Origin of the sequence: Pseudomonas sp. GL93, assembly GCF_003408955.1 — a bacterium.
GTDB lineage: Bacteria > Pseudomonadota > Gammaproteobacteria > Pseudomonadales > Pseudomonadaceae > Aquipseudomonas > Aquipseudomonas paracarnis.
Map to the genome: position 1 here is coordinate 1 of NZ_NKRF01000053.1, position 92,943 is coordinate 92,943.

General features: G+C 58.6%; 79 protein-coding genes, 1 tRNA gene and 1 pseudogene. 45 read left to right on the forward strand and 36 right to left on the reverse strand.

What is annotated here, in order from left to right; translation table 11 throughout:
* A partial coding sequence (locus tag CER19_RS08395) for an SDR family oxidoreductase (RefSeq protein WP_116666072.1) occupies positions 1-594 on the reverse strand: 594 nt, incomplete at its 3' end.
* 101 nt (positions 595-695) lie between these two features.
* On the opposite strand from CER19_RS08395, the gene CER19_RS08400 reads away from it, so the two are divergent.
* From CER19_RS08400 to rarD, 3 genes are all read left to right on the forward strand, one after another.
* A complete protein-coding gene (locus tag CER19_RS08400; RefSeq protein ID WP_116666073.1) occupies positions 696-1,598 on the forward strand; it encodes a LysR family transcriptional regulator in 903 nt (300 codons plus the stop codon).
* A gap of 80 nt (positions 1,599-1,678) precedes the next feature.
* On the forward strand, positions 1,679-2,689 hold the full coding sequence (locus tag CER19_RS08405; RefSeq protein WP_116666074.1) for an aldo/keto reductase: 1,011 nt from the start codon (positions 1,679-1,681) through the stop codon (positions 2,687-2,689).
* Positions 2,690-2,725: 36 nt separating this feature from the next.
* A complete protein-coding gene (gene rarD / locus CER19_RS08410; protein WP_116666075.1) occupies positions 2,726-3,607 on the forward strand; it encodes an EamA family transporter RarD in 882 nt (293 codons plus the stop codon).
* A gap of 58 nt (positions 3,608-3,665) precedes the next feature.
* On the opposite strand, the gene CER19_RS08415 is transcribed toward rarD, so the two are convergent.
* From CER19_RS08415 to CER19_RS08425, 3 genes are all read right to left on the reverse strand, one after another.
* Positions 3,666-4,895: a dermonecrotic toxin domain-containing protein gene (locus CER19_RS08415; protein ID WP_371921539.1), complete on the reverse strand. Its 1,230-nt coding sequence runs from the start codon at positions 4,893-4,895 to the stop codon at positions 3,666-3,668.
* Positions 4,896-5,062: 167 nt separating this feature from the next.
* Positions 5,063-6,139, reverse strand: a complete 1,077-nt coding sequence (hppD, locus tag CER19_RS08420) for a 4-hydroxyphenylpyruvate dioxygenase (protein ID WP_014718504.1) — start codon at positions 6,137-6,139, stop codon at positions 5,063-5,065.
* Between the two features lie 246 nt (positions 6,140-6,385).
* Positions 6,386-7,309: a DMT family transporter gene (locus tag CER19_RS08425; RefSeq protein ID WP_116666076.1), complete on the reverse strand. Its 924-nt coding sequence runs from the start codon at positions 7,307-7,309 to the stop codon at positions 6,386-6,388.
* A 77-nt stretch (positions 7,310-7,386) separates the two neighbouring features.
* On the opposite strand from CER19_RS08425, the gene CER19_RS08430 reads away from it, so the two are divergent.
* The 3 genes from CER19_RS08430 (at position 7,387) to CER19_RS08440 (ending at position 10,573) form a co-directional block, all read left to right on the forward strand.
* Complete coding sequence (locus CER19_RS08430; RefSeq protein ID WP_116666077.1) at positions 7,387-8,265, forward strand: LysR family transcriptional regulator; 879 nt, start codon at positions 7,387-7,389, stop codon at positions 8,263-8,265.
* Between the two features lie 203 nt (positions 8,266-8,468).
* Positions 8,469-10,013 carry an EAL domain-containing protein gene (locus CER19_RS08435; RefSeq protein ID WP_116666078.1) on the forward strand — a complete coding sequence of 515 codons (1,545 nt, stop codon included), beginning with the start codon at positions 8,469-8,471 and terminating at the stop codon, positions 10,011-10,013.
* Between the two features lie 194 nt (positions 10,014-10,207).
* A complete protein-coding gene (locus CER19_RS08440) occupies positions 10,208-10,573 on the forward strand; it encodes a histone-like nucleoid-structuring protein, MvaT/MvaU family (protein ID WP_003191298.1) in 366 nt (121 codons plus the stop codon).
* 111 nt (positions 10,574-10,684) lie between these two features.
* Here CER19_RS08440 and CER19_RS08445 read toward each other — a convergent pair whose 3' ends face one another.
* Positions 10,685-11,221, reverse strand: a complete 537-nt coding sequence (locus tag CER19_RS08445; RefSeq protein ID WP_116666130.1) for a DUF4946 domain-containing protein — start codon at positions 11,219-11,221, stop codon at positions 10,685-10,687.
* A gap of 179 nt (positions 11,222-11,400) precedes the next feature.
* Here CER19_RS08445 and gloA point away from each other — a divergent pair, with 179 nt between their 5' ends.
* Entirely contained in the window at positions 11,401-11,922 is a 522-nt protein-coding gene (gene gloA / locus CER19_RS08450) for a lactoylglutathione lyase (protein ID WP_003191301.1), read from the forward strand.
* 107 nt (positions 11,923-12,029) lie between these two features.
* Here gloA and ahpF read toward each other — a convergent pair whose 3' ends face one another.
* The 3 genes from ahpF to CER19_RS08465 all read right to left on the reverse strand — a co-directional run bounded on the left by ahpF (position 12,030) and on the right by CER19_RS08465 (position 15,355).
* Positions 12,030-13,595: an alkyl hydroperoxide reductase subunit F gene (gene ahpF, locus CER19_RS08455; protein WP_116666079.1), complete on the reverse strand. Its 1,566-nt coding sequence runs from the start codon at positions 13,593-13,595 to the stop codon at positions 12,030-12,032.
* Between the two features lie 130 nt (positions 13,596-13,725).
* Entirely contained in the window at positions 13,726-14,289 is a 564-nt protein-coding gene (gene ahpC / locus CER19_RS08460) for an alkyl hydroperoxide reductase subunit C (RefSeq protein ID WP_034119642.1), read from the reverse strand.
* Positions 14,290-14,422: 133 nt separating this feature from the next.
* A complete protein-coding gene (locus CER19_RS08465) occupies positions 14,423-15,355 on the reverse strand; it encodes a site-specific integrase (RefSeq protein WP_116666080.1) in 933 nt (310 codons plus the stop codon).
* A 169-nt stretch (positions 15,356-15,524) separates the two neighbouring features.
* Between CER19_RS08465 and CER19_RS08470 the strand changes: the two genes are divergently transcribed.
* Positions 15,525-16,532: a DNA-binding protein gene (locus tag CER19_RS08470; protein WP_116666081.1), complete on the forward strand. Its 1,008-nt coding sequence runs from the start codon at positions 15,525-15,527 to the stop codon at positions 16,530-16,532.
* Here CER19_RS08470 and gorA read toward each other — a convergent pair whose 3' ends face one another.
* Positions 16,533-17,891: a glutathione-disulfide reductase gene (gorA, locus tag CER19_RS08475; protein WP_116666082.1), complete on the reverse strand. Its 1,359-nt coding sequence runs from the start codon at positions 17,889-17,891 to the stop codon at positions 16,533-16,535. It abuts the gene before it with no gap.
* 105 nt (positions 17,892-17,996) lie between these two features.
* On the reverse strand, positions 17,997-18,836 hold the full coding sequence (gene galU, locus CER19_RS08480; protein ID WP_003173830.1) for a UTP--glucose-1-phosphate uridylyltransferase GalU: 840 nt from the start codon (positions 18,834-18,836) through the stop codon (positions 17,997-17,999).
* A gap of 310 nt (positions 18,837-19,146) precedes the next feature.
* Here galU and CER19_RS08485 point away from each other — a divergent pair, with 310 nt between their 5' ends.
* The 11 genes from CER19_RS08485 (at position 19,147) to CER19_RS08535 (ending at position 28,005) form a co-directional block, all read left to right on the forward strand.
* The gene (locus CER19_RS08485; RefSeq protein WP_003191311.1) at positions 19,147-19,332 is read left to right on the forward strand and encodes a hypothetical protein; all 186 of its coding nucleotides are present in this window, start codon (positions 19,147-19,149) and stop codon (positions 19,330-19,332) included.
* Between the two features lie 503 nt (positions 19,333-19,835).
* On the forward strand, positions 19,836-20,357 hold the full coding sequence (locus tag CER19_RS08490; protein WP_116666083.1) for a fimbrial protein: 522 nt from the start codon (positions 19,836-19,838) through the stop codon (positions 20,355-20,357).
* A 51-nt stretch (positions 20,358-20,408) separates the two neighbouring features.
* Entirely contained in the window at positions 20,409-20,969 is a 561-nt protein-coding gene (locus CER19_RS08495) for a fimbrial protein (RefSeq protein WP_116666084.1), read from the forward strand.
* 19 nt (positions 20,970-20,988) lie between these two features.
* A complete protein-coding gene (locus tag CER19_RS08500) occupies positions 20,989-23,601 on the forward strand; it encodes an outer membrane usher protein (RefSeq protein ID WP_165861615.1) in 2,613 nt (870 codons plus the stop codon).
* Complete coding sequence (locus CER19_RS08505) at positions 23,598-24,359, forward strand: fimbria/pilus periplasmic chaperone (RefSeq protein WP_116666085.1); 762 nt, start codon at positions 23,598-23,600, stop codon at positions 24,357-24,359. Before CER19_RS08500 ends, CER19_RS08505 begins: the two co-directional genes overlap by 4 nt.
* A gap of 20 nt (positions 24,360-24,379) precedes the next feature.
* A complete protein-coding gene (locus tag CER19_RS08510) occupies positions 24,380-24,952 on the forward strand; it encodes a fimbrial protein (RefSeq protein ID WP_116666086.1) in 573 nt (190 codons plus the stop codon).
* 10 nt (positions 24,953-24,962) lie between these two features.
* Positions 24,963-25,457 carry a fimbrial protein gene (locus CER19_RS08515; RefSeq protein WP_116666132.1) on the forward strand — a complete coding sequence of 165 codons (495 nt, stop codon included), beginning with the start codon at positions 24,963-24,965 and terminating at the stop codon, positions 25,455-25,457.
* 13 nt (positions 25,458-25,470) lie between these two features.
* Positions 25,471-25,950: a fimbrial protein gene (locus tag CER19_RS08520; RefSeq protein ID WP_116666087.1), complete on the forward strand. Its 480-nt coding sequence runs from the start codon at positions 25,471-25,473 to the stop codon at positions 25,948-25,950.
* 11 nt (positions 25,951-25,961) lie between these two features.
* Positions 25,962-26,501 (forward strand): fimbrial protein, encoded by a 540-nt coding sequence (locus tag CER19_RS08525; RefSeq protein WP_116666088.1) that lies wholly within the window; start codon positions 25,962-25,964, stop codon positions 26,499-26,501.
* Positions 26,502-26,599: 98 nt separating this feature from the next.
* Positions 26,600-27,568, forward strand: coding sequence for a fimbrial protein (locus CER19_RS08530; protein ID WP_116666089.1), 969 nt, complete (start codon positions 26,600-26,602; stop codon positions 27,566-27,568).
* A 155-nt stretch (positions 27,569-27,723) separates the two neighbouring features.
* On the forward strand, positions 27,724-28,005 hold the full coding sequence (locus CER19_RS08535; RefSeq protein WP_032897198.1) for a hypothetical protein: 282 nt from the start codon (positions 27,724-27,726) through the stop codon (positions 28,003-28,005).
* A 5-nt stretch (positions 28,006-28,010) separates the two neighbouring features.
* On the opposite strand, the gene CER19_RS08540 is transcribed toward CER19_RS08535, so the two are convergent.
* Entirely contained in the window at positions 28,011-28,241 is a 231-nt protein-coding gene (locus CER19_RS08540) for a hypothetical protein (protein WP_116666090.1), read from the reverse strand.
* A gap of 145 nt (positions 28,242-28,386) precedes the next feature.
* Entirely contained in the window at positions 28,387-28,737 is a 351-nt protein-coding gene (locus CER19_RS08545; RefSeq protein ID WP_003191317.1) for a hypothetical protein, read from the reverse strand.
* Between the two features lie 213 nt (positions 28,738-28,950).
* Between CER19_RS08545 and CER19_RS08550 the strand changes: the two genes are divergently transcribed.
* From CER19_RS08550 to CER19_RS08595, 11 genes are all read left to right on the forward strand, one after another.
* On the forward strand, positions 28,951-29,253 hold the full coding sequence (locus tag CER19_RS08550) for a DUF1883 domain-containing protein (protein WP_003191319.1): 303 nt from the start codon (positions 28,951-28,953) through the stop codon (positions 29,251-29,253).
* Positions 29,254-29,279: 26 nt separating this feature from the next.
* On the forward strand, positions 29,280-29,447 hold the full coding sequence (locus tag CER19_RS28755) for a hypothetical protein (protein WP_165861616.1): 168 nt from the start codon (positions 29,280-29,282) through the stop codon (positions 29,445-29,447).
* 3 nt (positions 29,448-29,450) lie between these two features.
* Complete coding sequence (gene alkB, locus CER19_RS08555; protein WP_116666091.1) at positions 29,451-30,116, forward strand: DNA oxidative demethylase AlkB; 666 nt, start codon at positions 29,451-29,453, stop codon at positions 30,114-30,116.
* Positions 30,117-30,191: 75 nt separating this feature from the next.
* On the forward strand, positions 30,192-31,265 hold the full coding sequence (gene ada, locus CER19_RS08560; RefSeq protein WP_116666092.1) for a bifunctional DNA-binding transcriptional regulator/O6-methylguanine-DNA methyltransferase Ada: 1,074 nt from the start codon (positions 30,192-30,194) through the stop codon (positions 31,263-31,265).
* A 71-nt stretch (positions 31,266-31,336) separates the two neighbouring features.
* Positions 31,337-32,401 carry a nitronate monooxygenase family protein gene (locus tag CER19_RS08565; RefSeq protein WP_116666093.1) on the forward strand — a complete coding sequence of 355 codons (1,065 nt, stop codon included), beginning with the start codon at positions 31,337-31,339 and terminating at the stop codon, positions 32,399-32,401.
* Between the two features lie 112 nt (positions 32,402-32,513).
* Positions 32,514-33,266: a molybdate ABC transporter substrate-binding protein gene (gene modA / locus CER19_RS08570; protein ID WP_116666094.1), complete on the forward strand. Its 753-nt coding sequence runs from the start codon at positions 32,514-32,516 to the stop codon at positions 33,264-33,266.
* Positions 33,267-33,947: a molybdate ABC transporter permease subunit gene (gene modB / locus CER19_RS08575; RefSeq protein ID WP_116666095.1), complete on the forward strand. Its 681-nt coding sequence runs from the start codon at positions 33,267-33,269 to the stop codon at positions 33,945-33,947.
* A 5-nt stretch (positions 33,948-33,952) separates the two neighbouring features.
* Positions 33,953-35,032 (forward strand): molybdenum ABC transporter ATP-binding protein, encoded by a 1,080-nt coding sequence (gene modC / locus CER19_RS08580; protein WP_116666096.1) that lies wholly within the window; start codon positions 33,953-33,955, stop codon positions 35,030-35,032.
* Positions 35,033-35,106: 74 nt separating this feature from the next.
* Positions 35,107-36,156 carry a DNA topoisomerase IB gene (locus CER19_RS08585; protein WP_116666097.1) on the forward strand — a complete coding sequence of 350 codons (1,050 nt, stop codon included), beginning with the start codon at positions 35,107-35,109 and terminating at the stop codon, positions 36,154-36,156.
* 124 nt (positions 36,157-36,280) lie between these two features.
* Positions 36,281-37,915 (forward strand): ABC-F family ATP-binding cassette domain-containing protein, encoded by a 1,635-nt coding sequence (locus CER19_RS08590; protein WP_116666133.1) that lies wholly within the window; start codon positions 36,281-36,283, stop codon positions 37,913-37,915.
* A gap of 69 nt (positions 37,916-37,984) precedes the next feature.
* A complete protein-coding gene (locus CER19_RS08595) occupies positions 37,985-38,689 on the forward strand; it encodes a YoaK family protein (RefSeq protein ID WP_116666098.1) in 705 nt (234 codons plus the stop codon).
* A 148-nt stretch (positions 38,690-38,837) separates the two neighbouring features.
* Here the strand turns inward: CER19_RS08595 and CER19_RS08600 are convergent, their stop codons facing one another.
* From CER19_RS08600 to CER19_RS08615, 4 genes are all read right to left on the reverse strand, one after another.
* A complete protein-coding gene (locus tag CER19_RS08600) occupies positions 38,838-39,191 on the reverse strand; it encodes a hypothetical protein (RefSeq protein WP_003191336.1) in 354 nt (117 codons plus the stop codon).
* Between the two features lie 172 nt (positions 39,192-39,363).
* A complete protein-coding gene (locus CER19_RS08605; RefSeq protein ID WP_116666099.1) occupies positions 39,364-39,675 on the reverse strand; it encodes an AzlD domain-containing protein in 312 nt (103 codons plus the stop codon).
* Complete coding sequence (locus tag CER19_RS08610; RefSeq protein WP_116666100.1) at positions 39,672-40,367, reverse strand: AzlC family ABC transporter permease; 696 nt, start codon at positions 40,365-40,367, stop codon at positions 39,672-39,674. The genes CER19_RS08605 and CER19_RS08610 overlap by 4 nt, the downstream gene beginning before the upstream one ends.
* Before the next feature lie 71 nt (positions 40,368-40,438).
* The gene (locus CER19_RS08615) at positions 40,439-40,654 is read right to left on the reverse strand and encodes a hypothetical protein (protein WP_003191339.1); all 216 of its coding nucleotides are present in this window, start codon (positions 40,652-40,654) and stop codon (positions 40,439-40,441) included.
* Positions 40,655-40,829: 175 nt separating this feature from the next.
* Here CER19_RS08615 and CER19_RS08620 point away from each other — a divergent pair, with 175 nt between their 5' ends.
* From CER19_RS08620 to CER19_RS08655, 8 genes are all read left to right on the forward strand, one after another.
* Positions 40,830-41,186, forward strand: a complete 357-nt coding sequence (locus CER19_RS08620) for a metalloregulator ArsR/SmtB family transcription factor (RefSeq protein WP_014718529.1) — start codon at positions 40,830-40,832, stop codon at positions 41,184-41,186.
* A gap of 19 nt (positions 41,187-41,205) precedes the next feature.
* The gene (locus CER19_RS08625) at positions 41,206-42,489 is read left to right on the forward strand and encodes an arsenic transporter (protein ID WP_116666101.1); all 1,284 of its coding nucleotides are present in this window, start codon (positions 41,206-41,208) and stop codon (positions 42,487-42,489) included.
* A gap of 11 nt (positions 42,490-42,500) precedes the next feature.
* On the forward strand, positions 42,501-42,983 hold the full coding sequence (locus CER19_RS08630) for an arsenate reductase ArsC (protein WP_116666102.1): 483 nt from the start codon (positions 42,501-42,503) through the stop codon (positions 42,981-42,983).
* Between the two features lie 159 nt (positions 42,984-43,142).
* The gene (locus CER19_RS08635; protein ID WP_116666103.1) at positions 43,143-43,754 is read left to right on the forward strand and encodes a LysE family transporter; all 612 of its coding nucleotides are present in this window, start codon (positions 43,143-43,145) and stop codon (positions 43,752-43,754) included.
* A 318-nt stretch (positions 43,755-44,072) separates the two neighbouring features.
* Entirely contained in the window at positions 44,073-44,366 is a 294-nt protein-coding gene (locus tag CER19_RS08640; RefSeq protein WP_116666104.1) for a hypothetical protein, read from the forward strand.
* A 236-nt stretch (positions 44,367-44,602) separates the two neighbouring features.
* Positions 44,603-47,317, forward strand: a complete 2,715-nt coding sequence (gene mgtA / locus CER19_RS08645; protein WP_116666105.1) for a magnesium-translocating P-type ATPase — start codon at positions 44,603-44,605, stop codon at positions 47,315-47,317.
* A 64-nt stretch (positions 47,318-47,381) separates the two neighbouring features.
* On the forward strand, positions 47,382-47,729 hold the full coding sequence (locus CER19_RS08650; RefSeq protein WP_116666106.1) for a DUF2493 domain-containing protein: 348 nt from the start codon (positions 47,382-47,384) through the stop codon (positions 47,727-47,729).
* Between the two features lie 18 nt (positions 47,730-47,747).
* On the forward strand, positions 47,748-48,569 hold the full coding sequence (locus CER19_RS08655) for a hypothetical protein (protein WP_116666107.1): 822 nt from the start codon (positions 47,748-47,750) through the stop codon (positions 48,567-48,569).
* Here CER19_RS08655 and CER19_RS08660 read toward each other — a convergent pair.
* Entirely contained in the window at positions 48,566-49,264 is a 699-nt protein-coding gene (locus CER19_RS08660; RefSeq protein ID WP_116666108.1) for a tellurite resistance TerB family protein, read from the reverse strand. The genes CER19_RS08655 and CER19_RS08660 overlap by 4 nt on opposite strands.
* 125 nt (positions 49,265-49,389) lie before the next feature.
* On the opposite strand from CER19_RS08660, the gene CER19_RS08665 reads away from it, so the two are divergent.
* Positions 49,390-49,917, forward strand: coding sequence for a DinB family protein (locus CER19_RS08665; RefSeq protein WP_116666109.1), 528 nt, complete (start codon positions 49,390-49,392; stop codon positions 49,915-49,917).
* Between the two features lie 136 nt (positions 49,918-50,053).
* On the opposite strand, the gene CER19_RS08670 is transcribed toward CER19_RS08665, so the two are convergent.
* Positions 50,054-50,530, reverse strand: coding sequence for a hypothetical protein (locus CER19_RS08670; RefSeq protein ID WP_116666110.1), 477 nt, complete (start codon positions 50,528-50,530; stop codon positions 50,054-50,056).
* A gap of 223 nt (positions 50,531-50,753) precedes the next feature.
* Here CER19_RS08670 and CER19_RS08675 point away from each other — a divergent pair.
* Positions 50,754-50,840: transfer RNA gene (locus CER19_RS08675), tRNA-Leu, on the forward strand.
* 123 nt (positions 50,841-50,963) lie between these two features.
* Here CER19_RS08675 and CER19_RS08680 read toward each other — a convergent pair.
* From CER19_RS08680 to CER19_RS08715, 8 genes are all read right to left on the reverse strand, one after another.
* A complete protein-coding gene (locus CER19_RS08680) occupies positions 50,964-53,210 on the reverse strand; it encodes a TonB-dependent siderophore receptor (RefSeq protein WP_116666111.1) in 2,247 nt (748 codons plus the stop codon).
* Between the two features lie 157 nt (positions 53,211-53,367).
* Positions 53,368-54,351 carry a siderophore ABC transporter substrate-binding protein gene (locus tag CER19_RS08685; protein WP_116666112.1) on the reverse strand — a complete coding sequence of 328 codons (984 nt, stop codon included), beginning with the start codon at positions 54,349-54,351 and terminating at the stop codon, positions 53,368-53,370.
* Positions 54,348-55,130: an ABC transporter ATP-binding protein gene (locus CER19_RS08690; RefSeq protein ID WP_116666113.1), complete on the reverse strand. Its 783-nt coding sequence runs from the start codon at positions 55,128-55,130 to the stop codon at positions 54,348-54,350. The genes CER19_RS08685 and CER19_RS08690 overlap by 4 nt, the downstream gene beginning before the upstream one ends.
* Positions 55,127-56,077, reverse strand: a complete 951-nt coding sequence (locus CER19_RS08695) for an iron chelate uptake ABC transporter family permease subunit (RefSeq protein WP_116666114.1) — start codon at positions 56,075-56,077, stop codon at positions 55,127-55,129. The genes CER19_RS08690 and CER19_RS08695 overlap by 4 nt, the downstream gene beginning before the upstream one ends.
* A complete protein-coding gene (locus CER19_RS08700; protein ID WP_116666115.1) occupies positions 56,074-57,018 on the reverse strand; it encodes an ABC transporter permease in 945 nt (314 codons plus the stop codon). Before CER19_RS08700 ends, CER19_RS08695 begins: the two co-directional genes overlap by 4 nt.
* Positions 57,015-58,784: an ABC transporter ATP-binding protein gene (locus CER19_RS08705; RefSeq protein ID WP_116666116.1), complete on the reverse strand. Its 1,770-nt coding sequence runs from the start codon at positions 58,782-58,784 to the stop codon at positions 57,015-57,017. Before CER19_RS08705 ends, CER19_RS08700 begins: the two co-directional genes overlap by 4 nt.
* Entirely contained in the window at positions 58,778-60,571 is a 1,794-nt protein-coding gene (locus tag CER19_RS08710) for an ABC transporter ATP-binding protein (protein WP_116666117.1), read from the reverse strand. Before CER19_RS08710 ends, CER19_RS08705 begins: the two co-directional genes overlap by 7 nt.
* A gap of 108 nt (positions 60,572-60,679) precedes the next feature.
* A complete protein-coding gene (locus CER19_RS08715) occupies positions 60,680-61,231 on the reverse strand; it encodes a sigma-70 family RNA polymerase sigma factor (RefSeq protein WP_116666118.1) in 552 nt (183 codons plus the stop codon).
* Between the two features lie 230 nt (positions 61,232-61,461).
* Here CER19_RS08715 and CER19_RS08720 point away from each other — a divergent pair, with 230 nt between their 5' ends.
* Positions 61,462-63,627: a condensation domain-containing protein gene (locus tag CER19_RS08720; protein ID WP_116666119.1), complete on the forward strand. Its 2,166-nt coding sequence runs from the start codon at positions 61,462-61,464 to the stop codon at positions 63,625-63,627.
* A 49-nt stretch (positions 63,628-63,676) separates the two neighbouring features.
* Here CER19_RS08720 and basC read toward each other — a convergent pair whose 3' ends face one another.
* Both basC and CER19_RS08730 read right to left on the reverse strand, forming a co-directional pair.
* A complete protein-coding gene (gene basC / locus CER19_RS08725) occupies positions 63,677-65,005 on the reverse strand; it encodes a putative histamine N-monooxygenase (protein WP_305955558.1) in 1,329 nt (442 codons plus the stop codon).
* Positions 65,006-65,088: 83 nt separating this feature from the next.
* Entirely contained in the window at positions 65,089-69,450 is a 4,362-nt protein-coding gene (locus CER19_RS08730) for an amino acid adenylation domain-containing protein (RefSeq protein WP_116666121.1), read from the reverse strand.
* A gap of 141 nt (positions 69,451-69,591) precedes the next feature.
* Here CER19_RS08730 and CER19_RS08735 point away from each other — a divergent pair, with 141 nt between their 5' ends.
* Genes CER19_RS08735 through CER19_RS08750 form a run of 4 tightly spaced genes read left to right on the forward strand, consistent with a single transcriptional unit; the run spans position 69,592 to position 74,173 of the window.
* The gene (locus CER19_RS08735) at positions 69,592-70,737 is read left to right on the forward strand and encodes an isochorismate synthase MenF (RefSeq protein ID WP_116666122.1); all 1,146 of its coding nucleotides are present in this window, start codon (positions 69,592-69,594) and stop codon (positions 70,735-70,737) included.
* Between the two features lie 26 nt (positions 70,738-70,763).
* Positions 70,764-72,599: a (2,3-dihydroxybenzoyl)adenylate synthase gene (locus CER19_RS08740; RefSeq protein WP_116666123.1), complete on the forward strand. Its 1,836-nt coding sequence runs from the start codon at positions 70,764-70,766 to the stop codon at positions 72,597-72,599.
* A 39-nt stretch (positions 72,600-72,638) separates the two neighbouring features.
* Positions 72,639-73,853, forward strand: coding sequence for a histidine decarboxylase (locus CER19_RS08745; RefSeq protein ID WP_116666124.1), 1,215 nt, complete (start codon positions 72,639-72,641; stop codon positions 73,851-73,853).
* 14 nt (positions 73,854-73,867) lie between these two features.
* The gene (locus CER19_RS08750) at positions 73,868-74,173 is read left to right on the forward strand and encodes an isochorismate lyase (RefSeq protein ID WP_116666125.1); all 306 of its coding nucleotides are present in this window, start codon (positions 73,868-73,870) and stop codon (positions 74,171-74,173) included.
* Between the two features lie 341 nt (positions 74,174-74,514).
* On the opposite strand, the gene CER19_RS08755 is transcribed toward CER19_RS08750, so the two are convergent.
* From CER19_RS08755 to CER19_RS08785, 8 genes and pseudogenes are all read right to left on the reverse strand, one after another.
* Positions 74,515-74,712: a hypothetical protein gene (locus CER19_RS08755; RefSeq protein ID WP_032872340.1), complete on the reverse strand. Its 198-nt coding sequence runs from the start codon at positions 74,710-74,712 to the stop codon at positions 74,515-74,517.
* Between the two features lies 1 nt (position 74,713).
* On the reverse strand, positions 74,714-74,875 hold the full coding sequence (locus CER19_RS08760; RefSeq protein WP_305955559.1) for a toxin C-terminal domain-containing protein: 162 nt from the start codon (positions 74,873-74,875) through the stop codon (positions 74,714-74,716).
* 34 nt (positions 74,876-74,909) lie between these two features.
* Positions 74,910-75,104, reverse strand: a pseudogene (locus CER19_RS08765) (hemagglutinin repeat-containing protein); the annotation flags it as partial.
* Between the two features lie 78 nt (positions 75,105-75,182).
* Complete coding sequence (locus CER19_RS08770) at positions 75,183-75,530, reverse strand: immunity 8 family protein (RefSeq protein WP_116666127.1); 348 nt, start codon at positions 75,528-75,530, stop codon at positions 75,183-75,185.
* Between the two features lie 8 nt (positions 75,531-75,538).
* Positions 75,539-76,249, reverse strand: a complete 711-nt coding sequence (locus CER19_RS28930; protein ID WP_218568477.1) for a hypothetical protein — start codon at positions 76,247-76,249, stop codon at positions 75,539-75,541.
* A gap of 160 nt (positions 76,250-76,409) precedes the next feature.
* Entirely contained in the window at positions 76,410-76,559 is a 150-nt protein-coding gene (locus tag CER19_RS28760; RefSeq protein WP_165861618.1) for a hypothetical protein, read from the reverse strand.
* 132 nt (positions 76,560-76,691) lie between these two features.
* Positions 76,692-77,207, reverse strand: coding sequence for a DUF2247 family protein (locus CER19_RS08780; protein ID WP_116666128.1), 516 nt, complete (start codon positions 77,205-77,207; stop codon positions 76,692-76,694).
* A 1-nt stretch (position 77,208) separates the two neighbouring features.
* On the reverse strand, positions 77,209-92,943 hold a 15,735-nt coding region (locus CER19_RS08785), incomplete at its 5' end, for a hemagglutinin repeat-containing protein (RefSeq protein WP_256660404.1).

Below are 92,943 nucleotides of genomic sequence, written 5' to 3' on the forward strand. Positions count from 1 at the left end.
CGGCAAGCCCCCTCCCGCCTTGGCAAGCATCGCCAAGCGTTGCTCTTCTCCAAGCCCTGCATAAGCCGGTGTATCAATTACCCCTGGGCTGATCACATTGACCCGACGCGGCGCCAGTTCCTTGGCCAATTGTTTGCCCAATGCCTCGGTCGCAGCGTTAATGCCGGTCTTGATGAACTGCCCAGCCGCCAGTTTACGCCCCAGTTGGCCGGAGGTCAGACTGATGCTGCCCTGTTCATGCAGAAAGGGCAGCGCGTGTTGAATGGCGCGTAGCGCGCCCCAGAGCTTCACATCGAAGTTGTCCTGGGCTTCATCCAGATCTGTTTCACTCAACGGCTTGGCCCGCACCGAAGGCCCCGAGGTGTAGACCAGATGGTCAAAGCGCCCTACGGTTTCGAACAGCCGCTGCAACGAGGCGCTGTCGGTGACGTCCACCGGTTCGTTGCGCAGCCCATTGTCGAAACTTGAGGCCAAGCGGCGCCCGGCCACGATCACGTGCGCGCCTCGCGCCAAGGCTGCCTGGGCCACTGCCGCACCGATACCGCTGCTGCCGCCAATAACGATGACGGTTTTGCCGGTCAGAGAAGAGGTCATGAGAAAGCTACCTGAGTAAGAAAGTGAGCGTTCATCTTCCCAGTTTGGTAATCGATGAAAAATCCGGGTAAAACGACAAGATCTTTAAAGGATTTTTATCAATGAGTTCAATTCTCGACCTTGAAGTCTTCGTGCGCAGCGCCGACACCGGTAGCCTGACGGCCGCCGCCCGTGGCCTGGGCATTACCCCAGCAGCGGCCAGTATTGCCCTCAAGCGCCTTGAAACCCGGCTCGGCATCCGCCTGCTTGCCCGCTCCACCCGCAGTATGCGTCTGACCGAAGAAGGCCGGCGTTATCTGGACAGCGTGCGGGTAGCGCTGGAAGCCCTGTCCGAAGGCGAACACGCCATCAAGCAACAAGGCCAAAGCCTCAGTGGTTTGTTGCAATTGTCCGCGCCCTCGGACTTTGGCCGCAATGTGCTGCTGGGCTGGTTGGATGAGTTCAAGCTGGAACACCCCACTATCCGCCTGCAACTGTTGCTCAACGACAGCAATGCCGATTTGTTTCGCGACACCGTCGACATCGCCTTGCGCTTTGGCGTGCCCAGGGATTCAAGCCTGGTGGCCCTGCCGGTGGTGCCAGGCCACCAACGCATTGCCTGCGCCAGCCCCGATTACCTGGCGCGTCATGGCACCCCGCGTATGCCCCAAGACTTGGCGCACCACAGTACGCTGCGGTATATGCGCCGGGGCCAGGCCAATAGCACCTGGTATTTCCGCCAGGCGGCCTTGCTCCAGGAGGTTGAAGTGAGCGGTGACTATCTCAGCGACGATGGCGAGATTGTCCGCCGCTGGGCGTTGGCGGGGCATGGCATTGCCTATAAAGCTAACCTGGACGTGGCCCGCGATATCCAGGCCGGGCGGCTGGTGCCCCTGCTGCCCGACTGGCAAGGCGAACCCACGCCGTTCAACCTGATGTGCCCCCACCGCCTGCAAGTGTCAGAACGCGTGAAAGTGCTGCATCGTTTTTTACAGGCCCGCTGCGAGACTTTGCTACGCGCATGAAGAAATGCGCTCAGGGCTTGTTCCAGAGCGCTCGGGTCTGGTATTGCATGACTCACGTTTACCTGCCATGGGAGCTTTGCATGATTTATCGCACATTGGGCCAGTCCGGGTTAAAGGTCAGCGCTCTGACCCTCGGCACCATGATGTTTGGCGAACAGACCAGCACCGAAGATTCGCTGCGCATCATCGACAAGGCCTGGGACCAGGGCGTCAACTTCATCGATACAGCTGACGTGTATACCGGCGGGCGCTCCGAGGAGATCGTCGGCGAGGCGATTGCACGCAACCGCCAGGATTGGGTGGTGGCCTCCAAGGTCGGCTTCGGTCCTGCCGATGGCGTGCCCAACCGCAGCGGTTTGAGCCGCAAGCGTATGTTCAACGCGCTGGACGCCAGCCTGGCACGCCTGGACACGGACTACCTGGACATCTACTACCTGCACCGCGAAGACCACGACACGCCGTTGGAGGTGACCGTTTCCGCCATCGGTGACCTGATCCGCCAGGGCAAGATCCGTTATTGGGGCCTGTCCAATTACCGGGGGTGGCGTATCGCTGAAGTGATCCGCTTGGCTGAGCGCCTGGGCGTGGATAAACCCATCATCAGCCAGCCGCTGTACAACATCGTCAACCGTCAGGCCGAGGTCGAGCAGATCACCGCTGCAGCGGCCTACGGCCTGGGTGTGGTGCCTTACAGTCCGCTGGCCCGAGGGGTCCTCAGCGGCAAGTACGCACCGGACGTCACGCCCGAGCCCGGCAGCCGTGCCGCGCGCCAGGACAAGCGCATCCTGGAAACCGAGTGGCGGGTTGAATCACTGCGCATTGCCCAGCAGATCCAGCAATACACTCAAGGGCGTGGCGTGGGGATCGTCGAGTTCGCAATCGCCTGGGTGCTGAACAATGCGGCGGTGAGCTCGGCGATTGTCGGCCCGCGAACCGAGGCGCAGTGGGACGCCTACACCGGAGCGCTGGCGGTGAAGATCAGCGCTGAGGACGAGGCGTTCATTGATTCGTTGGTTACGCCAGGGCATTCGTCCTCGCCGGGGTTCAACGATGTCGGGCATTTTGTATCCGGTCGATTGGCACGCCTGTAGACTACCCGCGCAATAATTGGCTTTCGCGAGGACAGCGTGTCTAAAGGTGTTGTGTTATCGGTCTTGGCCTCGGTGCTGTTTGCCGTGATGTATTACTTCACATCACTGCTTACACCCCTGAGTGGCCTGGAGATTTTCGGCTGGCGCATGTTGCTCACCGTGCCCTGCATGACGATGTTCATGCTCGTCAGCGGCGAGTGGCGCAGGGTCTGGGAACTGCTGCGCATGCTGGCGGCCAAGCCACGGCTGGTCGGCGGTGTACTGGTGTCGTCGGCCTTGCTCGGCGTGCAGCTGTGGTTGTTCATGTGGGCGCCGCTCAATGGGCGCAGCCTGGACGTGTCCGTGGGGTATTTCCTGCTGCCGTTGACCATGGTGCTCACCGGGCGCCTGGTCTACGGCGAGCGCCTGTCACGGCTGCAACAGATTGCCGTGGTGTTCGCCGCGCTGGGCGTGTTGAACGAGCTGTATCAGGCCGGTGGTTTTTCCTGGGCAACACTGGTGGTGATCATCGGCTACCCGGTGTACTTCGTGGTGCGTAAATACCTGACCACTGATCATCTGGGAGGGCTGTGGCTGGATATGGCGTTGATGCTGCCGGTGGCTTGGTGGTTTGTACAAAGCGGCGAACAAGGCTTTGCCGTACTGGATGGGCAACCAAAGCTCTATGCATTGATTCCTATGCTGGGCCTTATCAGTGCCTCGGCGCTGGTGAGTTACATCATTGCCAGTCGCTTGTTGGCGTTCAGCCTGTTCGGGCTGCTGAGCTATGTGGAGCCGGTATTGCTGCTGGGAGTGGCGCTGCTGTTGGGCGAAGGGATCGAGGGCGGACAGTGGCTGACCTATATTCCGATCTGGCTGGCGGTGATGGTGCTGGTGTATGAGGGGTTCAAGCATTTGGTGCGTCAGCGCCGGGCTTGATGGGAGGCTGAGCGTGGATGTCGGTAGTGGGGGCGTCCGTACCCCTCTGTCGATTGAGTCAGGTCCTGACTTCGGTTGTCGGCACTTCAGGTGTGCCGGCAACTTGTTCAATGACGTTGGCGGTATTTTCCAACCTCTCTCGCCACTTACCGTAATAGGGGATGTTGTTTTGAGCTTGGTTGCCTGCGCTTTCCAGCTTGGCATCCATCTCTTGCTGATCGACACCAAACAGCTTGCCGATACGATTGTCGCGGTTCAATTCAAGCAACGTTCCTTTGACGGGGTCTTTCACGATGGTTTCGATGGAGTGGGCTATGTCTTCAGGAACACCCAGCGCTTTCAACGCGGTGGCGAGGCCATGCCCAGGACTTCTGAGTTGCTTCAGGAATTCGTCGTAAAGACCGTTTAGATTATTGGCACCCACATTGTCCAAGGAAACACTGGCTATTTTTTTGCGGAACTCATTGAACGTCATGGGTTCAAGCGGTTTGTTTTCATTCAACCCATTTTGAACGAAATAAAATCTGCGCTCCTTGGCGTCCTTTTTTTGGCCGCCGCCGTGCAAGTTTCCATAAGCGTCGTAGCTATAGACGATGGCTTCTCCATCTGGCCGATATCCGACATAAAACGCCTTGCCATCGGGTTCCAGTTTATAAAGCTGCGTTCGCACCAGCCCGTCGACCGGAGCGGGTGGGATCGAAGCGTCCTTGTTTAAACGCTCGAAGATATCCCCCTTCTCATAACCAAAACTCCCCACCACTGCATTGATATCGCCATCAGCGAACATGCCAAATTTCTGGTTGACCCGCGCCTCCTGCTTGGGCGCTTGATCATTGGCAAAATGCTTCGTAAATCGCTTGCGCTCAGTCGGGTCATTGGCCACTTCTTTGAGCCAGGCCGTCATCTGCTCTGCATTCTGGAACTCGTGAAACGAGGTCACGTCGTCTTCCGGCATATACAGGACTAAGTTGGGCCCATCCTCTGTAGGCGGCACCCGCTTGATCACCATCATGTCGTTGGACTGAACGCCATCAACGGCAAATGTCGAGACCTGCACCCCGGGCGCTCCCGGTTTATTGGGTGACACCACTGCTTTCGTCAGCTGATATCCCTCGGCGCTGAGTGTGTTGCCCAAATACTCGGTTTCACCGTCATCGAGAAACTTTTTACGCGCCTGATCGACTGGGTCTGCATTAGCGGCTGAACGAACATTGCGCACAGGCCCTGCCTGCTCCGTTGATATAGCCGGGCTGATCGGGCGTTGAAGGGTAGGAGAATTCACATTCATAAAAGGGCCTCTTGATAGTGGACACGCAGGAATTGTCTGCGCCCTACCCTCTGAGTGATATCTCAAGAAACATCTGTTCCCAATAAACCGCAGGTCATTTGCAATACGATGCATCAGGCACAAAAAAGCCCGGTAAAAAACCGGGCTTTTTTGCTTTAGCCTGTCGATCAATCTGCGGTCAGTACACCACGACGCACCTGGTCGCGCTCGATCGACTCGAACAGCGCCTTGAAGTTGCCCTCGCCAAACCCATCGTCGCCTTTACGCTGGATGAATTCGAAGAACACCGGGCCCATCAGGGTTTCCGAGAAAATCTGCAGCAGCAGGCGCTTGTCACCGGCAACCGACGAGCCGTCCAACAGGATGCCGCGCGATTGCAACTGGTCCACTGGCTCGCCGTGGTTCGGCAGGCGGCCTTCGAGCATTTCGTAGTAAGTGTCTGGCGGCGCGGTCATGAAGCGCATGCCGATCTTCTTCAGTGCGTCCCAGGTCTTGATCAGGTCGTCGGTGAGGAACGCTACGTGCTGGATCCCCTCGCCGTTGAACTGCATCAGGAACTCTTCGATCTGCCCGGCGCCCTTGGACGACTCTTCGTTCAACGGGATCCGGATCTGGCCGTCCGGCGCGCTCATGGCCTTGGAGGTCAGGCCGGTGTACTCGCCCTTGATATCGAAGTAACGCGCTTCACGGAAGTTGAACAGCTTCTCGTAGAAGTTGGCCCAATAGATCATGCGCCCGCGATAGACGTTGTGGGTCAGGTGGTCGATGACCTTCAGGCCAGCGCCTACCGGATGGCGGTCAACGCCTTCAAGGTAGACGAAGTCGATGTCGTAGATCGAGTTGCCTTCGCCGAAACGGTCGATCAGGTACAACGGCGAACCGCCAATGCCTTTGATCGCCGGCAGGTTCAATTCCATCGGGCCGGTGTCGATATGGATCGGCTGGGCGCCCAGTTCCAGGGCGCGTTTATAAGCCTGCTGCGAGTCCTTGACGCGAAACGCCATGCCGCACACCGATGGGCCGTGCTCGGCCGCGAAATACGAGGCCAGGCTATCGGGTTCGTTGTTGAGGATCAGGTTGATCTCGCCCTGGCGATACAGGTGCACGTTCTTGGAACGGTGGGTGGCCACTTTGGTGAAGCCCATGATCTCGAAGATCGGCTCCAGGGTGCCCGGGGTCGGCGAGGCGAATTCGATGAATTCAAAGCCCATCAGGCCCATTGGGTTTGCATGTTGGTCGGTCATGTTCGGTGCCTCATCATTCTTGTAGGTAGCAATGGTTTAGTTGCGAGCAAGGATGAGGCTGGAGGGTGGCGCACAAGAAAGGCCTCGCACGCTGCGGGCGAGGAAGTCACCAAAGATGAGGGGGGAGCCAAGTAGCTTCATGGTGTCATCAGTCTCTGACGGCCGAGGCTTGCGTGAGCGCAAGTCCATATTCTTGTATGCGTAAACTGATTCTACACAGCGTAACCGGGTTTGTCCGTAGTCTTATCAAATCCCCATTACCCTGCCCTGCGCAAGGGGTTTGTTACACAGGTAGATGCCCAGCAGGATGACCGCGCCCCCCACCCACATCGCCATCGTCAGCGGTTCGTCCAGCAGCACCGCGCCGCAAATAACCGCCGTCAATGGGTTGAGCGCGATGAATACCCCGGAGCGTGTGGCGCCTATGCGACGAATGCCATCGTAATAGCCGATATACGCCAGCGCCGAACCCATCACGCCCAGGTACATCAGGCTGAGCAGTTGCGGCAGATCAATAGCGTGCAGCCCTGCCATGGTGACTCTGGGTGAAACCAGCGCCGTAACGCTTAGCATCAGCGTGCCCAGCAGCACCGACCAGGTCACGGTCTGCAACGGACCCAGGCTCTGATTGAGCCCACGGGAGAACAGCGTGTATACGCCCCACCCGGCTACGCAGCCGAGGATCAGCAGGTCACCGGCCCAGGACATGGTCGCGCCCTGCAATGCCTGGGGGTTGCGACTGATGATGACGGTCGCCGCGCCTGCCAGGCACAACGCGATACCGATACATTTGATGCGGCCCAGGCGCTCCTTGAACAACCACCAGGACGCCAGGCCGATCACCGCCGGGTTCAACGCGACAATCAACGAGGCGCGTGACGCATTGGTGTACTGCAGCCCATAAAAGAAGCACAGGTTGTAAAAGAAAATCCCGAAGAACCCCAACACCGCCAATTGGCCCCATTGGCGCGTGCTGGGGCGTACCAGGGCCGTGCGCGAAACGGCCATGAACAGCAGCAATGCAGCGCTGGCCAACATGAAACGCAGAGTGGCGGCCAGCAGCGGGTGGACCTGATCGGCCAGGTAGCGCCCTGCGACAAAGGTGCCGCCCCAGATCATGGTGACAGCGGCAAGCTTCAGATAAGTGCGGCCATCGGCGAATTGACGCATAAGGCGGTGCTCAGGTGGGGAAGGAATGGGCGTATTCTTTGGCTAATTATTCCTCATCGTAAAATGAGCCTTTACTCATGACCCTGACCCAGCTGGAAATCTTTTCTCTGGTGGCCGAACTGCAAGGTTTTACCAGTGCGGCGCATCGCCTGGGTATCAGCCAGTCGGCGGTGTCCCACGCGATCAAGGCCTTGGAGCAGGAACTGGGGGTGGAGTTGTTTCGGCGCCATCAGACGGCGGTGGAACTGAGCGAGATCGGCGCACAATTGCTGGGACGCGCCCGGGCCATGCTGGGGCTGGCCAACACCTTGCAGCAGGAAGCGGCGGATGCACGCGGCATGAAGCGTGGCACGCTGCGTATCGGCTCGTTCGGGCCGACGGCGTCGGTTCGGTTGTTACCGCCTATCCTCAGCCGCTTTCGCCAGGTTTATCCGGGTATTGAAGTGCATGTGGATGAAGGGCCTGATCGCCAGGTCATTCAGTGGCTGGATGAACGCCGGGTGGATATCGGTTTTGTGGTGCTGGAACAGGAACGCTTCGATACGGTCGCGTTGCTGGAAGATCAACTGGTGGCGCTGCTACCGGTCGGGCACCGGTTGGCCGCCAGTGAGGCCGTGACCCTGCAAGCCCTCTGCGATGAACCCTTTATCCTGACTGAAGCCGGTTCGTCGGAGCTGGTGATGCGCTTGTTCAGTCAAGCCCGATTGCAGCCCAAAGTACGGTACCGCTGTGCGCAGTTGCTCAGTACGCTGGAGGCGGTCAGTCGGGGCGATGGTTTGAGCGTGGTTGCGCAGGCTTCCTTGCCGGAACATAGCGACTGGCGCTATGTGGCGTTGCCATTGGCGCCGCGGGTCCCGCGCCGGATCGGACTGGCGGTGCTGGATCGACGACAGTCTTCCCCGGCTACCCTGGCATTCATCGAGCTGGCGCAAGGGCTGTACCCCTCGCCCACTTAGTTACCTGCCTATGCGCAGCGTTGGCGACACCCTCCACAATCTGTACTTCAACGAACTTTGCGGGTTCGGGCGGGGGCGGTGCCGGACCCCCGCCAAAACTGACCGAACGGCTAGGTCAACCCGCTTGAAACAAGTGAGCAGGCCTGCGTAATGCCATCTATCATCGGCTTATCTCACTCTTTTTCTCGCGACTGACTGCCCCTATGCCCCTGACTGTCAAAGGCCCACGAAGCCGAGCCGCACGCTATTTCATCAGTGCAACCAGCGGCGTGTTGCCCATCTTGTTGGGGGTTGTGATTCTGTACTGGCAAGCCGAGCGCACCCTTGAGCAAAGCACGGCGCAAACCGCTCAAGAAGCGGTGCGCCAGTTCGACCTGATGCTCGACAATACCGCCATCGCTGCCCAGGCTTTGCTGCCGCTGGCGGGTAAACCTTGTGACAGCAGCGCCAAGTTGGCGCTACGTGAACAAGTCACGCGCCGGCCGTTTGTGCGGGCCACGACGCTGTCCTGGCAGAAAAACATCTATTGCAGCTCGTTGTTTGGCGGTCGCTACCAATCGCCCGTCAACCCGGACGACTATGTGGATGGGCGCCTGTGGTTGATGAAAGGCAACCCCGTTACACCCGATACCGCCCTGCTGGTGTACCGCCTGGTGGAAGGCGATCAAGGCGCGTTTGCTTCGGTTGACGGTTACCACCTCACCAACGCCCTGCGCTTGATCAGCCGTTACGCGTACTTGGTATTGCAAGTCGGCCCGAACTGGCTGGGTGCCGACGGCAAGGTGCATCAAGGCGCGTTGCCGGTATTTGCCGTGGCACCACAACGCCTGGCTTCCGAGCGCTATCGGTACAGTGTCGAGGCCGGGATGCCTGAGGGTGAAGTCTGGCGCTACATGCAGGCGCGGTATCCGGCGCTGTTCAGCCTGGTGGTGTTTTTTGGGATATTGGCGGGGCTGCTCGCTCACTGGCTGCAAAAACGCTCGTCCGCGCCGACCCACGAGTTACAACGCGCCTTGGGAGCCAACGAGTTCATCCCGTATTTCCAACCGGTGGTACGGGGTGACACACGCCAATGGGCCGGCTGTGAGGTCCTGATGCGCTGGAGGCATCCCAAAGAAGGCCTGGTGCGACCGGACCTGTTTATTCCCCTGGCCGAAGACTCTGGCCTGATCGTGCCGATGACCCGGGCCCTGCTGCGCCAGACCGCCGCGCAACTGGCGCCCCATGCGGCACGCTTCAGCCCCGGCTTTCATATCGGCGTGAACATCACTGCATGCCATTGCCAGGACATGGCGCTGGTGCAGGACTGCCAGGAATTCCTGGCCGCCTTCCCACCCGGCCAGGTCACCCTGGTGCTGGAGCTGACCGAGCGGGAGTTGATCGAACCCACCGAGACCACCCGCCGCCTGTTCGAGGCCCTGCATCAACTGGGCGTCATGATCGCCATCGATGACTTCGGCACCGGCCACTCCAGCTTGGGCTATTTGCGCAATTTCAATGTCGACTACTTGAAGATCGATCAAAGCTTTGTCGCCATGATCGGTGCGGATGCGCTGTCGCGGCATATTCTCGACAGCATCATAGAGTTGTCGGTCAAGCTGGATCTAGGCATTGTTGCCGAAGGCGTAGAAACAGCCCAACAGTGTGAATACCTCGTTGCTCAAGGCGTGGAGTTCCTACAGGGTTACCTGTTTGGCCGACCATTGCCCTGCGATGAATTCATTAAATCGTTGGGGATCGTTGAATAGCCTTGCGCGACCTACGATGAAAGATTGGTCTTTCTTTAGAAGACATGATTTACTCGGGATGAATTAACTACTACAATTTTTTCTGCCTGTGCAGAACTCGCAGAAGGGTCTTTTTCGTTGACGTGGTTTAACGTTCTTGGCTTATAGCTTTGTCTGCAGTTGATATCAGCAACTACATTATTGGAGTACAGATTTTGTCCAGACTCGCCGAATTTCGCGCAGCAGAAAAAGCCCTTCAAGAACAGCTTGCACAGCTGGAATCCTTGAAGAATGACGCTGGCTTGAAGAAAGAAATCGAATTCGAAGAAAAGCTCAAGACGCTGATGGGCAAATACGACAAAAGCCTGCGCGACGTGATCGCTATCCTCGACCCAGCGCCACGTAAAGGCGGCGCACCGGCCGCCGCCGCCCCAAAACAGCGCCGCGCACGGGTGGTCAAGGTTTACCACAACCCGCACACCGGCGAGCTGATCGAGACCAAAGGTGGCAACCACCGCGGCCTTAAAGCCTGGAAAGAAGAGTACGGCGCTGCCACTGTAGACTCCTGGCTTCGCGGCTGAAACATGTACTAAAAAATAGCCCCGCATACGCGGGGCTTTTTTTGCTCTAACGGTTCGGAATCGAACTTAACTCAGCGTTCATGTTGTTCAAATTCGCTCAGCTTGTGCGGGTCAAAGTTTCAGACTGTTACGCACCAAACTGACTTCCTCCTTGCTCGCCTCGTACGCTTGCGCCTGGCCGGCGTATGAAAAAACATAGGCTTTGTCGACATCCAGCGCACCGACTAATGTTTGCGACAATACGTGTCGACCGTTTTCGGTAATCACGCAGGTAGTTTCCAACGCGTCAAGCCGACTCAATGTCGTGGGGTGCATTTTGCTACACACGCTTTGATAACCGCCACGGGCAAAGTCTTTCTGGATCGACTTGCGCATCTCCAGCAACACCCCGGGAAGATTAACTTTATGGCCGGTTTCAATCGGCGTCCCGGTCAACTCCATGACCATCAACGTGGCGCCATTTTCATCATTCTTGATCGCTCGTTGCCGGGACACTGCTTGGGGTTTGGCAGGTGGCTCGCCGTCAGGCACGACTTCTTCGACCTGCCAACCGCTGGGCCAATGGACCTCCGGCTCGGCGGCCAGCACAAACGGGCTGCCCAACAACACGCACACAGCACTCAACAGCGGCCTACGAAACTCGATCATTGCAAAAAACACCCAAGGTTCCAGCCGCAAAGTGTGCGGCCCTGCACGCGCTGACCGCAAGGGTTGGGCGCGCTTTTTCTTTTGGCGCAGCCGGTGCGCCTTGCGTATCATGGCCCGCCTGCATGGAGGCAGGCCGCAAGCCAATGGACCGCTCATCTCACATTTTTTCTGGAGGGCCCATGAGCCTGCACGAATTGAACACCTTCCCGGGCGTCACTGCCCAACCCGACAACGCTACGGCGAACTTCGTGTTCAACCACACCATGTTGCGGGTCAAGGACATCACCAAGTCGCTGGACTTCTATACGCGCATCCTGGGTTTTTCCCTGGTCGAGAAACGTGACTTCCCGGAAGCCGAATTCAGCCTGTACTTCCTGGCCCTGGTGGACAAGGCCCAGATCCCGGCCGACGCCGCCGAGCGTACCCAATGGATGAAATCGATTCCTGGCATCCTCGAACTGACCCACAACCACGGCACCGAAAACGATGCCGACTTTGCCTACCACAACGGTAACACTGACCCGCGCGGCTTTGGCCATATCTGCATCTCGGTGCCGGACATTGTGGCGGCGTGCGAACGTTTCGAAGCCCTGGGTTGCGACTTCCAGAAGCGCCTGACGGATGGCCGCATGAAGAGCCTCGCGTTCATCAAGGACCCGGATGCTTATTGGGTTGAGATCATCCAGCCGGCGCCGATGTAATAAGCACTGCGTGACGCGCAGCGTCACCGGATGCATTCCCACGCGGAGCGTGGGAACGAGAAAAACCCCATGATCGCTCATGGGGTTTTTCATTTGCAGCCCAGGATTTACGCCGGAGCGGAGGTGCGGATCAGGTGATCGAACGCGCTCAACGAAGCCTTGGCGCCCTCGCCTACTGCAATCACGATCTGCTTGTACGGCACGGTGGTTACGTCACCGGCGGCGAACACGCCAGGCAGTGAAGTCTCGCCACGGGCATCAACAATGATCTCGCCCCGCGGCGACAGCTCTACGGTGCCTTTGAGCCAGTCGGTGTTGGGCAGCAAGCCAATCTGCACAAAAATGCCTTCCAGGTCGATGATCTTGAACTCACCACTGTCGCGGTCCTTATAGGCAAGGCCGGTGACTTTCTGGCCATCGCCTTTGACTTCACTGGTCAATGCACTGGTAATCACATCCACGTTCGGCAGGCTGTAGAGCTTGCGTTGCAACACGGCGTCGGCGCGCAGCTTGCTGTCGAACTCAAGCAAGGTGACATGGCTGACGATGCCGGCCAGGTCAATGGCCGCTTCCACGCCGGAGTTTCCGCCGCCGATCACCGCCACACGCTTGCCCTTGAACAACGGGCCATCGCAATGCGGGCAGAAGCATACGCCGCGGGCTTTGTATTCCTGCTCACCAGGCACACCCATCTCTCTCCAGCGGGCGCCTGTGGCCAGGATCACCGTCTTGGACTTGAGGGTCGCACCGCTTTCAAAGCGAATTTCGTGCAGCTCACCGGCATTTTTCGCCGGTACCAGGCGGCTGGCGCGTTGCAGGTTCATGATGTCCACATCGTACTGACGCACATGGGCTTCCAGTGCGCTGGCCAGTTTCGGTCCTTCGGTTTCTTGTACCGAGATAAAATTCTCGATGGACATGGTGTCCAGCACCTGGCCACCAAAGCGTTCAGCCGCCACACCGGTACGAATACCTTTACGTGCCGCGTAGATGGCGGCCGAGGACCCGGCCGGGCCACCGCCAACCACCAGGACGTCGAAGGCCTCTTTGGCGCTGATTTTCTCCGCGGCTTTCTCGATACCGCTGGTGTCGAGCTTGGCGAGGATCTCTTCGAGGCCCATGCGGCCCTGGCCAAAGTTGACCCCGTTCAAGTACACGCTCGGGACCGCCATGATCTGGCGCTCATCGACTTCGGCCTGGAACAGCGCGCCATCAATCGCAACGTGGCGAATGTTGGGGTTCAGTACAGCCATCAGGTTCAGCGCCTGGACCACATCCGGGCAGTTCTGGCACGACAGCGAGAAGTAAGTCTCGAAGCTGAACTCGCCTTTGAGGGCCCGGATTTGTTCAATTACCTCGACACTGGCTTTCGACGGGTGGCCACCGACTTGCAGCAGGGCCAGCACCAGCGAAGTGAATTCATGGCCCATAGGGATGCCGGCGAAACGTAGGTTGATCTCGGCACCCGGGCGGTTGATGGAGAACGATGGCTTGCGCGCATCATTGCCATCAGTGTTCAGGGTAATCAGCGCTGAGAGGCTGGTTACGTCCTGCAAGAGAGCGAGCATTTCCTGGGATTTCGCACCGTCGTCGAGGGAAGCGACGATCTCGATCGGCTGGGTGACCCGTTCCAGGTATGACTTCAACTGAGCTTTAAGATTGGCATCCAACATACGGGCGATTTCCTGTTCATTCGGTTTATTGCAGACAAAAAAACGCCCGAGCGAATCTCGCCCGGGCGTTTTGAGGGCGGATGCAGCTTACTTAAGTGCGGATACCCGCCCTTGATACGCGTTCACAGACTTAGATCTTGCCTACCAGGTCCAGAGACGGCGCCAGAGTGGCCTCGCCTTCTTTCCACTTGGCTGGGCAGACTTCACCTGGGTGGGCAGCGACATACTGTGCGGCCTTGATCTTGCGCAGCAGCTCCGAAGCGTCACGGCCTACACCACCGTCGTTCAGTTCAACGATCTTGATCTGACCTTCTGGGTTGATCACGAAGGTGCCGCGGTCTGCCAAGCCAGCTTCTTCGATCAGTACGTCGAAGTTGCGGGAGATGGTCAGGGTTGGGTCGCCGATCATGGTGTATTGGATTTTGCCGATGGCTGGCGAAGTGTTGTGCCAGGCAGCGTGGGCAAAGTGGGTGTCGGTGGAAACACTGTAGATTTCAACGCCCAGTTTCTGGAATTCGGCGTAGTTGTCAGCCAGGTCTTCCAGTTCGGTTGGGCAAACGAAGGTGAAGTCGGCTGGGTAGAAGAATACAACCGACCACTTGCCTTTCAGGTCAGCGTCGGACACATCGACGAAGCTGCCGTTTTTGAAAGCGGTGGCTTTAAACGGTTTTACTTGGCTGTTGATGATAGGCATCGTTGACTCTCCGTCAGGGGTTAAGAAGTTGATGAGATGAATCCTACCGGCTCTTTCGGTCGATGGCTCATTGGCAAACCTGATGCTGACGATTGGCTTTCTCTATCAGGTGACGCTATTAATAGAAGAAATCTCAAATCAGCGGTTGGGTCGCCAGGGTCATGCCCAAAAACGGTGTCGCTTCAACATAGCGCATTGCGGATTTCATGTCGTTCCAGCCGACGTAACTCATCAGCGACTTCAAGTCCCAGCCGCTGCGGTGCGCCCAAGTGGCAAAGCCCCGACGCAGGGAGTGGCTGGTGTATTGATCGGCGGGGATGCCTGCGCGCTCAAGGGCCTGGCGCAATAACGGGATCACACTGTTGGGATGCAAGCCCTCCTCACCCAGGTTGCCCCAGCGGTCAATGCCGCGAAACACCGGGCCGCGCACCAAAGCCGAGGCGCTGATCCACTCGCTATAAGCCTGCACCGGGCACAGCCGCAGCAGCGCCGGGGTCTGGTAGGTCTTGCCGAGGTTGTCTCGATCACTTTTGCTGCGCGGCAAGTACAGGCTGATGCCTGCGCCGGGCACGGCTTGCACATGCTCGATGCTTAATCGGCACAGCTCATCACTGCGAAAGCCTCGCCAGAAGCCCAACAGAATCAACGCAGCGTCGCGCTTGGCCCGCAGCAAGCGCGGCTGGTCGTAGTGCTCGCTGGCCTGTTTGGCTTCAATGTCCAAGGCTGCGATCACCTGTTCCAACTGCGTGAGCTGCAAAGGCTCGGCCTGGCGTTCCCGCACCGGGTGCACCGCGCGGATGCCCTTGAGCACCTTGCGTACCACCGGCGCTTTCGTCGGGTCGGCAAACCCTTGGCTGGTATGCCATTGCGCCAAGGCCGAGAGCCGCAGTTTTAAGGTGTTGACTGCCAACACCCCGGCATGCGCCACCAGGTAGCGCGCCACGCTGTCACTGGTGGCCGGCAGGAACCCTCCCCAACTGACTTCGAAATGCTCGATGGCCGCGCGGTAGCTGCGGCGCGTGTTGTCGCGGGTGGCGGCGTTGAGATATCGGTCCAGGTCGCTCATAGGCGTCTTTTCGTACTACTGACGGGTGGATGGCTGATGAAAATGCTAATAACACGGGATAATACGCCAATATCCCATCCGTTAAATCATGAATTTCAACGAGTTTTTAATCATGTTATAGTATGTATATACATACCATGTACCACAGTACTAAATCGACGGAGACCCCATGGCTCGCGGCGGCATAAACAAAGCAGTAGTGCAAACGGCACGCCTGGCGATCCTCGCCCGTGGCGAAAACCCCAGCATTGATGCGGTGCGTATCGAAATGGGTAATACCGGCTCGAAAACCACCATTCATCGCTATTTGAAAGAACTGGACGAAAGCGAGACGCGCCAGACCATCACCCAAGCGCCGATTGACGATGAGCTTGGTGAGCTGGTCGCACGCCTGTCCCAACGCCTGAAAGAGAAGGCCCAAGAGCCGATCGACTTGGCCCTGGCGCAATTCGAGCAACACAAAGCCGCCCTGCTCGCCCAGGTAGAAACCCTGGAAAAGGCGCACACCCAGCTCAAACAGCAATTTGATATCCAGGCCGCGGCCCTGGCCGAAGAAAGCGCGGCACTGCAAACCGCCAGCACCAGCCTGCAGACCGAGCAAACCCGTAACGCCGGGCTGAGCCAGGCGTGCAGCGACTACGAGCTGAGGCTCAATGACAAGGACGACCAGATTCGCTCACTGGAAGAAAAACACCTGCACGCCCGCGATGCGCTTGAGCATTACCGCACTGCCATCAAGGAGCAGCGTGAGCAGGAACAGCGTCGCCATGAGGGCCAGTTGCAACAGGTACAGGCTGAATTGCGTCAGGCACAGCAAAGCGCACTGGTGCGCCAGGACGAAATCACCCAACTTCATCGCGATAACGAGCGCCTGCTGAGTGAGCAGCGAGTGACCGCCAAGGAATTGAATGCGCTGCAGGAGCAAGCACGCCAGGACCAGGCGCTACAGCTGAAACTTACGGAGCAGCTCAGCCAGATCGACAGCGAACGCACCCTGCTCCAGGAACGCCTACGTGTTGCCGTGCTGGACAGCCAATCGCGCCAAGCGGCCCTGCTTGAACACCAGCAGCACAACAAGGCGCTTGAGCTGGACCTGATCAAGGCCCAGGCAAGCATCGAAGCCCTGCGCCTGGCGACCGTCGTTGCAACGGCGCCAGAGGCAGCAGAACCAACCTGATCAGTCCGCCACAGGCGTGCGCATGGTGACGAATTCTTCCGCCGCCGTAGGATGCACGCCGATGGTTTCATCGAAATGCTGCTTGGTCGCGCCCGCCTTGAGCGCGATCGCCAGCCCTTGCACGATTTCACCCGCATCCGGGCCGACCATGTGGCAACCCAGCACTTTGTCGGTGTCGGCGTCGACCACCAGCTTCATCAAGGTCTTTTCCTGGCACTCGGTCAGCGTCAGCTTCATCGGCCGGAACCGGCTTTCAAAGATCTGCACGTTGTGGCCTTTTTTGCGTGCATCCTCTTCTGTCAGGCCGACTGTGCCGATATTCGGCAGGCTGAACACGGCCGTCGCGATGTTGGCGTAATCCACCGCGCGGTACTGCTCGGGCTTGAACAACCGCCGCGCCACGGCCATGCCTTCAGCCAGGGCCACCGGCGTCAGCTGCACACGACCAATCACATCGCCAATCGCCAGGATCGACGGCTCGGCGGTCTGATAGAGATCATCCACCGCGACGAAACCGCGCTCGTCCAGTTTGACCCCAGTATTTTCCAGGCCCAAGTTATCCAGCATTGGACGGCGGCCAGTGGCGTAGAACACGCAATCGGCTTCCAGCACGCGGCCATCCTTCAAAGTCGCCTTGAGGCTGCCGTCGGCCTGCTTGTCGATGCGCTCGATGTCGGCATTGAACTGCAAGTCCAGGCCGCGCTTGGTCAGCTCTTCTTGCAGGTGTTTGCGCACCGAACCGTCAAAGCCGCGCAAGAACAGGTCGCCGCGATACAGCAATGAAGTGTGTGCGCCCAAGCCGTGGAAAATGCCGGCAAACTCAACGGCGATATAACCACCACCCACCACCAGTACGCGCTTGGGCAGCTCTTTAAGGAAGAACGCCTCATTGGAGCCAATGGCGTGCTCGCGCCCTGGAATCTCAGGGATCTGCGGCCAGCCGCCGGTGGCGATCAGGATGTGCTTGGCCGTGAAGCGCTCACCGTTGATCTCCACCTGATGGGCATCGACCAGGCGTGCATGCCCTTCATGCAGGGTCACGCCGCTGTTGACCAACAGGTTGCGATAGATACCGTTGAGGCGGTTGATCTCGCGGTCCTTGTTGGCGATCAGGGTCGCCCAATCAAAGTTCGCCTCGCCCAGCGACCAGCCAAAGCCGCTGGCCTGCTCAAAATCTTCGGCAAAATGCGCGCCGTACACCAATAGCTTCTTTGGCACGCAGCCGACGTTCACACAGGTGCCACCCAGGTAGCGGCTCTCCGCCACGGCCACTTTGGCGCCAAAGCCAGCGGCAAAACGCGCCGCGCGAACACCGCCGGAACCGGCGCCAATTACATACAGGTCAAAATCGTAGGCCATTTCACTCTCCTCGGCAGGACACCAGCATACCGACTTACATGGGGCTGAAAAACGAAAAAGCCACCCGAAGGTGGCTTTCGCTTAAAACTTACCGGCAAGCGTGAATCAGTAAGCCTTGCCCGTCTTGTAGAAATGCTCGTAGCAGAAGTTGGTCGCTTCGATGTAGCCCTCGGCGCCGCCGCAGTCGAAACGCTGGCCCTTGAACTTGTAGGCAATCACGCAACCGTCTTTAGCTTGCTTGAGCAGAGCGTCGGTGATCTGGATCTCGCCGCCCTTGCCTGGCTCGGTTTCTTCGATCAGCTTGAAGATGTCCGGCGTGAGGATGTAACGACCGATGATCGCCAGGTTCGATGGCGCGTCTTCCGGTGCTGGTTTCTCGACCATGTCGCGTACGCGGATCAGGCCATCGCCAATATCGTCGCCGGCGATAACACCGTACTTATTGGTTTCGGTTGGGTTGACTTCCATCACCGCAACGATGGTGCAACGGTATTTCTGGTAGAGCTTGACCATCTGGGTCAGCACACCGTCGCCTTCCAGGTTGACGCACAAGTCATCCGCCAGGACCACGGCGAAGGGTTCGTCACCGATCAGCGGGCGGCCGGTAAGGATGGCGTGGCCGAGGCCTTTCATCTGAGTCTGACGGGTATAGGAGAACGAGCACTCGTCGAGCAACTTACGGATACCGACCAGGTATTTTTCCTTGTCGGTGCCCTTGATTTGGTTTTCCAGCTCATAGCTGATGTCGAAGTGGTCTTCCAGCGCGCGCTTACCACGACCCGTGACGATGGAGATCTCGTTCAAACCGGCATCCAGTGCCTCTTCCACACCGTACTGAATCAGTGGCTTGTTCACCACTGGCAGCATTTCTTTGGGCATGGCTTTGGTCGCTGGCAAGAAGCGAGTGCCGTAACCGGCTGCTGGGAACAAGCATTTCTTGATCATATGAGTCCTTACAAAGGGCTGTACGTACGGAATTCGGCGCAGTCTAATCAGGCCGCAGTCACCTTACAATGGGTCCTGCTGGCGTTGCGATGTCATCATAGAGAAAAAATGTCGGCGTAAGTTCCGCTGATCCTGCAAAGGGTGTCACCAACGGTCAGTCAGAACCCGCGTCGACCCCTTGTTTGAAAGGGCTGCATTGGTTTTAGCACGCTTTTGCGCCCCTGGCACTGACCCGCAACAACTTGCGCCCTGCCCCGGCATTTGGCGCTATCATGGGCGCCTTGAACCAAGACCACGAGATTGCCAACAGATGTCAGAACCAAAAGGTGTAAACGGCTACCTGATCACGAAGCGAGCAGACGGCTGGCACTTGATCAATTTTCACGGTGACAGCGTTGCCGGCGTATTCGAGACCGAAAGCATGGCGATCGCCGTAGCCGAAGTGTTTGTGGATGAGGCAGGCCATGCATCGAGCAAGCGGCCGAAAACCAAGTAAGCCTCGTTGCATTGCTTTGAAAGCCCCGTTAAGCGGGGCTTTTTTGTGGCTGCTGCCCAGGCATCTTCATCGCCACTGCCACCGAAGCCCGGTTAGTTGTTTCGCGCTATTAATGTCTATTGATTTTCACTGTATGTCATCCCATTCTTACAGTCATCACCCTAACTGAATTATTCGCATTTAGTCGCATGTAGTTCAATTCTTACAGCCTAAACCAAAGTTTTGGCAAAATGCCATATTCTTCCTATTAGTCGCGATACTGCCTGCCCACATTAATAGGCGAATGTGACGACTTACTTTTTCAAGCCGCCACTACACAATCGCCTCCGCTTCAAGCGTGTCTCCAAATAGCAATACAACTAGTTGGAAAGTTTGACCTTCCGACTGGCACTTGGCTGACGATCAACCGAGTTTGCTGCCGACCACGTTTGAGGTGAAACGTCAGTCCCACACCACCAGGTGGCGGGGCTTTTCCATGACATTTTTTATGTGGGCATCTGCAAATGAAAACTACGTTCAAAACTGCACTGTTAACCATCGGCCTGTTCGCGGGCTCCATGTCCGGCGCTCAGGCGGCAGATGGAACAGTTACCTTTCTGGGATCGGTCCACTCGGGTGCCTGCTCCATTAAGCCTGAATCGGTAGACCAGACCATCCACCTGGGCGCCATCGCCAAGCATCAATTGCAGGCAGGCGGTAAGTCCGAAGCTCGCCGTGTGCTGATTGAGCTGGAAGGTTGCGACCTGACGGACCTGACCGATAAAACCGTGACCACGACCTTCACCGCAGCCCCCTCGACCGATGTGCCTGGCGCGATCGGCACCGTCGGCACCGCAGGCCGCGTCGGCATCATGATGACCCATGGCGGCAGCCCTATCAAACTGGGTGTGGCAACCACTCCCCAGGCCATTTCCACCGGTGACAACACGCTGGAATTCGGCGCCTTTGTTCAAGGCGCGGCGACCGGCGACATCGTGCCGGGTGACTTCAGCGCGGTCACCAATTTCACCTTGGCTTATCAGTAAGTAGCCCCCCCGCCACTACAAGGTGGCGGGGGGAACGGGTGGGAGATAACGGTGAAAAAACTCATAAGTCTGGCAATGAGCTCGTCATTGGCGGTGGTCATCAGCCCTTGGGGGTTCGGGCAGGAGCCTGCGCAAGGTGAAGGGGTCATCACGCTTGGTGGCAGGGTCGTCGACTCCGCGTGCGGGTTGGAATTGACCAGTGCCGATCAAACCATCGAGATGCCCGCCGAGCCCATTGGCCGGCTGTTGCGAAATGCGCTGGGCGAACCACACCCCTTTGATTTGCGCCTGGTCAACTGCTCATTGACGCGCCCGGACCCCTCACGCCCGGGTGCAACGCTACCCGACTGGGAGCATTTGCGGGTGACGTTCGACGGCCCGCGCGACCGGGACGGTCGCTCCTTTGCTGCCTTCGGCGATTCACAGGGTGTTGCCTTTCACATCTGGGATTCGGCCGGCCAGGAGAGCGTGCCGGGCGAGCCGATGGCGCCGCATCCCTTGGCGGAAGGCGACATGACACTTCACTACACGCTGCGGCTGGTGGGTAACGGGCTGCCTTTGGCGCCGGGCGTTCACCGTGTCGCCGTGCGGTTCAAGTTGGAATACTTTTGAACATTGATGGGTTGCTTTCATGCTGAATGCGTCGAAGATCAAACATACGCTGCGCCCCACGCTGTTTGGCGGGCTGATGTCACTGGCAGGCACAGCCTTGGGTGCCGGGGATATCGAATTCAATACCGACGTTCTTGACCTGAATGATCGCACCAATATTGATTTGTCGCGGTTTTCGCGTAGCGGTTTCATTCTGCCGGGCACCTACACAATGCTTGTGCAGATCAACGGCCAGGCGCTTTCCGAGCAGTCGGTGGCGTTTTATCCTCCCGATGATGACCCGAAGGATAGCCAGGCATGCTTGTCCGCGGAGCTTGTGGCACAACTGGGCCTGAAGGCGTCCGAAGCAGCCAAGCTCACGGGGTGGAAAGGCGACGAGTGCCTGGATATCCAAGGCTTGCCAGGTGCCGAGGTGAGTGCAGATCTGGCCACCTCCACATTGAGCATCAACCTGCCCCACGCCTACCTTGAGTACAGCGCTCTTAATTGGGATCCGCCTGCACGCTGGGATGAAGGCGTGCCAGGGCTGCTGATTGACTACAACCTGACGGCGCAGTCCAACGCCCAAAAAAACGAGCGGACCCGCAACCACCTCAGTGGTAACGGCACCCTGGGGGCCAATGCCGGAGCCTGGCGCCTGCGGGCCGACTGGCAGGGGCGGGTCGACAGCGCAAGAGACCGTTCTGCGGGGGAACAGAAGCTGGAGTGGAGCCGCTATTACGCTTACCGCGCCATCCCTTCATTGAAAGCGCGCCTGGTGGTTGGGGAAAACTACCTGTATTCGGACCTGTTCGACAGCTTCCGCTTTACCGGCGCCGCGCTGAACTCGGACGAAAGCCAGCTGCCACCCAACCTGCGCGGTTATGCGCCTGAGGTGGTTGGGTTGGCCAAGACCAACGCCAGGGTGGTCGTCAGCCAACAAGGGCGTGTGTTGTATGAAACCCTGGTGGCGGCCGGCCCCTTTCGCATCCAGGACCTCAACGATGCGGTCACCGGCACGCTGGATGTGCGGGTGGAAGAGCAGGACGGTTCAGTGCAGACCTTCAAGCTCAACACCGCTGGCGTGCCTTACCTGACGCGCCCTGGGCAAGTTCGATACAAGCTGGCGACCGGGCGGCCATCGGACCTTCAATATGGCGCTGACGGCAACTTTTTCGGCACCGGCGAATTCTCCTGGGGCGTGAGCAACGGCTGGTCGTTGTTTGGCGGCGCCATAACCGATAACAACTACCGGGCGGCCACTGTTGGTGCAGGCCGCGACCTGTTGGCGTTGGGCGCTTTATCGCTGGATGTCACCCAATCCCACGCTAACGTGTGGAATCAAACGCTCTCAGGCAAATCCTACCGCCTGCAATATTCGAAGAACTTTGAACAGTACGACAGCCAAGTCACCTTCGCCGGTTATCGGTTCTCCGATAAGAACTTCCTGAGCATGAGTGAATACCTCGATGCTCGTCATTACGGCAGGAACGGCGAACTTGCCGGGCGCGGACAACATGACGAATTCGGCCAATATGCCGCCGAGTTCAAACCCATCGGCGGTAGCAAGGCGCTTTATACGGCGACCGTTAACAAGCAGTTCCGTGACTTGGGTGCCACGGTGTACGCCAGTTATAACAAACAGACTTACTGGTCGCGCCCAGCCAGCCAGCGCTGGAACTTGTCGGCGTCTCGCTACTTCAATGTTGGCACCGTCAAAAACATGAGTTTATCACTCAACGTCTATCGCACGCTGGATTACAACTATAAGGATAACGGCATGGCGCTGACGGTCAGCCTGCCGTTAGGACGCAGCGGCACGCTGTCGCTGGACGCCAGCCGGGCGGCAGGCAAGAACGGCTTTTCAACCCGCTACAGCGATCGCCTCGATGAGCGCAACAGTTACCAACTGACGGCAAGCGATAATTCAGCCAGTGGTTATCTCAGCCACATGGGTGATCAAGCGGACCTGACACTGGCCGCCAGCCGGCAACAAGGCAGTCGCACCAGCCTCAGCCTGTCGGCCCGCGGCGGCGGCACGCTTACGCCACACGGCGCGGCGCTGCATCGTACCAACAGCATGGGCGGCACCCGTTTGATGGTGGATACCGGCGGCGTGCCTGACGTGCCGGTGCGCGGTTACGGCTCGCCGGCCCGCAGCAACGCCTTCGGTAAAGCGGTGATCGCCGACCTGAGCAGCTACCAGCGTACGGCGGCCAGCGTCGATCTGGAGAGTTTGCCCAGCAATGTCGAAGCCACCCAATCCGTCACCCAACTGACCCTCACCGAAGGCGCCATTGGTTATCGCGCCCTGGACGTGATTGCCGGTGAGAAGGCCATGGCAGTGCTACGCCTGCCCGATGGCAGCTCGCCACCCTTTGGTGCGACGGTCCAGAACGCCAAGCAGCAGGACACCGGCATCGTGAATGACGGCGGCAATGTCTACCTCAGCGGCATTCAAGCCGGTGAACAGATGGTCGTCAGCTGGGGCGGTAACGAGCGCTGCACCCTCACCCTCCCCGACGTCTTGCCCGCTGACGGCTTGAGTAACGCCCTGCAACTGGACTGCCGAATCGCAGCCACCGATCAACCCTTGTCCGCGCCGGCAGAGCTGACCGGCAAGCCCCCCGCTATGGAGACCACATCCTCATGACCCTGTACAAACGCGTCACCCTCTCGACCCTAACCCTGCTGACGCTCGCCTTGAGCCACAGTGCCAACGCCGCGATCGGCCTGGACCGTACCCGCGTGATTTTCGACGGCGGCAAGGACGCCACCAGCGTGAACATCACCAATAACAACACCCAATTGCCTTACCTGGCCCAGGGCTGGATCGAGAATGAAGAGGGCCAGAAACTCACCACGCCCTTGATCGTGCTGCCCCCGGTGCAGCGCCTGGAACCGGGCAAACAGAGCCAGGTAAAAGTCCAGGCGCTGCCGGCGGCCAAGTCATTGCCCCAGGATCGAGAGACGGTCTACTACTTCAACCTGCGGGAAATTCCGCCGCGCACCGATAAGGCCAACACCCTGCAAATCGCGCTGCAAACCCGGATCAAATTGTTCTACCGACCTCAAGCCATTACGCCCAGCCAGCAGGACCTGTCCAACCCCTGGCAGGAAAAACTGACCCTGACCCGGCAAGGCGAGCATTACCGGGTGAATAACCCGACGCCCTACTACGTGACCCTGGTGGATGCGCGCAGTACCAAGGAGGGCAAGACCGTGGCCGGTTTCGAGCCAGTGATGGTACCGCCCAAAGGCACGCTGATCCTGGGCCCGACTGCCAAAGCCCTGGGCCCTACCCCGCACTTGGCCTACGTCAATGATTACGGCGGTCGTCCGCTGCTGGCCTTCATCTGCCGCGGCGAGACTTGCAAGGTCAACCTGCAAGCAGCTCCGCCCAAACAGTAAGCCTGTCGCTGGAGTCAGCCATGAAGTCTCATTACATAAAGGCATTGGGCGGCCTGCTCCTGGTTTTGGGGGGGAGCGCGAAGGCCGAGGATATCGAGGGCATGAATGGCGTGCTGAATATTTCCGGGTCCATGCACGAAACCCCGTGCAGCCTGGAAATGACCTCGCTGCATCAGACCATTGAACTGGGCGACGTCTCCACCAGCCAATTACGCCGCCCCGGCGACCAGGCCAACCAAGTGGCGTTCCAGTTGCGCTTTACCGAGTGCACCCGCACCGCCGGCAGTATCCGCAGTGAACGCACCGGCAACCTGACCTGGAGCGCCTTTCAACCGGTGCTGGCGGGGGCCTTCCTCGCGCCTGCCGATGACGACGATTCGCGCCTGGTCAAAGTACAAGGCATCACCGGCCTGGGGCTGCAGCTGACCGACGCCTTGGGCCGGGACGTACAACTGGGCCAACGCGGCGAACCGCTGTTCTTGCCCCTGGGCGGTAACACCAAGACCTGGAACGTGCGGCCCACGCGCACCGCTGCGCCATTGACCAGCGGGGCGTTCCGGGCCGTGGTGGATTTCAGGCTCAATTATGAGTAAGGGCAAAACCATGGCTAAGTCATACGGCCCCTGGGCCGTGTTTATGGGCAGCGGCCTGCTCTGGGCACTTAGCCTGGGTGCGCAGGCCGAGACCAACCTGACCATCCGCGCGGTGATCGTTGCGCCGCCGCCGTGTGTCATCAACAGCGGAAGTACGCTCGACGTGCCTTTTGGCAACGACCTGCTGACCTCGCGAGTCGACGGGGTCAACTACCGTCGTGGCGTGCCGTACACCGTCACCTGCAGCTCCCCTTTCAGCAACGCGTTGACCCTGGAACTCAGGGGCACGGGCGCCGCATTCGACAGCCGCGTACTGGTCACCCGCAAGCCGGACCTGGGGGTGAAGCTGTTCATCAATGGCGCCGATTGGCCGTTGAACACGGCGGTGAACTTCACCTACCCCAACGTGCCGGTGGTGCAGGCAGTGCCGGTCAAACGCCCGGGCAGCACGCTGACCGGAGGCGCATTCGATGCCGCCGCCACCCTCGTGGTCGATTATCAATGAAGAGGAATGACCAATGATCTGTTGGCCGCAGCGAGCGTTGCTCGCCTTGTGCTCCCTGGGCCTGTGCAGTGCTGCATCGGCCAATCTGACGTTCAGCGGCACACTCAACGAACCTCCCCCGTGCACGATCGATGCGGGCAACACCATCGAGGTAGATTTTGGCGATGTCGGGATCAAGCGCGTCGACGGTGTGCAATACCGCAAAGGCGTGGGCTACACCATCAACTGCGGCACCGACACGCTGCCATGGGCGCTGAAGTTGAGTGTCAATGGCACGGCAACCACGTTTGACGGTTCTGCAGTACAGACGAGTGTACCGGCGCTGGGTATCCGGGTTTTCCAGAACAACCTGCCATTTTCACTCAATACGCCACTGGATATCAGCCTGTCATCACCGCCCGTACTGGAAGTGGTGCCGGTCAAACAGCCCGGCGCAACTCTGGCGCCCGCAAGGTTTACCGCGGTGGCCACGCTGTTGGCCGAATACCAGTAGGAGCCGAATCAATGGGACATACACACCACAAGGGTTGGCAATGTGCAGCGCTGGTACTGGCCTTGAGCCTGACCGCTGACGCCAAAGCAGCGGACAACCTGAGTTTCAAGGGCAACCTGGTCCAGGAGGCCTGCACCCTGCGACCGGGCGACGAGGCCGTCACCCTGGAACTCTGGGACGTTACCAGCAAGCACCTCTATCTCAACACCCGTTCACAGGGCAAGGACTTCAGGCTGCACCTGGAGAACTGCGATACCACCATTGGCGCTACGGTCAGCATCACCTTTGGCGGCAGGGAAAACACCGCGTTGCCCGGCATGCTCGCGCTGGACGGTGGCAGTGGCGCCTCAGGCATCGGGGTGGGCATAGAGACGCCGAGCAACAAGCCACTGCCGTTGAATTCGCCCAGCGATGCGCAGGTATTGATAGATGGCAGCAATGTGATCGCGCTGAAAGCCTTTGTGCAGGGCGAGCCGCAGGCCATCAGCGACCAGACCATCGGCCGAGGGGCGTACAGGGTGACCTCTACTTTTACGTTGGACTATCCATAAACAGCCTTGGGCAAACCTTAAATATCTTCCGGACGGCTTCAGCAAGGGCTTGGATACCTGCAAGCAACGTCCGGACAGAGGAGCAATGAGAGATCACAATGAAACGACTCTATGGAGCTATAGCGCTTCTCGTCTTGCTGAGTATTACCACGACCGTGCGAGCAGCGGATTGCCGCGTCAACGGCGGAGCATGGCAATATGTTGGCGATGGCGGGATCCTCAACCTGCACGTCCCCGTCACTGTCAGTGTGGGCTCGGACAGTACACGCCTGATTCTTGAAGGTGCACGGTTGGAGTGCCGATTTACTCGCTATCCGGCTTTCCCTTCACGCATAGACTTTTGGGGAACTTCTGCGTTCGCCGGCGCCCCTTGGGTGCCGGGACCAAAATTCTCCGCTCAAGGTACCGGATTGCGCATAAATGGCACGTTTTATAACACGCCTGTGCCGTTTAACATCCGGATCGCGACCATGCCCAATAACGGTGTCGGGTATCCCATCAATGTAACCCCCTATATCTTGCTGCGAAACGATCCCAGCAACCCTATCAACGTGGTAAGAGGTGACACTCTAGGCGCACTGAATCTCCACCAAACCAATAACTACAGTTCTGGAAGCACGCGACTCGTACTGACGTACACCGCCGCGAACAACTTCGGCATCTCCCCGTCAACCTGCACAATCAATAACAACAACCCTATCGAGATCAACTTCGGCGACGTACAACAGCGGGCGATCGGCACCGACCCCCTGACCACCACCGTGCGCACCAACCGCAGGCTGACCTATTCATGCCCAAATAGCGGCATTACCACCCCCATCACCATCACCTATAAAGGCGTCCCGTCAGCGTTCGACAACAGGCTGCTGGTAATGAGTAATCCGAGCGTGGGCACTGCCCTCGTGCGCGCGGGCTCTGCGGTGCAGGTCAACGGCTCATTCCTGACCCGCATCACCAACAGCGTGGGCGGCGATGATGTGACCTTTTCGCTGGTACGGCGATCGGGCCCGTTCCCAGCCGCAGGAGCGATAAGCGGGAGCGGCGTGCTGGTAATGGGCGTGCCCTGACACTAGCCGAAGGCTGGCTCACGCTCGACCGGGAGGGGTGTGCATGCGCAGTGATTGTCACTGCGACTGCACACTGGGTGGCAGTTCGCTATAATCCGCGCCAACGCCCCACGACAGTGTCAGCGCCCTCTATTCCCTCTCGACGAAGATCCCTTATGAACAAAATCCTGGCACTGACCGCAGTACTGGCACTCGCCGGCTGCACCACCGCTTCCGATACCTTGCTGAAAAATGGCGAACAAGGCTTGACCATCGACTGCTCGGGCGAGGCCAACTCATGGGCCAGTTGCTACGAGAAAGCTGACGCCTCCTGTGCCGGCACCGGTTACCGCATTGTCGGCACCAATGGCACGCCAGCCCTCAAGGAAAGCGACAAGACCCTGGGCCAGGACGTGGGCAACTTCAAAGGCCGCAGCGTGGTGGTGGTCTGCAAGTAACGCTGCTACAGGTGCACTTCAGCGAACTTGATCCCCAGGCCACGCAGGGTTTCGATCAGGTCATCCAGGCGAGCAAATGACTCGACCTCATCCTGCTCGTCCACCAGGAAGTAGCTGCGCCCGCCGCTCTTCTTGAAAAACACGATCCACTCGCCCAAATCGGCGGGGTTCTGGATGACATGGGTGGCCGAAATCTGCCCTTCGGCATGGTGGGCTTTGACGTGGTCTCGTTTCATAACGGGCTTTCCAGAAAAAACAAATGCCGCTCAAACCCCGGGTTTGAGCGGCATCTTTGTAGTGAATGCCCGACAGTTTAACGGATACATGCCGTCCCTGCAGGGTGAGGGCTTTTTTTATCGGTTTGAGGGATGAGCCTGTGGCTCAACCGGAAATGCACTCTTCCCCCGCCTTCTTCACGTCGCCCGGGCGGATGGGCACATTGGACATGCTTTCATAAAGCTTGATGCTGCTACCGCTGGAGCGGTCTTCGATTTCAAAGATTGCCGAAGGGTCTGCCGAGAACTTCTGCGGCACGATCACCTGAATGCCATCTTTATGGGGCTCGATCTGCGGCGGCCGACGGGTCGCCTCCAATTTGCGCACCACACACGCCGCATATTCCTGCGGCTTCTTCCCTGAGATGACCACCAATGTTGGCGGGGTCTGCTTGATATCTGCAACCGAAGCACACCCACCTATTGCCAAGGCCAGCACCAACACACTCCACTTCATACAAAAACCTCCGATAAAGACCCTACGACAGCGGGGATGGTAATTTTCTCCCATCAACGTAGGATTTATCTGTGATAACTCGGTAAATAACTGTTTTAAATTGTCGAAGTCGTCGACGACGGCCCGATAATAAACGCGCTGGGGCTGATAAACTCCATCTTAACCTACGTATCGTTCTGATTTTTCAGAAAAAGCCCTTCTGGAGACACCCCCATGAAATTCATCCACCAGCGTGAGCACCTCAACGAGGGAGACATTGTCGTCATCGAATGCTCGCAGACCTGCAATATTCGCCTGATGAGCGATGCGAACTTTCGCAGCTTCAAAAATGGTGGCCGCCATACCTACCACGGCGGCGCATTTGATAAATTCCCGGCCAAGATCACCGCGCCCAGCACCGGGTTCTGGAACATCACCCTGGATGTGGTGACCCGTCGCGCCATCAGCGTGACCCGCAAGCCTGCGTTGTCCCACAAGATCCGTATCGTTCGTCGTACCAGCAGCAAGCTGAGCTGACCCGAACACCTGACAGGAAAAAAGCTGTGAACACCACAACCAAATACGTCATCAAGTACAAGCTCAACGGCGAACGCCGCTTTGAATTTGCCCAGTTGCAAAACAACAGCGTCGAAGAAGCCAAGCAGGCGCTGGCAAAAATTCATGATGCCAGCGACGAAATCACCGACATCAATGTGAGCAAGGCGCTGTAAGCCATGCCAGGCCCTACCGTCGATTTGTTTGCCGATGAGTCCCTGCAACAGCCTGCCGGGCGCGAGCAAATTGGCGAAGAATCCTACGTACTGAGGGGCTACGCCCTGCCCTGGATCGAGCGTTTATTGCCTGAACTGCGGCGTGTCCTGGCTCAATCACCGTTTCGGCAGATGGTCACCCCCGGCGGCTTTACCATGTCGGCGGCGCTGAGCAGTTGCGGCGAGCTGGGCTGGACCACCGACGCTCGTGGCTATCGCTACAGCCCACTCGACCCGCGCAGCCAGCAACCCTGGCCCGTCATGCCCGACACATTGCGCCAACTGGCGGTGGCAGCGGCTACCGACGCCGGCTTCAGAGGTTTTCTACCGGATGCCTGCCTGATCAACCGTTACGTACCGGGGGCGAAAATGTCCCTGCACCAAGACAAGAACGAGCGCAGCTACGGCGCGCCCGTGGTCTCGGTCTCCCTGGGGCTGCCCGCGATTTTCCTGTTCGGTGGGCATGAGCGCAACGATAAACCCCAAAAGGTCTCTTTGTTCCATGGTGATGTGGTGGTGTGGGGCGGCGTCGATCGCCTGCGCTTTCATGGTGTGATGCCGATCAAGGACGGCGTGCATCCGATCATGGGCCCGCAGCGCATCAACCTGACCTTTCGCACCGCTGGTTAATTTGACCGCAAGCTTCGGAGTGTCGAGCGCGAGCGGCAGGCTTAATCTGCCCCTGAACCGTCAAGAGTGCAGGCCATGAACAACGAACACGATCCGCGCTGGGCTGCCATTATTGCCCGTGATGCCAAAGCCGACGCCTTGTTTGTTTACGGCGTAAAAACCACCGGCGTGTATTGCCGCCCCAGCAGCGCTTCGCGTGTGCCGCGCCCGGAGAATGTCGAGTTTTTCGACACGGCGGCGCAGGCCGAGGCCGCCGGTTATCGTCCCAGCAAACGCGCTGCCGGCGACCAGACCCAGTTGGCCGCTCACCATGGGCAATTGGTGGCCGAGGCCTGTCGGCAAATCGAACAAGCCGAAACTCCGCCTAGCCTGGACGCGCTCGCCCGATGCGCGGGGCTGAGTCCGTTTCACTTCCACCGTGTATTCAAAGCCAACACCGGGCTGACCCCCAAGGGTTACGCCAGCGCCCTGCGTTCGCGCAGAGTGCGCGACGGCCTCAAGGGCCAGCATTCTGTGACAGACACCCTGTACGACGCAGGCTTTAATTCCAATAGCCGCTTTTATGAGGCCGCCGACCAAGTGCTCGGCATGAAACCCCGAGACTACAAAGGCGGCGGCGCCAATAACACCATCCGCTTTGCCGTTGGCCAGTGCTCGCTGGGGGCGATTCTGGTGGCGCAAAGCCAACGTGGCGTGTGTGCGATTTTATTGGGTGATGATCCGGACAAACTGGTGCGCGACCTGCAAGACCAGTTTCCCAAGGCTGAGTTGATCGGCGCGGATCAGGGTTTCGAACAACTGGTTGCCCACGTCGTTGGCTTTGTCGAGGCCCCTGCCGTGGGCCTGGATTTGCCCTTGGACCTGCGCGGCACGGCCTTTCAGGAACGGGTGTGGCAGGCGTTGCGCGAAATACCTGTGGGCAGCACCGCCAGCTATGCGCAGATAGCCGAGCGTATCGGCGCGCCCACCTCCTTTCGTGCCGTGGCCCAGGCATGTGGAGCCAACCACTTGGCGGTGGCGATTCCCTGTCATCGCGTGGTGCGCAGTAATGGCGAGCTGTCGGGCTACCGTTGGGGCGTGGAGCGCAAGCGCCAGTTACTTGAGCGCGAAACCCAGCCCCACAAAACGCCGCTTCCGTCCAGTGAATAAAACAGACTGGCCGGGGGCCGATTGCCCTGCTAAAACAGCGAAAAGCCCTACTGACGCTGGAGACGCACCCCATGAGCACCTGGCCAGACACCCGCATTCTTGACCTGTTGGGCATTGAGGTGCCGATCATCCAGGCGCCGATGGCTGGCGCGACGACCACCGCCATGGTCATCGCCGCCCAGCAAGCCGGTGCCCTGGGCTCCATGCCCGCCGCAGCATTGAGCCTGGAGCAACTGCGCGACGCCTTGGCTCTCATTCGCCAGGCCAGTCATGCGCCGCTGAACGTCAACTTCTTCTGCCATCAACCGCCCGCTGCCGACGAAGCGCGGGACAGGGCTTGGAAGGCCTTGCTGCAACCTTACTACCATGAACTGGTCGCCGACTTCGATGCGCCAACGCCGGTATCCAACCGCGCGCCGTTCAATGACGCAGCCTGCCAGGTGGTGGAAGAATTTCGGCCGCAAGTGGTGAGTTTTCACTTTGGCTTGCCAGAGAAATCCTTACTGGACCGGGTAAAAGCCACCGGTGCCAAGGTGCTGTCATCGGCCACTACCGTCGAGGAAGCCGTGTGGCTGGAACAGCACGGCTGCGACGCGATTATTGCCATGGGTATTGAAGCTGGAGGGCATCGTGGCCTGTTCCTCAGCGATGACCTCAACAGCCAGATCGGCTTGATGGCGCTGCTGCCACAGATTGTCGACGCGGTCAGCGTGCCGGTGATTGCTGCGGGCGGAATCGCCGATGCGCGCGGCATTGTTGCAGCCTTTGCCCTCGGTGCTTCGGCAGTGCAGATCGGCACGGCGTACCTGTTCACTCCCGAAGCCACTGTAAGCGCCTCCCATCACCACGCGCTGCGCCATGCCCAGGCCAGCGAAACCGCGCTGACCAACCTGTTTACCGGCCGCCCGGCGCGGGGCATCGTCAACCGGGTGATGCGTGAACTCGGCGCAATCAACCCCGCTGCGCCGGCGTTCCCCAAAGCCGGAGGCGCATTGATGCCGCTCAAGGCCAAGGATGAAGCCGGTTTCAGCAACCTGTGGGCGGGCCAGGCCCTGGGGCTGGGCAAAGACCTGTCCACCTATGACCTGACCCGCGAATTGGCCGAGCACGCGATAGCCAGATTCACCCGCGACTGACCTCAGCAGCCACTTGGTGCTGTACCGGCAATAGCTTACCGCTATATATTCTCATACATAGCGGTAAGCCTTTTTACCTACAACCTGCCGTACACCTTCAAGGAGTTGCTTCATGATGACCCGCGTTTCGCGCCTGGCCCCCCTGCTTGCCGCCTTTGCCTTGGGTACGGCCCATGCCGATGAAGTGCAGGTGGCCGTGGCCGCCAACTTCACCGCCCCGATCCAGGCGATTGCCGCCGACTTCGAGAAAGACACCGGCCATAAACTGGTCGCGGCTTACGGTGCCACCGGGCAGTTCTACACCCAGATCAAGAACGGCGCACCGTTTGAAGTATTCCTCAGCGCCGATGACACCACCCCGCAAAAACTCGAAAGCGAAGGCGCTACCGTCAAGGGCTCACGCTTTACCTACGCGGTCGGCACCCTGGCGCTGTGGTCGGCCAAAGAAGGCTATGTGGATGCCATGGGCGAGGTGCTGAAGAAAAACCAATTCAAGCACTTGTCCATCGCCAATCCAAAAGCTGCACCCTACGGCCTGGCCGCCACCCAAGTACTGGCCAGAGAAGGCTTGACCGACAAGGTCAAGGACAAGCTCGTCGAAGGCCAGAACATTACTCAGGCCTACCAGTTTGTCTCCACCGGCAACGCCGAGTTGGGTTTTGTCGCCTTGTCGCAGATCTACAAAGACGGCAAAGTCACCGGCGGTTCGGCGTGGATTGTTCCGGCCTCCCTGCATGACCCGATCAAACAGGACGCCGTGATCCTCAACAAGGGCAAGGACAGCGCCGCTGCCAAGGCCCTGGTGGACTACCTCAAAGGCCCGAAAGCGGCTGCCGTGATCAAATCCTACGGTTACGAGCTGTAAATGCCCCTGTCGAGTGCTGATTTTTCTGCGATCTGGTTGACCCTCAAACTGGCCTCGCTGACCACGCTGATCCTGTTGATCATCGGCACACCGATCGCCCTGTGGATGTCGCGCACCCGTTCCAAGTGGCGCGGCCCCATCGGCGCAGTGGTCGCACTGCCGTTGGTGTTGCCGCCAACGGTCATCGGCTTCTACTTGCTGTTGGCCATGGGGCCCAACGGTTACGTCGGCCAGTTCACCCAGTGGCTGGGCCTGGGCACCCTTACCTTCAGCTTCGCCGGGCTGGTGATTGGCTCGGTGATCTACTCCATGCCCTTCGTGGTGCAGCCGTTGCAGAACGCGTTTTCTGCCATCGGTACGCGCCCGCTGGAAGTGGCTGCGACCTTGCGCGCCAACCCGTGGGACACGTTTATCACGGTGATCCTGCCGCTGGCACGCCCTGGGTTTATCACGGCCTCGATCCTGGGCTTTGCCCATACCGTTGGTGAGTTCGGCGTGGTGCTGATGATCGGCGGCAATATCCCGGACAAGACCCGTGTCGTCTCGGTGCAGATCTACGACCACGTCGAAGCCATGGAATATGCCCAGGCCCATTGGCTGGCAGGCGCCATGGTGGTGTTCGCTTTCCTCGTGTTGCTGGCGCTCTATTCCAGCCGTAAAACCAAGATGGGCTGGAGCTGACCGCGATGATGAATATACGCCTGCACCTGAAATACTCCGCCTTTACCCTGGATGTGGACCTGCAATTGCCCGGTCGTGGCGTGAGCGCGCTGTACGGGCATTCTGGCTCCGGCAAGACCACTTGCCTGCGCTGCATCGCCGGATTGGAACGCGCCGAACACGGCTTTGTACAAATCAACGACGAGGTCTGGCAAGACAGCTGCACAGGCCTGTTTATACCGCCGCATAAACGTGCCCTGGGCTATGTGTTCCAGGAGGCTAGCCTGTTTCCTCACCTGTCGGTGCTCGCCAATCTGGAGTTCGGCCTCAAACGTATCCCACGCCCGCAACGCCGCGTGGACATGGCCCAGGCCACCGAACTGTTGGGCATCGGGCACCTCCTTGAGCGTCACCCGCAACACTTGTCCGGCGGCGAGCGCCAGCGCATCGGCATCGCCCGCGCCTTGCTCACCAGCCCCAAGTTGTTGTTGATGGATGAACCGCTGGCGGCCCTGGACAGCCAGCGCAAAAGCGAGATATTGCCTTACCTGGAACGCCTGCACGACGAGCTGGATATCCCGGTGCTCTACGTCAGCCATGCCCAGGATGAAGTGGCGCGACTGGCCGACCATATCGTCTTGCTCAGCGACGGCAAGGCCCTGGCCAGCGGCCCTATCGGCGAGACCCTGGCGCGCCTCGACCTGCCCCTGGCGCTGGGCGACGATGCCGGCGTGGTGATCGCCGGCAGCGTCGTTGCCTACGACGCGCACTATCAGTTGCTCACTCTGCAGTTGCCCGATTGCCCGTTGCAGATGCGCGTGGCCCATGTCCCGCTGGCGGTGGGCAACCCGCTGCGGGTCAAGGTCCAGGCGCGGGATGTAAGCCTGAGCCTGCAGGCCCAAGAACACAGCAGCATCCTCAACCGCTTGCCGGTGACCGTCACCCAGACTGTCGGCGCGGACAACAGCGCCCATGTGCTGGTGCGCCTCGACGCCGGCGGCACGCCCTTGCTGGCACGCATCACGCGCTTCTCCCACGACCAGTTGCAACTGCATCCGGGCCAGACACTGTGGGCGCAAATCAAGGCGGTGGCAGTGCTGGCTTAACCATTTGGCACGACCGCAGGGCGCTGCGGTCAATCAGACATACCGGCCTGATTTGTTGCCAAGGAACCCGCCCCATGCCTGACTCTTCGTTACCCGCCGACCTGCCCCGCGACCTGCATTATGTGGATGACACCCAGCCCGGCATCCGCCGAAAAAAAGTGCGGGGCACGTTCCAGTATCTGAACGCCAAGGGCGAGCGCATTACCGACGCGGACGAAATCAAACGCCTGAACGCCTTGGCGGTGCCGCCCGCCTACACCGATGTGTGGATCTGCGCCGACCCTCGCGGCCACTTGCAAGCCACCGGCCGCGACGCCCGTGGCCGCAAGCAATACCGTTACCACCCACGCTGGCGCGAGGTGCGCGACAGCGACAAGTACTCGCGCTTGCAGGCTTTTGGCGCCGCTTTGCCCAAATTGCGCAAACAACTCGAAGCACAAATAGCCGAGCCGGGGTTTACCCGCGAAAAGGTGTTGGCCACGGTGGTGATGTTGCTGGACGCCACGCTGATCCGCGTCGGCAATACCCAATATGCCCGCGAAAACAAATCCTACGGCCTGACCACCTTGCGTAACCGCCATGTGGACATCAAGGGCAGCGAGATCCAGTTCCAGTTTCGTGGCAAGAGTGGCGTGGAGCATCAAGTCAGCGTCAAGGATCGGCGCCTGGCCCGGGTGGTCAAGCGCTGCATGGAGTTGCCGGGGCAAAACCTGTTCCAGTACTTGGATGAAGACGGGGAGCGGCATACCGTCAGCTCCCAGGACGTCAACGACTACCTGCACCGCCTGACCGGCGAAGATTTTACCGCCAAGGACTACCGCACCTGGGCCGGCACAGCGATGGCGCTGGCGGTGTTGCGCGAATTGGCGTGGCAGCCCGAATCCGACGCCAAGCGGCATGTGGTGGCGATGGTCAAGGATGTCGCCCGGCAGTTGGGCAACACGCCAGCGGTGTGCCGCAAGTGCTACATCCACCCGGCGGTGCTTGAGCATTTCAGCCTCGGTGAATTGTCTAAGCTGCCCAAGCCGCGAGTGCGCAAAGGCCTGAAAGCTGAAGAAGTCGCGCTGGCGATGTTTCTGGAGAAACTGGCCGAAGACTTGCCGCACAAAGTTAAGGTGGGTTAGGCTCTGCCCCCCTTCTGACTCACGGGATGACCGCCGACGTGAACATCTAAGCCTTCCAAAATGTATCTGCAACGAGCCGCCTGGCGTGCTTGTTGGCCTGTTCGACATTTTTTTGGAGGTGCTGATGACTGACGTCAAACGGCTGCCCGCGCTTGTTTCCCTGCAACACCTGTCTTTCCAGTTCGCTAATGGCGAAACCTTGCTGGCCGACGTGAGCCTGTCCATTGATCAAACGCCTACCGGTATCGTCGGGCGCAATGGACGGGGTAAAAGTATCCTGGCGAAGTTGATGGCCGGCGTGCTGCTGCCCTCCTCCGGCACGTTGAAAAAAACGGCTCATGCTGCCTATGTGCCCCAGGCCATCGCGGTTCAAGCTGGACAAACCATCGCTGATATCACCGCAACTGCCGCTGCCTTGGCAGCCCTTGCACGTATGGCCCAGGGCGATGCACGCCTCGGTGATCTGGAGCTGATCGACGATCGCTGGGACCTCGCCGAACGCCTGCGCCAGGCGCTGGATGCAGCGGGTTTGCCGACCCTCAGCGCCAGTACCCCGGCCGATCAACTCAGCGGCGGCCAACTCGCCAGGGTCGCGCTGATCGGGGCGTTGTTAGCTGCGCCGCAGTTACTGATTCTGGATGAACCCAGCAACCACCTCGACGCTGCCGGGCGCGATTGGCTGTTGCGCGTACTGGGCGCTTGGCGCGGCGGGCTGGTGGTGGTTAGCCATGATCGGCAATTGCTCAACACCATGGGCCGCATCATCGAGCTGTCGCCCCTGGGCATTCAGGTGTATGGCGGCAACTACGATGCCTATCGCCAGCAACGCGACACCCACCAGCAGGCCGCGATTGCTGCGTGGGAACAGGCGCGTCTGGCCCGCAGCCGCGAGCGTCGGCGCCTGCAGAAAGATCACGACGACCTGCAGCGCCACGCCGCACGCGCACGTAAACAGGCCGAGACCGCCAACGTCGACCGTTTTACCAAGGCGCGCTGGAAAAGCGCAGCAAAGGAGGTCGTCAGCAGCGTGCGCAGCGTCCATGATGCGTGCAAAAACCAGCTGGACGCCCAGGTACGCCAGGCTTACCAGCGCGTGGTGGATGAGACGCCCACACTGCTCGCATTACCAGGCTCGACCGTCCCCAATGGCCGCCAGGTACTGGTGCTGGAGCAGGCGCAATTGCCCTGGCTTGATCCCCTGGCACCCGCCAGCTACCTGACGGTCAACCTGACAGGCCCGGCTCGCGTTGCCGTACGTGGGCCGAACGGTTGCGGCAAATCGACCTTGCTCAAACTGCTAGCCGGCCACTGGCAGGCGGTCAGTGGCGAGTGCAGCGTAGCGGTGCCCAGTGCGTACATCGATCAGCACCTGGCGCTGCTGGACGACCGGCGCAGCCTTGTCGAACAACTCAATCTGCTCGAGACGCCCCTGGCCGAAGCCGAACTGCGCACACGTCTGGCGTTGTTGCAGTTGGACGCGTTGCGGGTTACGCAGCCGGCAGGGCAACTCAGCGGCGGCGAGCGCTTGAAAGCTGCGATGGCCGTAGCCTTGTGGCGTGAAACACCGGCGCAATTGCTGCTGTTGGATGAACCCACCAACCACCTGGACCTGGAGTCAGTGCAAGCGTTTGAGCAGGCATTGAAGGGGTTTACCGGCGCGCTGCTGGCCGTATCACACGACGAGGCATTCTTGCAGGCGATCGAGCCGACTCACCATCTGACGTGGCACGCCACCGGCTGGCAACTGGAGCGTGTCTGAGGTCATTGCGCGGACAGGCAAAGCGTCCTACGGTAGTGGCCGGATAATCTCACCGAGGAAAACGGCCCCATGCTGCCTTCGTCCCGCAAGCCTTACACCAATGTCACGCTCGCCCTTCGACAGCGCTGGCGCGGGCGGGTGGGCTTGATGCTGGTGGCCTGTCTGTCGGTGCTGGCGGGCATGACCGATGCCATCGGCTTTATGGCCAGCGGCGATTTCGTCTCCTTCATGAGTGGTAACACCACGCGCCTGGCGGTGGCCATCAGTGCGGGCGACCTGGGGCTCACCGGGCGGCTGGTGTTGCTGGTCGCCACCTTCGTGGTCGGTAATGCCTTTGGCGTGCTGGTCAGCCGTTTCAGCAAGCGCCATGCGTTGCCCTTATTGCTGTGCATCGGCGCCTTGCTCTGCGCTGCGGCGTTGTGGCCATCGACCGACACCTTGCCCGCGTTGCTCGCAGCGATCATTGCCATGGGCATGCTCAACGCGGCCGTCGAGGAGGTGAACGGGTTACCGGTGGGGCTGACCTACGTCACCGGGGCGCTGTCACGCTTTGGTCGCGGGCTGGGCCGTTGGTTATTGGGCGAGCGCCGCAATGGATGGCGCGTGCAATTGATTCCGTGGGGTGGGATGTTCATTGGCGCTGTGATCGGTGCGCTGCTGGAACAGCAGATGGGCCTGCGCGCATTGTGGGTCAGTGGTGCGTTGGCTGGGGCCTTGGGGGTGGCGACACTGTTGATTCCGCGACGCTGGCACTTGGGTTTCATGCCCCGTTGAGATTGGGATGGAGGAGCTCGTTCGACGTTTAAGCCTCGACATCCGTGTACCGGTAAAGAGCCATCACGTCGAACGAGCGAGTGAATCATAAGCCAATGCCCGGCGGCTGTCCCGCCAGGCGTTTCGGAATATGACTAAGGCAACCGACTTACAGACAAGTGGCCAGTGCTGCCAGGCGACGTTTGGCCGGCATATTGTCCTGAGCAGCATAATAGTTGACCGTAGAACCCGCGCCGGTGCTGAGTACATCGACAAAGTAATCGCCACCGGTGGTGTACACCGTAAAACCACCCGCCTCGGTCGCTTCCTTGAAGCCGCCGGCATCGACGCCGAACACGCTTTCATCCTGCCAGCCGAACTGGATGCACTGGGCAACGACCAGAGTGGCCTTGTCTGACGCCAGGGTTTTGTAGGGGCTGCCTGCGCGCGCCTCCTTCATCTTCGAACCGGCGCAACCGGTCAGTACCGCCAGTATCAATGCGCCCATTACCACTTTGTGCATGCCATTGCTTCCTTGGAAAAACCATGACTCTACCACTGTGCCGGGGCCAACTGACGCGCCCATGAACTTTGTTTCACTGTGAAGGGCAAACACGCCGCCTATAGTGGTCAGGCTCATTTTTTAGAAGTCTCCCTTCTGCCCGCCACCCCGCGGGCTTTTTTTTGCCTGGGTATCAAAACCACCAACGGAACAGATAGAACAGCGCCATGCTCAATAGCACGGTGGTCAACACGCTGCGCGTCCAGTACATCAACGCCACGGCGCAGATGCCGGCCAGCAGGTAAGGGTTGGTCGGGCTCAGGTTAAGCCGATGCTCAGCCAGGAAAATAATCGGCCCGCAGATCGCCGTGAGCATGCCCGGCACGGCGAAGCCCAAGAATTCACGCGCGCCGCGATTGAGCCGTACCGGCAAGCGTGGCTCGATAAACAGGTAACGGTTGAAGAACACCACCAAGCCCATGGCCACAATCATCAGGTAAATCATCGTTGCCCCACTCCCAGCCGTTTACAGGCAAACCCCGCGCTCATCCCCAACACACCCGAGACCACCACCGCCGACTCCCAGTGCAGATAACTCAACCAGACCGAGCACAGCAGTGCCACCGCCACGCACACCACTATGGGCACGTCGCGCACCACGGGGGTGATCAAGGCGATGAAGGTCGCGGCAATTGAGAACTCCAGCCCCAGTTGATCAAGGCCCGGAATGCTTTTACCCAGCACAATGCCGGCGAGGGTGAAGAGGTTCCAGATCAGGTAAAACGTCAGGCCGACGCCCAGGGCGTACCAGCGATTGAAGGTCTGGCGGTCATAGTGGTTGACCAGGGCAAAGAATTCATCGGTCAACAAAAACCCCAGGCTCATGCGCCAACGGGCGTTGAGCGAAGACAGTGTAGGGCGCATGTGCATGCCATAGAGCAGATGCTGGGAGGTCAGCAGCAAGGTGGTCAGCACAATGGAAATCAGGCTGGCACCGCTCTTGACCATGCCGATGGCCACCAGTTGTGCGGCACCGGCAAACACAATGGCAGACAAGCCTTGGGCTTGCAGCGGGGTAAATTGCGCGTCGATGGCCATAGAGCCGGCCAGCAACCCCCAGGGCGCACAGGCCAGGGATAAGGGAATGACGGCGATGGCGCCGCGGGTGAAGGCGTAATGAGGTAATGCAGTGGGCATGGAAACGGCTCATCGACAGACAGTCGACAAGCATGCCAGCACGAACGAAGGCTTGTCTTGAACGATCTTGCTCAGGCGAGCTTGACCGAAACCTGCTCCACCGAATCCCGGGCTTCGCGCAATTCATACGCATCCTGGTTCAGCCGGTGGATGGTATTGAGCAGGCGCTGGCGCAGCACTTCATCGCCGAGTTTTTCCACGGCGCGCATCAGGTCAAAGGCCGCGGTTTCGTTATTTTCCGCGACGGAATCCAGGGTCTTGCGCAGGTTGCGGGTGGCTCGGGTCACGCGGGTCTTCCTTCATCAGCAATGGGCAGGCACGTTAGGACATTTGTGTTTCATTTTAATTTCAAACAGTTGTGGCGGTTTCAAAGGCATTTGATCCATATCAATTGAAACAAGATTTGACCGATACATATGGAAATACGTATATTCAAATATATCCACTTGAAAGCCCTTGATCATGTCAGACCTCCTCATCCCGACCGCCCTGTTCAAATGCCTGGCCGATGCCACCCGTGCACGGGTGACCTTACTGATCCTGCGCGAGGGCGAACTTTGTGTGTGTGAGTTGATCCATGCCTTGGACGACAGCCAGCCAAAAATCTCCCGTCATCTCGCGCAATTGCGTAGTTGCGGGCTGCTGGTGGACCGACGTCAGGGGCAATGGATCTACTACCGCATCAATCCGGCACTGCCCGCCTGGGTTACTCAGGTGCTGGACACCACTCTGCAAGCCAACCAGCCATGGTTGCAGGATGACGCACTGCGTCTGAATGCAATGGGCGACAGACCACAACGGGCCAGCACCTGCTGCTGAGCCATCGGAGCTTTTATTCATGCTTGTCGCAATTGCGATTTTCCTCGTCACCATCGTGCTGGTCATCTGGCAACCCAAGGGCCTGGGCGTCGGCTGGAGTGCCACACTGGGCGCGATCCTGGCGCTGGCCTGTGGGGTGATCAGCCTGGCGGACATCCCGGTGGTGTGGCACATCATCTGGAACGCCACCGGCACCTTTGTCGCGCTGATCATCATCAGCCTATTGCTGGACGAGGCCGGCTTTTTCGCCTGGACAGCCCTGCATGTGGCGCGCTGGGGCCGTGGCCGCGGCCGGCGGTTGTTTGCTTATATGGTGCTGTTGGGTGCGCTGGTATCGGCGCTGTTTGCCAATGACGGTGCGGCGTTGATCCTGACACCTATCGTGATGTCGATGCTGTTGGCCTTGCGCTTTTCCCCGGCGGCGACCCTGGCCTTCGTCATGGGCGCCGGGTTTATCGCCGATACGGCGAGCCTGCCATTGGTGGTGTCGAACCTGGTGAATATCGTTTCGGCGGACTATTTCAAGATCGGCTTCAACGAATATGCTGCCGTGATGGTGCCGGTGAACCTGGTCAGCGTGGCCGCGACCCTGGCAGTGCTGCTGTGGTTTTTTCGCCGGGACATTCCCCAGACCTACGACCCGGCCGACCTGGAAGACCCCGCCAGTGCCATTCATGACCCTGCGACGTTCCGCGCCGGTTGGTGGGTACTGGGTATTCTGCTCATCGGCTGTTTCGCCCTGGAACCTCTGGGTATTCCCATCAGTGCGATTTCCGCCGTCTGCGCCGTGCTGCTGCTGGTGATTGCCGCCAAGGGCCACAAGATTTCCACGCGCAAAGTCCTCAAGGAAGCGCCTTGGCAGATCGTGATTTTTTCCTTGGGCATGTACCTGGTGGTGTACGGCCTGCGTAACGCCGGGCTGACCGACTATTTGGCCACCTGGCTCGACACCTTCGCCACCTATGGTGTGTGGGGCGCGGCCATGGGCACCGGGGTGCTGACGGCGCTGCTCTCATCGGCGATGAATAACCTGCCGACGGTACTGATTGGCGCGTTGTCCATCGAGTCCAGCCATGCCGTGGGCGTGGTCAAGGACGCGATGATCTACGCCAACGTGATCGGCAGCGACCTGGGCCCGAAAATCACCCCCATCGGCAGTTTGGCCACCTTGCTGTGGCTGCATATCCTGGCGCGCAAAGGCATCACTATCACTTGGGGTTACTACTTCAAGGTCGGGATCGTGCTGACCTTGCCCGTGCTGCTGATCACCCTCGCCGCCCTCGCCTTGCGCCTGAGCCTCTAAAGGAACGCGCCATGAAAGTCCTGTTCATGTGTACCGCTAACAGCTGTCGCAGCATTTTGTCCGAAGCCATGTTCAACCACCTGGCGCCGCCGGGGTTTGAAGCGATCAGCGCCGGCAGTTTCCCCAAAGGCCAGGTGCTGCCGCGCAGCCTGACGACATTGCAGGCAGCGGGAATCCGCGTTGAAGGCTTGTACAGCAAGGGCAATGACGCCTTCGAAGGCAGCCCGCCGGATGTGGTCATCACCGTGTGCGATAAAGCAGCCGGTGAAGCGTGCCCGGTGTATTTCGGCCCGGCGCTGAAGGCCCATTGGGGCTTGGAAGACCCTTCCGAGGTGCAAGGTGATGAGGCGCAAGTAGACGCTGCATTCAAGGCTACCCTCAACATCATCGCCGCACGCTGCGAGGCGTTTTTTGCGCTGCCCTTTGCACATTTATCGTCGGATGAATTGAAGGCTGAACTCCATCGCATTGCCTCAACACCGCAACCTTTGTAGGAGCGAGCTTGCTCGCAAAAAACTCATAGGCACCGCGTTCATCCAGAAAACACGCGTTATCGTTGACGTTTTTCGCGAGCAAGCTCGCTCCTACAGAGGACGTGGTATCCCCCTCCCGGACTGACGTATGCTCTGGCACTTTCTCGAAAGGAACTGAGCATGCTGTCGATCTTTGTCTATGCGCTGGTATTCGGTTTTGTATTTTGCCTTTCTCCCGGCGCGGTGCTGGCAGAGACCCTGCGACGCGGCTTGCTCCATGGTTTCACACCGGCGCTGATGGTGCAGTTTGGTTCCCTCGTAGGCGATGCGGTTTGGGCAGTGATAGGCCTCACCGGTATCGCACTGCTGATTCAGCATGATGTGGTGCGAGTGCCACTGACGATCGTCTGTGCGCTCTACCTGGCCTGGCTGGGCATCCGCAGCCTGATTGATGCCTGGCAGTTACCCGCGACCGACAACGTCCCTGCCAGCTCAGGCAAAAATGCGTTGGCGGTGGGCGCAGCGATCTCCCTGGCCAACCCGAAGAATATTGTCTACTGGGGTGCCCTGGGCAGCGCCCTGTCGGGCATCGTCGGCACAACCCCCAGTCACGGGCAGACCCTGATGTTTTTTGCCGGATTCATGCTGGCGTCGGTGCTCTCGTGTTTTCTCACCGCCGCCTTGGTGAACCTGCTGCGCAAGAACGCATCACCTAGCTGGCAACGCGTGAGTTATGCGGCGTGCGGTTTAGTATTGATCTATCTGGCGATACTCGCCGCGCAAGGTATATAAAGTTATCCAACCCGTAACTTGCACATGCCTCTTGTCTGAACAAACTCTGAACACGGGCTAATTTAATTAATCATGCGTTGACATTCTGTGACGCCCTGAGTAGATTGCCCGTGCCCGCAACTGGGGCCTTTTTTAAACCTCACAAAAGAAGCCAATGGACACAGTATCTAGTCGCTGTCCGAGCACCGCCTCTGCGGGCATCGGGCGCCAAACCCAGAATATGACAGGACTCGCGTTCCAGGTCCGGTAAGCTGCGCTAGAGCTTGATGCTCCACCGTAACTGCCTCACCGGTCGCCCGTCCGGTCCCGAGGTGTGTTATGACCTTCCAACTCATTGCTTTGCCCGATGCACGTACGCTGGCCGCAGCCCTGCGCGCCAAGCTGTGCCGCACGCAGGTCAGCTTTTCGCCAACCCGCTCGACCTTTGCCACACCCTCCCCTCAAGTGCGCCCAGCACCGCCGCTGGCGCACTGGCGTATCTGCCCTGAAAGCGGCCACCTGGTGCAGCATTGGGATCATGCCGACCCTCAAGACCCGCAGAGACCCAAGGTTTCCCGCCTGGCGCAAGCGCGCTTGATGCTCGGTCTTTACCTGGGCGCTCGCGCCGCCTGAGCTGGCTGGAAACAGCAACTTTCTTATTGATGACCCTGGAGTTCTTTATGAACAGGTCCAGTAGTAGCCCGCTGCACGTTAGTTAACTAACACGCTGTTAGCGGGCCCTTCAGAAGTTATGTGAACACCTTATTTAAACCGATCGCGAAGTCCGCGGCTCGGCATGCTTTCGCTCGCCTGTATTCAGGTAAGTACCGGGTATGTTTTGTCGAGAATTGGCGACAGGAGTACAGACAATGAGCGCCGTAAAAAACACGCCTCTGCACAAAAAAAATGGCACCGCCCCCGACACCAAGCTGTCGATGCGCGCCGCCCGTGAAGCCCACAACGGCTTGGCGGCCACCCTCGCCAATGTACGGGCCACCCAGGACGGCCTGACCGAGCTGGACGCCTCGGCGCGCCTGCAACGCGAAGGCTATAACGAAGTTGCCCACGACAAGCCGCCACACGCCATCGTCCAGTTCCTGCAGGCACTGAACAACCCGTTCATCTACGTACTATTGACCCTGGGCGGGATCAGCTTTGTGACTGACTGCTGGCTACCGATGCAGGAAGGTGAAGAAGCCGACCCGACCAAGGTCGTCATTATCATGACCATGGTGTTGCTCAGCAGCCTGCTGCGTTTCTGGCAGGAACACCGCTCGGCCAAATCCGCCGAGGCCCTCAAGGCCATGGTACGCACCACCGCCACCGTGCTGCGCCGCGAGCAGGTTGGCGCCCAGCCGGTCTTGCGCGAAGTGCCGATGCGCGACCTGGTGGCCGGCGACATCGTGCAGCTGTCAGCCGGCGACATGATCCCCGCCGATATCCGCCTGATCGAGTCCCGCGACCTGTTTATCAGCCAGGCCGTGCTGACCGGCGAAGCCTTGCCGGTGGAGAAGTACGACACCTTGGGCGATGTCACGCAAAAATCCGCCTCTACCCTGGCCGCCGACCAGGGCAATCTGCTGGACTTGCCGAACATCTGCTTCATGGGCACCAACGTGGTCAGCGGTCGCGCCAAGGCCGTGGTAGTTGCAACGGGGCCACGTACTTACTTTGGCTCCCTGGCCAAGGCGATTGTTGGCTCGCGGGTGCAAACCGCCTTCGACCGGGGCGTGAACAGTGTCAGCTGGCTGCTGATCCGCTTCATGCTGGTGATGGTACCCATCGTGTTTTTCCTCAATGGCTTCTCCAAGGGCGATTGGGGCGATGCCTTCCTGTTTGCCCTGGCGGTGGCCGTCGGCCTTACCCCGGAAATGCTGCCGATGATCGTCAGCGCCCACCTGGCCAAGGGCGCTACGGCCATGGCCAAGCGCAAAGTGGTGGTCAAGCGCCTCAATGCGATCCAGAACTTCGGTTCGATGGACGTGCTGTGCACCGACAAGACCGGCACCCTCACCCAGGACAAGATCATCCTCGAGCATCACGTCAATGCCTTCGGCCAGCGCGATGACGCCGTGCTGTCCCTGGCCTGGCTCAACAGCTTTCACCAGAGCGGCATGAAAAACCTGATGGACCAGGCGGTGGTGCAGTTCTCGGAACAAAACCCCAAGTTCCAGGTGCCGTTTGCCTACAGCAAGGTCGATGAATTGCCGTTCGACTTTGTCCGTCGTCGCCTGTCGATCGTGGTCAAGGATGCCGCCGGTGACCAGTTGCTGGTGTGCAAGGGCGCGGTGGAAGAGATGCTGAGCATTTCTACCCATGTCATGGAGGCCGGCGAAGCCTTGCCCCTGGATGACCGCCGTCGTGAGGCGCTGCTGGCGCTCGCCAACGACTACAACGAAGACGGTTTCCGCGTGCTGGTGGTAGCGACTCGCAATATTCCTAAAGCGCTGGCACGCCAGCAGTACACCACCAGCGACGAGCGCAATCTGGTGATCCAGGGCTTCTTGACCTTCCTTGACCCACCGAAGGAAACCGCAGGCCCGGCCATTGCGGCGCTGCAACAGATTGGCGTGGCGATCAAGGTGTTGACCGGCGACAACGCCATGGTCACCAGCAAGATCTGCCGCCAGGTTGGCCTGGAACCCGGCCAGCCGCTGCTGGGCGTGGAAATCGAAGCCATGGATGACGCCACCCTGCTACGCCGCGTGGAAGAACGCACGGTGTTTGCCAAACTCACGCCGCTGCAAAAATCCCGCGTGCTCAAGGCCCTGCAAGCTAACGGGCACACCGTCGGCTTCCTCGGCGACGGTATCAACGATGCACCGGCGCTGCGGGATGCCGATGTGGGTATTTCGGTGGACAGTGGCACCGACATCGCCAAGGAATCGGCCGACATCATCCTGCTGGAAAAGAGCCTGATGGTGCTGGAAGAAGGCGTGCTCAAAGGGCGCGAAACCTTCGGCAATATCATGAAGTACCTGAACATGACCGCCAGCTCCAACTTCGGCAACGTATTCTCGGTGCTGGTGGCCAGCGCGTTCATTCCGTTCATGCCCATGCTGGCGATCCATCTGCTGCTGCAGAACCTGATGTATGACATCTCCCAACTGGCCCTGCCGTGGGACAAGATGGACAAGGAATACCTGGCCAAGCCACGCAAGTGGGATGCGAAAAACATCGGCCGCTTCATGATCTGGATCGGCCCTACCTCGTCGATCTTCGACATCACCACCTTTGCGCTGATGTGGTACGTGTTCTCGGCCAACAGTGTGGAAATGCAGACCCTGTTCCAGTCCGGCTGGTTTATCGAGGGGCTGCTTTCGCAAACCCTGGTGGTGCATATGCTGCGCACCCGCAAGATCCCGTTCTTCCAGAGCACGGCCGCCTGGCCGGTGTTGATGATGACCTGCATCGTGATCGCCCTGGGCATCTACGTACCGTTCTCGCCACTGGGCACCCTGGTGGGCCTGCAGCCGCTGCCGATGGCGTACTTCCCATGGCTGGTAGGCACGTTGCTGGCTTACTGCTGCGTCGCCCAACTGATGAAGACGATCTACATCCGCCGCTTCAAGCAGTGGTACTGACCCTCCCCGCCGTTCAAACGCTGGCGGCCGCCCGGTCGCCAGCGTGCAATACAAGGATTTGCTCATGCGCGTGTTGATCTGTGCAGGTCGTCATTACGCCGACACCAAAAAGTCCCGTCATGTGCTGGACGCTTACCACCGCCTGCGCCCGGTGCAGGTACTGATCCACGGCGGTAACCAGTTCCTGGGCAGTGAGATCGAGGAATGGGCGCGGGAAATCGGTATCGACGTGGTGCGTTATCCACCCAATTGGCAGCGCCATGGCAAACAGGCGGAACGCCAGCGCAACCACTTCATGCTGGCCGACAGCCGCCCCGATCTGTTCATTGCCCTCCCGGGTGGTGACGATACCTCGGAGCTGGTTTGCCAGGCCAAAGCCAGCGGCATTTCGGTGCTGACCGTAGAAAGCTGAACTCAAGCGAGGTGCATCATGCACAAAAAATACACGCCGGCACGCCAGGACGGGTTTGCCAAATACCGTGCGCGTCACTATCGCGGCGCTCGCCACACCCTGCTGTTACTGCCGCCGGCCAAGCGCCGTGCATTGCAGCGCAACTTGATCTTTATCGGCATGACCCTGGGCCTTGTCTTAGTGGTCGCGTTGATTTCAAAAGCCCAAGCCGCAGGTGGCGCTTATGTGGTTGACGACGGCGCGATCAACGCGCCAGGTGAATGCAATGTCGACGCCTGGTACAGCGCCCATCGGCACGCAGGCAGCACCCATAACAGCAGCTTGTCGCCCGCCTGCACGTTCAGCGCCATGCCTGCCGTGCAATGGGGCGCCGCGTTGTCACGGGCCACGGATGCAGGTAAAGGCGAGATGCAGATCAGCCCGCAAGCCAAGGTGCAGGTGCTGTCACGGCAAGACCTGGGGCTTGAACTGGCGATTGCTGTCGGGGCGCATGTCGCGCTGGATCGCCATCACGGGTTTGACGGTGCAGACCTGAACATCCCGTTGACATGGCAACCCCTGGCGCCCCTGCGTTTGAACGTGAACGCGGGCTGGAGCCACGCTTACAACGAGGGTGATCAACAACATCGCCTGACGTGGGGCGCGGGGTTCGAATATCAGTTGGCAGCGGCGCTCACGCTGATTGGCGAGCGCTATGGCCAGGAAGGCGGCGAACAGGCCTGGCAGGCTGGGCCGCGTTTGCACATTGGCGAATTTGTCGACGTGGACCTGCTGGTCGGGCGCAGCCTGATTGGCGATCGCGCCCAGTGGCTGACCACTGGGGCGACGCTGAGGTTCTAGGCTTTGGCCTGCTGCTCCAGATGCAGCTGCAATTGCGGATCGATTTGCAACTGACCGGCCAGGTCGTCGAGGTAATTGCGCTCGGCGTCCTGCTGATCATTGACCAGCATCACGCTCGCCAGGTAAATCTCCACAGCGATTGCCGGGTCATTGGCATACTCGGCAAAATCGGCGGCATCCAGGGGCTTGGCGACTTCGGCGTCGAGCCATTGCTGCAACTGAGGGTCGTCGGTGTGACGGCCAATCTCGGCAGAAATCATTTGCTGCTCTTGCGCATCGATTTTGCCATCGGCCTTGGCCGCCGCGATCAAAGCACGCAGTACACCGTGGCTATGGGCTTCGGCTTCAGGCCCTTCAAGCTGGTCAACGGTCTGGATAGCTTGCTGCGGTGCCGAAGCCTGTTGGCGTTGCCAGGCTTGATACGCCTGGAAGGCCGCCATCCCCAGGGACGCCAGCGCCGCGTAGTTCATCCCACCGCCGCTACGCGTCTGGGTAGTACCACCTGCCGGAGCGCCGCCCAACAAGCCACCCAGGCCACCTAATAAACCACCCAAACCGCCGCCCGCCGCAGGCGCATTGCCGGTGCCGGCGCCCTTCAACAACCCTCCGAGCAACCCGCCCAGGCCGCCGCCCGAAGCGCCGCCGCCTTGCTGCCCTGCACGCAACAGTTGTTCCAGTAGATCGCTGGTATTCATGGTGTCGCCCTCCCGGGGCGCAATAGTGGCGTTGATCAAACATAGTCCTCCCCTGATGGAACACCATGACCGTCGGGCGGGCAAGCTTTATGATGGCGACATCACGCCGAAAAGGGAGAACAGCGGTGAACCGCATCGAGCATATTGCGTTGATGGCCAGCTACAACCAATGGATGAACCGCAAGGTCTACGACGCCGCCAGCACCCTGACGCACGCGCAATTGACCCTGGACCGCCAGGCGTTTTTCGGTTCGATCCTCGGCACCTTGAACCACCTGATGCTGGGTGACACCGTCTGGCTCAAGCGCTTTGCCGAACATCCGGCCAACTTTGCGGCCTTGGCGCCGCTGAACGGGGTTGCCACGCCCAGCGACCTCAAGCAACTGGCCTTCGCCAGCCTTGACGAACTATCGGCCCATCGCGCCTGGCTGGATCAACTGATCATCGATTGGACCCACAGCCTGCACGAGCCCCACCTTGATCAACGCCTGCGCTATCACAACATGCGCGGCGTGGCGGCCGAGAAGCCCTTCTTCGGCCTGCTGGTGCACTTTTTCAACCACCAGACCCACCACCGCGGCCAGGTGACGACACTGCTGAGCCAGGCGGGTGTGGATGTGGGGATTACCGACTTGCTGGCACTGATTGACTAAATGCCGACACGGTCAATGTGGGAGCTGGCTTGCCTGCGATGGCGGTGTAACAGGTTCTATACCGGTACTGACACATCGCTATCCCAGGCAAGCCAGCTCCCACAGTTGCCCTATATTGCTCACAGCATCAGTGCCGTCACTTCACCTTGCTGCTCAAGGTCTCCACACTGCGCTTCACATCATCCAGGCTGCGCTTGAGGCCGTCGATCTCGCTTTTCTGCCGCTCTATCGCGCTCTTCTGCTCGTCCACCGTGCGTTTGAGGCTGGATAGCTGACTGTCACTGCTACTGGCACTCGAACCGTCCTTACGCTTGAACTCATCAAACGCACGCTCTTGGCCCTCCACTTTGCTTTTCAAGCTTTGCAGTTCGCTTTGACTCTGTTTCTGCCCAGCCTGCAGCGCCTCGACATCACCAACGGAAACACCCGACGGCTTCAACACATAGGCACCGCCCGCGTCCATCGAGCCGGCCGTCAACTTGTCTGAAGACGACGCACTGAACTCGCCCCACTGCACCGCACTCCCCGCCTGCGCCGGGCTGAGCATGGCCATGCCCAACAAACCCGCCACACCTGCGGCGATGATCCAAGCCTGCTTACGGACCCTGAGCATCAAACGACTCCTTGCGAAATGCCGAAATGGCATATCGCTATGACTGTCATTTATGAGGCTTGTTCCTGTGACATCTGCATTCACCGGGACTTGGCGCGAAGGCCATGTAGACCACTGATCTGCCACGCTTTTTCATGCGCATCTTTGTACGGGAATACCGGCTTTGAGGTTGCGCTGAAGCGGCTGGATCTATATATTCCCAACCCTGTTACACCGCGCTACCGCCCGAATGGCGAAACTGGTAGACGCATGGGACTTAAAATCCCCCGCTCGTAAGGGCGTCCCGGTTCGATTCCGGGTTCGGGCACCATCTCCTGTTCCACTGACGGCCAGTACTGTTTGTTTGTGGAACCCTTAAAAACCCGCCGTTTGGCGGGTTTTTTCGTTTATGGCATTCCTCGCCAGGGTCCAGTGCTTTTGGACTTGCAAACCCTCAGAAATCTACCGTACCCGAGAGCAATACCGTGCGCGGCGCGCCCAAGCCGCCGGAAAGGCCGCTGCCATCGCCGCCGTTCCACGAACCGAGCCAGTACGCCTTATTGGTGACGTTCTGCACGGTGGCGCGCAAGGTCACAGGCTTGGTCTCGACCTTGAAGGCATAGCGGGCCCCCACATCGTAGGTGGTGTACGAGTCCAGCGACACCCGATGATCGTTCGTCGCGTATTGTTTGCCCGTATGGTTGATGTTGCCGGTCAGGGTCAGCCCAGGGACGTCGAGGAGGTCATACTCCGTGCCAAGCTTGGCAATCACCTTGGGTACGCCGGTCACTTGCTTGTCTTTGACACCACCTGTGACCACCTTGGTCATTTCTGCCTGGGTATAGGTCGCACCGCCCATCAGGCGCAATCTTGGTTGCAGCTCGCCAAAGAACGACCATTCCACGCCACGGTTTTGTTGCTCGCCGTAGACGCCGAAGACATTGGTGAGCGGATCGGTAAAGGCACTGGGCTTCTCAATCTGGAACAGGCTGACGGTATGGGCGAAAGAGCCCAGGTCTACCTTGGCACCCAGTTCGTATTGCTTGGTCTGGTATGGCTGCATGACCGCGCCTGCGTTCTCTGCCGAGTCAGGGGCCGACGCGCCTTGACTGAGGCCCTCGATGTAGTTGGCATAGAGCGACACCTCATCCGTCACCTTGACCAGAAGTGCGGTGGCCGGCGAGACACGGCTTTCGTCATAGCTGGTTTTCGAAGCCCTGGGGCCGAAAGCGTCGGTGGTGTTTTGCACGCGCTGACGACGGGCGCCCACGGTCCATTGCACACGGCCTTCGGCGAAGGACAGCGTATCGGCAATCGCATAGCTGCCCAGGTTGGCCCTGGTTTGCGAGGTGGTTGCACCATAGCCCGGGAAGGTCGGCGCGTTGCCAAAGTCGAGGTTGTCGTAATTTGTGGTGCCGGGGATGGCGGCTCTCGCGTCCTTGAAACTGTTGTCGGAGGTGAAACGGGTCGCGGCGATGGTCCAGGCATGATCCACGGGGCCCGTCTGGAATTTGCCCTTCAACCCGACCTCACCCGATTGCTGGGTGCCACTGCGAATCGAACGAATGGCCGAAGAGCTGATGCCACCCACATTGTTCACCAGGGTGCTTGAGTTGATCATCGCGTTGTAACCACCATCGCGCTGCCCCCACGCCGCGTAGGCAGTAAGCGAATCCGTCAGGTCGTATTCGCCCCGCACCATCGTGGTAGTGGTGTTGTTGATGGTGTAGGCCCACTTGGGTGCCAACGCATAATCGCCCTTCTTGGGGCTTGGCAAGTGGGTGACGTTGGGGGCAATTGTGTTGATCCCGAAGTAGTTGAGACCGTCAATGCGTTCACGCTGTTTGTAGAAATCGAGCGATATCCGAGCCCGCTCGCCACGCCAATCCAGCCCGAGGGAAGACAGTGCCATTTTGTGTTGCTGATTATCCACGGGGGTATCGCCGTCACGGTAAACGCCGTTAAAGCGCACACCAAACTGCTTCTGATCACCAAAACGTTGCCCCAGGTCCGCGTGCACACCCCCAAGGCCCCGGGACTCATAAGTGGTGGTCAAGCGTGCCAACGGTTCGTCGCCGGCGCGCTTGGGTACCAGATTGATGCTGCCACCTACACTGCCGCTTGGCGGCATGCCGTTGAGCAGCGCCGAAGGGCCTTTGAGCACTTCGATGCGCTCCGCCAATTCGGTAGAGCCGCGCATATTCGGCGCCATGCCGACCAGGCCGTTAAAGGTGATGTCATCGGCGTTGCTGTAGAAGCCGCGGATGAAAAAAGTTTCAAAGTTGCTGCGTTTGGTGGGCACGTACACCGAGGGGTCGGTCGCACCGATCACCGAGCCGATATCCTGCGCCTGACGGTTCTGTATGTATTCATCGGTATAGCTGATGGTATTGAAAGGCGTCTCCATGAAATCCTTGTTGCCCAACAGCCCAACGCGGCTGCCGGAGGCAACCTGCCCGCCAGCATAAGCCGGCGGCAGACCTGTAGCGGGGTCCATGACGCCCTCCACCACCGTTTCCGACAATTCCAGGCTGGTGCTGCTTGTGCCTGTCTGCGGGGCAGCGCTCGCGGCGGTGGGCGCCGCCGTCAGCCCCAGTACCAGCGCCATCTGCACAGCCGTGAACATATGACTCAAAGTAAAGCGTTGCGCAACCTGCGGTGAATCAGGGGTAGCGCGATGTTGGCGACAGCGTTCCGACATGCTGAATTCCTTTTGATTCGGAGAATGTGTATGTGCTCACTAGGCTTTCCGAACCAGAAGGCAAAACCCTCAATAACAATCATTAGCATTTGTGTTTTTTGAAAATAAAGGCGAGTGCCTGCACGGCACCCGCCCTTGCGACCCCAAGCGCAGCGGGTCAACCCTTGTAGCCTTGAACCACCTCGTCGGCCATGCGACCCAGGCACGTTGCACTGACGGTACACAGGTACCAGGTCTGGGCGTCGACAAAGATCACACGTCCGTTGGTCCAAGCCTTGGTCTTGCGCAGCAGCGGGTTATCCAGGCTCTTCATGTCCAGCGCCGGCCGCCGTTCCATCACTGCGGTACGGTCGATCACGTAGAGAATGTCGGGATCGGCCTGCTGGATGAATTCATTGGAGATGGGCTGGCCATGTAAGCCAGCCTCGATGTCGGTGCTGGCGGGTTTCACGCCCAGGGTGTCGAAGATGAAACCGTAGCGCGACTTCACGCCATAGGAGGTGAATGCGCCGTTGTTATGCAAAACGATCAGCGCTTTCTCCGGGCGCCCATCGGTGACGCGCCGAGTCTGTTCAACCTTGGCGTCCATTTGCGCAACCTTCTGACGAGCCAACTCTTCTTTGCCTAGAATGCGCCCCAGGGTCATGAGGTGATCCTTGGCGGTGGCGAAGAGATTGCCGTGTTGGTTGGTCAGGTCCACATCGTCATAGAGCGTCGGTGCGATCTGGCTCAGTTCTGCGTAACTTTGCGCCTGGAGCGGCGAGATCAGGATCAGGTCGGGCTTGAGGGCATGCAACCGTTCAAGGTTGGGTTGGATGGTCGACCCCACGTCCATGATGTTCGGATTGTCACGGTACTGGGTAAGGAAACTCGCGACATAGTCCTTGGCGATACCCACCACCGGCGCGTCCAGTTGGTCGAGTGTATCGAGTTCACTCATATCGAACGCCACCACACGTTGGGGGAGCTGGGTGATCATCGTGCTACCCAGTGGATGCTCGATCTTGATCGGCTCGTAGTGCGTATGCGCAGCGACTGGCGCGGACGCCTGTGCCGAGGGTTTGTCACACCCCTGCAGGCCTGCCGCCACAGCGACTGCCAGCAGTGCCCCACAGATTGTTTTTGCCTTACCAATACTCATATCTGCTCCCTTGATAGTGATGGGTTGAAGTAGTTGCAGACGAACCCCTGCTCGCTCTGCAGAATCTCGAAGTCCAAATCAAAGAGATCGCGCAGGTGCGCCTCGGTGACAACCTCCGCCACGGGGCCGCGCAAGTGCACCGCGCCGTTTTTCATGGCCACGATATGATCGGAGTAGTTGGCCGCGAAGTTGATGTCATGCACCACCAGAATCACGGTGCGACCTTGTTCGTCACATAAGCGGCGCAGCGCACGCATGATTTGTACGGCATGCTTCATGTCGAGGTTATTGAGCGGCTCGTCCAACAGCAGGTAATCGGTTTGCTGGGCAATGGTCATTGCCAGGAACGCCATTTGCCGCTGCCCGCCGCTCAGTTCGTCGATGTAAGAAAGGCGTAATGGTTGCAACGACAGAAACTCGATAGCTTCGTCAATGGCCTGGCGATCCTGGACGGTGAGCGCTCCTCGGCTATAAGGGAAACGCCCGAAAGCCACCAAGTCTTCAACGGTCAGCCGCAGGTTGAAATCGGGTGTCTGGCGTAAGGTGGCGACGCGCCTGGCATATTCGCGGATGGGCACATCCGCAATGCTACGCCCGCCAATCAGCAGTTCGCCGTGGGTCGGCGCCAGCAGACGTGCGATCAACATCAGCAAGGTAGTCTTGCCTGCCCCGTTGGGCCCAATCAGCGAAGTCACCTGCCCTGGCGGGAACTGAACGCTGACGTCGCTCAGGACGTGCTTGGTGCCGTAGGTCTTATAGACGTGACGAAGGGAAATCATGAAGCGCCTCGGGTTCGAATCATCAGCGCGAGGAAATACCCGCCGCACACCAGGTTGATGAGAATGCTGACGGAGGTGTTGTAGTTGAACATCTGCTCGACCATGTACTGGGCGACGATGAAAATGCCAATGGCAATGGCGCAACTCATGGGCAATGTAATCCGGTGCCGGGCGGTGCGGGCAAGCGCATAGGTGATGTTTGCCACAAACACGCCCATGAAGGCCGTCGGCCCGACGAGACTGGTTGAGACAGCCACCAGAATCGCGATCAGCGCAAGTTGCAGGCGCACGCTGCGTTGAAAATCGACACCCAGGGAAATCGCCTGGTCACGCCCCAGCGACAGCACATCGAGCACCGGCAGGCTTCTTTGCGCGATAAAGCACGCCGCCGCCACCAGCAGCCCCGAATAGATCACTTGTGTGGGTTGCGCCTTATTAAAGGAGGCGTAGTTGAAACCCTGGAAGATCGAGAACTCGCCGGGGCTGATCTTCAGTTGGATAAACTGGGTAAAGGTGCCCATCACCATGCTCAGTACCAGCCCAAGCAGGAGCAGCAGGTACACGTTGTTGCGTCCGTCATGGAACAGCCAACGGTGAATGAGCCCTGAATAAGCGAGCATCAATAGGATCGACAACAATACGTTACCGTTACGCCCCAACAGCACCAGGCTCTGGGTACCCAGCACCAGGATCAGCAAAGCCTGGAACAACAGGTAGATTGCCTCATACCCCATGATCGCCGGCGTCAGTATTCGGTTGCCGGCAAGGGTCTGGAAAATCACCGAAGAATAAGCAACGCACACTCCGGCAATAACCATCGCGGCCAAACGGGTCATTCGCTTGGGAATGACGTACTCGAAGTCAAAGCCTGAGCCCAACAACAGGAACGCTATCGCCAGGACCAGCACCAGTGCCCATAGACCATAGCGGGTAGCCATACGCCTCATGTGTATTTCCTGATCAGCAGCACGAGGAACAACACACCGCCTACGCTGCCCGCGGTGAGACCGATGGGCACTTCGAAGGGATAGATCAACAAGCGGCCGAGAATGTCGCACGCCAACAACAGCGACGCGCCGCACAACGCGACGATGGGCAATGTTCGCTCCAGGTTCTCGCCGTAGTGCAACGCCACCAGGTTGGGAATAACCAGCCCGACAAAGGGAATGGCCCCTACGGTAATGACCGTGGCGGAAACGGTGACCGCCACCAGCATCAGCCCCAGCGCCGCATTTGCCGTGTAGTTCAGGCCCAAGCTGCCGGCCATGCCCTCGCCCATGCCGAGTACAGTAAAGCGGTGCGCGAACAGATAAGTGAGCACGACTATCGGCAAGATCAGGTAGATGATCTCGTAATTGCCCTGGACGATCTTCGAGAAGTCTCCGAGCATCCAGCCCTGCATGCTCTGCAAGATATTGTGACGATAGGCGTAGAACTCGGCGATGGCGCTCAATACGCTGCCGTACATCAGGCCGATGACCGGAACCATCACGGTGTTCTTGAACTTGATGCGACGGATGATCGCGACATAAAGCAGGCTCGCCGCAAAGCAAAACGCCAAGGCAAACAGCATACGGCCGGCCGCACCGACGGCGGGGGCCACCGTCAATGAAATCAGAATGCCCAGCTTTGCTGCATCCAGCCCGCCGGAAGTTGCCGGTTCGACGAAGCGGTTGCGCACGATCTGCTGCAGAATCACGCCGCACACGGCCAGCCCCACCCCCGTGAGAATCAGGGCGGCCAGGCGCGGAAGGCGGCTGGCAGTCAGTGTCAGCCAAGCGTCATCGGATAACGTGAACAGCGCCGTCCAGGAAACCTCTTTGACCCCCACCATCAACGAAAGGCAACAGAGCACGGCAAACAGGCAGAGTAAGATTGCACGGCTCAAGAACCGCCCTCACCGTCTGATTCTCCAGCAATCCGCCAGCCTTTCGCGGCTTGGCGTTGGGCGAGAAAGTGCGCGTAGAGCCCTGGCTTGGCATTCAACTGCGCATGGGAGCCCCGCTCGCTGATCTGGCCGTGATCGAGCACTAGAATCTGGTCGGCCATGACTACTGTCGACAGCTGGTGCGCGATGACGATCAGCGTGCGCGTGCCGCGTAAACGCGCCAACGCTTGCGCGATCGCCGCTTGGTTCTCGGCGTCGAGAGCGGCGGTGGCCTCATCGACCAACAAAATCGGCGCCTCCTTGATCAGCGCACGGGCGATGGAGATTCGCTGTCGCTCGCCCCCGGACAGGCGTGCACCGCCCTCGCCTACTGGCGTGTCCAGGCCTTGGGGCAAGCGTTCGATGATCTCCAGGACGCCAGCCTGTGTTGCTGCTTGCATCACCTGGGCATCACTGGCATCGGGTTTACCGATGCGAATGTTGTCGGCGATGCTGCCCTGAAACAGGTAAGCATCCTGAAAGATCTGGCTGATCTGACCGGCCAGCTGTCCACTGGACATCTGCCGAACATCTACACCGCCCACCATCACGCGGCCTTGCGTCACATCGAAAAAGCGCGCAATCAGCCGCACCAGGGTGGTCTTGCCCGAGCCAGAAGCACCGACCAGCGCCGTCATGCTGCCGGGCTCGATACGCAGGCTGACATCACGCAACACATCGGCCTGATCCTCGGCATAGCAAAAGCTCACATTTTCCAATACGACCGATCCATCGACCGGCGCTTGCGGGGCCTGCGGCTCCGGCAAAGGGTCGACCTCGAAGATTTCGCGCACGGCATCAAGCTGACCGCGCGCGCCACGTAGCACTTCGCTATAACCTGCGACCTCCAGAAGCGGGTCGATAAAGCGGCTGACCAACAGCAACGACACGATCACGGCGATGACCGAAGACGGTGCCAGGCTTGCGCTCAACTGATCACCCAGCCATAGCGTGGCAGCCACCAGCAAGACGGCGAAGCCGGCCTGTACCGCCCAGGCATTGAACACCACCGACATCGCCGAGACGTGGATCAGCCGCTTTGCAGACTGCTGCTGGCGCCCGATGGCCTGCTCGAGAAATTGGGTGCCGCCGTCCTCGCCATTAAAGGCGCGCAGCACCGATTGTGCCTGGGCAAATTCGACCATGCGCTGGCTGGTCTGCGCGGCGCTGTGCTGAAAGCGTTGGTCGGCGCGCTGCCCCAGATGAGCGGTCAGCGCAAAGATACCCAACAAGAGGGGTAAAGCCAGTAGCGCGATCAACCCCATTTGCCAATGTAAGTTGAACAACGCGGCAAGGATCACAACCGGTGTGACCACCCCTGTGATCAACGGCGTGAAAACGTGGGCCGGAAGCTGAGCCAATTCCATCATGCCCTGGGAGGCCAAATGGCTCAGTCGTGCGGTATTTTGTGCGCTGAACCAACCAACCGGCAAACGCGCCACATGGTCGCCCAGCCGATGACGACCACGCTGGAGAACAGCGATACCGACGCGGATACCCGCCTTCTCCACCGTCCGTCGCAAGGCCCAGCAAACCAGCACCCCGATCACGAGCGCAGTCAGCCATTGTCCTGCTGAGCGCACATCACCGCTCAGCAGACGAGTGAGCACCGGTACCAGAGTGACAATCGTCAGCCCGCAAAGCAGGCCGTAGACGAGCGTCATCCAAAGGTAGCGGCGCAATACGCGGGCATCTTCGCCCAGCAGTTGACTAAAGGTTTTCAGCATGACGATAGCGCCTGTTCCTTGGCCTGTTCATAGCCGCCCAGCGCCCACAGTCGGGCGTAGCGGCCGTTACGGGCGAGCAGTTCGTGGTGGCGTCCCTGCTCGCAAATCGTGCCGTTGTCGATCAGGATGATTTGGTCAGCATGCATCACCGTATCGAGGCGGTGCGCGATGACCATCAAGGTTCGGCCCCGGGCGAAGCGCGACAGTGCTTGCTGAAGCTTCACCTCGTTCTCGGCATCGGCCGCCGCCGTGGCTTCGTCGAGCACCAGCAATGGCGGGTCCAACAATATGGCGCGGGCAATACTCACGCGCTGCAGCTCGCCGCCGGAAAGCTGAACATCCTCACCGATCACCGAGTCGTAACCTCGTGGCAAGGCGCAGATGCGCTCATGGATATTGGCAGTGCGGGCTGCGTCTTCGATTTCCTGCTGACTGGCCGAGGGGCGGCCCAGGGCGATGTTGTCGCGCAGGCTGGCATGGATAAGGCGTACTTCCTGCAGCACAAAACCGATGCGCCGGTACAACTGCGCGCTCTCGATGTGCCTGAGGTCGACGCCGCCCAAGGTGATGCGCCCTTCACTCGGGTCGAAGAAGCGCAACAACAGGCGGGCCAGGGGCGACTTGCCGGAGCCCGAAGCACCGACAATCGCGGTCACCGTGCCCGGCTTGAGGGTGAAGTTGACGTCCTTGAGCACCGGGGTCTGGCCGTCGTAGCTGTAGCCGAGCTGCTCGACACGTATTTCGGCATTTTCCGGCAACGCTGGCGCGGCGGCTGCCAAGGTTTCCAGCACGGGCGTTTGCAACAGCGTATGAACGCGCTGCGCTGCGCCCGTAGCATTGTTCAAGTCATGGGTGACGTAGCTCAGCAGCAACAGCGGCGCACAGATTCCCGGCGCCACCAAGGCGAAGGGCAACACTTCTACCGGTGTGATCCAGCCCAGGCTCACCCAAAGGGTTCCAAACGTCAGCACTACGCCGAGAACCGCCACCGGGGCAATCATCGCGTGAGCGTTGGCCATCGCGCTGACCAGCGGGCGGGTGAAGTCGGTAAAGGCCTCAGCGAAGCCATCAACCGCCTTGCGGTAGCTGCCATGGGCCTTGCCCTCAACCCCGAAAGCCTTGACCACAGGAATGCCATTGACGAACTCAACCACTGCATTATTGATGCGTGCCATGCCGGCACCAAATGACTGCATGTTCGCCCCACTGGCCTTGGTGGCCCTGGAGAAAAACAGGAAGAACAGCGGGAACGGCAACAGCGAAACAATCGCCATGCGCCAGTCCATGACGAATAGGTAGAGAACCGAAATAAGAATTGCGCCGATGGTACGGCCCAAGGTGGTAAAGAAGTGCGCGGTCAGGCTGTGCAGCGTGCCAATGTCGTCTTGCATCGCTTGCTTGACCTCGCCGGAAGCCCGACTGGTAAACCATCCCAATGGCACCTTGGCCAGACGGCGGGTAATCGCCCGACGCAAATGGCCGGTGATGCGGTTGTCGGCCAGGTGCGCAGCCATTTCGCCCAGCGAAATCAAGGTCATCCCGAGAAACAGGCAGGCCAGACTGATGATGACAACCCGCCAGACTTGATCCTGCATCTGGCTCCAGGCTGTAGCCACCTCATCTTGGGCCATTGCAAGCTGTGCGATATGGGCGATACCGGCCAGGGGCACCAGTGTCAGCATGGTGCCGATGGCGGCCAATACCGCCGCGACTATCAGTTGCCCACGTATGGGTCTGAGTATCTGAGATACCGTGCCAGCAACGCCGGGTTCATCTGTAGCACTCATGAGTTCTCCTGAATAACCACTGCAGGTAGCCTGAAGGCCACCTGGCTTCCTTTAGGTTTGCGTTGTATGCGCTGCGTACTTTGTATTCCGAACGGCAACGCAAAATCCTCAATCGAGACGTTCATTAATCGATGAGGCGGTGCCAGGCACCAGCCCGGGCACGAATGGGTAGCAGGCTCGCAGGCCAGACGCGATGTACTTCTCGACGGAAGACACCGACACTTTCAACTCGGAGGCAATGTCGCGGTGGCCCATGCCATGCAACTTGCACAGCAGCAGCGCTTGGCGGGTTTTGGCTGGCTTGCGGCGCAATGCGTCATCGATCTGAGCCAGCGCTTCACTCACGAGGGCACGTCGCTCCTCTGACGGGACCAGCAGTTCGGCCTGCAACTTGAGCGCCTCCAGATGGCGAGCCTCAAGACGACGTCGGCGATAAAGATCGATCACCATGCCTTTGGCGATTTGGGTCAGGTGGGCACGAGAATCCTCGGTGGAAGGAACCCTGCCTTTCTTGATGAGATTGAGATAGACATCGTGAGCCAGATCAGCGGCATCGACCGCGCTGCCCAACTTGCGGCGCAACAGGCTGCATAGCCAACCGTGATGGTCGACATAGAGCTTTTCAAATTGCTGCGTGGACGCGAACGCTCCGTTGTTCACAACACCTCTCCTGAGACGGTCAATTCGCGATCAGCTTTTGACTAATGCGAATAGGTATGATTATTATTTAATATCATACGGCGTTCATTGACCCCCTGCAAATGTGAGTTGCTTGCACCTTCTCTTGCGCCTGGATTTCTGAGCGTTACAGCAGACCGAGGATCGGCCTGTCGGCACTGAGGTGCCATCTCTACTTCTTACTGTTCAGTTTGATAAGGCGGGAAATTTCCATGATGGAACTCAATCCAGACTCGTTACCAAAACTGTCTGTCACTGATAACGAAGAGCATTTCTGGCTCTTGCAGCAGCAATACCCCGAACGCGTGCTCAAACACTTCAGCGCCTGGCGATTCGACGCCGACATTGACCTTTCACGACTCACGTCAGCGATCAGGAGCGTTATCGAAACACTGCCCGATCTGAATGCGCGCTACCTGTTTAACGACGATGGCGAAGTGCACAAAGTGCACGCCGCTGACTGGCAGTCCTGCCTTGAACTCATGCATCTCCACTCGGACGTAGAAGCCACCGAGCATTTGCGCGCGCAGCAAATGGCACCCTGGGACGCGCAAAACCAGCCGCCATTCAAGGCGTTGATTATCCAAACCGGGCACGACACTATCCTTGGTTTCATACTCCATCAGGTCCTCGACCAGACTTGCCAGGAAGACCATTTGTATCACCAGGTTTTGAGCGCCTATATAGGCCACTCGGCCGGCGATACGCCTTGGTTGCACGGTTTGGCGAATGGTGAAGCGCTATCTTCACCCATCCGTGCGCCCACCGCCCAGCCTGCAGCCAACGACGATGTTGCGTCGATTATTCTTGATGAGTTTCGAGCGGCTCTGGTAGAGCCTGACATGCAACTCACTGATGATTTCTTTGATTTCGGCGGTCATTCGCTACTGGCCACACGCATCATTGGCAAGCTGCTGAGCGGCCATGGCATTGAAGTCCAGTTCAATGATTTTTTCAGCGCGCCGTCGGCCGCCGCCCTGGCTGCACGCGCCCATGTTATCGAGCAAAACGATGCAACTGCTGTTGCCGTGGACCGCCAGCAAGACGTACAGAAGGCGCCTTTCGCGCTGGCCCAAGCCTCCCTTGGGCGGGCTTACGCAGCCTTTGAGTTCGGGACAATTTTCAACCTGCCCTTTGCCCTGGACTTCCTCGACCAGGTGGATGAAGCACTGTTCGAGCAAGCTTTCTGTGACCTGCTCAAGCGTCACGCCAGCCTGCGTTCAACCTTCCACTTAGAGGGCTCTGAGGCGTACCAGCAGATCGTGCCGTTCGAGCAACTGTCCGAATACAAGTGGTTCTGGTCAAGCCAGGAAAGCCGGGGTGCAACGCTCAAAAGCGAAGCCACCTATCAGTTCGACCTGACTCGCGAGCTACCCCTACGGGTTCGTTTCATTTACGACCCGCAACGCCAACGCCAAACCCTGTCATTGCTGATCCACCACATGGCCATTGATGAATGGTCACTCAACGTGATGATGGAGGAACTGGCTCAGGCCTACCTCGCCCGTGCAGCAGACAAAGCACCCACCTGGTCAGCGCCTGCACCGTCATTCCATGAGTTCGCCCTACGACAACAGGCCACTGGCATCAATCAACAGCATCTCGACTACTGGACGAGCATGTTGCGCGGCGCAACCCAGGGCCTGGCACTGCCCTCCCCTGACTATCAGGCCAGCGTGCCGGCCAGCGAAGTGTCGACGAATGCGCAGTGGTTCGAAATCAAACCCGACCAGGCGCTCACCGATAACCTGTATGCCTTCGCCAGACGGAATAACTCTTCGCTGTTCGGTGTGGTCTATACGGCCATTGCGTTATCCCTGCATAAGCTCGGTAATTTGAAAGACCTTGTGATCGGCACGTCCGCCTCCGGCCGCACCGACCCAGGGTTTTATGAAACCGTCGGTTACTTCACCACGATGGTGGCGCACCGGGTGCAGTTCGATCCCCAGCAGGCCGTTGGCGCACTGATTGAAAACACCACTCGCCTGATCAATGATTCCATGGCTTATGCCGATGTACCGATGGAGCAGATCCAACAAGCCCTCGGCATGACGCCCGCAGACGGCCTGCTGTTCGACGTGTACATTCAAATACACGCCAACAACGCCTTGAATGGCGCCCTGAGCACACCGGACGCCGGGACGATCCGCTACCGGCAGATTGACCCGGACAAGAACCAGTCGATGTTCGGTATTCAGTTCGAAATCATGGAGAACACGATCGACGGCAAACGCTCACTGCGCCTGGTCATTACTTACCGTTCGGACCGCTACAGCGCAGCACAGATGGCGCGCCTGAGCACGACCATTGATCAGGTGTTCGCGCTATTTACGACGCCCGACGCAGCCCGCACCGCCCTTAACCATATCCACCTATAACCCCCGATCAGGGTCTTGGTAATGCTACCAAGACCCTCAACCATCGGCTCTACGCTTCATGCATCCCGTAGCGCTGGAACGATGACCGTTTGGGCAAGCGGTAGCACGGCTGGCCGAGCAACTGGTTGATAATCGTTGCATTGCGAATCGCCGCAATCCCCAAGTCCGGCGAACCAACACCATGCTGGAAGATCTCCGCATTCTGCACGAAGACACGGCCCGTGCCTGCATCGCAGCGGCGTGCGGTGAAATCGTCCTGGACGATACAGTCACCATACTCATCGGTTTCAAGCACCACGCCCTTGAGCCTTTCAAACCACTGCGGCCATGTATGCCCGTAGCCTGTCGCCGCCACAATAGCATCGGCTTCAAGAGTGCCGGTCTGGTTCAATTCACGGTGCCGGTAATCGATTTTCAGCGTGCCATCAATCTCCTCCACCGCCTGCACCTCGCAATTGGATAGCAACGTCAGGCCCGGATCACTGCCGCCAATCGAGCGTTCATAGATCAGGTCGTAGATATCAGCGATGGTCGAGAAGCTAATGCCTTTGTACAGCAGCCCTTGCCCTGCAACGATGTCACGGCGTCGCTCCCGCGGAATGCTGTGGAAGTACTCCATGTAGGACGGCGTAAAACACTCCTGCCCCAGTTTCGAATACTCCATGGGATGAAAACCCGGTGAACGTGTGATCCAGCGAATCGACGCCCCTGCTGCAATCCGCTCGGGTGTCAACTCGCTGAACAAGGCCAACACACATTCGGCCGCACTTTGGCCGGAGCCAATGACCGTGACCCGCTGGCATTTCGACAACTGTTGCTGGCGCTTGCCGAACTCCGCCGAGTGCATCACCGGCGCAGTGCTCTTGACCTGTGCCCACTGGGGCAACAGTGGCGCAGTACCGACGCCAATCGCCAGGTCCCGACTGTGATAATAGCGCTTGAAGCCTGACACTGATTGGCTCTCAACCAGAAACCGGCCAGCGTTGGCGTCATACGTCACATCACAGATCTCCTCGCCGAAATGGCAGGCGGGCAGCTGCTGCGACGCCCAACGGCAGTAGTGATCGTATTCACGGCGAGGCACCTGAAAGTTTTCGTAATAGTAGAACGGATACAGGCGATCGTGCTGATGCAGGTAATTCAGATAACTCAGTTGATGGGTGGGGTCCGCCATCGTCACCAGGTCGGCCAGAAACGGAACCTGAAGCGTTGTGCCTGGCAACAAAAGCCCTTCATGCCAGCGAAACTCCGCTTTGCGGTCAAGGAATACACCGGTCACGCCAGGATGCTTGGACAGTAACGCGGCCAAACCCAGATTAAAGGGGCCAATGCCAACGCCGGTAATATCAACACTTTGTACATCCATCATCCAATCCATCTCCCTAGGCCCAACTGTTTGGTTATTGCAGTGGACGTGCGCGCAGGCGCGCCACCGCGCTTATATCAACATCCATTACACGCTCAGGAACCCTCAGCCATGAGCAGGCGTTCAACGTCTTGTGCATTGCGACAGCGCAGGAGCTGCCCTGGCGAAAGGCGCACCGAGAAATCCTCTTGGACCCGCGCCGAAATTGCCTTCAAATGCTGGGGCCGTAGCCCAAGGCTAATAAAGTCCACGCTGTCATTCGCCCCATCCGCCAGCGGTCGCCCCAGTACGCTCAAGTAGATATCCAATACCTTGTTGCGTGGGGTCGAGCGCCTCATCGCAGCGGGTTCACTTGCGTCATTTACCGAAGCCGTAAGAAGGCTGCGGGCCCGTTGACGATCAGGCTTGCCGTTCTGCGACAGCGGCAACGCGTCCACCCTGAGCAAACGCGTGGGCACATGGGAGTGCGGCAGGTGCTGGCGGGCGAAGTTGCGTAGTTCGGTGGTGGTCGGTTCTTCGCCGCCCTGCTGACAGACATACAAAGCGCCAATGCAAACCTCGCCTTGGCGCTGCTCGCCGTAATCCACGACCAACACGTGCCTGAGCGACGGATGATTGATCAGCGCTATCTCGATATCCGGAAGCGATACCCGCACACCGCGAACTTTCACGTAGCCATTTACCCGACTGTCGAAGATCAAGGTACCGTCGCGGCGGTAACGCCCACAGTCACCGGTCCGGAACGCCCGAACGGCTTGGCCATGTTCATCACTGACGGTCACGAACTCGCTTTGAGCCAACTCTCCGTTTTCGAGGTACCCCAGCGCGAGATTGACGCCGGCCGTGTGAATTCGGCCAACAACGCCTGCCGGGCAATGCTCGCCTCGTGGGTCTAGGACGAAGTAGCTATTACCGGGCAAGGGCCTTCCATAAGGAATCAGCGCACGGTCATCGTCCGTAATTTCATGCCAGATACTCCAGATGGTGGTCTCCGTCGGCCCACCCAGGGAAATCAACCGAGATGACGGCAGCAGTTCACGCAACTCGGCGATCACGGCCGGCTTGATGTAATCACCGCCCTGGGCAATCAAACGCAGGCTCTTCAAATCATGGGTGGTGCGGCATGAAAGGAGCATTTCTAAAATAGCGGGCACAGAGCACCACAACGTCACCTGATGCTGGGCGATCAACTGGTTCCAGCGTACTGCGTCCTTTTCCTCGCCGGCCCCGGTAAGCACCAGTGTTGCCCCTGCCGTCAGACATCCGAACACGTCAAACACCGACATGTCATGGTGCAGTGGAGTCACGGACATAAACACATCGCGCTCGGTGACAGCCCAATGTTCAAGGGTGCTGCCGACGACATTGGCGGTGGCTCGGTTGTTCAGAACCACGCATTTGGGTTTACCTGTGGTGCCCGAGGTATAAAGGTAATAGGCCGGGGCGTCGCTTAATGACAGGTCATCTAGCACGGGCATCGCCTGGGTCTGCACAGCCAAGAGTTCCGCCGGTGTTGCCGTAACTGAGCCGACAGACTCATGCTGGGCAATCACCACAAGATCGGGCTGACAGTTTTCCAGCAGGTAACGCAACCGCTCGGCCGGCGCTGAAACGTCGATGGGAACCCAGATTACGCCTGTCAGAGCACACGCCAACGTCACCATCGTATGTTCCGGGCTGCGAGGCAGACAGATGGCGACGACTTGCCCACGCGATAATCCGCGCGCTTTCAATGCCCTGATGATGCAGCACACGCTGTGGCCGAGTTCGGCATAGCTGATTAGCCGATCACCACTGATGAGAGCAATTTTAGTATTGGTCCGATCAAAGATATTGGTCGCGATCCTGTCGAGAAACCCTTCGCGGCACGCTTCAGTGACCCGACTATTGAACCGGTAGTGGCCTTTTTCGATTATCGCCTTGACATCAACGGCCAAAACCCCGCTTGTCGTCGCCTGGTCGATCGCCTTTTCGATTGCGTTCAAAACGGCGCTGACAATTTCTGGCTCCAGCACTGCGCGTGCATAGTCGATATCGAACACCAATTCGCCGTCGGCATTGGCCGAGAAGCGAATATCCATCGCCACCTGTGGCGTCTGGGTCAGACCGTCGTGCAGGCTCATCGGGCTGCCCTGCGCCGAGACCGGCCAGGAAAACCCGTTGGTGATCACCACCGGAAGCACCGGGCCGGGACCATGGGACTCAAACAGCAAACGTGCAAGGTCCACCCCTGAGAAGCTCAGGTGCTGCAACCCTTCCAGCACATCTACTTGCAGCTTGGCAGCGCGTTCGGCAAAGCCATCTGGCTCGGCGCTCCAATTGATCGCGATAAAGCTTGAGCGATTCGCAAAAGCACCGACCGTTTGAGGGGCAACAGGCACCGCAACACACAAACCGCCCTCATCGAGCCAGTGCGAGAGCACTTCCAGCACCAGTGCCATTAGCGTGGTGTTTTTAAACAGCCGCTGCCGCGCGCCCAACTTGCAATAGGCGCCGAACGCCGGCTTGGGGATCAGCAGGCTCTGTCGCTCGTAGCGTGAAGCGCCCACCCGATCCAGCGCAGTGATCCACGGCAGCCGCGGTGCCCCGCTGACTGCAGCGAGCTTGGTTTTCCAATAAGCGGAATCTGCCTTGCGCTTACTGACGAAATCCTCTGGCTCGGATGCCGCCTGTGGGAACGGCTCCTCGCCAGTTGCGCCGTCGAACAGCTCGACCATGAGAGTGGCGATTGAGCGCCCATCGAGAATCAAGGCGTCGAGGCGTACGAAGACGCTCAACTGGCCCTCCGGGAGCTTGAAGATCGTGACGTTCCAAGGCGAACGGTCCAGCTCGAACAACGCATGCGCATACGCCTCGCGGCGCGCCTCAACGTAGCTAAGTGCCTCTTCTGGCGATAAGGTCGTAAGGTCGACTTCGTCCAGGTTCAACTGCACCTCATCGCTGACGAACTGCACGAGTTTCTGCGCGTCGATGCGTACTCTCAGGCTTTCATGGCGCTGAACCATCTCGACCAGCCGGCTTCGCAGCAGTGCCGGATCCATAGCGCCGCGGTACTCGCGAAACTCTTGCATGGCCACACCACCCAGCGGCATCTGCGCGCTGCGCCCAAGCAAATAAGCCTGCTGTAAAGCGGTCAGTGGTTTTGCGACAACCGCTGGCTGGGAGAGTGGCTGGTCCAGAACAGCGGAGCACGCGGCCACCTCGCGCACCATCACCACGAAACGGTTGAAAAACTCCGACACCCAGGCTTGTGGTAACGCATCCAGACGGATATCCCAATTGATCAAGATGCCGCCGTCGGCGCAGGCAACCTGCGCGTCTAGCGCAACCTGAGGCCCTTGGGAAACCACCCAGTTCATGGGGCCCAACACTCGCCGCACGCGCTCAGAAAGAAGCTCTGAGCCAGACAGATCCAGCCCGGCGGTAAACACAACAGGGGCCAGTTGCGCAGCGCCATGATGACGAGACAGGTCGCGCATCAGGTTCACTCCGGGATAAGCGCAATGCTCGAGCAAATCCACCATATTGCCTGCCAGTTGCCTGCACAACTCGGCCAGGCTCCGGGCCGCCTCCAGATCGACATCCAGAATCAGCATGTTGGCAAAATCGCCGACGATCCGCTCAACCTCGCCCACCAGCGGAGTTCGCCAGAACGTAGGGACATTGAGGCGAAATCGCTTGTCTCCCGTTTGGGCGCCGAGGGCCGCCGCAAACACCCCCATCATCAAGGTAGACAGCGTTATTCTGCGTTCGCGGGCGAGACGCTGTAACGCCTGGCGCTCTTCTGGGCCCAGCCATGTGCTGAGTCGATCGCTGTGCGGCTGGTCAGGCTGGGCCTCAAGAAAAGGTAACGTCGGCGCCGGCGCGATATCAGGCAGACGCTCGCGCCACCAGAGACGGTCCCGGTCACGGGCCGTTTTAAGTGCGCTATCGGTGCGCGCTTTGTCATACCAGTCGAAGAAAGATGGCGTGTGTGGCAGAGCGGCCTCTGGATGTTCATAGAGCTCTGCCAGGTCTTCTATCAACGTGCGAAAACTGGATGGGTCAATGGCGATCATGTCCGTATCGACATGCAGCCGAAACGCATCATTGGCCAGCAGGCTCACGCAAAACCGCGCTGCGGGCCTCTGACACAGATCAAGCTGCTGATGAGTCCATTCCTCACGCTTGCAGAGCAGGCGCTGCGCAACCTCCTCGTCACTCATCCAACGTAAATCCTCGACCTCCAAAGGCGGTGACTGGTCCATCGCAGCAATGGATTGAAGCCCTTCTGCATTCAGCCTGACTCGCAGCATGGGGTGCAGCCGACATACCTGCTCAAGTGCCTTGCGCAGCCGCTCCAGCTCAATGCAATGGCCATCGAACTCGGCATACAAATGAGCTGAAACTTTCCCTAAAAACGCATGAGCAGTCCGCCCGATCCAACAGGCGGCTTGCATTGAAGTTAACTCTCTCATGGCTCACTCATGTGATTGACAAATCGTAATGATTAGCATCACATATTAGAAACGATAATGATTCAATTTCAAGATTTTCTTTTATCCCTAGGCCACGGAGGCTTCCCCCAAATGAGAACGGGCACCCTAAGAACGAACGAGATGGAAGAGGTGCAACTCGCAGAGGTACAACATAGTTTTTCGTTCACATCCGGCGATCGCGAGTTAGCGGTCACCGGGATGCTGCAGAGAATTGAAACACCTGCCATTGGCGGCGATGACGCCAATAGCCTGTTCCAGCAGACAATTGCGCAAGCGTTTGATCGGGCGCGCGAAGCTGGCCAGAGCAACCCAATCATCGTTGGCGCCATCCCTTTCGACCCTGCTGAACCTTCCTGCCTCTACATTCCTGAACACGCGCAATGGCGGACCCGAGACATCCACGCGAGAACGGGTATGTCGACGCTGCCTGAGTTGATCGAACAGAAAAACATTCCGGACGAACAGGCCTTCAAACGGGCGGTGGAACACGCCGTTGTCAACTTCCGCCACAGCGACGTACGCAAGGCTGTGCTCTCGGTTCAACGCGAGCTGATATTTGCAAACGATGTGGATGTGAGTGCCCTGCAGCACAACCTGAAAGCCCAGAACCCGAGCGGCTACCACTTCTGTGTGCCAATGCCTGATGGCACCACGCTGATCGGTGTCAGTCCCGAACTCCTGGTCCGCAAGGAAGGCCTGAGCTTTCTGTCCAACCCGCTGGCAGGGTCGGCCAAGCGCATGGCCGATCCAGAAGCCGACCGGCGCAATGCAGACTGGTTGCTGACATCGGAAAAAGATCACTACGAACACGGGTTCGTGACCCAGGACATCGTCAGCCAACTCGGGGAACTGTGCACGCAGCTGAATGTGCCGCAACGCCCCTCCCTCATCAGCACGCCCGCGCTCTGGCACCTCTCGACCCGCATTGAAGGCACGCTGGCAGACCCGGCTGTATCGGCCTTGCAGCTTGCCTGCCGCTTGCACCCCACACCGGCTGTGTGCGGCTTCCCTACCGAGCGCGCCCGGCGCCTGATTCGCTTCGTCGAACCCTTCGAGCGCGGCCTGTTCACCGGCATGGTGGGTTGGTGCGATGCCCAGGGCAATGGCGAATGGGTCGTAACGATTCGTTGCGGCACTGTCAGGCGAAACAAGGTCCGCCTGTTCGCCGGCGCAGGCATCGTTGAGGCCTCAAGCCCTAGCTCCGAATGGGCAGAAGTCCAGACCAAACTTGGCACCATGCTGCGCGCCTGCGGATTGGCCCACTAACTCGAATTTTTTCACACGTGAATATTATGACTATTGAATTTAACCACTGGCCTCTGGAAAGCGCACAGCGTTATCGGGACAAAGGCTATTGGCTCGACAAACCGCTCACCCACCTCCTTCAAGAACGCAGCCAGTCGCAACCCGATGCCCCCGCGATTATTTGCGGCGATCGCCACTTCAGCTATGCCGAGTTGGACCAATTGTCTTCCAACCTGGCCTCGCGACTGGCCGCCAGCGGGCTTGGCAACGGTGACACTGCACTGGTGCAGTTGCCCAATATCGCGGAGTTTTACATTGTCCTTTTTGCCCTGCTCAAGTCAGGAATCGCCCCCCTCAACGCGCTCTACAGCCATCGCAAACTTGAACTCAAGAGTTACGCCAAACAAATCGCGCCAACGTTGTTGATTGCCTCCCGCGAGCATGAAGTCTTCCGTGACGACAGCTATATCGCCGACTTCAAGGAGGTGGGTTCAAGTCCAGACATCATCTTGCTGTTGGGCGAGCAACGTCACGAAAACAACCTCGCCGACTGGATCAATACGCCGAGCGAGAGCAACGTGAACGTCTCCCCCTCGAGGCCCGGCGAGGTCGCATTGTTCCAACTGTCAGGCGGCAGCACGGGGACCCCCAAACTCATCCCCCGCACTCACAACGACTATTACTACAACGCCAGGGCAAGCGCGCAAGTATGCGAACTTACGCCACGCACGCGCTTTCTATGCGCGCTACCTGCCGCCCATAACTTCTTGCTCAGCTCCCCCGGCGCCCTCGGTGTTCTGCATGCTGGCGGCTGCATCATCATGGCGCCCAGCCCGGAGCCCTTGACCTGTTTTTCGATCATCCAGCGCCAAGAGGTCAATACTGTGGCCTTGGTACCAAGTGCAGTCGCCTTGTGGCTGCAGGCAGCGCCGGAGCATAAAGAACAACTGCAATCGCTTGAGTTCCTCCAGGTCGGTGGCGCCTGTTTTGCCGACTCGCTGGCACGCCAGGTGCCCGGCGTACTCGGTTGTAAGCTGCAACAGGTATTCGGGATGGCCGAAGGCCTGATCAACTACACCCGGCTAAATGACTCCGACGAACAGATTTTTACTACCCAGGGCCGTCCGATCAGCCCCGACGATGAAATCAAAATCGTTGACGAACAAGGCCTCCCCGTCCCGGACGGAGAACCTGGCATGCTGGCCACACGTGGCCCTTACACCTTTTGCGGGTACTACCAAAGTCCCGAACAAAATGCCCAGGCGTTCGATAACGAGGGTTACTACTACTCCGGTGACCTCGTCCAACTCATGCCGAGCGGCGATTTGCGCGTGGTCGGCAGGGTCAAGGACCAGATCAACCGTGGCGGTGAAAAAGTCGCCTCGGAGGAAATCGAAAACCTCATCGTCCTCCATCCGGATGTGACTCACGCGGGCCTGGTGGCCATGCCCGATGACAGGCTGGGAGAAAAAAGCTGCGCGTTCGTCGTCTCACGTAACCCGAGCCTGAAGCCGCCCGCGCTCAGACGTCACCTGATGGAACTCGGCATCGCCGAATACAAACTGCCCGACCGCATCCGGCTAATCGCGACCATGCCGCTGACCCCCGTGGGCAAGATTGACAAGAAGCGCCTGCGTCAGCTTCTGGCAGCGGAAACCACCCGCGCCTGGTTGCAGACTCGCGTGCTGCAACTCGTCGAGGACTGTGAAGACCTGGACCCTGAGGAAAACCTGATTTTCTATGGCCTCGACTCCTTGCAAGTGATGAGACTCGCGGCCGAACTCAAGGAACGTGGCATTGCCGTCAGCTTCGAAGAACTGGCGGATTCGCCCACGCTCAGCAGCTGGTGGTCATTGGTAGACGCGAGGCAGATAGCCGCCTGACCGGGCGGCGTCACCCAGTCGATTTAAAAGGAGTTAGACATGACTTTATCCCCTGCCGACCAAAGCAAGCTTGAAGGCTTCTGGCAGCACTGCGTGACACATCAGTATTTCAACATTGGGTATCCCGAATCAGCCGATTTTGATTACTCCCAGCTGCACCGTTTCTTGCAATTTTCGATTAACAACTGCGGGGACTGGAACGAGTACAGCAACTACCTGTTGAACTCGTTCGACTTTGAAAAAGACGTCATGACGTATTTTGCCGAGCTGTTCAACATTGCCCTCGAAGACAGTTGGGGTTACGTCACCAATGGCGGGACGGAAGGCAACATGTTTGGCTGCTACCTGGGACGCGAACTGTTTCCGGACGGCACCCTGTACTACTCGAAAGACACCCACTACTCCGTGGCAAAGATCGTCAAATTATTGCGGATCAAATGCCGTGCGGTCGAATCGTTGCCCAATGGCGAAATCGACTACGACGACCTGATGGTAAAAATAACCGCCGACCAGGAGCGTCACCCCATCATCTTCGCCAACATCGGCACCACGATGCGTGGAGCCGTGGATAATATCGTGACCATCCAGCAACGCCTGCAACACGCAGGCATTGCCCGCCACGACTACTACCTGCACGCTGATGCGGCCCTGAGCGGGATGATTCTGCCCTTCGTCGATCACCCACAACCCTTCTCGTTTGCCGACGGCATCGACTCGATCTGCGTCTCCGGCCACAAGATGATCGGCTCGCCCATTCCTTGCGGAATTGTCGTGGCCAAACGCAAAAACGTCGCGCGCATTTCAGTGGAAGTGGACTATATCCGGGCCCATGACAAGACCATCAGCGGCTCGCGCAACGGCCACACACCCCTGATGATGTGGGCGGCACTGCGCAGCTACTCATTGGCTGAATGGCGCCATCGGATCAAACACAGCCTGGACACGGCACAGTACGCCGTCGACCGCTTCCAGGCCTCGGGCATTGATGCCTGGCGCAACGAAAACTCCATCACCGTCGTGTTCCCTTGCCCATCAGAAAGAATTGCGACGAAATACTGCCTGGCCACCTCCGGTAATTCGGCACACCTGATCACCACACCTCATCATCACGACTGCAGCATGATCGACGCCTTGATCGACGAAGTGGTTACCGAAGCTCAACTGAATACCCTTCGATCTAAGCGAACATTCACTGAACACGCGGTCGTCGAGCGATTGCCGACGGCGTCATTCAACTTGCGTACTCATTATTGAAAGAGACCAGCACCATGCTGCCACTAAAACCGCCACAAGCCTGCGAGAACCTCAATGACATTCGAGCGGGCATCGACTTTTTTGACCGCCAGATCCTCGACTCGCTACAAAAACGCCTGCGTTACGTAAAGGCTGCGGCGCAGTTCAAAGCCAACGAACAGGACATTCCAGCACCTGAACGCGTCGCGGCCATGCTTGAGGAGCGGCGACTATGGGCGGTAGAAGCCGAGCTTGATGTCGCTTTCGTCGAGAAGCTCTACGAGCAGATTATTCACTGGAACATTCAACAGCAAATCCTGCATTGGCGGGCCACCCGATAACCAACGTACTCGGCGCAGGCCAAGTCATGACGATGGCGGGTGGATGCCTGACGACTTGAGGTCTGCGATTCACGCGGGCTGTCCTTGTTCGAGTGGTGTGTGTTCACAACTATCACCGTAGACCAAGGGCGGCCTTTTCTTCATTTTTTTGTAATCAGATCAGCCTGTTAGCTGTTAATTAAGTGCCATTCAAATCTGTCCCCTTTTTGTTTCGCCATAATGCTGATATCGAATTCTTTGCATTTGACCTTGCCCGTAATTCGATTGGCCGCAGTGTCGGGTAGAGTCACCGTAGCCCCATCTATTCTGCTCTACGCCCCCCGGCACTACCATAGCCCGCGTTAAAAATCCGACTCGCAATTAAATAAAACACAGACACCATCTTCCTTCCCAACCAAGCTGATTGGCTTTTTACTTACGCCACCGTCAACTGAAATCTCAACCATAAGAGTTTGATCCTCAAATGAGCGTAATTCTTCAATTAATTCAGAAATGGTCTTCCCACGTGTAATCCAATCCGGCATCTCAGTTTTTTTCATTTCAATCACCAATACGTTTCATATTCACGTCAAAAGTACCCAGTCTCGTATCTTTCGAGCCAAGCGCTTTAACCGATTTAGCTGCTTTCCATGCTCCTCCGTTATGTCCGTCAAGGTCCCTAGTGATATATACATGAAAAGCATGAAAAGGGGACAGATTTATTTTTCTAGAGACTCATTCTTTATATCTAAAAGGACTAGTCAAACCTATAAATAAATCTGTCCCCTTTTTTCTTGCTGTCTTTCTCGCGTATCTGCTCGGTGAGCACACTTTCACGCGCAGCATCGATATTGATATTTCTGCCCGCCGTCAGCTCGATATCATTGGCAGCGCCCACATCAGAGCCGCGCTGGTTGATATCGCGCTTGGCGTTGATCGCCACATCCTGCCCGGCGTTTAGCTTAAATCAAATGAATCTGTCACCTTTCGTTACTCATGACACCCGCATTTTTTGTTTGAATCTTGACATCTAAACCTGATAATCATCGAACTCCCAAGAAAAAACCCTCCCTAGCCTCATTGCGATATCAGCCCAACTAGCGCCTTCACTACGGCTTACGCAATCATAAATAAAACCTTCAATTTCTTTAAGGCTGTATTCGCGAACAATTAGCATCCCCCTTCCCAAGCGGGGCTCCCATAGAGATTCGTCCAACCACTTTGGCGTGCAAACGAAAAGTTCAAAATCGTCCGCTCCCTGCGAGGATTCAAGTCCAATTCGAACACGAAGACTCAAATAAAAATTATCCGATTTTTCCGGCTGGTAGGTATTAATATCAAAAACATCATTAGAAATGCCTTTTACGATAGCGCGCACAACTCCTCCTAATCCTTAATATTCAGATGGCCATTACTTACTTTTATGCGCTGGCCTGTCGTTGGATTGATATTATACCTTTCAAAATTGGCCTGCACGCCCGTCGGGGCAAAAGGGGAGTCTTTAGACATAGGTGGTCTATAGACTCGCGTGCCGTCTGCACTGATCAGACCAAGCCCATCACCAGTTTTCTTCGCACCATCACCAACCCAGGTCTTCCCTAACTGATCAGACTCAGTAGAAGTACCTTGACCGATAGAAAAGTTCGGATTATTCGTTCCACTCCCGTTCACAGCAGTCGCTAATCTTGGGTCCTGTGAAGCGAGATTTTTCAGGTTTTCCAGTATCAATTGTTCCTTCAGCTTTGGGTACAGGGCGGCGTTTTCAGATCCCTCTTCGCTAAACATATTCCCCGGATCAAGTCGATGCTCCGGCGTCACATACTTGCCATCATCCTGTCGCCCATCCAGCTGCGTCCCACCGGTATGAACGGTCGGAGCAACCACACTGCCATCACCAAACCCGCCACTGCTCGGATGCACGGCGATGTCAGTCAGGATCGGATTGACCAGACTGCGATTGCTAGGATCAAGCAGGTGGATCGGGAATGCCGTACCGACAATCACATCCCAGATCAATATGCTGCTTTTCATGCTTTGCGCAGCATTCTCTCCAGTTTTGGCTGTTGCCTCAACCAGGGAATTTGCCGCAATACGCAAGTTTTCCGACGAAAAGGGGACAGATTTATTTTTCTAGAGACTCATTCTTTATATCTAAAAGGACTAGTCAAACCTATAAATAAATCTGTCCCCTTTTTTCAGTCCCCTTTTTTCCTAGTCATGACGATGGCGAGTGGATGAATTCGAGCTGGATACCACTCTAGGCAAAACGCTGAAAATAGTTATCCAGCCCGACGCTGTTGCGACAGTCAGAAATGAACCGTTCCTCCAACGCACGGCCATTGCTGTTTTTCGCGTGCTGCTGCATACGCTGCTGTTGATGCTTGGCGATTTGAGGTCTGCGATTCACGCGGGCTGTCCTTGTTCGAGTGGTGGGTGTTCGCAACTATCACCGTAGACCAAGGGCGGCCTTTTTCACTTATTTATTATCAAATCAGCCGGCTAGCTGTTAAGTAAGCGCCATTCAAATCTGTCCCCTTTTTTAATTCGCCACTTTAAAAACGTCAGCCATCCTCTCCAAATACTCTCGCCAATTACAAAAAAGCCTGTCAATATTTTGTTGAGCGGTATATTCCTCAGGCTTATATCCGCCCTGCGCCGGCATATAGCGAACAAAACTTTCTATTTCAGTGGGAAAATCAAAGTCCTCGTAAACCAACTCAACCGATCCAAGAGGATCAACGACATGACGTTGATTCTCATACAGCCACTTAAGCGCAATGAACAACCATTTTTGTTTCGACGTGAAAGCAAGCGTTTCTTTTTCCTGCTCCGAGAGCAAGTACATCTTCTCTTCAATTTCCCGGATGTCAATTTCACCCAAACAAATCAGATCAATTTCCAATGGTTCGACGGATCCGCCAGACACATTAAAGTCGGCAAACTCTACAACAAACTCCCAACCTACCAGCCTTCGCTCATAACCCCACAGCACATCTCGCCAACATAACTTCACACAGCTATAAATAAATGAGCTCGGAACCATAGGAAAATACATTTCACTTCACCTTCGGCGGACGTTGATTTGGAATACCATTTATTATTCCATTCTCGATGAATCTCTGATGAGTGACATTTCCTGACGGATCAAGAATATATTCATATATACCTGACTTCCCATTGAGGCCACCCGAAGTTTGTAGCAAGGTTCTATTCACACCGTCTCCACCGATTACGGGGAACGTTTTACCTGCTGCAAGCTGCTCCTTGGTGAGATAGCTAGCTGCAACGTGTGACATATCCTCCTTCAATCCGCTGCCGACACGATTGGCGGACAATATTTTATCGGCAACGCTACCTACATCATTTGTCCCCGAGCTGCCATTCTCACTAAACATATTCCCCGGATCAAGTCGATGCTCCGGTGTCACATACTTACCATCATCCTGTCGCCCATCCAGCTGCGTCCCACCGGTATGAACGGTCGGAGCAACCACACTGCCATCACCAAACCCGCCACTGCTCGGATGCACGGCGATGTCAGTCAGGATCGGATTGACCAGACTGCGATTGCTAGGATCAAGCAGGTGGATCGGGAATGCCGTACCGACAATCACATCCCAGATCAATATGCTGCTTTTCATGCTTTGCGCAGCATTCTCTCCAGTTTTGGCTGTTGCCTCAACCAGGGAATTTGCCGCAATACGCAAGTTTTCCTGCGTGGTTGGGTTAGCTGCGACTAACGCGCCTCCTATGGCTGTGATGCCCGCCATAGCGAGAGGTATGGCCGGTAAGAAATTACTTTCTCCATGACTGCTTTTATTCAAGCCTTTCAGCAACACCAACACCTGCAGGGCTTTTTGCGGGTCGTCCCCTGCTATCTGAGTGAGCTTATCTGCCAGTGCTTGAGTTTCAGGCGACTGGGCGTTGTTCGTGATATTACCAAGCACCCGGTTGACGATAGCGGACCTCTCTTCTTGGTGACGACTGCCTAGCTGCCGTATGGCGGCCTGGCCTTTCATCTCGATTCCGACTAAGTCAGGGTTTATACCTTGCGCAATCTGCGAGCCAGCGCCAAGCAGGTCCACCATCTGGAAAATCGTCTCTTCGGTTTTGTCACCTAACTTGGCGGCGTCGGTTTTCCATTGTTCTAATGTTGCCTTTGGGGATGTCACCGCTTTCAACGAAGAGTCAGTTACATACAGATCCGTACGTTTTTCCTGGTCCTTGGTAACTTCGTAGGCCTTTTCAACATCGCGATTGAGCCCCGTCACTGCAGATGTAACATCGCTCACATCACGCACAACGATCTCACCCTCGCCCACTGTCGCGCGGACTGATTGCTCGCGTTGCTTATCGTACTTCCAGCCAGTAACACTCCACCCCGTCTGCCCCGTCTTGCCTTTACCGACCTGGCTCGGGTCCTGGGTAGTGCTTTCACCGTTTTTGTAGGTGCCACCGACGTTCAAGTAATACCCGTGCTCTTTATCTTCTCCAGAGATGTCTCTGAACCCCAGCGTGCCGGTGTCCAGTTTCAAGTTGCCATTGTCTGAAGCGATTAAAGCGCCATCGAGTTGTGTGTGCTTCTCCGTACGGATATCCACTTTGTCGCTGGCGGTGATCCGCGTCTGGTCTTCGACCCCATTGGTTTTTCCAGAGGTCTGGCCGTAACCAACCGAACCGCTGACACCGGCGCCCGGACCGATGGTGACGGTGACACTCAGATCAAATTCTTTGCCTTTGACTTTGCCGGTGTCGGGGACAGAAGAAACATTCAGGTCTCCGCCAACCCGGCCAATGACTTTATCTCCCCGCAAGTCGGCACCTGCGACCTGGGTATCGCGGCCGCTCTCGAAGCCCAAACGATCGGCAGCATAGAGATAGGCGTCCTGTTGACGCTGCCCTTCCCGGTCCAGGTTGCCCTTGCCCATGCTGACGCTGGCATAAACGCCGACCCCCTCATTGCCAAAGGTAAACCCGACTTCTCCACCGCCACTGTTTCTATTACTGTCGCTTGAACTGTCGTTCTGCGCAGCACGGATGCTCAAGTCATTCCCTGCCTTGAGATCGATGTCGCGACCAGCTTTGGCTTGAGTACCTACCAGGTTCAGGTCATTGCTCGCGTTCAGGTTAATATCGCGTCCGGCCTGCGCTGTCGTGACAGTAGAAGTACCGTTACTACCCTTCTCGCTAGCAACGCCATGGCTCCCACCTACGCCTAGCTTTATTCCTCCACTGGTACCGCCATGGATGCCACCCCAGCTCTGGCTCTCGCTGTCATTTTGGTTAATGCTGCCCTTGGCTACATCAAGCGAAACATCCCGACCTTTGATGTTGATATCACGGCCGGCATTCAACTGGCCGCCGCTGATCGCCACATCATTCCCAGCGACCATGTTGAGATCTTTACCGGCCTTCAGGGTCGATGAACGATTGGTCTCTTCAATCAGCTGTGTGCTGGTGCTGTGCTTGCTATTGCCGAATTTTACGTCCCCAGTAGGACCTGCAAGGAATTGGCTGACTGCATCAACACCTTTCAGCGTGCTGGAGCCCTTGCTGATGTTGTCCTCTCCTTTGCCAGCCCCGCTCACTGCGTCTTTGGTGTTGCCATAGTTGTGGTTGATAGCCACGCTCAACCCATTACGCTCCGTCTCCCGCTGCTGCTCAATCAGCAAACGTTCGCGTGCCGCATCGATGTTGATATCCCGCCCGGCCGTCAGCTCAGCATCATTGGCAGCCAATAGGTCAGAGCCGCGCTGGTTGATATCTCGCTTGGCATTGATCGTCAGGTCCTGTCCTGCATTGATCTGGCTGGCGGCTGCTGTTTGCTGCTCAAGTCTATTTTTCTCTGCACTTTTATCAGCGCCCACAAACAAGGTCACACCATTGGCGTCACTCGATACGCCAATACCGGCTTGTTTGCTTTTTTGCCAATCGCGCTCACTGGTACTGCTTTGGGCCGCAAGTACATTGACATCGCGTCCTGCATTGAGACTGACATCACGCCCGGCGCTGACCCCACTGCCCACCAAGTTAATATCTCGCTCAGCGTGCAAGCTCGCATCACGATCCGCGGACACTTGGCTCCCCACGCTGGTGCTGCTTTGGGCTTCCTGGCCAGCTTTTTTGGCCGAGGAGATCGCAATAAACCCACCCGAGATCGAGCCGGTTTTCTTCTCGTATTTTTCACTACGGCTATAGGCGGTGTCGTTTGCAGAGACCAGGTTGATGTCGCCTGTCTCCTTGACCAGTCCAGACCTTAACTCGACATCATTTTCTGCACTAATCTCACTGGCCCGCACCCGCACATCATTACCTGCCGCCACCACCACGTCATTGCCCGCCTCCAACTCACTGCCCACTTGGCTCGCAGTAGTCTTCAACTGGCTTTTGCCACTTTTGGACAGCTCCAGGAACCCGGACTTGGTCTTCTTGCTGTAGGAACCATGCTCCTCGACTCCCGACAACACCGCGATGTCACCCGTGGCCCCTAGCAACATGTCTCCATCGGCCTTCAGCTGGCTGCCGATCACGGTGACGTCACGCCCGCCATCGATGCTCATCCCGCCATCAGTCTTCTTGGTGGCATTGATGGTCAGGTCTTTACCGGCTTCAACGACCGAGGCCACGTTGGTGCTGTCGTAACTTTCCCGCTGCTGGCTTTTGCTACGACCGAACGAGCTCTTGCTCTTTTTCGAGTAGAACGAAGCGTCTTCGTCCAGTGCCGACAGGATGCTCACATCGCGCTGTGCATCGAGGGCCACGTTGCCGCCCCCGGCAATCCGGCTGGCGGTGAGTTCCAGGTCTTTACCGGCATTGAGCGACACATCGCCGCCGGCCGTCAGCACGCTGGAAACCTGGCTGATGTGATCCTTGGACTGCGTCACCTTCTTGGACTTACTCGATGAATGCTGTTCGTCGGCGGCCGAAGAAATACTCAGGTTCTCAGTCGTCGTGATGCTCAAGTCGCGCTTGGCGTCGATGCGGCTGGCAATGGCGCTGAAGTCACGCCCTGCCGATACCTTGAGGTCACGGCCTGCCTCCACGCTGGCACCGTTTTGCGTCACGGTTTCGGTGCGCAGGCGGCTGCCCAGATCCAAGCCATTGCGTTGCTCAACGGCATCGATGTGCACATCGCGGCCAGCGACCAATGTGGTGTCACGCCCGCTTTGCAGCACGCCACCGGTATTGGCGATGTCACGACCTGCATTCATCGTCAGGTCGTTGGCAGCCTCAATGCGTGACGCACTGTCGAGATAATCGCGGCGCTCAGCAGTACCGTTGCCGGTACGGGTCACTGCACGCTCGTTGATCACATCACCCTTGATCGCGGTGAGCGTGACGTCGCGTCCGGCGATGATGCCACCGGACTTATTGACGATGTTGTTACCTGCCAGCAGGTCCAGGCGGTTGCCGGCTTCGATCAAGCCGCTGTTGATCAGGTCGTTGCCCGCTTTGGCGGACAGGTTGTTGGTAGCGCGCAGGGTACCGGCGTTCTCCAGGTTTTCGCCGGCAATCAGGTTCAGGTCATTACCGGCGATCAATGCGCCGTTGGGCGCAAGACGATTGTCGGCCTGGGCCATGTAAAGCACAGGCACCAGCACTTTCTCACCGTTCACTTCGTGCTGTTCAAGCCAGACGATGTCATGGGTCAGTGCCGCGACCTGTTGCGAGGTCAAGGTCACGCCCACTGCCAGGTTCAGTTGCTGTTTGCTCTGGATCGCATTGTCCATCAGGTACTTGAACAGTTTTTCGTCGGTGTTCTGACCGTCGATAAAGCGCTGCCCTGTGCGTGCTTGCACAGCCTGCTGGATCAACCGTTGTTCATAGAGGCCGTCGCCCAGGCGCTTGGCACTTTCGTCCGGGTTGTAACCCAGGCCCGCGAGCAAATAGTCGGAGCTCATGAACTGCTTGAGGTCCGTGAGCACCGGGTTGGTTTCGATCAGGTATTTATGCGGCTGGGACTTAGGCGCGGAGGGCGTAAAGCCCTGCACGCGGTTGATGGTCTGGCTGGCGACCGTAGTGGTTTGCGCCGCTGCATTGAGCGGCTGGGCAATCACGGCTGCGATCTGGGTTGGGCTGCTGCCCGGACCTTGTGCAGCCGGTGCGCTCACAACCGGCTGCACGCCTGGCATAACCGGCGTCACGCCAGGAATGTTCAACGTCGGTCGAGAAGGCTCGTTCGGCGTAATGATCTCAATGCTTGCATCCCGCTCAGTCAGCGCCAGGCCTGGCTGATCGCCCGGCCCGGTGACCACGGTCACTGGCGCAGTTGAGCCTGTAGACGGATTTTGGGCGTTGATACCATCGCCCCGGGCGATTTCACCTGGGGTGATCTGGCTGGGCGTCCAGCCACTCCCGTTGGCTACCTCGCCGGCACCGGCAACGTTAAGCGTTCTGCTGTTGGCGGTGATGCCACTGACCTGACGTGCTGAGGAATCCAACTGACGAGTAGACGCGCCCTGTTGAGTAACATTCTTCAAGTCGAAGGTGCGCGTTTCAAGCGCCGGCTGTGCATCCTGGCGTTGAGCCAGGCCGAGCGTGGCACCGCCCATGGTCCAACTCTGCGGGCCGCTGGTGGCTTGGGTGGCTTGGGTGTCTTCACCTGCTTGGCTACTGAGGCGGAACAGGCCGTGGGTGCCGGAGGGCAAGGTGAAGCCGCGCAACGTAACGGGGTTGACTTGTTGTTGTGCCAGGTCCGGTGGCAATTGCGGAGCGAGTTGCACAACCACTGTTGTCGGACCGCCGGCGACACCCGTGTCCTCATTGCGCGCAGCACGCCCGGCCAACGCGGTAAAGGATGTCTCGATGCTGTTGATCAAGGATTTGGTGGCCGTGATATTCACGGTACCCGCTGCCTGGATGATCGCGGGTGCCAATGACGCGCCAGCGGTCGATACCAAGGTATCTCCAATCAGCCTGAAGGCTGACAACGCACTGACCGGCAGGCTTTTGGGTCCGGGCTGAGCGTTGTAGGGATCCATGATGTTACGTTTGAAACGCCAGTAAGTACCATTGGTTGATTCCATCCGCCAAGTCCGGGTACGCGTTCCGGAGCCAGACGCTGCACCTTTGTTAGTCAGCGTATCAGCGGTGATATTCATGTCCGCGCCGGAAGCGATGACACTGTATTCATTGAGCACATTATTTGCAGCGACATCCATACGGCCGCCCGCCTGGATAGTCGAAGCAGCCGATGTTTTCAGCAGCTCACTTTGATAGTTCTCGGTACCAATAAAATCGACGACAAAACTGCCCCCGCTACAGTCCCAGCAGATATTTGTAAGCGATCCGCCACTACCGGGTGTTTCTTTGGTCGAAAATTCATCCCGACGGTTAGTCAGGCTGGCAACCTTGAGGGACATGTCTCGGCTGGACTCAATGCTCCCCGATATGTTCTCCAGGCTGACCGCCTTACTCGTACCATCAAGACCGCTTATATCCAGGCGCCCTAGGCTATAGATATCGCCGTACTGGTTCGTGATGGTGTTGCTATGCAAGGTCATGTCATTGCCGCTGAACAACAAACCATGACCGTTCAACAAGGCTGCACTGGTGACTGTCACATTCTGTGCGGCACCCAACGTCCCGTAGTTGTTCAGCGTACCTGCAGAGAGTTCGAGATTGGTCGCAGAGGTCAAGCGTCCGGAGTTGTTCAATTGCCCATCGACGGTGATCAGCGTGTCGCCACCGCTGGTAATCTTGGCGTTATTACTCAGGTCCAACTGAGCCGCATGCAGGTTGAGGACACTCTGGGTGGTGACTCGCCCGTTACCGCTGTAGGTGCCCGCGAGATCGAGAGTTGAACTACCATCACTGGCAATCAACCCATTGTTCACCCAACTGCCACCCTTACCTTCCAGGTGCGTCGAAGCCAGCAACTGCCCGGTTTCCGTCTGGGTAAAGTTATTGACGTTGACGTTCAATCGCCCTGCCTGAATGACGCTGGTATTGGTCCAGGTATCTGCGTTCAGGGTCAGGCCGCCACGGGTGACAACGGTACCGCCGGCGCCGGTTACGTTGGGCAACGAGATGTCGAACGTGCCCTCACCCACATGCAGCAATTGGCCGCCGTTGTTCTGGAAGCTGGCGGCCGCCAGGGTCAAGTCCTGGTTGGCGATTTCCACGGCGCCGTTACGGTTGTCGAACACGCCGCCGATCTGGAACTCTGTCTTGCCGGCGCGTCCCAGGGCGCGCAACTTGCCGCCCTGGTTATCGAGGGCGTTGGCGGCCACGGTCAGGTTGTTGGTGCTTTCGATCAGGCCGTTGTGGTTGGTCAGTTGGCCATTGAGGCCGAAGGCGATGTGGTCGCCGGCTATCTGCCCGGCGCTGTTATCCAGGGCGCTGCCATTGATGCGCATCAGGCCTTTGGCATATAAAGCGCCCTGCTGGTTATTGAGGGTTGCAACCGTCAGCAATGCGTCGCTGGTTTGCGCGCCGAGATAGCCACCCTGGTTATCGAATTGACCGGCATTGAGTAGAAGGCGCTGGCCTTGAATCAAGCCGCCCTTGGGGCTGCCATTGAGGTCACGGCCATTGCGAAGCACTCCCACCACACCGGCTTCAATGGCGCCCTTGAGACTGGCGAGCACACCGCTACGGTTGTCGAGGTTCCCGGCCTTGAGGTGCACGTCACCGGTCTGGCTAATGATATTGCCGCCTTGGTTGTCGAGATCGCCATTGACCTCGACACGCAGGCCGTTCTGCCCCTGCAAATTGCCCTGCGCGTTGGTCAGGCCAAAGGCGTTGATGCGCAGATCGCCCTCCTGGCTGTAGATCAAACCGTCAGCATTGTTTTGAACGATGGCGCTGGCATCGATGACCAGCGGACCTTTGGCCGCGACGGTGCCGCCTTGGCTGTTGTTCAGGCCGCCCATGGCCAATGACAGGCGTCCCTGGCTGGCCAGTTGGCCGCCTCGGTTATCCACCTCAATGGCACGCTGGAGTTCCAACGAGCCAGTGCCTGCGATCTTGCCATTGACGTTGCCAAGGTTGCCTTGCAGGTTGAGCACCAGATGGTCGTTACCCATCAGCGAGCCACCGGTGTTGAGCAAGTTGCCACCCAGGAAGTTCAGATTGCGCAGGGCCGTGATATTACCGGCACTGTTGTCGAGGTCGGCCGCGCTCAGATCCAACGTCGAACCGCTGTCGATCAACCCACCTTGGGTGTTGTTCAATACGCCAATCACGCTCAAGGTCTGCTGCGCGCCGCTGGAGATCACACCTTTGTTGCTGTTATCCAGGCTGGCGGCGCTGACACTCAACCGCCCTTGGCTGGCCAACGCACCTTCGCCACTGTTGAGCAAGCTGCCACTGAGGCGCACATCAAGATCACCGTTGCGACTGGACAGCGTGCCTTTGTCACGGTTATTCAAGTGAGTGCCGATCAGGTTGAGGCCCTGCCAGCCCGATATCAGGCCGCCGCGGTTAACCACGTCGCCTGCATTGAGCGTGAGTAACTGTTGGCTGATAAGCGTGCCGGCGCTGTTGTCCAGGCTGCGCCCCGTCAAGCTAAGTGCATTTTGGCTGGACAGTTCGCCGCCCTGGTTTTGCAGGTCGCGTAGGCGTTTCAAGGTCAACGGGCCTTTGGCAAAGATCAAGCCCTTGCGGTTATCCAGATCACCGTTTGCCAAGTCGACGCTCAGGCGCTGCTCACCTATCAACCTGCCGCCACGCAAAGCCATGGACGTGAGCGTGAGGTCCATATCACCCTTGGCCGATACCTCGCCGCCGTCACTGGCGTCTAAACTCTGGGCATTGAGTTCCAGGCCGCCCTGGCTATTGATCAGGCCTTTGGCGCTGTTGTCCACGGCCAACGCATTGAGCGTCAGCGCGCTGGTACCCAGCAGGCTGCCGCCCTGGTTATTGAAGTTGCCCGCATTGACTGTCAATGCCTGCGCGGCGTTGATCAAACCTTGTTGCCCGTTGCTCAGCAGCCCAGTGCTGGTCAATTCAAGGCCACCACGGCTGGTGAGCGTACCGCCGCTGTTATCGACCGCGGCCGCTTGCGCACTCAGGCTTGCACCTGCAACCAAACCCTTGATGTTAGTGAGTACCTGGTCGATACGCAGTGTCAGGCCCTGGTTGCTGAGCAGGCGACCACTGCTGTTATCCAGGTTGCGCGCCACGATATTGAAGGCCTGGCCACTGGAGATTTCACCGGCCTGGTTGTTCACACCATTGAGATGGTTGAGCACCAGCGGCCCGGTCGCGTTGATGAGGCCCTGCTGGTTGTTGAGCTGACCATTGTTCAGGTCCAGGGTCAGGCCCGCGTTGCTGAACAGCTTGCCACCTTGTTGATCAAGCCCATCGACGCTGGCCGTCAGGGCCTGGGCACTGCCTATGCTGCCAGCGGTGTTGTTCAGTAACCCAGCTTTCACCTCCAGCTTGTCGCCGCTGATCAGACGACCACCGGCGTTATCCAAAGCGCCAGTGGTGAGCCCAACCGCACCTTTGCCACTGAGCACGCCGTTCTGATTCCCCAGGCTGGCGCTGCGCAGTTGCAGGGTGCTGTCAGTCACGAGCTCACCGCCCTCGTTGTCCAGCGCCCCTGTCAGACCCAGCGCCAGCGCCTGGGCACTGGACATTCGGCCCTGACGGTTGACCAGGCTGGCGGCGTTGACGCCCAGGCGCCCTTCACTGTTGAGCACGCCCTGGCTGTTATTCAGCTCTCCTTTGAGTTCCAGTTGCAGAAGCTGCTGGGCGAGCAGTTTGCCCGTGCTGTTGTCCAGGTCCTGAGCGCTCAGCATCAAACGCTGCGTGTTGAGCTGGCCTTGATTACGATTAAGCAGCTGGGTGAGCGTAAGGTTCAAGGATTGCCCGGCCAGCACACGACCCGCATCGCTGTTATCCAAGGTGTGCCCTGTAACGGTCAGGTCGGCGTTGGTCGACAGTTCGCCACCACGGTTGTCGACCCGATCGACCAGCAGTTTCACCGCCTTATCGGCGCCAACCAGGCCTTTGCGGTTGTCCAGGGACGCACCACGCACATCCACGGCGGTGGTGCTGATCAGTTGGCCGCCGCGGTTATCGACCTGATCGATATCAACCGTCACCAAGGCTTTGCCCGATACATCACCGTCACGGTTGTCGAGCCGCGCAGAAGACAGCCGCATGGCACCGTCGGCAATCAGCGTTCCGCGCTGGTTATCCAGCGCCTGGGTGGCAGAGACGTCCATGACGCCACGACTGTTGAGCAAACCATCAGTGTTGTCCAAGCGAGCACTGTTGGCGTTAAGGGAGGCGGCGCTGATCGCACCTTTGGTGTTGCCCAAGGCGTCTTGAATCTGCAGTGTCAGGCCCTGGTTACTGATCAGCTTGCCGCCGCCGTTATCCAGGTTGCGAGCCGCCAGCGCGAAGGCTTGCTGGCTGGAAATTTCGCCACGCTGGTTATTGACATCAGCCAGGTTTTTCAACATCAGCAGCGGGCTATTGATCAGGCCGCCCACGTTGCTCAGTTGGCCGTGGTTAAGGTCCAGATCGAGCTGGGTGTTGCTGAACAGTTCGCCGCCCTGCTGATTCAGGCCGGTGAGGGTGGCGGTCAGATTTTTGCTGCTGGCGATACGCCCGCTGTTGTCCACCTGGGTGGCTGCCAGGTCCAGGCGATCAGCGCTGGTGATACGGCCATGGTTGTTCAGCGTGCCGGTGGCCAGGGTCAATGCACCACGGCTGTTGAGCAGGCCTTTGGGGCCGTTGTCCAGGCTTGCGCTGGTCAGGTCAAGGCTGGCATCGGTCTCCATGATGCCGCCCAGGTTGCTGATAGCACCGCTGGCAGCCAGTATGAGCGCGTGCGCCGAAGAGATTGCACCCGCGTTGTTATTGAGCGTCGCGCCGGACAGTTGCAGGGTGCCTTCGCTGCTGATTTTGCCCAGCTTGTTATCCAGCCGACCATCCAGTTCAGTGCCGGGAATGGCTACCAGCGACATGCTCAGCGATTGCTGGCCCGCGAAAGTGCCTTGGCCGTTATCCAGGCGCGCGCCGTTGAAGCGGTTATCCCGGGCGAAAATCATCCCTTGGGCCTGGTTGATCACATGGGCCACGGCCAGTTCCAATGCGGTACCGGCGATCAGTTTGCCCGCGCTGTTATCCAGGCGCTGCGCCTTGAAGTCGATGCGGCTCTGGCTGGAAATCTCGCCCGCACGGTTATCAATGGCGTCGACCGTCAGTTTCAGCGCTTTTGTGGCGCCTACCAGGCCGCCATCGCGATTGTCCAGGGAGGCCCCGCTCAAGCTCAGCTCGTCCTGGGCAACCAGTTCACCGCCCTGTTGGGCCAGTACGCCGATAGTTGCCTGCAGATCAGCCTGACTGGCGATTCGGCCAGCCGCGTTTTGCACATTATCGGCAGTCAGTCGCAGGGGCCCCGCTGCACTCACCAGCCCCTTCTGATTACGCAATTGTTGTCCGGAGAAGCTCAGGGCCGCCTTGCTGCTGAGCGAACCTTGCTGATTGTCCAACTCACCCACATTGAGCTGAAGGTCCTTCTGGGAAAGGATCACACCGCCGCGGTTGTCGACATTGGCGCTGTGCAGCGTCAACAGGCCCTGCCCGGTCAGCCGCCCTTCGCGGTTATCCAAACGACCGGCAAGCAGTTCCATCGCGCCTTTGGCCAACACTTGCCCTTTGGCCTGATTGTCCAGTAACCCATCAATCGTGGCCTTGAGTTGGCCGTCGCTGCCCAATTTCCCGGCCTGGCGGTTATCCAGACTGGCGGCCTGCACGTTCAACGAGGTGCCGGCCCCGAGCGTGCCGGCCTGATTATTCAGCGCGCCCTTGAGCTTCACGTCCAGGCTGACATCACCGAGCACTTGCCCGGCAGTGTTATCCAAACTGGCCGCCTTCAGCTGCGTGTGGCCTGCGCTGACGATTTCGCCCTGGTCGTTAAGCAGGTCCTCATTGACCGCCAGGCGCGCATCCAAAGCGCTGCTGACCTTGCCTTCGCGGTTGTCCAGGCGCGCGGCATCAAGCTCGACACCGGCGGCTGAAATCAGCCCCTTGACGTTAAGCAGCGCCTGTTCGATTTTGAGGGTCAAGCCTTGGTCGCTGAGTAAATTGCCGCCGCTGTTGTCCAGGGTGCCGGCACGCAAGGTGAAGGCCTTGGCGCTGGAGATTTCACCGTTACGGTTGTCGACGCTTTTGAGGTTTTTGAGCAACAACTGCCCTGGCGCGTTGATAAAGCCATCGGCGTTATTCAAGTGCCCCTGGTTCATGTCCAGGGTCAGTTCGCTGTTGCTGTAAAACTCACCGGCTCCGCGCTGGTCGAGGCTGCTGAGGCTAGCGTTGAGCGCCTGGCCACTGGCGATACGGCCCTCGAAGCGGTTGTCTACATCGGTCGCTGTCAGGTTGAGGCGATCAGCGCTGGTGACACGGCCTTGATGCTGATTAAGCAATACGCCTGTGGTCAGTTGCAGTGCACCGTCAGCCACAATGCGCCCTTGGCTGTTGTCGACACTGCCCGCATTTACCGTCGCGGTATCAGCGCTGAGCACCTCACCGTTCTGATTGGTAAGGGCATTGGCGGAGCTCACCAGTAACGCCCCGCCGCTGCTGATACGCCCGCCGTTGTTATTCAGGCTGGCGCCGCGCAGTTGCAGGGCGGCGTCGCTGCGCATGACGCCTTGGCTGTTGTCAGCCTGCCCGGCCAGGGTCACGTCCAGGTTGCGTTTGGCGTAGACGCTGCCTTGGGCGCTGTTATCCAGGCTGGTTGCCTTGAGGTTGACATCCTGTTGCGCAGAAATCAGGCCCTTGAGCTGGTTGTTCAGCCTGTCGAGCGTCAGCTGGAGCGTACTATTGGCCAGTACGCGACCGGCATTGCTGTTGTCCAGCTCACGGCCCGTCATCGTCAGTTCGGTAACGCTGGAAACTTCACCCCCTCGGTTGTCCAGCTTGCCGATGGACAGGTTCATGGCTTTACCCGAGTTGAGCAACCCGGCCTGACGGTTATCCAGCTCGGCACCCTTGACCTGCAACTGCCCGACCGACGTGATGCTGCCACCTCGGTTATCCACGCGTCCCACCTCAAGCTGCGACCCGGCCTTGCTGGTGAGGCGGCCGTTAGCCTGGTTGTCCAGGCTGGCAGCATTGAGGGTCAACGCTTGACCGGCCGCGAACAGCCCGGCCTGATTCAACAACCCGGCTGAAATCTGCGCCGTCAGCGTGCCGTCACTGGTCAGCTTGCCTGCGCTGTTATCGAGACTGGCGACAGTGACCGTCAATGCTTGACCGGCGGCCAACGTGCCCTTGCCATTGTTGACAGCGCCGAGGCTGCTCAAGGTCAAGCGGTTATCGCCCTGGATGCGCCCCTGGCGGTTGTTCAGCGCAGCCACTTCGACTGTCGAGTGCTGACCCAGCAATTCACCGTTGCGGTTGTCCAGCACACCGTCTACGCCGAGGTTCAGGTCGGAAACGGCACTCAACTTGCCGCCCTGGTTGCCCAGGCTTGCGCTGCTCACCTGCAAGGCAGCGGCGGAAATCAAGCCGCGGGTGTTGTCCAGTGCTTGGGCAATACGCAAGGTCAGGGCTTGCTGGCTGAGTATCTTGCCGTCCGTCGTATTCAAGGCCGTCGCCGCCAACTCAAAGGCGCGCGCACTGGAAATTTCACCGCCCTGGTTATCAACGCTGCCCAGTTGCTTGAGCAGCAATTGCCCTGGGGCATTGATCAGACCAGAATTATTGTTGAGATGGCCACCTTGCAGGTCCAGGCTTACATCGGCGTGGCTGGAGACCTGCCCCTTACGGCTGTTGTCCAGTGCGGTAACCGTCATACCCAGCTGGGTTGCGCTGCTAAGGTGCCCGCCCTGGTTGCTTAGTTTGCCGGTCGTGATCTTCAGGTCGCTGGCACTGGAGAGTGTTGCGTCATCATTGGTTAAACCGGAGGCATTGATGGTCAAACGATCATCGCTGCGCAGCGTGCCTTGGGCGTTGTTCAACTGGCCGCCGAGGGCCACACCCAATTGACCTTTGGCATACAGACTACCGCCTGCACTGTTATCCAACCCTTGCCCCGTGAGCTGTACCTGCTGAGCGGCAATGCGACCTTTGAGCGAGTTGTTCAAGTCTGCGGCATTCAACTGCAAGTCAGTGCCGGCACTCAAAAGCCCCGCTTGGTTGAGCAGGCTGCCCGCAATACCGGCCGTCAGTGCACCGTCGCTGGTCAAGTTACCTTTGCGGTTATCCAGACTGGCGCTGTTGAGCGTCACGCTGTGCCCAGCGGCTAACGTGCCGGCCTGATTACTGACCGCGCCGCCCGCATGGAGCAGCAACGTCGAATCACCCTGCACCAGGCCCTGGTCGTTATTGAGCGCCCCAACGCCAAGCACAAGATGTTTGCCCAGAACCTTTGCACTGCGGTTATCGAGTTCGCCATCGACTTGCAAGTTGACGCTATCCACCGCAGCGAGTCGACCGGACTGGTTAATCAGCGTTCCAGCCCTTACATCCAGGGCCTTTGCGGTCAACGCACCTTTGGTGTTGTCCAGGGCGCGGGCAATGCGCACACTCAAGGCTTGCTCGCTGAGCAACTTGCCGGCGCTGTTATTGAGTTGATCCGCATTCAGATCGAAGGCTTGGGCGCTGGAGATTTCGCCGCCCTGGTTATCGACGCTGTTAAGTTGAGTCAACAACAACTGGCCTGGGGAATTGATCAAGCCACCTTGGTTGTTCAGGTGACCCCGATTGAGGTTCAGGTTCAGATCACCCTTGCTGAAGAGTTGGCCACCGTCGCTGTTATCCAGGCTTCCCACGGTCAACTGTGCGCCTGCGTCGGCACTGAAGCTCCCGCGTTGATTGGCGAGCAAACCACCCACCCGGGCGTCAAGCCGCTCACGGCTGTGAACTCGACCGCGTTGGTCGTTGATCAAACTGGCAACGTCAATATCCAGCCCGCTGGCTGCAATCTGACCGGCACCATTGTTCAGCGTCTGGGCGATACGCAGGCCCAAGGCCTGGTCACTGAGCAGCTTGCCTGCGCGGTTGTCCAGGCTGTTTGCCGCGACAGTAAAACCATAGGCACTGGAAATTTCGCCGCGGCGGTTGTCGACGCTATTGAGATTTTTCAACGTCAGTTGGCCACTGGCATTGATCAAGCCTGCATCGCGGTTGTCGAGGTGGCCGTTGCCCAGGTCCAGGGTTAGGTCGCTATTGCTGGAAATGCGCCCTTGGTCATGCTGGTCGAGGCTGGTGACACGGGCATTGAGCGCCTTGGCGCTGGAGATTGATCCACCTTGACTGTTATCGAGCGAGCCGGTCGCCAGTTCCAGGGCGCGGCCACTGACGAGTACACCCTGTTGCTGGTTGTTGATAGTTCCGGCACTGACCTGTGCGTCAGTGCCAGACTCGATTCGGCCCTGCTGTTGATTCTCCAACGTACCGGCAATATTCAGCCCCAGGTCGCCCTGACTGGTCAGGACGCCTGATTGGCTGTTGTCCAGTTGCCCGGCGTTAATCTGCAGGTGCTGCCCGGCAACCAGGCGACCACCTTGATTATTGGCCATGCTACTTGCGGTCAAGCGTAGCGCCTGGCCGGCAGATATCAGGCCAGCGACGTTGTCCAGGCTGTCGACCTGCAAGGTGACTTCAGCAAGGCTTGAGAGCTCGCCCTTGCGATTGACCAACTGCCCGATGCGGCCGCTGAGCCCTCGGTCGCCCACCACCAGGCCTGCGTCAGCATTGAGCAATCGTGCGGCATTCAACTCAATGCGTGCGGCGCTCAACACGCGGCCTTGCTGCTGGTTATCCAGTTTTTCGGTCGTCACCTTCAGCTGGTTTTGCGCGCTAAGTGTGCCGCTGCGGTTGTCGAC

Coding starts and splice junctions, on each gene's coding strand:
- CER19_RS08400 (WP_116666073.1), top strand. CDS start 696: ATGAGTTCAATTCTCGACCTTGAAGTCTTCGTGCGCAGCGCCGACACC.
- CER19_RS08405 (WP_116666074.1), top strand. CDS start 1,679: ATGATTTATCGCACATTGGGCCAGTCCGGGTTAAAGGTCAGCGCTCTG.
- CER19_RS08415 (WP_371921539.1), bottom strand. CDS start 4,895: ATGAATGTGAATTCTCCTACCCTTCAACGCCCGATCAGCCCGGCTATA.
- hppD (WP_014718504.1), bottom strand. CDS start 6,139: ATGACCGACCAACATGCAAACCCAATGGGCCTGATGGGCTTTGAATTC.
- CER19_RS08425 (WP_116666076.1), bottom strand. CDS start 7,309: ATGCGTCAATTCGCCGATGGCCGCACTTATCTGAAGCTTGCCGCTGTC.
- CER19_RS08430 (WP_116666077.1), top strand. CDS start 7,387: ATGACCCTGACCCAGCTGGAAATCTTTTCTCTGGTGGCCGAACTGCAA.
- CER19_RS08435 (WP_116666078.1), top strand. CDS start 8,469: ATGCCCCTGACTGTCAAAGGCCCACGAAGCCGAGCCGCACGCTATTTC.
- CER19_RS08445 (WP_116666130.1), bottom strand. CDS start 11,221: ATGATCGAGTTTCGTAGGCCGCTGTTGAGTGCTGTGTGCGTGTTGTTG.
- gloA (WP_003191301.1), top strand. CDS start 11,401: ATGAGCCTGCACGAATTGAACACCTTCCCGGGCGTCACTGCCCAACCC.
- ahpF (WP_116666079.1), bottom strand. CDS start 13,595: ATGTTGGATGCCAATCTTAAAGCTCAGTTGAAGTCATACCTGGAACGG.
- ahpC (WP_034119642.1), bottom strand. CDS start 14,289: ATGCCTATCATCAACAGCCAAGTAAAACCGTTTAAAGCCACCGCTTTC.
- CER19_RS08465 (WP_116666080.1), bottom strand. CDS start 15,355: ATGAGCGACCTGGACCGATATCTCAACGCCGCCACCCGCGACAACACG.
- CER19_RS08470 (WP_116666081.1), top strand. CDS start 15,525: ATGGCTCGCGGCGGCATAAACAAAGCAGTAGTGCAAACGGCACGCCTG.
- gorA (WP_116666082.1), bottom strand. CDS start 17,891: ATGGCCTACGATTTTGACCTGTATGTAATTGGCGCCGGTTCCGGCGGT.
- galU (WP_003173830.1), bottom strand. CDS start 18,836: ATGATCAAGAAATGCTTGTTCCCAGCAGCCGGTTACGGCACTCGCTTC.
- CER19_RS08485 (WP_003191311.1), top strand. CDS start 19,147: ATGTCAGAACCAAAAGGTGTAAACGGCTACCTGATCACGAAGCGAGCA.
- CER19_RS08490 (WP_116666083.1), top strand. CDS start 19,836: ATGAAAACTACGTTCAAAACTGCACTGTTAACCATCGGCCTGTTCGCG.
- CER19_RS08500 (WP_165861615.1), top strand. CDS start 20,989: ATGCTGAATGCGTCGAAGATCAAACATACGCTGCGCCCCACGCTGTTT.
- CER19_RS08505 (WP_116666085.1), top strand. CDS start 23,598: ATGACCCTGTACAAACGCGTCACCCTCTCGACCCTAACCCTGCTGACG.
- CER19_RS08510 (WP_116666086.1), top strand. CDS start 24,380: ATGAAGTCTCATTACATAAAGGCATTGGGCGGCCTGCTCCTGGTTTTG.
- CER19_RS08515 (WP_116666132.1), top strand. CDS start 24,963: ATGGCTAAGTCATACGGCCCCTGGGCCGTGTTTATGGGCAGCGGCCTG.
- CER19_RS08520 (WP_116666087.1), top strand. CDS start 25,471: ATGATCTGTTGGCCGCAGCGAGCGTTGCTCGCCTTGTGCTCCCTGGGC.
- CER19_RS08525 (WP_116666088.1), top strand. CDS start 25,962: ATGGGACATACACACCACAAGGGTTGGCAATGTGCAGCGCTGGTACTG.
- CER19_RS08530 (WP_116666089.1), top strand. CDS start 26,600: ATGAAACGACTCTATGGAGCTATAGCGCTTCTCGTCTTGCTGAGTATT.
- CER19_RS08535 (WP_032897198.1), top strand. CDS start 27,724: ATGAACAAAATCCTGGCACTGACCGCAGTACTGGCACTCGCCGGCTGC.
- CER19_RS08540 (WP_116666090.1), bottom strand. CDS start 28,241: ATGAAACGAGACCACGTCAAAGCCCACCATGCCGAAGGGCAGATTTCG.
- CER19_RS08545 (WP_003191317.1), bottom strand. CDS start 28,737: ATGAAGTGGAGTGTGTTGGTGCTGGCCTTGGCAATAGGTGGGTGTGCT.
- CER19_RS08550 (WP_003191319.1), top strand. CDS start 28,951: ATGAAATTCATCCACCAGCGTGAGCACCTCAACGAGGGAGACATTGTC.
- alkB (WP_116666091.1), top strand. CDS start 29,451: ATGCCAGGCCCTACCGTCGATTTGTTTGCCGATGAGTCCCTGCAACAG.
- ada (WP_116666092.1), top strand. CDS start 30,192: ATGAACAACGAACACGATCCGCGCTGGGCTGCCATTATTGCCCGTGAT.
- CER19_RS08565 (WP_116666093.1), top strand. CDS start 31,337: ATGAGCACCTGGCCAGACACCCGCATTCTTGACCTGTTGGGCATTGAG.
- modA (WP_116666094.1), top strand. CDS start 32,514: ATGATGACCCGCGTTTCGCGCCTGGCCCCCCTGCTTGCCGCCTTTGCC.
- modB (WP_116666095.1), top strand. CDS start 33,267: ATGCCCCTGTCGAGTGCTGATTTTTCTGCGATCTGGTTGACCCTCAAA.
- modC (WP_116666096.1), top strand. CDS start 33,953: ATGATGAATATACGCCTGCACCTGAAATACTCCGCCTTTACCCTGGAT.
- CER19_RS08585 (WP_116666097.1), top strand. CDS start 35,107: ATGCCTGACTCTTCGTTACCCGCCGACCTGCCCCGCGACCTGCATTAT.
- CER19_RS08590 (WP_116666133.1), top strand. CDS start 36,281: ATGACTGACGTCAAACGGCTGCCCGCGCTTGTTTCCCTGCAACACCTG.
- CER19_RS08595 (WP_116666098.1), top strand. CDS start 37,985: ATGCTGCCTTCGTCCCGCAAGCCTTACACCAATGTCACGCTCGCCCTT.
- CER19_RS08600 (WP_003191336.1), bottom strand. CDS start 39,191: ATGCACAAAGTGGTAATGGGCGCATTGATACTGGCGGTACTGACCGGT.
- CER19_RS08605 (WP_116666099.1), bottom strand. CDS start 39,675: ATGATTTACCTGATGATTGTGGCCATGGGCTTGGTGGTGTTCTTCAAC.
- CER19_RS08610 (WP_116666100.1), bottom strand. CDS start 40,367: ATGCCCACTGCATTACCTCATTACGCCTTCACCCGCGGCGCCATCGCC.
- CER19_RS08620 (WP_014718529.1), top strand. CDS start 40,830: ATGTCAGACCTCCTCATCCCGACCGCCCTGTTCAAATGCCTGGCCGAT.
- CER19_RS08625 (WP_116666101.1), top strand. CDS start 41,206: ATGCTTGTCGCAATTGCGATTTTCCTCGTCACCATCGTGCTGGTCATC.
- CER19_RS08630 (WP_116666102.1), top strand. CDS start 42,501: ATGAAAGTCCTGTTCATGTGTACCGCTAACAGCTGTCGCAGCATTTTG.
- CER19_RS08635 (WP_116666103.1), top strand. CDS start 43,143: ATGCTGTCGATCTTTGTCTATGCGCTGGTATTCGGTTTTGTATTTTGC.
- CER19_RS08640 (WP_116666104.1), top strand. CDS start 44,073: ATGACCTTCCAACTCATTGCTTTGCCCGATGCACGTACGCTGGCCGCA.
- mgtA (WP_116666105.1), top strand. CDS start 44,603: ATGAGCGCCGTAAAAAACACGCCTCTGCACAAAAAAAATGGCACCGCC.
- CER19_RS08650 (WP_116666106.1), top strand. CDS start 47,382: ATGCGCGTGTTGATCTGTGCAGGTCGTCATTACGCCGACACCAAAAAG.
- CER19_RS08655 (WP_116666107.1), top strand. CDS start 47,748: ATGCACAAAAAATACACGCCGGCACGCCAGGACGGGTTTGCCAAATAC.
- CER19_RS08660 (WP_116666108.1), bottom strand. CDS start 49,264: ATGAATACCAGCGATCTACTGGAACAACTGTTGCGTGCAGGGCAGCAA.
- CER19_RS08670 (WP_116666110.1), bottom strand. CDS start 50,530: ATGCTCAGGGTCCGTAAGCAGGCTTGGATCATCGCCGCAGGTGTGGCG.
- CER19_RS08680 (WP_116666111.1), bottom strand. CDS start 53,210: ATGTCGGAACGCTGTCGCCAACATCGCGCTACCCCTGATTCACCGCAG.
- CER19_RS08685 (WP_116666112.1), bottom strand. CDS start 54,351: ATGAGTATTGGTAAGGCAAAAACAATCTGTGGGGCACTGCTGGCAGTC.
- CER19_RS08690 (WP_116666113.1), bottom strand. CDS start 55,130: ATGATTTCCCTTCGTCACGTCTATAAGACCTACGGCACCAAGCACGTC.
- CER19_RS08695 (WP_116666114.1), bottom strand. CDS start 56,077: ATGAGGCGTATGGCTACCCGCTATGGTCTATGGGCACTGGTGCTGGTC.
- CER19_RS08705 (WP_116666116.1), bottom strand. CDS start 58,784: ATGCTGAAAACCTTTAGTCAACTGCTGGGCGAAGATGCCCGCGTATTG.
- CER19_RS08710 (WP_116666117.1), bottom strand. CDS start 60,571: ATGAGTGCTACAGATGAACCCGGCGTTGCTGGCACGGTATCTCAGATA.
- CER19_RS08720 (WP_116666119.1), top strand. CDS start 61,462: ATGATGGAACTCAATCCAGACTCGTTACCAAAACTGTCTGTCACTGAT.
- basC (WP_305955558.1), bottom strand. CDS start 65,005: ATGGATTGGATGATGGATGTACAAAGTGTTGATATTACCGGCGTTGGC.
- CER19_RS08730 (WP_116666121.1), bottom strand. CDS start 69,450: ATGAGAGAGTTAACTTCAATGCAAGCCGCCTGTTGGATCGGGCGGACT.
- CER19_RS08735 (WP_116666122.1), top strand. CDS start 69,592: ATGGAAGAGGTGCAACTCGCAGAGGTACAACATAGTTTTTCGTTCACA.
- CER19_RS08740 (WP_116666123.1), top strand. CDS start 70,764: ATGACTATTGAATTTAACCACTGGCCTCTGGAAAGCGCACAGCGTTAT.
- CER19_RS08745 (WP_116666124.1), top strand. CDS start 72,639: ATGACTTTATCCCCTGCCGACCAAAGCAAGCTTGAAGGCTTCTGGCAG.
- CER19_RS08750 (WP_116666125.1), top strand. CDS start 73,868: ATGCTGCCACTAAAACCGCCACAAGCCTGCGAGAACCTCAATGACATT.
- CER19_RS08755 (WP_032872340.1), bottom strand. CDS start 74,712: ATGAAAAAAACTGAGATGCCGGATTGGATTACACGTGGGAAGACCATT.
- CER19_RS08780 (WP_116666128.1), bottom strand. CDS start 77,207: ATGTATTTTCCTATGGTTCCGAGCTCATTTATTTATAGCTGTGTGAAG.